Origin of the sequence: Nostoc sp. (assembly GCF_036917615.1) — a bacterium.
Lineage (GTDB): Bacteria > Cyanobacteriota > Cyanobacteriia > Cyanobacteriales > Nostocaceae > Nostoc.
In genome coordinates this window covers 57,672-173,014 of the sequence record NZ_JBALCZ010000087.1, presented here as the reverse complement: position 1 = coordinate 173,014, position 115,343 = coordinate 57,672, and the positions used below count along the sequence as shown (strand labels likewise).

General features: G+C 41.4%; 85 protein-coding genes and 2 pseudogenes (1 of these 87 only partly in view). 39 read left to right on the top strand and 48 right to left on the bottom strand.

Going from position 1 to position 115,343, the window contains the following annotated elements:
* Nucleotides 1–1,212, top strand: partial view of an ABC transporter substrate-binding protein gene (locus tag V7K85_RS32335; protein ID WP_334820171.1) — the 3' portion only. It extends 87 nt beyond the left edge of the window; 1,212 of the gene's 1,299 nt are visible here — the last part of the coding sequence; the start codon falls outside the window, past its left edge; it ends in the stop codon at nt 1,210–1,212.
* A 30-nt stretch (nt 1,213–1,242) separates the two neighbouring features.
* On the opposite strand, the gene V7K85_RS32330 is transcribed toward V7K85_RS32335, so the two are convergent.
* The 3 genes from V7K85_RS32330 to V7K85_RS32320 all read right to left on the bottom strand — a co-directional run bounded on the left by V7K85_RS32330 (nt 1,243) and on the right by V7K85_RS32320 (nt 3,589).
* Nucleotides 1,243–2,541: a bifunctional folylpolyglutamate synthase/dihydrofolate synthase gene (locus V7K85_RS32330; RefSeq protein ID WP_334820169.1), complete on the bottom strand. Its 1,299-nt coding sequence runs from the start codon at nt 2,539–2,541 to the stop codon at nt 1,243–1,245.
* Nucleotides 2,542–2,694: 153 nt separating this feature from the next.
* Complete coding sequence (locus V7K85_RS32325; protein WP_334689941.1) at nt 2,695–2,820, bottom strand: photosystem II protein Y; 126 nt, start codon at nt 2,818–2,820, stop codon at nt 2,695–2,697.
* 241 nt (nt 2,821–3,061) lie between these two features.
* Nucleotides 3,062–3,589, bottom strand: coding sequence for a gamma carbonic anhydrase family protein (locus V7K85_RS32320; RefSeq protein WP_334820167.1), 528 nt, complete (start codon nt 3,587–3,589; stop codon nt 3,062–3,064).
* A 15-nt stretch (nt 3,590–3,604) separates the two neighbouring features.
* Between V7K85_RS32320 and V7K85_RS32315 the strand changes: the two genes are divergently transcribed.
* The 6 genes and pseudogenes from V7K85_RS32315 (at nt 3,605) to map (ending at nt 9,229) form a co-directional block, all read left to right on the top strand.
* The gene (locus V7K85_RS32315) at nt 3,605–3,793 is read left to right on the top strand and encodes a hypothetical protein (RefSeq protein WP_334820165.1); all 189 of its coding nucleotides are present in this window, start codon (nt 3,605–3,607) and stop codon (nt 3,791–3,793) included.
* A gap of 39 nt (nt 3,794–3,832) precedes the next feature.
* Nucleotides 3,833–4,342, top strand: coding sequence for a TIGR02652 family protein (locus V7K85_RS32310; protein WP_442940640.1), 510 nt, complete (start codon nt 3,833–3,835; stop codon nt 4,340–4,342).
* An 88-nt stretch (nt 4,343–4,430) separates the two neighbouring features.
* Nucleotides 4,431–4,874 carry a VOC family protein gene (locus tag V7K85_RS32305; RefSeq protein WP_334820163.1) on the top strand — a complete coding sequence of 148 codons (444 nt, stop codon included), beginning with the start codon at nt 4,431–4,433 and terminating at the stop codon, nt 4,872–4,874.
* Between the two features lie 142 nt (nt 4,875–5,016).
* Nucleotides 5,017–7,839, top strand: a complete 2,823-nt coding sequence (locus V7K85_RS32300) for a M16 family metallopeptidase (RefSeq protein ID WP_334820161.1) — start codon at nt 5,017–5,019, stop codon at nt 7,837–7,839.
* Nucleotides 7,840–8,028: 189 nt separating this feature from the next.
* A pseudogene (locus V7K85_RS32295) lies at nt 8,029–8,121 on the top strand (copper-binding protein); the annotation flags it as partial.
* 280 nt (nt 8,122–8,401) lie between these two features.
* Nucleotides 8,402–9,229, top strand: coding sequence for a type I methionyl aminopeptidase (map, locus tag V7K85_RS32290; RefSeq protein ID WP_334820160.1), 828 nt, complete (start codon nt 8,402–8,404; stop codon nt 9,227–9,229).
* A 261-nt stretch (nt 9,230–9,490) separates the two neighbouring features.
* On the opposite strand, the gene V7K85_RS32285 is transcribed toward map, so the two are convergent.
* From V7K85_RS32285 to V7K85_RS32275, 3 genes are all read right to left on the bottom strand, one after another.
* Entirely contained in the window at nt 9,491–9,796 is a 306-nt protein-coding gene (locus V7K85_RS32285; RefSeq protein WP_334820159.1) for a cytochrome P450, read from the bottom strand.
* Nucleotides 9,759–11,057 carry a cytochrome P450 gene (locus V7K85_RS32280; RefSeq protein WP_334820157.1) on the bottom strand — a complete coding sequence of 433 codons (1,299 nt, stop codon included), beginning with the start codon at nt 11,055–11,057 and terminating at the stop codon, nt 9,759–9,761. Before V7K85_RS32280 ends, V7K85_RS32285 begins: the two co-directional genes overlap by 38 nt.
* 679 nt (nt 11,058–11,736) lie before the next feature.
* Complete coding sequence (locus V7K85_RS32275; RefSeq protein WP_334820155.1) at nt 11,737–13,218, bottom strand: hypothetical protein; 1,482 nt, start codon at nt 13,216–13,218, stop codon at nt 11,737–11,739.
* Between the two features lie 208 nt (nt 13,219–13,426).
* Between V7K85_RS32275 and V7K85_RS32270 the strand changes: the two genes are divergently transcribed.
* Nucleotides 13,427–14,830: an amidase gene (locus V7K85_RS32270; RefSeq protein ID WP_334820153.1), complete on the top strand. Its 1,404-nt coding sequence runs from the start codon at nt 13,427–13,429 to the stop codon at nt 14,828–14,830.
* Nucleotides 14,831–14,832: 2 nt separating this feature from the next.
* Complete coding sequence (locus V7K85_RS32265) at nt 14,833–15,546, top strand: Crp/Fnr family transcriptional regulator (RefSeq protein WP_334820151.1); 714 nt, start codon at nt 14,833–14,835, stop codon at nt 15,544–15,546.
* 117 nt (nt 15,547–15,663) lie between these two features.
* Here the strand turns inward: V7K85_RS32265 and V7K85_RS32260 are convergent, their stop codons facing one another.
* From V7K85_RS32260 to V7K85_RS32240, 5 genes are all read right to left on the bottom strand, one after another.
* The gene (locus tag V7K85_RS32260; protein ID WP_273764533.1) at nt 15,664–15,855 is read right to left on the bottom strand and encodes a hypothetical protein; all 192 of its coding nucleotides are present in this window, start codon (nt 15,853–15,855) and stop codon (nt 15,664–15,666) included.
* The gene (locus tag V7K85_RS32255; RefSeq protein ID WP_334820148.1) at nt 15,836–16,039 is read right to left on the bottom strand and encodes a hypothetical protein; all 204 of its coding nucleotides are present in this window, start codon (nt 16,037–16,039) and stop codon (nt 15,836–15,838) included. The genes V7K85_RS32260 and V7K85_RS32255 overlap by 20 nt, the downstream gene beginning before the upstream one ends.
* Before the next feature lie 9 nt (nt 16,040–16,048).
* A complete protein-coding gene (locus tag V7K85_RS32250) occupies nt 16,049–16,243 on the bottom strand; it encodes a hypothetical protein (protein ID WP_334820146.1) in 195 nt (64 codons plus the stop codon).
* Nucleotides 16,244–16,598: 355 nt separating this feature from the next.
* Nucleotides 16,599–17,150 (bottom strand): GNAT family N-acetyltransferase, encoded by a 552-nt coding sequence (locus V7K85_RS32245; protein ID WP_334820144.1) that lies wholly within the window; start codon nt 17,148–17,150, stop codon nt 16,599–16,601.
* A gap of 90 nt (nt 17,151–17,240) precedes the next feature.
* A complete protein-coding gene (locus tag V7K85_RS32240; protein WP_334820142.1) occupies nt 17,241–18,107 on the bottom strand; it encodes an aldo/keto reductase in 867 nt (288 codons plus the stop codon).
* 372 nt (nt 18,108–18,479) lie between these two features.
* Here V7K85_RS32240 and V7K85_RS32235 point away from each other — a divergent pair, with 372 nt between their 5' ends.
* From V7K85_RS32235 to V7K85_RS32225, 3 genes are all read left to right on the top strand, one after another.
* A complete protein-coding gene (locus V7K85_RS32235) occupies nt 18,480–19,031 on the top strand; it encodes a hypothetical protein (protein WP_334820140.1) in 552 nt (183 codons plus the stop codon).
* Between the two features lie 418 nt (nt 19,032–19,449).
* A complete protein-coding gene (locus V7K85_RS32230; RefSeq protein WP_334820138.1) occupies nt 19,450–19,896 on the top strand; it encodes a hypothetical protein in 447 nt (148 codons plus the stop codon).
* A gap of 189 nt (nt 19,897–20,085) precedes the next feature.
* The gene (locus tag V7K85_RS32225; RefSeq protein WP_069070640.1) at nt 20,086–20,349 is read left to right on the top strand and encodes a DUF3146 family protein; all 264 of its coding nucleotides are present in this window, start codon (nt 20,086–20,088) and stop codon (nt 20,347–20,349) included.
* A 71-nt stretch (nt 20,350–20,420) separates the two neighbouring features.
* On the opposite strand, the gene V7K85_RS32220 is transcribed toward V7K85_RS32225, so the two are convergent.
* The 3 genes from V7K85_RS32220 to ntcA form a co-directional block, all read right to left on the bottom strand.
* Nucleotides 20,421–20,876: a Holliday junction resolvase RuvX gene (locus tag V7K85_RS32220; protein ID WP_334820136.1), complete on the bottom strand. Its 456-nt coding sequence runs from the start codon at nt 20,874–20,876 to the stop codon at nt 20,421–20,423.
* A gap of 116 nt (nt 20,877–20,992) precedes the next feature.
* Nucleotides 20,993–22,483: a DUF3084 domain-containing protein gene (locus V7K85_RS32215; RefSeq protein WP_334820134.1), complete on the bottom strand. Its 1,491-nt coding sequence runs from the start codon at nt 22,481–22,483 to the stop codon at nt 20,993–20,995.
* A 168-nt stretch (nt 22,484–22,651) separates the two neighbouring features.
* Nucleotides 22,652–23,323 carry a global nitrogen regulator NtcA gene (gene ntcA, locus V7K85_RS32210; protein WP_094347373.1) on the bottom strand — a complete coding sequence of 224 codons (672 nt, stop codon included), beginning with the start codon at nt 23,321–23,323 and terminating at the stop codon, nt 22,652–22,654.
* Nucleotides 23,324–23,701: 378 nt separating this feature from the next.
* On the opposite strand from ntcA, the gene fabI reads away from it, so the two are divergent.
* From fabI to V7K85_RS32185, 5 genes are all read left to right on the top strand, one after another.
* Nucleotides 23,702–24,478: an enoyl-ACP reductase FabI gene (fabI, locus tag V7K85_RS32205; protein WP_334820132.1), complete on the top strand. Its 777-nt coding sequence runs from the start codon at nt 23,702–23,704 to the stop codon at nt 24,476–24,478.
* A gap of 81 nt (nt 24,479–24,559) precedes the next feature.
* Nucleotides 24,560–25,201, top strand: a complete 642-nt coding sequence (gene hisB, locus V7K85_RS32200; protein ID WP_334820130.1) for an imidazoleglycerol-phosphate dehydratase HisB — start codon at nt 24,560–24,562, stop codon at nt 25,199–25,201.
* Nucleotides 25,202–25,523: 322 nt separating this feature from the next.
* A complete protein-coding gene (locus V7K85_RS32195; RefSeq protein ID WP_334820128.1) occupies nt 25,524–26,507 on the top strand; it encodes an ABC transporter ATP-binding protein in 984 nt (327 codons plus the stop codon).
* A gap of 506 nt (nt 26,508–27,013) precedes the next feature.
* On the top strand, nt 27,014–28,483 hold the full coding sequence (locus tag V7K85_RS32190) for an SLBB domain-containing protein (protein WP_334820126.1): 1,470 nt from the start codon (nt 27,014–27,016) through the stop codon (nt 28,481–28,483).
* Between the two features lie 1,334 nt (nt 28,484–29,817).
* Nucleotides 29,818–31,200 carry a right-handed parallel beta-helix repeat-containing protein gene (locus V7K85_RS32185; RefSeq protein ID WP_334820124.1) on the top strand — a complete coding sequence of 461 codons (1,383 nt, stop codon included), beginning with the start codon at nt 29,818–29,820 and terminating at the stop codon, nt 31,198–31,200.
* Between the two features lie 1,046 nt (nt 31,201–32,246).
* On the opposite strand, the gene V7K85_RS32180 is transcribed toward V7K85_RS32185, so the two are convergent.
* The 8 genes from V7K85_RS32180 to V7K85_RS32145 form a co-directional block, all read right to left on the bottom strand.
* On the bottom strand, nt 32,247–34,475 hold the full coding sequence (locus tag V7K85_RS32180) for a GumC family protein (protein ID WP_334820122.1): 2,229 nt from the start codon (nt 34,473–34,475) through the stop codon (nt 32,247–32,249).
* A gap of 213 nt (nt 34,476–34,688) precedes the next feature.
* The gene (locus V7K85_RS32175) at nt 34,689–35,879 is read right to left on the bottom strand and encodes a glycosyltransferase family 4 protein (protein ID WP_334820120.1); all 1,191 of its coding nucleotides are present in this window, start codon (nt 35,877–35,879) and stop codon (nt 34,689–34,691) included.
* Between the two features lie 492 nt (nt 35,880–36,371).
* A complete protein-coding gene (locus V7K85_RS32170) occupies nt 36,372–37,673 on the bottom strand; it encodes a UDP-glucose/GDP-mannose dehydrogenase family protein (RefSeq protein WP_334820118.1) in 1,302 nt (433 codons plus the stop codon).
* 69 nt (nt 37,674–37,742) lie between these two features.
* Nucleotides 37,743–38,801 (bottom strand): glycosyltransferase family 4 protein, encoded by a 1,059-nt coding sequence (locus tag V7K85_RS32165; RefSeq protein ID WP_334820116.1) that lies wholly within the window; start codon nt 38,799–38,801, stop codon nt 37,743–37,745.
* 148 nt (nt 38,802–38,949) lie between these two features.
* Complete coding sequence (locus tag V7K85_RS32160; protein WP_334820114.1) at nt 38,950–40,188, bottom strand: O-antigen ligase family protein; 1,239 nt, start codon at nt 40,186–40,188, stop codon at nt 38,950–38,952.
* Between the two features lie 158 nt (nt 40,189–40,346).
* Nucleotides 40,347–41,444 carry a glycosyltransferase family 4 protein gene (locus tag V7K85_RS32155; protein WP_334820112.1) on the bottom strand — a complete coding sequence of 366 codons (1,098 nt, stop codon included), beginning with the start codon at nt 41,442–41,444 and terminating at the stop codon, nt 40,347–40,349.
* A gap of 77 nt (nt 41,445–41,521) precedes the next feature.
* Nucleotides 41,522–42,955 (bottom strand): oligosaccharide flippase family protein, encoded by a 1,434-nt coding sequence (locus V7K85_RS32150; RefSeq protein ID WP_334820111.1) that lies wholly within the window; start codon nt 42,953–42,955, stop codon nt 41,522–41,524.
* Nucleotides 42,956–43,335: 380 nt separating this feature from the next.
* Complete coding sequence (locus V7K85_RS32145) at nt 43,336–44,778, bottom strand: sugar transferase (RefSeq protein ID WP_334820109.1); 1,443 nt, start codon at nt 44,776–44,778, stop codon at nt 43,336–43,338.
* A gap of 1,990 nt (nt 44,779–46,768) precedes the next feature.
* Here V7K85_RS32145 and V7K85_RS32140 point away from each other — a divergent pair.
* Nucleotides 46,769–52,684, top strand: coding sequence for an amino acid adenylation domain-containing protein (locus V7K85_RS32140; RefSeq protein ID WP_334820107.1), 5,916 nt, complete (start codon nt 46,769–46,771; stop codon nt 52,682–52,684).
* Nucleotides 52,685–53,068: 384 nt separating this feature from the next.
* The gene (locus V7K85_RS32135; protein ID WP_334820105.1) at nt 53,069–54,250 is read left to right on the top strand and encodes an aldo/keto reductase; all 1,182 of its coding nucleotides are present in this window, start codon (nt 53,069–53,071) and stop codon (nt 54,248–54,250) included.
* Between the two features lie 124 nt (nt 54,251–54,374).
* Here V7K85_RS32135 and V7K85_RS32130 read toward each other — a convergent pair whose 3' ends face one another.
* The gene (locus V7K85_RS32130; RefSeq protein WP_334820104.1) at nt 54,375–55,703 is read right to left on the bottom strand and encodes a hemolysin family protein; all 1,329 of its coding nucleotides are present in this window, start codon (nt 55,701–55,703) and stop codon (nt 54,375–54,377) included.
* A 240-nt stretch (nt 55,704–55,943) separates the two neighbouring features.
* On the opposite strand from V7K85_RS32130, the gene mfd reads away from it, so the two are divergent.
* The 7 genes and pseudogenes from mfd (at nt 55,944) to V7K85_RS32095 (ending at nt 62,860) form a co-directional block, all read left to right on the top strand.
* Nucleotides 55,944–59,507: a transcription-repair coupling factor gene (gene mfd, locus V7K85_RS32125; RefSeq protein WP_334820103.1), complete on the top strand. Its 3,564-nt coding sequence runs from the start codon at nt 55,944–55,946 to the stop codon at nt 59,505–59,507.
* Nucleotides 59,508–60,117: 610 nt separating this feature from the next.
* On the top strand, nt 60,118–60,963 hold the full coding sequence (locus tag V7K85_RS32120) for a GNAT family N-acetyltransferase (protein WP_334820102.1): 846 nt from the start codon (nt 60,118–60,120) through the stop codon (nt 60,961–60,963).
* 262 nt (nt 60,964–61,225) lie between these two features.
* A pseudogene (locus tag V7K85_RS32115) lies at nt 61,226–61,552 on the top strand (TRCF domain-containing protein); the annotation flags it as partial.
* A 123-nt stretch (nt 61,553–61,675) separates the two neighbouring features.
* The gene (locus V7K85_RS32110; protein WP_334820098.1) at nt 61,676–61,939 is read left to right on the top strand and encodes a hypothetical protein; all 264 of its coding nucleotides are present in this window, start codon (nt 61,676–61,678) and stop codon (nt 61,937–61,939) included.
* On the top strand, nt 61,923–62,261 hold the full coding sequence (locus tag V7K85_RS32105; RefSeq protein ID WP_334820096.1) for a type II toxin-antitoxin system RelE/ParE family toxin: 339 nt from the start codon (nt 61,923–61,925) through the stop codon (nt 62,259–62,261). Before V7K85_RS32110 ends, V7K85_RS32105 begins: the two co-directional genes overlap by 17 nt.
* 189 nt (nt 62,262–62,450) lie before the next feature.
* Nucleotides 62,451–62,654 carry a type II toxin-antitoxin system HicB family antitoxin gene (locus V7K85_RS32100; protein ID WP_334820094.1) on the top strand — a complete coding sequence of 68 codons (204 nt, stop codon included), beginning with the start codon at nt 62,451–62,453 and terminating at the stop codon, nt 62,652–62,654.
* Complete coding sequence (locus V7K85_RS32095) at nt 62,651–62,860, top strand: type II toxin-antitoxin system HicA family toxin (RefSeq protein ID WP_104908348.1); 210 nt, start codon at nt 62,651–62,653, stop codon at nt 62,858–62,860. Before V7K85_RS32100 ends, V7K85_RS32095 begins: the two co-directional genes overlap by 4 nt.
* Nucleotides 62,861–62,867: 7 nt before the next feature.
* Here the strand turns inward: V7K85_RS32095 and V7K85_RS32090 are convergent, their stop codons facing one another.
* Nucleotides 62,868–63,338 carry a DUF29 domain-containing protein gene (locus tag V7K85_RS32090; RefSeq protein ID WP_334820092.1) on the bottom strand — a complete coding sequence of 157 codons (471 nt, stop codon included), beginning with the start codon at nt 63,336–63,338 and terminating at the stop codon, nt 62,868–62,870.
* A 190-nt stretch (nt 63,339–63,528) separates the two neighbouring features.
* Complete coding sequence (locus V7K85_RS32085; RefSeq protein WP_334820090.1) at nt 63,529–64,767, bottom strand: AIPR family protein; 1,239 nt, start codon at nt 64,765–64,767, stop codon at nt 63,529–63,531.
* A gap of 309 nt (nt 64,768–65,076) precedes the next feature.
* Between V7K85_RS32085 and V7K85_RS32080 the strand changes: the two genes are divergently transcribed.
* Nucleotides 65,077–65,205, top strand: a complete 129-nt coding sequence (locus V7K85_RS32080; RefSeq protein ID WP_334820241.1) for a hypothetical protein — start codon at nt 65,077–65,079, stop codon at nt 65,203–65,205.
* A 51-nt stretch (nt 65,206–65,256) separates the two neighbouring features.
* Here the strand turns inward: V7K85_RS32080 and V7K85_RS32075 are convergent, their stop codons facing one another.
* The 3 genes from V7K85_RS32075 to V7K85_RS32065 all read right to left on the bottom strand — a co-directional run bounded on the left by V7K85_RS32075 (nt 65,257) and on the right by V7K85_RS32065 (nt 67,211).
* Nucleotides 65,257–65,712: an NUDIX hydrolase gene (locus tag V7K85_RS32075; protein ID WP_334820088.1), complete on the bottom strand. Its 456-nt coding sequence runs from the start codon at nt 65,710–65,712 to the stop codon at nt 65,257–65,259.
* A gap of 8 nt (nt 65,713–65,720) precedes the next feature.
* Nucleotides 65,721–66,173 (bottom strand): DUF3531 family protein, encoded by a 453-nt coding sequence (locus tag V7K85_RS32070; RefSeq protein ID WP_334820087.1) that lies wholly within the window; start codon nt 66,171–66,173, stop codon nt 65,721–65,723.
* Nucleotides 66,174–66,251: 78 nt separating this feature from the next.
* A complete protein-coding gene (locus V7K85_RS32065; protein ID WP_334820085.1) occupies nt 66,252–67,211 on the bottom strand; it encodes a Sll0314/Alr1548 family TPR repeat-containing protein in 960 nt (319 codons plus the stop codon).
* A gap of 317 nt (nt 67,212–67,528) precedes the next feature.
* Here V7K85_RS32065 and V7K85_RS32060 point away from each other — a divergent pair, with 317 nt between their 5' ends.
* Nucleotides 67,529–68,203 (top strand): ABC transporter ATP-binding protein, encoded by a 675-nt coding sequence (locus V7K85_RS32060; protein WP_334820083.1) that lies wholly within the window; start codon nt 67,529–67,531, stop codon nt 68,201–68,203.
* 219 nt (nt 68,204–68,422) lie between these two features.
* Complete coding sequence (gene rsmG, locus V7K85_RS32055) at nt 68,423–69,160, top strand: 16S rRNA (guanine(527)-N(7))-methyltransferase RsmG (RefSeq protein ID WP_334820081.1); 738 nt, start codon at nt 68,423–68,425, stop codon at nt 69,158–69,160.
* Between the two features lie 1,224 nt (nt 69,161–70,384).
* On the opposite strand, the gene V7K85_RS32045 is transcribed toward rsmG, so the two are convergent.
* The 3 genes from V7K85_RS32045 to V7K85_RS32035 all read right to left on the bottom strand — a co-directional run bounded on the left by V7K85_RS32045 (nt 70,385) and on the right by V7K85_RS32035 (nt 73,297).
* Complete coding sequence (locus V7K85_RS32045) at nt 70,385–71,176, bottom strand: superoxide dismutase (protein WP_334820079.1); 792 nt, start codon at nt 71,174–71,176, stop codon at nt 70,385–70,387.
* A gap of 111 nt (nt 71,177–71,287) precedes the next feature.
* Nucleotides 71,288–72,463 carry an ABC transporter ATP-binding protein gene (locus V7K85_RS32040; RefSeq protein WP_334820077.1) on the bottom strand — a complete coding sequence of 392 codons (1,176 nt, stop codon included), beginning with the start codon at nt 72,461–72,463 and terminating at the stop codon, nt 71,288–71,290.
* Between the two features lie 114 nt (nt 72,464–72,577).
* The gene (locus V7K85_RS32035) at nt 72,578–73,297 is read right to left on the bottom strand and encodes a GUN4 domain-containing protein (RefSeq protein ID WP_334820075.1); all 720 of its coding nucleotides are present in this window, start codon (nt 73,295–73,297) and stop codon (nt 72,578–72,580) included.
* A 380-nt stretch (nt 73,298–73,677) separates the two neighbouring features.
* Here V7K85_RS32035 and V7K85_RS32030 point away from each other — a divergent pair, with 380 nt between their 5' ends.
* Nucleotides 73,678–75,099 (top strand): NADP-dependent isocitrate dehydrogenase, encoded by a 1,422-nt coding sequence (locus V7K85_RS32030; RefSeq protein WP_334820073.1) that lies wholly within the window; start codon nt 73,678–73,680, stop codon nt 75,097–75,099.
* A 623-nt stretch (nt 75,100–75,722) separates the two neighbouring features.
* Here V7K85_RS32030 and V7K85_RS32025 read toward each other — a convergent pair.
* The 3 genes from V7K85_RS32025 to mtnA all read right to left on the bottom strand — a co-directional run bounded on the left by V7K85_RS32025 (nt 75,723) and on the right by mtnA (nt 77,723).
* A complete protein-coding gene (locus tag V7K85_RS32025; RefSeq protein WP_334820071.1) occupies nt 75,723–76,175 on the bottom strand; it encodes a hypothetical protein in 453 nt (150 codons plus the stop codon).
* 217 nt (nt 76,176–76,392) lie between these two features.
* On the bottom strand, nt 76,393–76,518 hold the full coding sequence (locus V7K85_RS32020; RefSeq protein ID WP_334820069.1) for a hypothetical protein: 126 nt from the start codon (nt 76,516–76,518) through the stop codon (nt 76,393–76,395).
* Between the two features lie 143 nt (nt 76,519–76,661).
* Complete coding sequence (gene mtnA, locus V7K85_RS32015; protein ID WP_334820068.1) at nt 76,662–77,723, bottom strand: S-methyl-5-thioribose-1-phosphate isomerase; 1,062 nt, start codon at nt 77,721–77,723, stop codon at nt 76,662–76,664.
* Nucleotides 77,724–79,020: 1,297 nt separating this feature from the next.
* On the opposite strand from mtnA, the gene V7K85_RS32010 reads away from it, so the two are divergent.
* The 5 genes from V7K85_RS32010 to V7K85_RS31990 all read left to right on the top strand — a co-directional run bounded on the left by V7K85_RS32010 (nt 79,021) and on the right by V7K85_RS31990 (nt 88,272).
* Nucleotides 79,021–83,574, top strand: a complete 4,554-nt coding sequence (locus V7K85_RS32010) for a hypothetical protein (RefSeq protein ID WP_334820066.1) — start codon at nt 79,021–79,023, stop codon at nt 83,572–83,574.
* A gap of 112 nt (nt 83,575–83,686) precedes the next feature.
* Nucleotides 83,687–84,010 carry a hypothetical protein gene (locus V7K85_RS32005; RefSeq protein WP_334820064.1) on the top strand — a complete coding sequence of 108 codons (324 nt, stop codon included), beginning with the start codon at nt 83,687–83,689 and terminating at the stop codon, nt 84,008–84,010.
* A 189-nt stretch (nt 84,011–84,199) separates the two neighbouring features.
* Nucleotides 84,200–85,207 carry a DUF2235 domain-containing protein gene (locus tag V7K85_RS32000; protein WP_334820062.1) on the top strand — a complete coding sequence of 336 codons (1,008 nt, stop codon included), beginning with the start codon at nt 84,200–84,202 and terminating at the stop codon, nt 85,205–85,207.
* Nucleotides 85,208–85,353: 146 nt separating this feature from the next.
* Complete coding sequence (locus V7K85_RS31995; protein WP_334820060.1) at nt 85,354–86,994, top strand: peroxidase family protein; 1,641 nt, start codon at nt 85,354–85,356, stop codon at nt 86,992–86,994.
* A 96-nt stretch (nt 86,995–87,090) separates the two neighbouring features.
* Nucleotides 87,091–88,272: a catalase gene (locus V7K85_RS31990; RefSeq protein ID WP_334820058.1), complete on the top strand. Its 1,182-nt coding sequence runs from the start codon at nt 87,091–87,093 to the stop codon at nt 88,270–88,272.
* Between the two features lie 209 nt (nt 88,273–88,481).
* Here the strand turns inward: V7K85_RS31990 and V7K85_RS31985 are convergent, their stop codons facing one another.
* From V7K85_RS31985 to V7K85_RS31945, 9 genes are all read right to left on the bottom strand, one after another.
* Complete coding sequence (locus tag V7K85_RS31985) at nt 88,482–88,781, bottom strand: hypothetical protein (RefSeq protein ID WP_334820234.1); 300 nt, start codon at nt 88,779–88,781, stop codon at nt 88,482–88,484.
* 103 nt (nt 88,782–88,884) lie between these two features.
* Entirely contained in the window at nt 88,885–90,558 is a 1,674-nt protein-coding gene (locus V7K85_RS31980) for a calcium-binding protein (protein WP_334820056.1), read from the bottom strand.
* Nucleotides 90,559–91,086: 528 nt separating this feature from the next.
* The gene (dxs, locus tag V7K85_RS31975; RefSeq protein ID WP_334820054.1) at nt 91,087–92,991 is read right to left on the bottom strand and encodes a 1-deoxy-D-xylulose-5-phosphate synthase; all 1,905 of its coding nucleotides are present in this window, start codon (nt 92,989–92,991) and stop codon (nt 91,087–91,089) included.
* An 830-nt stretch (nt 92,992–93,821) separates the two neighbouring features.
* Nucleotides 93,822–94,268: a hypothetical protein gene (locus V7K85_RS31970; protein ID WP_334820052.1), complete on the bottom strand. Its 447-nt coding sequence runs from the start codon at nt 94,266–94,268 to the stop codon at nt 93,822–93,824.
* Between the two features lie 841 nt (nt 94,269–95,109).
* Complete coding sequence (locus V7K85_RS31965) at nt 95,110–96,072, bottom strand: aldo/keto reductase (RefSeq protein ID WP_334820050.1); 963 nt, start codon at nt 96,070–96,072, stop codon at nt 95,110–95,112.
* A gap of 488 nt (nt 96,073–96,560) precedes the next feature.
* On the bottom strand, nt 96,561–96,866 hold the full coding sequence (locus V7K85_RS31960) for a small RNA NsiR4-regulated ssr1528 family protein (protein WP_334820048.1): 306 nt from the start codon (nt 96,864–96,866) through the stop codon (nt 96,561–96,563).
* A 491-nt stretch (nt 96,867–97,357) separates the two neighbouring features.
* Complete coding sequence (locus V7K85_RS31955; RefSeq protein WP_334820046.1) at nt 97,358–97,612, bottom strand: hypothetical protein; 255 nt, start codon at nt 97,610–97,612, stop codon at nt 97,358–97,360.
* Nucleotides 97,613–97,739: 127 nt separating this feature from the next.
* Entirely contained in the window at nt 97,740–100,823 is a 3,084-nt protein-coding gene (gene ppc / locus V7K85_RS31950; RefSeq protein WP_334820044.1) for a phosphoenolpyruvate carboxylase, read from the bottom strand.
* Nucleotides 100,824–100,907: 84 nt separating this feature from the next.
* Nucleotides 100,908–101,162 (bottom strand): hypothetical protein, encoded by a 255-nt coding sequence (locus V7K85_RS31945; RefSeq protein ID WP_334820042.1) that lies wholly within the window; start codon nt 101,160–101,162, stop codon nt 100,908–100,910.
* Between the two features lie 488 nt (nt 101,163–101,650).
* Here V7K85_RS31945 and V7K85_RS31940 point away from each other — a divergent pair, with 488 nt between their 5' ends.
* The 3 genes from V7K85_RS31940 (at nt 101,651) to psbA (ending at nt 107,678) form a co-directional block, all read left to right on the top strand.
* Nucleotides 101,651–104,659: a DUF1574 domain-containing protein gene (locus V7K85_RS31940; protein WP_334820040.1), complete on the top strand. Its 3,009-nt coding sequence runs from the start codon at nt 101,651–101,653 to the stop codon at nt 104,657–104,659.
* 93 nt (nt 104,660–104,752) lie between these two features.
* Complete coding sequence (locus V7K85_RS31935; RefSeq protein WP_334820038.1) at nt 104,753–106,252, top strand: MBOAT family O-acyltransferase; 1,500 nt, start codon at nt 104,753–104,755, stop codon at nt 106,250–106,252.
* Nucleotides 106,253–106,595: 343 nt separating this feature from the next.
* On the top strand, nt 106,596–107,678 hold the full coding sequence (gene psbA, locus V7K85_RS31930; protein ID WP_334820036.1) for a photosystem II q(b) protein: 1,083 nt from the start codon (nt 106,596–106,598) through the stop codon (nt 107,676–107,678).
* 61 nt (nt 107,679–107,739) lie between these two features.
* Here the strand turns inward: psbA and V7K85_RS31925 are convergent, their stop codons facing one another.
* The 5 genes from V7K85_RS31925 to V7K85_RS31910 form a co-directional block, all read right to left on the bottom strand.
* The gene (locus V7K85_RS31925) at nt 107,740–108,867 is read right to left on the bottom strand and encodes a PepSY-associated TM helix domain-containing protein (RefSeq protein ID WP_334820034.1); all 1,128 of its coding nucleotides are present in this window, start codon (nt 108,865–108,867) and stop codon (nt 107,740–107,742) included.
* Nucleotides 108,868–109,063: 196 nt separating this feature from the next.
* A complete protein-coding gene (locus V7K85_RS36740; RefSeq protein ID WP_442940637.1) occupies nt 109,064–109,246 on the bottom strand; it encodes a helix-turn-helix domain-containing protein in 183 nt (60 codons plus the stop codon).
* 111 nt (nt 109,247–109,357) lie between these two features.
* Nucleotides 109,358–109,600 carry a hypothetical protein gene (locus V7K85_RS31920; protein WP_334820032.1) on the bottom strand — a complete coding sequence of 81 codons (243 nt, stop codon included), beginning with the start codon at nt 109,598–109,600 and terminating at the stop codon, nt 109,358–109,360.
* Between the two features lie 15 nt (nt 109,601–109,615).
* Complete coding sequence (locus V7K85_RS31915) at nt 109,616–112,231, bottom strand: TonB-dependent siderophore receptor (protein WP_334820031.1); 2,616 nt, start codon at nt 112,229–112,231, stop codon at nt 109,616–109,618.
* A gap of 145 nt (nt 112,232–112,376) precedes the next feature.
* Nucleotides 112,377–113,375: a helix-turn-helix transcriptional regulator gene (locus V7K85_RS31910; protein WP_334820029.1), complete on the bottom strand. Its 999-nt coding sequence runs from the start codon at nt 113,373–113,375 to the stop codon at nt 112,377–112,379.
* 525 nt (nt 113,376–113,900) lie between these two features.
* On the opposite strand from V7K85_RS31910, the gene V7K85_RS31905 reads away from it, so the two are divergent.
* Nucleotides 113,901–115,292: a malic enzyme-like NAD(P)-binding protein gene (locus V7K85_RS31905; RefSeq protein ID WP_334820028.1), complete on the top strand. Its 1,392-nt coding sequence runs from the start codon at nt 113,901–113,903 to the stop codon at nt 115,290–115,292.
* The last annotated feature ends 51 nt before the right edge of the window (nt 115,293–115,343 follow it).

The window sequence follows — 115,343 nt, the reverse complement described above, 5'->3', positions numbered from 1 at the left end:
AATGTTGGTACAGGTACAAAACAATCTACTTCCGGAGCAGCAACTGTTGAGTTTTGGACGATGCAACTCCAACCTCAATTTAGCGACTACTTCAAAAGCCTAATTGCGAATTTTGAATCGCAAAATCCAGGTATAAAGGTTAACTGGGTTGATGTACCTTGGGCGGCGATGGAGAACAAAATTTTAACAGCTGTCTCAGCAAAAACGCCACCTGATGTAGTTAACCTCAATCCGGGTTTCGCTTCCCAACTTGCCGGACGAAATGCCTGGTTAGATTTGGATGCGAAAGTCCCAAACGCTGTACGTTCCTCCTATCTACCGAATATCTGGGAAGCAAGCACGCTCAATGGCAAGAGTTTTGGGATTCCCTGGTATCTCACCACAAGGCTAACCATTTATAACACTGATTTGTTAAAACAGGCAGGTATCAATAAACCACCCGCAACCTACGCAGAATTGGCACAAGCAGCCCAACAAATTAAAGATAAGACTGGGAAATATGCCTTTTTTGTGACTTTCGTACCGCAAGATTCCGGTGAAGTGCTGGAATCTTTCGTGCAAATGGGAGTCACCCTCATAAATGCTGAGGGTAAAGCAGCGTTTAATTCAGCACAAGGGAAAGCAGCGTTTCAGTATTGGGTAGACTTGTATAAAAAAGGGTTGCTTCCGAAAGAAGCTTTGACCCAAGGACATCGCCACGCGATCGATTTATACCAATCTGGAGAGACCGCGTTTCTAGCTTCTGGGCCAGAGTTTCTGAAAACGATCGCTAATAATGCCCCAAAAATTGCTCAAGCTTCGGGAATAGCACCTCAACTCACTGGTGACACAGGCAAGAAAAATGTCGCGGTGATGAACATAGTTATTCCCCGCGATACCAAACAACCAGAGGGCGCTGTGAAATTTGCTTTATTTGTCACCAATGACGAAAATCAGTTAGCCTTTGCTAAAGCTGCAAATGTCCTACCTTCTACAGTCAAAGCATTGTCTGATACTTACTTTAAAGATATTCCAGCTAATGCTTCAACAATAGAAAAAGCGCGAGTTATGAGTGCTGAAGAACTGCAACATGCAGAAATATTAACCCCTAATTTGAAGGATTTCAACAAACTGCAAAAGGCAGTTTACGAGAACTTGCAAGCAGCAATGTTAGGGGATAAGACTGTAGATAAAGCCTTAGAAGATGCGGCGCAAGAGTGGAATCAAAGGTAGATTTTGTAATTCGTAATTCGTAATTCGTAATTATGATTTACGAATTATATTGGTGGTTGCTAAAAAATTGCCTACTAAATAAAGGGAACCACACAAAACGATTAAATCGTCTGTGGTAGCGGTTAAGGTTGCGGCTTCTAATGCTGTGAATAAATCTGGATATATTTGGCGATCGCTTAATTCTGGACACAGGCTGTGAGCTAGGTTTGCTAATTCGTCTGGATCAGCAGAAGTTCGACCAGGCCAAGGTTCTACTGGTATTGGTACTAAATAAAGGCGATCGCCTGGCCGCAGTAAGGCGGTAAAAATCTCAGTATGATCCTTATCGGAAAACATTCCCATAACCCAATTGATGGGCTTGTGGTTAACTGCATCTAAGCTATCCACATACTGGCGAAGAACTTGGGCAGCGGCGGTATTATGAGCGCCATCAAGTAATAATTGATGGTTTTTCCAGGTAGTCCATTGCATCCGCCCTGGCCATTTAGTTTTTGCCATGCCGTTAATTATGGTTTCTTCAGAAATCTGCCAACCCTGTTTTTGGAGAATTTCTAAAGTAGCTAAAGCCAAAGCTGAATTAGTTAATTGAATCTGTCCCGCTAATGGTAACGGATATTTAATTAAATTAGAATTTTGAATTGTTTGATACTCTGCCCATCCAGAGGCTAGTTGACGGGCGGGTTGAGGTGTAAAAATCGGGCATTTTAATTCTAAAGCACGCGATCGCACAACTTTTCCTGCATCCGGTGGCAATGTCCCAACCACAACGGGACATCCAGGTTTGAGAACACCTGCTTTTTCTCTAGCAATGTCAGCGACGGTAGGGCCAAGTTGCTGCCAGTGTTCGCGGCTGATGGAAGTGATGATAGTAACCAAGGGTTCCAAGCAAACATTGGTAGCATCTAAGCGCCCTCCTAGTCCGACTTCTACCACAGCAACATCGACTTGCTGCTGGGCAAAATATAACCAAGCAGCCGCCGTAATTACTTCAAACTGAGTTGCCGATTCGTCATCAGGGCGAATAGCCGCTTGGACTTTTTGGAATAATTGGCTTAATTCCTCAGAGGAAATTGGCTGTTCATTCAGACAAATACGTTCTGTCCAATCGACTAAATGGGGGGAAGTGTAGCGTCCTGTACGATAACCAGCCTCAGTGAGTACTGAGGAAAGATAGGCACAGACTGAACCTTTGCCATTAGTGCCAGCAACGTGAATTACCGAGACATGGTGATGAGGATTACCGAGATTTGCCAAGAGGTTGACAATGCGATCGAGTCCCAAATGGACACCAAAGCGTTGAAGAGGTTGTATTACAGAATCGATATCCACAGAAGCGGGAGTGGGGAGTAGGGGGAACAGGGGGAGCAGGGGGAGCAGGGGAAGAAGGACTATTGTTCAATGCCCCATTAATCGATATGAATAAAACCGACTGCCTCTGTGAACAGAAACAGCCGGTTGAAGAGTGATGATATTGAGGCGAATTTAGGCTTCCCTATCCCAAAAGCCTTGAATTTGTCTTAAAGCCGCAGCGCCAATATTAAACACTGCCCAGCCAGCAGCAATGGCGACTGGTGCTAAAACGATCGCTATACGGAAATCGATATCCATATCTAGAACCCCTCTCTTAAGTAGAAATTAAAGTTTTGTCAACTGCTCTCATTTTTATTTTTAGCTGAAGTGGGCAACTTTTCCCAACCTATATGTAAAGAATGTTTAAATTATCGGGCATTGGGCAATTCAATTTTGGATTTTGGATTGACGATTTTGGATTAAATTTCAATCTAAAATCCAAAATCGTTCGACTGAGCGAAGCCGAAGTCTAAAATCTAAAATTCTTACTCCCCACTCCCTAAGAGTTGCTAAAGCCAATATCAGTACCCTTACCAGCATGAACTAAAGCTAACTTTTTATAACGTTTGGCGTGTTCAATCAGTTCTGCGGCTTCAACGTCTGTTACTTGCCGTAACACTTTGCCAGGAATACCGACAACTAGGGACAGAGGCGGTACATTTTTTGTTACCACTGCGCCAGCACCGATAATGCTACCAGCACCCACTCGTACCCCGTCTAAAATCACCGCGCCAATGCCAATCAAACTTCCACGCTCAATGTAAGCGGAATGTACCACGGCGCGATGCCCTACGGTAACATAATCTTCTAAAATTGTCGGAAAACCAGGATCACCATGTAGAATTGCTCCATCCTGAATATTTGTGCATTCGCCAATTTCAATACGTTCAACATCTCCCCTAACCACTGCTCCATACCAAATGCTCACCCCTGCTGCTATTTTTACCGAACCCATAACAACAGCATTGGCTGCGATGAAGGTAGCTTGAGAAAAATCGGGAGATATCCAGTAAGAAGCGGTAGACACGATAGAATATTAATTATGGTACCCAGGAACACTGGAGAAATTCCAACCTTTGAGGCTGGTTGCACAACCAGAATATCACAGCGTCAAGCCTCTACGCTGAGGAAAACACTAGTGAACTATGTTCCTGCCACAACTCCGTGTCTGTGCAGTAGTGAGCAAGTAACCCCAAGTGGCAGAGCCGAAGTGTATAATGCAACCCACTAGTGCTGGTGAAGACAAAATTATGTTTGTACGCACTTCATGATGAATCCAGGCTTGCAGTACCCGATGTTTGGGCCTGAAATACAGTGTCCCCATTGTCGCCAGACTATTCCGGCGCTGACACTAACAGATACCTATTTATGTCCCCGTCATGGCGCGTTTGAAGCTAATCCTAAAAATGGAGAGTTAATCCATTTGCAATCGGGGCGTCATTGGCGGAGGTGGAATAATGAATGGTACAGACAACATACTCATCCCGATGGTATTCGCTTTGAAATTCACGAAGCATTAGACAAGCTGTATACCCAAGGCTATCGAGCAACAAAAGTGATTATTGCTCGACGTTATCAGGAATTGATGAGTGGCTACTTAGAACGCAGTACACCTTGGCGTTCTGGAGTGCCGGAAGTTACGTCTGCCCGTTTGTATGGCTTACCCGTGGAGTTTAGCCCTGATACCTCAGAAGATCCCTGTTGGGAAGTGATTAATTTTGACTTGGAAAAAGAGCCTGGCGTCCCTGTACGCTACCCCTATTTCAGGTTATTTGAGTGAAGTTAGGGGTTAAAAGTTAGGAGTTAGGAGTTAAATTCAATTCATAACTCATAACTCATAACTTTACTCACAACTCCTAACTTTTCCTATGCACCACGCTTCTATTCGGACTGCGAATATTCATCGAGCGATCGCTTTCTACGAACATTTAGGGTTTACAATTTCGGAACGCTTCACTACAGGCTACACTCTAGCTTGCTGGATGGAAGGATTGGGCGGCAGAATTGAACTGATCCAAATTCCCGAACCAAAACCAGCCCCAGATGCGTTTGCTGACGAACATTATGTGGGATACTATCATCTCTCGTTCGATTTAACTGAGATTACATCAGATTTACCTAGCTGGTTGACAAATTTACAAGAACGTGTAGGACTAGCTGCTGAGAGTCAACCCGAAGAATTACAACCGTTGAAGGTACTTTTAGAACCGACACAACAACAAATAGGCGATCGCATTTACGAAGTGGCTTTCATCGCCGATACTGATGGCTTACCTCTGGAATTCATTCGGGTTTTAGCAAAACTCCCATAATTTAGCTTTTTTATTACCTTTGTTGCTAAGATATTGTTTTTTTGTATTGTTGCTGAGGTAACAGATTTTTTTGCCAGATTAAACTATGGTGACTCTCCAAAATAACTATGTAACTTAATTCACAGATATATCTGCTAAATACATGTATGGATTTTCCAGATTTTATAAATATCCCTTGCCGTTATTACTTTTAAGCTTATGGCTAGTAGCAGTTTTTTTGTTGAGCGATCAACCTGCTGATAGCCAATATGCAGCCATATCTAATAAAGAAAAGTACCAGTCAACCTTGCTAGCAAAAAGAATGCCCTCAACACTGACAGAAAATGTTCGCAAGACAGTGCTAGAGAATGGTCTAACTGTCCTGACAAAGGAAGTACATACTGCGCCAGTGGTAACGGTGCAGGTGTGGTATGAGGTTGGCTCACGCAATGAAGAACCGGGCGTGAATGGCATTGCCCACCAGTTGGAACACATGATGTTTAAAGGCACTCTAAATCGTCCGATTCAATTTGGACGTTTATTTAGTGCTTTAGGTAGTGATTCCAATGCTTTCACCAGCTATGACCAAACTGCATATTACGGTACTGTAGAACGAAACAAGCTGAAAGCGCTCTTAGTGCTGGAAGCAGACAGAATGCAAAATTCCCAAATTGAGCCAGAACAACTAGCGAGTGAGAAGCGGGTAGTAATTTCCGAGTTGCAGGGTTACGAAAATAGCCCAGAATATCGTCTCAACCGCGCCGTCATGCAGGTAGCCTTTCCCAATAATCCTTATGGGTTGCCTGTAGGTGGCACCAAAGCTGATGTCGAGAAATTTGAAGTTGAGCAGGTACAAAAATATTACCGTAATTTTTACAGTCCCGATAATGCCGTCTTAGTGATTGTTGGAGATTTTCAAACTGCAAATACCCTGGAAACAATTAAAGAAGTATTTGGGAAACTACCAAAAAAAGTGAGGAGTGAGGAGTTAGGAGTTAGGAGTAAAAATATTTTTACCCCATCTACCTCACTCAGCACTCCCATAGTGTTGCGAGAACCGGGAGCAGGACGGCTGTTACAAGTTGTGTATCCGCTACCAGATGCAAATCAACCTGATGTCCCAGCGCTGGATGTGATGGATTACATCTTCACAGAGGGACGGAATTCTACACTTTATCAGGCATTGGTGGAGTCAGGTTTAGCTAATGAAGTTACAGCATCCGTTACCAGTTTGCGAGAATCTGGCTGGTATGAGGTGTTGGTGACAGCTGGATCTAAACAAGATTTGAAAAAAATTGACTCAGTGTTGAGTAGTGCGATCGCCAATGTAGCAGAAAAAGGCGTGACATCTGAGGAAGTAGAACGAGCCAAAACCCAATTAACAGCAGATGTAATTTTGAGTAACCGTGATATTACCTCTCAAGCAATGCGATTGGGGAATGATCAGACAACTGCTGGTGATTATCGCTACACAGACCACTATTTAGCAGCTGTCCGTCTGGTGAAGCCGACGGATGTTGTTGCTGTGATTAACAAATACCTCAGAAAAGAAGCCCGAACAGTAGGCTTTTTTGAACCAACCCAAAAGCGGATAACAGGGATTGGTGACAAACCAGACTCCGCTCAAACTACGGAAAACTTCTCTTTTAGCGCATCTGTGATTCCTTCTGAGGTAGGGAAGTACTTACCGCCTGTGGATTTGGCTACAGATGCAATCGCACGAGTATTACCACAGGAATTCAAATTTACCAACGGACTGCGAATATTACTGTTACCTGATCATAGTACTCCTACCGTTACCCTGAGCGGCCACATTCAAGCTGGGACGGAATTTGATCCAGATGATCAAGCTGGACTAGCTGCTTTTGTGGCAGAGAATTTGCTCAATGGTACTAAGAGCAAGGATGTCTTAACTATTGCCAAAGTCTTGGCAGAACGAGGAGCGAGTCTAAACTTTGAAGTCTACCGCGAAGGTGTGCATATCGAAGGTGATAGTTTAGCAGGGGACTTGCCGATAATCCTTGAGATATTGGCGGATGTTGTTAAAAATAGTACCTTTCCAGCAAAAGAGTTGGAATTGCATCGTCAACAAACTTTAACTGATCTGCAACTGGAATTAGATGAGCCATCAGAAGTAGCCAGAAGAATATTTGTTCAGTCAATTTACCCGAAAAAACATCCCTTACACAACTTTCCCACAGAGAAGAGTTTACAGCAGATTCAGCGCCAGGATGTGATTAATTTCAAAGCTAAACATTATCGTCCAGACACAACAGTGCTAGCGCTGGTGGGAGATTTTGATCTAGACAAAGTGCGATCGCTGATTAAAAATGAGTTTGGTAACTGGGAAGTTAGCGGCCAAGCACCAACATTAAAATATCCCACGGTATCAATGCCAAAGAAAATAGTCAGTGTCAACCCAGTTTTACCAGGTAAAACCCAAGCTGTTACTTATATGGGTTACACAGGTATTAACCGTTATGATCCTCGGTTTCACGCAGCCTTAGTATTGAATCAAATATTGGGAGGCGATACCCTATCTAGTAGACTAGGTGCAGAAGTGCGCGATCGCCAAGGTTTGAGCTATGGAATTTATAGCTCCTTCCAAGCCGGGAAGAATGCAGGGACATTTTTGATTGAGATGCAGACTAGTCCTGAAGATAGCACCAAAGCGATCGCTAGTACCCGCCAAATGCTACAACAAATCCATCAACAAGGTGTCACTGCACTAGAGGTAGAAACAGCTAAACGCACCCTGATCAGCAACTACAACGTTTCCCTGGCAAACCCAGAGGAATTAACAGATAGAATTCTGATGAATGAGGTGTACGGACTAGATAAAGTAGAATTGCACTCCCTTACTGATAAAATCCAGAAAGTCACTCTTAAGCAAGTTAATCAAGCGGCTCGTGAGTTACTTCACCCAGATCAAATCGTCGTCGTTACTGCTGGCCCATCTGTGTTAACAGAGAAAAGTATTAGGTAGAGATGGGCACTGGGCATGGATAATAAAGAATAGGTCAAGTGGTTTTTCCCGCTACCTATTGCGGTTTTCAATTGCATGGAATACAGACCTAACAAGAGTAGCCCCTTCCCTATAAGGGAAGGCCAGTAAGATTCAAAGCCTCTCTCCTTTTAGGCTACGGTGTACACACAAGTTGAATTACCCCCCTTAATCCCCTTGAAATCTGGCACTTATGGCTTACGTTGTTCAATACCGGGGCATACGGAAGCAGGTATGACTGGAGAGATTGCCATCAAGAATTAAAAATTATTTGACTCAGTATTTGGCATCGGTCTATTGTTTCAATTAAACATAATTGAGCTAAGTGCCATAGTGTGCAGCGAAAAATAAGTTCTGGCGGTTTTGATTCAAATCCAAGACATCAGGAGTACGCAAATGTGTTATTCTGTATACGTTAGCGGCTAAACTGGAAGAATCCCTATCAGGGATTAAAACAACTTATATTATAGATATTATTTCTCAAGTAATCTAGAGAAAGCATTGATACTTCAGCGGCAGAGCCACCAGTGATTATTAATTTCCTATGAACATTTTCAGTAACTTACTTCCTCAAACAACTCAGCCTGCAACATCAAAAAAACAGCGCCGAGGAATTGAAATCAAATCGCCGCGTGAAATTGAAATCATGCGGCAATCAGCGACAATTGTGGCAACTGTCCTCAAAGAAATTTCCGAGCTAGTAAAGCCAGGAATGACAACAGCTGATTTGGATGCTCATGCAGAAAAACGTATCCGCGAAATGGGTGCAACACCGAGTTTTAAAGGATATCACGGTTTTCCAGGTTCTATCTGCTCCAGCATTAATAATGAAGCAGTACATGGCATTCCTAGTCCCAAGAAAGTGATTCGCGTGGGGGATGTATTAAAAGTAGATACGGGCGCTTATTACCAAGGCTTTCATGGTGATTCTTGCATTTCAATTGCTGTCGGGGAAGTGACGCAAGAAGCTGCTAAATTAATTCGCGTAGCAGAAGAAGCTTTATGTAAGGGCATTGAACAAGTAAAGGCTGGTGTATACCTACTTGACCTAGCTGGAGCAATTGAAGACCATGTGAAACTTAACGGTTTTAGTATAGTCGAAGAATTCACTGGACACGGTGTCGGTCGTAACTTGCATGAAGAACCTTCAGTATTCAACTACCGTACCCGCGAGATGCCAAATGTTAAACTCCGTGCGGGGATGACGCTGGCAATTGAGCCAATTTTAAATGCGGGTTCTAGACACACCCGAACATTATCTGACCGTTGGACAGCAGTCACTGTGGATAATTCTTTGTCGGCTCAGTTTGAGCATACAGTGTTGGTAACAGAGACTGGTTATGAGATTTTAACTGACCGTTCTAAGGTGTAGTTGTTAGTTGTAATTATCTGTTGTTAAGAGAGGTGAAGCGTCAAAAGAGGGCGATTTGCCTTTTTATTTTTTGAGGCAAAGGTTCGGGGTTTAAATAAGAGTCTGAAAATATCTTAAATTTTGAATTTTGCGGAAAGTCTGAGCGGAGGTTTCCGACGCTCGCGGACTCGCTCTAAGCGTTGGCGCAGCCTCTGCTAGAGAAGCCTGCGCCATCAGAACTTTCCAAGACGAATGCGTAAATTTTGAATTGTTAATCTGGCTTTACTCCCAATTTCTCAACCGAAAGCGCACGGGCATTTTATCGGACGGATAAATTAACAGGTTTTGCTGTAATTGTTCCAGAGAAGAACGACCGTTGACTAACTCCCAGTCGAAGTACCGGAGCAATAATGCTAGCATCATAGTTGCTTCTAGCATTGATAGATGCTCTCCCAAACAACGATGAGGCCCTGAGCCAAAATCTATCATTGGCAGTGAACTAGTTTCCTTACTCTTGTCTAACCAACGTTCCGGCAGAAATTCCTCTGGATTAGCATAGACTTCTCCATCTCTTCCAGCAGCAAGCAAGCATTGACCAGGATATTCTTGTACCGCGAGGAATCACTTGACCCTCAATTACAGTGTCGCGTTGAGTCTCCAATGAAGTCGAGCCTGATGCGACTGAATAAAGGCGCAACGTCTCCTTGATAATTGCGCGAATATAAGCCAATTCTCTGAGACTTTCGGTATTAATACAGCCAAAGCTTTGCCAAGCTTGGTCAACGATGTCCCGTGCTTGCTGAAAAACCCTGTGATTTAAGCTCAACTCTCCAACTGCAAAGGATAATGTATGGGCTGTTGTGTCAGTACCAGCTATTAAGAATTCAACAGATTCTGCTATTAATGTTTTGTGATTGTATTTTGGTTCTTTAGCAGCGATTTTGACTAACATTGATTCCAGGAACAAAGAACTTACCTGTGGTAAATTAGTTTTGTTTTCTTCTCTGAGTCTTAAAGCCAAGTCTACACGGGGAGTTAGAAATTCCTCTAAATATTCCCTTGCTGCCCAATAATCTCTTGAATTTTTAGTTGGCAAATATTTCATCCATATTTTCTCGCCAGTAGCTTGTCGTAGGAAGCGATAGCCTAAAATAGATATCGCTTCATACACCTTGAGAACTTCCAGGGGTTGCCCTTCATGACTAGTACTGTTTTTATTCACAGGAATGCCCAGTACTAAACAAGAAATCACTCTCATTGTTAGTTCTACAAACAAAGGATCTACCTGAACTTCTTTTGGCGGCGCTGCTTCCTTGAGTGTCTCAATTACTTGTTCGCAGGCTTGGCTAATCATTTCTACATATTTCGAGAGACTGCTAGAACTGAATTCCGGGTTCCAAGCTTTGCGCCGCCACTGCCACTCACTCCCAGTTTCTCCTATTAGAATCGGAGTACTGATGTCGTTCCAAGCTTTGCGTAATTGCTCAGACCTGATTAAGCTACCATCTTTCATTCCATTGACAATGGTATTGTCGATAACTTTTGGTTTACTTAAAATGACAACTGGGTTCTTGCCATTCCAAATAACATACATCGGGCCTAGCTGTTGACTCCAATCAAATATTTGCCGGAATAATTTCTTCTGTTTGACTGCTGCTAATATTTGAGGAAGATTTCCTAACAGCCAGTGTTTGGGAGGAGAAGGGAGTGATTGTAGCGATTTGTATGTGTTCTTTTGTTTCCACCAGCGCCACCCAATTGTTGCTGCGATGCTAGTAACGCTTAAGACTGTGGCTAAATATGGAACTGAGTCAGAATAAGCAATCTGAGCAGTAATGTCTTGAAACATGAATCCGCCTTTGTTCACCAAAAACTTCAGATTACTCAGATACTACCTTATTGTTTCCCAATTTGTTCAGCCTCTTTTCATCGTCGGAAATTAATATTAATAATATTGAAGATAGTTTAATGACGTTCGTGTGTGTTCTCTTAAAATGTATAGAGATTCTTGATCAGTAATTTGATTTAGAGTTTGGTGCTGTGACTAAAATTTAGTACTGGTAACAGCAGAGAAAATTAGAGAAAATTTAAATTTGGGGTAGATAGTAAATGCTATACGCTGGGTCTGGCTGCCATATACTTTCTGACACTAGACTTTCCTACCAACTGGCTGACAAGCGATTAAAAGCAATTATCAGGGAATGGCTTTCTCTTAGAGGGTGTTTGAAAAGTTTAAGTCCCGTTAATTAATTTAGTAGTGTCAGGGCTATGAGAAACAAGATCCCCGACAACTTTTACGAAGTCGGGGATCTGCGGCTTGCAATTAAGTCGTAGGCACAAATAAACCTAACTATATAACGAAATGTAAAAAGGTTGAAGCCCTTGTGATTGCTTCACTTCGCTTCTTTATGAGACGCACTCGCGTTCGCTCCGTACCCTACGGGAAGGCTTACGCCAACGCAATGACATAGTTATAAATTTTCCCACCTAACTATCACAAATAAAATAAGATTACTATAGTCTATTTTTTATTTTTGGATTATTTGACTGATAGCCGCATAGTTAGTTTTATAAATAGGAAGCGTTTCTTTAGCTTGTATAGAGACAAACGTACTATCTGGAATAGCTTTTAATAAATTAATTGCCTGCTCAAATTTATCTTTTGATTGCTGCCGAATTAGTAGTGAATGAGGCGAATTATGGAAAAATAAATTAGCTTCTATTGCTAGTTTTTGGGCTGATTCTAAGTTTGCTACAGCTTTATTTTCAATTAAGACTCTTTGATTGATTGCGTTATAGTTAATCTGATAGTAAGCTAATTTCTTCTTTGCCTGGTCAGAAACTGATGTTTCATCATGAATACTATTTAACAAGATTATTGCCTGATGCCATTTGTTTTGTGCTTGTTGCCAAACTTTTAGAGAATGCGGTGGTTTTTGAACCAGAGAAGCAGCCTCCATACCGAGTTTTTGAGCAGATTGAAAGTTGGCGCTCGCAGTTCCTTCTTGAGGTAAACTTAGATTTATCTGCTGTAATTGTGGACTGTTATCTTTAATTTTCCAACCACCAAAACCTAAGATTAATAAACTTGAGGCTATGACCAAAGCCGAACACACTATTTTTTGTGTCGAAAACTTTGCTACTATTTCTACATGCTGGCTAATAATTGGTTTTTTACTACTTTTCTGTTCAATCTTTTTCAGGGCTTGTTCTGCTTGTTCCCTTAAAGTATCACCCTGAATAATTAAAGCAGCAATTTGTTCTTGGAAAAAATCACAATCATTAAGAATATCTGTCAATTCTTGAAGTTTCCCCTGACTCGATATAATTAATTCGTGATCATCATCTAACCACTCTAATGTAAAGCCAGATTTCCCATAGAAAGCAGACACACCTAATAAAATATTTAATAAGCTATGACTATTTTTAATAGTATGAAAAATATAATTTAATTTTTGTTGTAATAGTAATAGCTCATTGTGATAATTGCTGATTTTTTTATTTTGACACTCTAATAGATGAGAGTTGCCAAAATTTAAATTAATCTTTAAGCTTTCAGCAATTAACTGAAAATTGGCGGTGAGGCTGAGATGATTAATATCAGAATTTAGTTGATTCACCAACTGAATATCACTGAGAATATCGGCGGCTATTGCCTGTAAAAAATAACCCCATTCAATCCAAGAATCAATTTTTGATTGTAAATCAGTTAATGAAATTTTCGTTTCTGAGTTGCCAAATTTTTTTGCGACAGTTGGATCTACTAATCCAATACTAGGTATAAATAAACTAGCTACTGAACCTATTCGAGGAAGTGTAGCGATCGCAGAACTTTTGAGGTTCTCAAATCTCAATTCCTGAGCAATTAATTTTTGAATATTCCGTAGTTGTTCCTGAGCATTATTGATCAGGATAATTTGTTCCATGATTTGATTAGAATCGCCAATAGTCAATTTGAGACTCTGAATCAGTGTTGGCAATTCACTAATAAGTATTTCTAGGTTAGCCATAAATACCCCTTAGGATTTTGTCGAAAGTTTATGCAAAACAATTAAAATAGCTTGAGTAAGAAGATAACTACGCCTGTTGCATCTGAGCATCCTAGTTGAATGACAAATCTCAGGAGCTATAGAATGTATAGTTCCCCTAAATCCTGCTAAAGTAACAATTTCAGTTTAAAAATCCCAGATAAAGACAAAATTACCCATTCACTAACGTATGAATGAAGTTGATTTAGCATTTACCCCAGCACTAAAGTTGGCACAATTAATCCGTCGCCGGGAAGTATCACCGCTAGAGTTGGTGGAAATATATTTAGAACGGATTGGGCAGTTAAATCCCCAATTAGGAAGTTATTTTACGGTGACGGCAGAATTAGCGATCGCAGATGCCAAAGCCAAAACAGAATTATTGACAACTACCTCAGAACTACCGCCATTTTTTGGGGTACCGATTTCGATTAAAGACCTCAACGCTGTAGCGGGTGTTACCTGTACTTTTGGAAATCCGGCATTACTGAACAATATCCCTAACTATGATGATGGGGTTGTGACACGGATTAAGCAAGCTGGGTTTACTATTCTCGGTAAAACAGCAACTTCCGAATTAGGTTCATTACCTTACAGTGAACCTACGGGTTTTCCCCCAGCTAGAAATCCGTGGAATTTAGAATACACCCCTGGCGGTTCCAGTGGTGGCGCAGCGGCAGCAGTAGCAGCGGGATTGTGTGCGATCGCTCAAGGTTCTGATGGCGGTGGTTCAATTCGGGGGCCTGCGGCTTGTTGTGGTTTGGTGGGACTAAAACCATCCAGGGGCAGAGTTAGTAAAGCACCCGTGGGCGAACGCCTGGCTGGAATTGCCGCCAACGGCCCAATAGCCCGGACTGTTGCTGATGCTGCTGCCCTTTTGGATACCATCTCTGGCTATGTCACAGGCGATCCTTACTGGTTGCCAGATCCCGAACTATCATTTCTCGCCGCTACTCAAACAAAACTCGGTGCTTTGCGAATTGCTTTTGACACTAGTATTTCTCCTTTGGGAGAAGCTGACACCAACTGTCAGCAAGGTGTCCGGCAAACAGTCCAGTTATTAGAACAACTCGGCCACCAAGTTGAACATAAATCCCCAGATTTTAGCGCTTTAGTTGAACCATTTCAAATCGTCTGGCAAGCTGGGGTAGCTGCGTCGGGACTTCCTGTTGAAGCTTTGCAGCCATTGAATCGCTGGCTATTTGCCCGCACAGGTTCTGTTGCAGAATACCTGCAAGCAGTTTCCCAAATGCAGATAGTGGCACGGCAGATTGTGGCGTTTTTCGATACCGTGGATGTGCTGGTATTGCCAGTTTATCTACATTCACCCATCCTGGTTGGGGAATGGGCTTCGCTGAGTCCAGAAGAGACATTCCAAAATATTATTCAATGGGTTGCCCCTTGTCCACCTGCTAATGCAACTGGACAACCTGCGATCGCAATTCCTGTAGGCTTTGATAGTAAGGGTTTACCCATGAGTGTACAGCTAATTGGTAAACCTGCGGCTGAAGCTACCCTGATCAGCCTCGCAGCACAATTAGAAGCGGCTAACCCTTGGATTGATCATCGTCCAGCCTTTGCAATATCAGGCTAATCATGCAGGCATCCCTGGAACAACTTTCACAAATTATTGTGTTTTCAGGTTTAGAAACAGTAGACAAAGTAAATTTGCAACCTTACACTCAGGTACAACGGTATCGCAAAGCAGAGATTATTCTGCATGAGGGCGATCATTTACCAGCAAAACTCTATGCTGTTGCCAGTGGAGCAATTCAAGTTACCAAAACAGCAACAACGGGGAAAGAAACGATTCTCCGCGCCTTAGCTGCTGGAGAAATTTTTGCGGCTCCTGCTTTATTAGGAAATGGAATTTCTCCAGCAACTGTCACTGCTGAATCTGATTGTGACATTCTGACTGTAGAGCGAGATGCTTTATTAAAAGCTATTGGGCAAAATCCGGATATTGCATTACGAATGCTGATGGTTTTTAACAGTCGGATTCAGCAATTGCATGAAACAGTCCACGGATTAGTTTCTGAAAGAGCTATTGTTCGTCTTGCCAGGTTAATTCAATATTTTGCTGCCGAATCGGGAACTGATTCAAGTCCACAAGGCGAGTGTTTAAAAGTCAAATTATCTTATTATCGCATGGCTCGGAGTAGCGGCATCACTTATGAAGAATGTGTACGGTTAATAAAAAGTTTGAAGTCAGTAATTGCCTATCGTCGGGGTGGGACGATTATGATACTTGATGCTGAAAAATTGGATGCGATCGCTTCTGGTACAATACCACCTGAACATATTAGCTAATACGTTCTATAGGAATTCGGTTGGATTTTGGCAAAAGACTACGAGAGAATACAGAAAATTAAATCTGTTATAGACGCAAATGAGTTACAAGCAAGACTTAAGCGCCTGAATTCTTCTTCAATCAACTTTTTTTTGTTTAACATAGTTACGAAAGTCATTTATTGTGAGTTGATCGAGCCATTGATGATGTTCTTTAGTATAGTCACCATAGCCTACTTCTAATTGCTGTAAAAATCTCAGCGTTCCTGCTACCCCTAAAGCATCAATTAGGGCTTTATATCCTTGCTGTCTAATTTCCGTCAGTTTCATTATTTTCTTCCTCTGGTTGCAAAATATTCATTAACCAAATCGTCGGATTTTCGACTTCTATTTTTAAAATATTTTTAAATTGCTTTGCTTTCCTGAAAAGGCGATCGTCAGTCGTCAAAAATATATCTGCTTCTCCCGCTTCTGCAAAAGCTAAATGTAACGCATCGTGAAACTTAAAGCTCAACTTTATTAATTATTCTGTTCTCAAGTCAATATTTTCTGTTGATTGGATATAAATGTTTGCTACATTTAGGATTGAGTTGACTTGTTCTTGTTTAAATAAGTTTGAATGTTGACTAACCTCAAATTCGATAATATCACTATTCATCAATATCCACTTGCCATCTTCGCAATTTTGAATAATCTCAGTTACTGCTTCAGCCTCCATACGAATCCGAAATTGTTCTAAATCGTCTAGGGTTCTATAGGACTATGATTTGATTTTTTAAAAAACTCCGTACAACTCGAAAAGCCTGATTCCCTATTCCCTATTCCCTACTCCCCACTCCCCGGCTACGTAGATAATTTCAGAAATCAAATATGATTCCTATATTCAGACAACAAACATCAAGATAAATTTTGTAAATTTTACTCATACTTCATACAAACGAGCCATTAATCTTCTTCATTCTCCTTAATGGCTGTTGCGATTTCCTCTGGGTATACTGTGGCCTCACGGTGTGGCTCTTAATTTTATTTTTACTTAAATATTTTAGTATTCTTTCAGCAGTAAAAGAGTAGAACTAGACACAAAGCTGCGATGCTTTCCACTCGTGGTCAATAATAGCGTAAAGAAAATTGTCGTACCATCTGCCTTTAATTAACTCTTTTTCCCGTAGATGACCCTTACGAAGCATACCAATTTTTTCTAATACCTTTACAGAAGCAATATTCTCTGCAACACACCAAGACCAGATACGATGCATTCCCAGTTCTTCAAAGCCGAACTTTAAAATAGCGTGTGCTGCTTCTGTTGCATAACCTTGTCCCCAATACTGAGTATTTAGTTCATAACCGATATTTGCTTCCCGCATTTCCGGGTCGTTTACACGAATACCACAATTGCCAATAAGCCGATTTTCTTCTTTGAGGACAACAGCTAACTGAAACTTTGTCCGTGGTTGCTCTTTTTGCTGATCAATAAATATCTGGATAAACTCGCAAACATGCTTTTGTGTGCGGTGCGTCCAATCGTTGTAACGCAAGTACAAAGGATCAGATTGATAGGCAAAAACCGCCTGCCAGTCTGCCTCTATAAAGTCACGCATTAGCAAGCGGTGTGTTTCTAAGATCATGTCTTTTTTTTATGCGCTGGGTGCAGGCAATCTAAGAATTTTAACTTTTACATTTTGCACCCTGCTAAATTTACGTAAGCTAGTGGATGATTAAGTTGCCTGATCAATTTTTTGTACTTCTTGATCAGATAGTTTCACATTGATAGCTTGTACTGAGTCTTCAATACTGGAAATCTTGCTAGCACCAGGAATTGGCAAAATAGCGGGCGATTTGGAACGCAACCACGCCAAAACGATATTATACACAGACACGCCTTTTTCTTTAGCTAACTGAGCGATCGCAGGGATATCTTGCAACTCCTGATGGCGACGCCTACCACCAAGGGGACTCCAAGGCAAAAAGGTCAATCCTTGCTGTTCGCAATACTTCAACACGCCATCATTTTCTGGCTGTCGTTGCCAAGGGCTGTATTGATTCTGCACTGAGATAATATCCACCACATCCCGCGCCCGCTTAATTTGTTCAACGGAAAAGTTAGAAACTCCTATAAACCGAATCAAACCAGCCTCCACTGCTTCTTTAACTGCTCCAAGGGATTCTTCAATGGTGTAATTAGTATCGGGGGAATGGTATTGCCAAACATCGATGGGTTTAGCACCACCCAACGCCTCAAAACTGACTCGAATTGTTTCGCGTAAATGTTCTGGGTTGCCGTTGCTTGTCCAGTTGCCATTGGGACGCATCAAACCGCCCTTAGTTGCCACAATTACTTTGCTAACATCGCCTTTATAACTACTAAGTGCCTTGTGAATTAATTGCTCGTTGTGGTGCTTATCTGACTCATCTTTGCAGTAAGAGTCGGCAGTGTCAATAAATGTAATACCCAGATCCAAGGCCCGATGAATAACTTGGATTGATTCCGATTCGGGAGGGCGATTAGAAATTGACATGGGCATACCACCCAAACCGATCGCACTCACAAAGATACCACTTTTTCCTAGCTGTTTGGTTTCCATGCTTCTAGCTATAGCTTTCTGCCCCAATTATCTACCAGCCAGCCAAAGATTTTTTAGGGATTCATCGGAAATCTTCCCTAGTACTTAGTACTTGGCGATAAGTGAATGGGCTACGAGGGGAATACTCTACTCAGGGGTTAAGTATTCTATACACAAGCGCTGATGAAAATTGTAGAGGAAACCCGTACCAGATTGCAGTTAAAACATCGACCACTCACATATTGGTTCAGTGGGTGGTGCATTTTTACTATCTGTTTAAGCTTTTTGATTTACTGCTTATTTTTTGAGTCTGCTTCAGTCAGTCTCAATTGCACTCGACCTTCACCAAACCAAATTAACTGTGACTTGAGGCGGTTTAATTTGCTGGGAAGTATGAAGAAACTCAAAATGTTTGATCTCCAGGAAGCATACATTCTTACAAAGACTGGTAGCAAAGGATCGAAAACTTATCAAGTTATGATTGTGACTCCATTTGGAGACTTTGCTCTACTATCAAATGTTAGCTATCAAGAGAATCAGGAAGTTGCCTTTCAAATCAACGATTTTATCAACTCTGGGCAAACTTCCCTATTAGTGCAGCAGAATCAGCGTAATTATTTATTTTTCTTAAATTTATTTACATTGATTATTATGGCGATCGCTGCTTATTTTGCAACATCACCTGTAACAATCTGCACCTTCTATAAGAGTATCAATAAGGTATTTATCGAACGGAAAAGTCTGCGTGGCAACCAAGTTATCGAACATCCGCTAAAAAATATTCTGCGTTTTGATATACAAGAAAAGCAATTTAAACACTCTAAGCTTTATCGGGCTGTAATTGTGCTGAAATCATTCAAGGAAATCCCAATTAATCCACAATACACTGATGAAAGCAGCATCCGATATGTAATTTTTAAAATCAACTCATTCCTAAGAACGTAACAAAAATTACTTGCCCATTTTTGACTGATTTAAACTTCTAGCAAGCTATAATTTACTGAAATTATACCAAGTTTAACCTTTGCTTGTTGAATCAAAAACATAGTGACTACAAGCATTGGCATTACTAAATTTATTGCTCTACTCTAACATCAGCACCTGTCAATAAAAAAACTGGAATAATCAGAATTTCCAATTGAGAAAATAGAATGCTTGGCACACTTGCCATTCTAGCTTCTGGCTCCTGACTTGTGAGTTCTTCTTAGTCAACTACAAATACTCAGTGTTTTGCATAAATCGTTTCAATACCCATAATTTATGATTTATGAAGATTTTTGAAAAAATTATGTATTAAGTAGCTACTAGCACTACATTGCAAAGTTGATAAAGCTGATGTAATTAACCAAAAATTCATTAAAATATGAAACCATTAGCATTAGGTAGTTCCTTGTTAGCTATTGTTGGATCAGTGGTCAGTTTAACACTGCCTGCAACAGCAATCAACGCAGCATACTTTGCCAAGACAACACAGGTTCTTTATTTTCCTCCTGTTGGAGGTCAGCAACTCATATTAGGGGAAATTCTTCTTCCTCCTGGTCAGTGGATAGTTAATTATTCAGCGACAGCTGGAAACAATGGAACTAACGGCATTGTGCGATGCTATGTCCGCGCCAAAGAAACAGGTGAGATTATTTCTATACACGCAGCTGCCCTTGGAACACAGCTGGGTGGATCTATAACAACTACAGTGGGTGGGGTTACACTCGTTAATTTAAATCAGCCAACCACAATGGTTCTTACCTGTACCCACGATTATACTAATGGGAGACCTTTCATTGATTCTGGTGCTGAGATAGCCGCTTATTAAGCAAGCCCTTAAATAAACCTTATTGGGTTATAGCCGCGACTTCAGGATACTGGAGTCGTTTTGCTTATTAACACAACCTAGTCAACTATAAATACTCACTTTGTCAGTTTGTCTAATTAGGCTATGTTTGATAAATAAAATAATAAGCCTACATGATCGGCTATTATTCTACACTTGACATAAAGCATTGTGAGTGCTAAACGTCTGCCAGAAACCATTGCCCATGTCAGAATTACCCGCCAATCCTGGCAACACGGCTTCCTTGAGGGTGAAGTGAGTGCAGGTGAGTTTGAGTGGCATTTCCAGTGGCATTTTCGCCGGGGAGAACTTGCCGTCAAGCCTTCCCAAGGCCGCGCCTTAATCAAAGAACCCCTCGGTCGATTTTTGGAGCAACAAGATTACCAGCTAGAGCCTGGAGGAGACTATGCTTTTACTATTCGGGCGGAACTCTAGGAGTTATGAGTTAAGAGTTAGGAGTTAGGAGTTTGGAGTTGTGAAGATATTAATTCCTAACTCATACCTCCTCACTCATAACTCCTCACTGCTGATTCTGTGAGGCGATTTAAGTATCTTTCGATTAAGAGAATGGCAACAATGTCATCTATCGGCCTTGGTGGCTGTCGCAGACCCTGCGGCAATAGCTTTATTAGTCCTTTGGGTGGGTACATTTGCCAATAGCGATCGCGTGCTTCTAAGGTTGTGTAGCGCTCATCCACTAAAATTATATTCAGCGGTTCTGTCAATTTCTGATATAATTCTTGTCTCCACTGCTTGGCTGTAGTTTGGTCTCCCATGACCATCAAAGAGATAGGAAACCTTTGACGCAGTGTCTCAATGGTAGTGATCGCCTCTTTCGCTAGCACGACCTGATGATAATGCAGTTGCCGATCCAGTCCGATCACCGCTAAACCACACTTATCTCGACCTGGATCAAACCCCAAGATGACTGGTTGCGTTGGTGAAAATTCACGGAAAGTCATAAGAAATTCAAAATTAAAAATTAAGAATTAGAAAAGAATAAATGCAATCACAGCAACTATTTTGGCTGCTGTTCAATATGTTTAAATCTTACTAATAACAGTGTACAAATATTTTTTTAAGTACTAAAAATAATTTCTCCGTTGACTATTGCTACTAATTTCACTCTCAATGGCCCGGCTGTATAAGTGTCCTCTGCTGCGATCGCTTTGATCTCCAATGGTTGATTATACTGTCTTAGTTGGGTGACAAAGCGCAGAAAAGTCCCTTCTACTTGGACATTTTCGACAATTCCGGCGTTACGGGCCCGAAATTGGGAAGCAGAAATCAATATTTCCAGCCGTTGTTGTAACTGATAGGATGTCATGGTTTGGGAATCGGTAGTGGTTGTGGCTAACACTGCGCCTCCCGAAAAAACCAATTGATTCCGGGCTGTATCCGCAAAAAATTCTATCTGCTTTTCTCCCCTGACGTAATTACCAGCCGAGAAAATTCGCATCACGTATTCTTGACCATCGCCAATCTGCTTGCTCAATTGGTCAACCCTATCCTGGGTCACGCGCAGTAACTCTACATTTGCAGGATTTGCCCCAGGCTCACTTAATTCGAGGTCGGCGTTGCGATTGGCTTGTTGTAAAAGTTGGATCACTGCTTGGCGAGCAGCAGCAGGTTGGGTAACACGAACTACACCAGCAGACAGAACTTGACCGCGAACTAAGGCCAGCTTACCTAAACGCAGGTCGCGGTAGGATTGATAATATTTTTCCAACCTTGCAACTTCCAGTTCTAGTTGCTCCTGTTGTCCTTCCAATTCTTTAAGGCGCGATTCCCGTTTGGTAATCACTTGCTCTCGCGCTGCAACTTCTAGATTACGCTTTTGAATTAGTTGATCCAGTTGGGCAATTTTTTGATCGCGCTGTTTTATGGCTTCTTGGCGGTTAGCAAGTTCGTGATCGCGTTTTTCAATAGCTGTTTTGGCTTCGTCAATCGCTTTTTTAGCTTCAGCGTACAGTCGTTGACGTTCTGTCTTCAGTAGTTCAACTGCCGCCTGTAGCTCCTTTCTCTGGTTGTAAACACTTTGGAGTTCAGCTATGGCTTTTTGGTACTGAGTTACAACTTGTTCTAGCTGACCTTGAGTGCGTTGGAGTTGAGTTTGAGTTTGGGCTTGTTGATTAATGGTGCGGTTCAACTGAGCTTGTGTTTGGCGTTGTTTGGCATTCGCCGCCTGCAAGGATTGATTGATTAAGAGCAAGTTTTGTTGTGCTTTGGCTTGGGCAATTCTTGCTTGGTTTAGCTCACTCTCTACCTGACTTTTCTGAGTTTCTGCGGTTTTTAGCTGTTCCCGCTTCTGCCTAAGGTCTGTTTGAATATCCTCTAACTCAAAAACTCCCTTTCGCAAGCCTTCGTCGGCAGCGAATAAAATCCCTAAGGTTGATGCTGAAATCAAACCACCAGTACAAATAGTTACCAGTACAGCGGTGTTTTTCGGACGCAGGTTAAAAAGTGAGAGGCGGGCTTTGCCAACTCGTGTGCCGATGCGATCGCCCACGGTTGCAATTACGCCTCCCAGAATTAAAATTGCTGCTATGAGGATGTATCCGGTGGTCATCTTTAGCTACCGAAATCCTTCCAGATACAGCCTACTACTTTTAAGCATTGTCTGTGGAGAAGTGGAGATTGGCAATAGCTGAAATTACTCAATTTTAGATTTACCTCTAGCTATTAGTGTCATTTTTCAAAACACAACAGGCGCCAACTCCCCTTTCTCCAATTGTTTTTATGTGAACTGCCTACTTAAGGTAACAGGTTTATGCACAGTAATCTTCTTTTTGTGGATAGAAATCATCTTTTTTTCACGCAAATCCCCCAGTAGCCTAGTAACGGTAACACGAGTTGAACCAATTGCCTCTGCGATCGCTTGATGAGATAACTTCAAATCAATAGTGATTCCATCTGCACAAGGAACCCCAAAATCCCGACAAAGAATTAACAAAAAACTCACCAACCTAGAACCCATATCTCGGTGAGCGAGAGTTTCAATCATCATCTCCGTCTGTAAAATTCGCGAAGACAGACCTCGCAGCATTAACATTGATAATTCTGGATTTTCCTTGAGTGCTAGCTCCACCTGTTCAATTGGTGCTGACAGTAATTCCACAGGAGTAAATGCAACCGCATGGTAAAACCTATCCGACTTATTTCCTGTCAGCAATGACAATACACCAAAAACACTATTTTCCCGCAACAGTGCTACCGTTATTTCCTCTCCTGCCTCGTACACCCTGGAAAGTTTAACAGCACCTTTCAAAAGAAAATAAACTCGTTCGGCAGGATCGCCAGGAAAAAAGATCGTTTTATTGCGTTCAAACGTTTCCACAACTGGCGGAAACGCCCCGGTCGCCATCTGACGAAATACATTTGCTAGGGCTTTATCTTGTGTCACGATCATCTCCCTTCCCCTACCCAATGCCGGAAAAACAAAAACTGATTACCTAAGAATACACCCGAAAAATGAATAAAGCACCGTCAACCTTTCTGTACTTTCCTATACTCAAACTAATCGCTTCATAACTCTTTGTTTATAATGATACATAATTGTTGATCCTTTCAGCTAGTAGTTGTTGATAAGTAGTTACAATAGCTGTATAAACAAGGTTTTTTAAAGAACAAATAAAGATATCTTGAGAAAATCTTTAGGAAGAATCAAGAATTTTGTCACAGTAAACACCCTAACCAATATTCATTTTTGCAAATCCTGTGTAAAACAAAGACAAACTAGCCTCAGATTCTAGTATGCTCCTAATGATCGATTGCATTAATAATTTATATGCTGAATCTGACTGGAAAAAATGCCCTTGTTACAGGTATTGCCAATAACCGCTCGATCGCCTGGGGCATCGCCCAACAGCTGCACAAAGCCGGAGCAAACCTGGGTATTACCTACTTACCGGATGAACGCGGCAAGATGGAGAAAAAAGTTGCGGAATTGGTAGAACCTCTCAATCCCAGCTTATTTCTTCCCTGTAATGTTCAAAATGATGAACAGATTCAATCTACCTTTGAAACAATCCGCGATCAGTGGGGGAAGCTAGACATCCTCATCCATTGTCTTGCCTTTGCTAGCAAAGACGATTTGAGTGGAGATTTTAGCCAAACCTCTCGTTCTGGCTTTAACACCGCCTTAGAAATCAGTACCTACTCTCTGGTGCAGTTAAGTGGTGCAGCGAAACCTTTGATGACAGAGGGAGGTAGTATCGTCACCCTGACATATTTAGGCGGTGTCCGGGCAATCCCTAACTATAACGTTATGGGAGTTGCCAAGGCGGGGTTAGAAATTAGTGTGCGTTACTTGGCGGCTGAACTAGGTCCGCAAAATATCCGCGTGAATGCCATCTCCGCAGGCCCCATCCGCACTTTGGCATCTTCAGCGGTAGGCGGAATATTGGATATGATTCATCATGTAGAAGAACTAGCTCCCTTACGACGCACCGTTACTCAGTTAGAAGTGGGCAATGCTGCGGCTTTCTTGTGTAGTGATTTGTCCAGCGGCATTACCGGACAAATTCTGTATGTAGATGCAGGATATGAAATTATGGGAATGTGACGCGATAAAGTTATGAGTTATGAGTTATGAATTTTTAACTCCTAACTCCTCACTCTTAACTTCTAACTCTTTCCATACCCTATGCAAACAACCAATCGCCAAGTTCATTCAAACTACGACCAGTCAACTAAAACGCCTCGGATTGCCACAGTTAAACGCACCACTGGTGAAACTGATGTGCAAGTTACCATCAACCTGGATGGTAGAGGAACTTGCACAGCAGCAACTGGCATTCCGTTTTTGGATCATATGTTGCATCAAATTGCCTCCCACGGGCTGATTGATATAGATGTGCAAGCCACGGGAGACTGGGAAATTGATGACCACCACGCCAACGAAGATGTAGGCATTACCTTGGGCCAAGCTTTGAACCAAGCACTAGGCGACAGAAAAGGTATTGTCCGCTTTGGTAATTTTCTCGCACCATTGGATGAAGCCTTAGTTCAGGTAGTGCTAGACTTTTCCGGACGCCCTCACCTCAGCTACGGTTTACAAATTCCTACCCAACGGGTAGGAACCTATGACACCCAACTGGTACGGGAATTCTTTGTGGCACTCGTGAACCATAGCCAAATGACACTGCACATTCGGCAACTGGATGGCATTAATTCCCATCACATTATTGAAGCAACGTTTAAGGCATTTGCGAGGGCAACGCGGCTGGCGGTGGAAATCGACTCCCGTCGTGCTGGCGTGATTCCTAGTTCTAAGGGCGTATTGTAGGAGGCAAGCAGCAGGGGGAGCATACTTCTCTTCTTAGGCTGCGCCCTAAGCGTTCGCGTAGCGTCTCGTAGAGAAGCTATGCCGCAGGCTTTACGACTGCGCTCAGTAACCAGGGGAGCAGGGGGAGCAGGGGAAGATGAGGAAGAAAAAACTCTTAACTCCTAACTCTTAACTCCTAACTCAGTACGGGCTAAACCACAGCTATCCGCTAACAGCACTCACTCTGTTTGCGATAATTGACACACCGCGTGGTGATGGTTATTATCAGCCTATCAGGTAACTTGTAATTAATACCAAGCTGGTAAATGGTGATTTAACTGAGATGAAGTCTGTTGCAGATGACCCTAATTCTCAACTTAATACGACCGACACTCCGCCAGTAGTCCTAACTTCTGAGTTGCGAAAAGTCTATCGCACTGGTTTTTGGCTAAATCAAAAAGTCGTATCTCTCAAAAACTGTTCTTTAACAGTTTACAAAGGGGAAACCTTTGGATTGCTGGGGCCAAACGGTGCTGGTAAAACTACCCTTTTAAAATTGTTGCTGGGAATTATTCATCCTACCTCTGGACGGGGATTATTATTGGGTGAGCCACTAGGCGATCGCAGTGTTAAGCAACATATCGGCTATCTGCCGGAAAATCCCTATTTGTATGACTATCTTACTGGCTGGGAGTTTTTGCAGTTAGCGGCTGGGCTATTCCAAATTCCCAAAAGTGTACAACACCAACGCATTCCCCAACTGCTGGAATTAGTGGGTTTATCACAAGCCGATGCCCGCAAAAAGCTCTTGCGCCGCTACTCTAAAGGAATGCTACAGCGTGTTGGTATGGCACAGGCGCTAATTAACGAGCCAGAATTGGTTTTTCTAGATGAACCCATGTCTGGTCTTGATCCTGTAGGACGCTACCAAATGCGGGAAATTATTCTGGCGCTGAAAGCCGCTGGCAAGACGATTTTTTTCAACAGCCACATTCTTAGTGAAGTAGAACAGATTTGCGATCGCATTGCTATCCTCGCTCAAGGTGAATTAATTTGCTCTGGTTCCCTCAATGAACTCTTAGGCGGAAAAAACACATATCACATCAAAGGTCAAGGTGGTGACTGGGAAATTCTCAAAAAATGGATACCCACTCTCAGATTTGAGCCTGATGGTTCCTGGCAAGGTACACTACAAGATGATTACTATGATTTCTTCGCCAGTCTTCGTCTTATGGAGGGTAAAATTATTGCCATGAATTTGTCGCGTCACTCCCTAGAAGAATTTTTTATTCAACAAATCCAAATAAAAAATAACTCACTAAATTAGTCTTCTTGCTTATTGCCAAATAGGAAATTTTAGGTTATTTTGAGGAACAAAAACCCAAAATTCTGCATTTTTGAGTTTATCTTTATCAAGACAACCCACACAAAATAAAATTCCGATCTCTTTTTAAGGTTATTTGTATTTATTTAATGAACTTGTTCATAATTTTGGTAGTCATAGTAGATTTTAAATCACAGTTTAAATGTCATAAAATTGACTTCGACAAGAAAATTTTATTCTGAAGTACTTTATTGGTTAACAGACAATTTCTTGGAGAAACTACCTTTAGTTGCGTAAATTATCTATTTTTTGATAATTGCTCTATTCAAGCAGTGTTAACTTTAAATTAACTTCACTAAAAATTCAAATTCAATAAACAAATTTCCTCCGGAAAATCACACTTTTCGAGGAAAATAAGAGTGACGGGTAACTTGAATACTTAGGTATAGTCAAAATAAAAATGTTTAGACAGTACATTATTGATCGTAGTTTCAGAGTTTCAGGTAAATATGTTTAACACAAGTTTGTTTAAATTCCTAACTCAGCCAGTTATGGGTGTGGCTTTGTTAACTGCTGTCAATGCCGCTATGCCATGTATCAGTCTAGCTCAGGGACAACCATTACCACCAACTACACAATCACCAACCATACAAACACAAATAGATACTAATTATTCATTAGGAGGCGGCGATCTTATCCGTGTAAATGTATTTGAAGTACCTGAGTATACAGGTGAATACCAAGTTCCTCCAGGTGGAGCGATCAACCTACCTTTAATTGGCAGTGTATCCGTTCTCGGGCTAACAACTGAACAGGCTGCCGACGAAATTGCCAGAAGATATGCTCGCTTCCTCAAACGCCCGTTGATCTCAGTCAATTTGTTATCGCCTCGTCCTATCAATATTTTCGTTGCTGGAGAGGTGACACGTCCAGGAGCTTACACTCTGAGTTTGAGTGGAGGTGCAGGAAACAATCCAGGCGTACAATACCCGACTGTATTAACTGCATTGACAACAGCACAGGGGGTAACCTTGGCTGCGGATGTGACTCAAGTTCAATTACGGCGTAAGATAGGACGTTCTTCAGAGCAAGCCGTCAGTGTCAATTTAAAGGAACTCATTCAAACAGGCAGATTATCACAGGATATTACCTTGCGGGATGGAGACACCATATTTGTGCCAACAGCAACCAACTTCAACGTAGCAGAATCCCGCAATCTATTTGCAGCTAACTTTGCCGCCAGCCAAACCACACCCCGCACAATAACAATTATTGGTGAAGTTAACCGTCCCGGTTCGTATCTTGTCACCGCAGGTAACACAGATGCTCAGGGGAGTGCAACCACTAACAGTGGCACTGCCAATCCCGCTGGTTTACCAAATGTGACGCGGGTAATTCAACTAGCTGGGGGAATTACAGCACAGGCTGATGTTCGTAATCTCAGGCTACGCCGACCGACAAGATCCGGCTCAGAACAAGCTATAGATATTAATCTTTGGCAACTATTGCAGAGTGGTGACGCCAATCAAGACATCATCGTGCAAGACGGAGATACAATTGTTATTCCGACGGCTACTGAAATCAACCCCGCAGAAGCTACTCAATTAGCTACCACTACTCTATCTCCTACACGCATTCAAGTTGGTGTGGTAGGCGAAGTTAAAAGACCAGGGTTAACAGATGTTCAGCCGAATAGCTCTTTAAATCAAGCTATACTTGCTGCTGGCGGATTTAATGATGCCAGAGCTAGTAGTAGTGCTGTTGATTTGATTCGCCTTAACCCTAATGGTTCTGTCACTAAACGTATAGTAAAAGTGGATTTCTCTGCTGGGATTAATGAGCAAACTAATCCCATACTCCGTAATAATGATGTTGTGGTAGTCAACCGATCGGGTGCAGCTAAGACTGGCGATACCGTAAATACTATAACTGGACCTCTAGGTATTATCCTTAATCTTCTAAACATCTTCGGACTGTAGTTTAAGATATAGATGCAAATTAGGGGCGTTAGTCAACCCTCTTCGTCCCTAAAGTTGCACTATCCTTGAATTAAAGCTCAATCGTCAAGAGTTAATATAGCAATCCTAAATCATTGGTGAGAGAGATAAAAAGCTGAAAAGCTTATAAATACGTATTTTTATCTTTGTATTTTCTGACTATTTAATTTGGATTGGTATAGCACTCTTCCATCACTCTAGGCAAAGAAAAATCGAAGGCAACTTTTAAACATCAGACAGCAACTGGGTTTAGAACTTTATTTTCTAATATCATGGCTATAATCATCTTTTTTGCCTGAAAGTCTTGTGTAGCAACAATTCATGTTTTGCCTCTGGAGAGAGTGATTAAAGAGCGATCAAAAACAACTATAGACTCATAATGGGAGTATTAAATTAACTCTTGTACTGCCTTTTAAGAGCAAGAATAAATGAAGCGTTTAAATATGACGTGTAGAGCCGTACTCTTACAGAGAAGCAAGCTATGGAAAGCGTCTCTTATTCCAAAGAAAAACTTGTAACCTAGAATATACGTTCTCGTAGTCATACAGGCAAGCTAGCTACACACCGCCTGACCACAAAAGAAGACAAAAATAAGGTTAAGAACTGGTTTGCCCTTGGCGTAGGAGTACCGGCGTACCCTTCGGGACGCTTTGCGAACGGGAAGCTATGCGTAGAGGACGCACCAGAAGGTATCGCTTCCTCCAAAATTGTGTTTTCTACGCGCCATTATTTAGATAAATTTAAGTAATATTACTCATTAAGAAATGCTGTAGACTCTAAAACTTTCACTGAAAATTCTTAATCTGCATTGATAGGCTTTTGCAAACTTTGTTGTAGAGACTCGGACTGATTATGATAATGAGAATATTTTTGAAGGCAGAGGCGATAAATTTTAGTCTCTGTCTTATTTATTCTCATTCAATGATTCTTATTATCATAAGAATTATTTAAGTAAATTAACTGAATGATGACAGATATACTATCTTAACCACAGATACCACGTATACACAGTAAAATGATGTCCAATTGGAAATGACGCCATTTGTACGGTTGCTTAGTGTCCATTAAGGGGTAATTCTGCATACTGATCATTTTTCTTCAGTACTTTTACGAAATATATCCTGTTTTTTATAACACAAGCTAAAAATGCATTTAAGCCATATATACGCGAAAATGCCCAGGTTGAAACCTCATAAGCCGTGTATAACTTTACATATGGTCGTAATCCGACCCTATCCAATACTGAGTTACTGACTAAGGCTAGAGCTACTGACCGTTGACAATTCAGTTTTTGCAACATACCCTATTTTTTCCCTATGATGATTCATGGTTTCGGTTTTCTCAGTTTGAGCGGATCTCTTGTACTTCCCTGGGCATTAACAGGTTTAGTTCAAGGAGAGAGAATAACAGAGTCTTTAGTTAAAGATGTTCCTCAGTCATCCACAGTTCAGGAAATGTCACTACCTAGCCGCAAGCTGATCAGTGCTATTCCAACTGCGACAAGATACTATGTTAGTGGTACCGGAAACGATAGAAATAGCGGACTTACTACCTCATCCGCCTTTAGGACAATTCAAAGGGCAGCAGACCTGACTAACCCTGGCGACACGGTACTTATTATGAACGGGATATACAGTAATGCAAACGCAAGTGGATCGGTAGTAGATATTAAACGCTCTGGAAGGGCAAATGCATGGATTACGTATAAAGCATATCCTGGAGATCGGCCGAAACTTAAACACAATGGATGGCATGGAATTCAGATTTACAAAAGAGCGTCATATATTGAGGTAAACGGGCTAGAGGTTGAAGGGAACAATCGCAACATGACCCGTGATAGGGCGCTGCGTCAGAAGTATAACCAATCCAACCCGCTGACGAATGGAAACTGCATCACCATAGATGGACGAAATGGTCACACTCACCATATACGTATTCTCAACAATAAGGTACATGATTGTGGAGGCGCAGGCATTTCAGCTATACAATCGGACTATGTGACAGTGGATAATAACGAGGTGTTCAATAATGCCTGGTACTCAGTCTTCGGCGCTAGTGGTATTTCGCTGCTCAGCACTTGGAATTATGACAATAGCCAGAACTACAAGATGTTTATAACCGCAAACAAGGTCTACAACAATCAAATGTTAGTTCCCTGGATTGAAAACGGAAAGTACCAAGACGGCAATGGCATTATTGTTGATCGTTCCAGAAATAATGGGTATCGAGGACGTACTTTGATTGCCAACAATATCTCATATAAAAATGGTGGTTCGGGCATTCATACCTATGAAAGTGACCATGTCGATATTGTCAACAACACAGTTTATCTGAATAACCAGACTGCCGGAATTGATTACGGGCAAATCATGAGTAATCATTCAGGTGATATCAAAGTTTTCAATAACATCCTTTATTCTGCGCCTAACAGACCAATAAGCGTGAATAATAAAAGTAGCAACGTTACTTTTGACTACAACCTCTACAACAACAATGGTTCTGATGTAAATGCTGTCGGACCTAACGATATTATGGCAAATCCACTATTTATTGATGCCTCGAGTGGTGACTTTAGACTGAATCGGAAGAGTCGAGCAATCAATAATGGTTTTAGGTGGAAGAGTTTGACAACTGATGTTCTAGGCAACCCTCGTATGTCTGGTTCAGCATGCGATATGGGGGCATACGAAATGCGGTAGTAGTTAACAATAACCTTCGCCAATTTCTGAAGATTGACATAAAACAAAACTACATGATGCGTGCCTATTTTTCCCATCAGGTAAAAACTCAGTCAATAAAACCCTGTATGGTTTTTGTAGAAGGAATTTTTACTGTCCTATCTGTATGCACTGCTGTTTTCCGTTTTGCTTAACAGTCAAGCACACGCTTGTCTTAGGTTGTTTCGGTAAAAGTTAGACCTACCTTTCTTTTTGGCGAAGGTATTGAGTTAATAGTATGGCATCGTGTTGTATGAAAAATCCTGATTTATATAGAGTTTTTGTCTACAACCCGTTCTTGTAACCCACATTTTGAACCTGATATAAAACCTTGATTTTAATGCTGTAGCATAAATAATCGGGCGTTAAAACCAAAATCATACTTGATATAGTATATTACTAATCGAGTTGAATATCTCAGCATTTCTTCTATTTTAGAGCATTTTTAACCGATTAAGACAAAATTTATTTTGTCAATAGTAGTTACGCTGCAAATTATCTCAGTCCTTGGGTATAAAATTTAATTTTATACAGAGTTTTAAAGACAAAAATGAGTGATGCTTTTTCAGATGAGGCGTAGGCATAGCCACCCGTAGGCATCGCTAGCGCAAAAATTGTGTTTTTTACCCTCATTCTCGGCAAGTTTTTAAGCACTATTATTTATTCACAAATTGTTTACGGCCTTAACCTGTCAAGAATGGTTTTAGAGTAGCAGAAAGTTTGACGATGTAGACAAGCGACCACACTGAGAAAAGATGTAATGCAAGTCTACTTCCTTTTTTGCTATTCTTGCGACCAATATGAGTTGATCCACACTTTGGACATTGGATAGCGATGTCTCCGACGGGCTACGGCTATGCTCGAGTTCATACTTAAATTATGCAATGCTAGAATTTTTGCCAAATAACAAGGCGACGTTATTTGATTTGGATAAAGTCGAGATCAACAATTTGGGGTCAGAGGAACTAGGAAATTCTAGTCAATGGTTTATTGATATCTCTTTTAGTAGCCCCTCAACTTTGGAGATTTTATTTTTTTGCAAGTCCCTTAAGTTCTTTTGTCAACTCCCTTGGTTTAAAATATTCGTGATCATGATATAAATAACTGCTAGATTCATTTTTATCAATGATTCCATTCACGACTAAACCTAAGACATTGTAATTGGATCTCTCTAACATCTCTTGAGCAGCGTTAGCACTGTTAGAATCAATTACCCCAGGTCGAGCTACTAACAAAATCCCATCAGTCATTTGGCTTAAAGTCAAAGCATCGGCTGCCAAAAGGAGGGGAGGAGCATCAATAATTACAAAATCATAGTTATGTTGAGATGAGAAATTTTCAATTAATGATGCCATCCGTTTTGAATCAAGCAAAGCAAGTGGGTTGGGAGGTCTAACTCCAGCAGTTAAGACATCAAGATTATCCATTACCTTAGATACAGCAACGTCAAATTCAGCCTGACCTACAAGAACCTCACTCAAACCAACTTCATTAGTTAGTTGCCAGAGATGATGCTGAGAAGGAACTCGCATATCTGCATCAATTAGTAAAACTTGACGTCCTAGTTGAGCGATCGCTGCTGCCAAATTAGCTGAAACTGTAGACTTGCCTTCTTTAGGAACTGCGCTAGTTATCACGATAGTTTTGAGCACTTTATCTGAACTCAAGAATTTCAGATTGGCTTGAATCATTCGGTACATTTCGCTAGTTAAAGAGTAAGGCGTATCTCTGACAGCAATGTTTTGAGTTATTGATTCTACACCTGAATAACCAGAGCGAACCTTTTTAACAGACAAGGGAACAATTCCCAGCAACGTATATCTAAATACATCTCTGACTTCCTTAAGTGTTTTCAGAGACCGATCTCTCATACCTAGAAACAGAACAGTTGTAGTGGCCAAAAATAAACCGAACATCACTCCTAGCGCCACAACTATAATTTTTTTGATTAATACTGGCTTATCTGGCACTAAAGCCGGAGCAATAATCCGCGAACTGGCTGTATTTGTATTCTCAACTAACTGTAATTCTTGAACCTTTTTCAATAGAGTTTGATAGGTCGAATCTGCAACTTCAACTTTCCGTTCTAACTCCCGCTGATTTTGTTCCAACTGGGGTATGATTTTCATCCGCTGTTCGTAGATAGAACGGGAATTATCTAGAGATGAAAGTCTTTTAATTAAGCCATAGCGCTGTATTTCTGACTGCAGAAAATTTTGTATCAGGCCTTGTCTGAGTTCTCCAATCTGCAATTGGCTCTGGGGAATTTGCGTTTGATTACCAACAGTCTGACCAATTTGCTGTTGCAGGAGAGATTTTAAGCTAGCTCTCTTTGCTTCTAGGTTAATAACTACGGGGTTATCATCTAGGAAACGGCTGCGCTCAATCGCTAACTGCCGCTCGGTATCTTGAAGTTGTGTAAGAACTCCCTGTACTGCAGGTGACTGACTGAGGGCACTCACAGCGAGCGCTTGCTGAGAATTTAGCTCTACTTTCTGGCGCAGTTCATTGGCTTGCGCGTTTACCTCATCCAGTTGAGCCTTAACAGTATTCATCTCATTGTCTAGATTTCCAATAGTCGTAACGGCTGACTTTGTCTCCTCTGATAGATCTGCAATCTGATTCTTTTGTTTAAATATACGTAGTGCTACTTCTGCATTATTAACAGTCTCTTGAGTTTTCGGAAGCTGCTTGGCCATAAATTGACGAGTTGCTCCTGCCTCAGAGCGATTTGTCAAAATATCATTTTCTAAATAAAAACTCATAATTGTATTGACCACTGCTGCTGATTGTTCAGGGTCAATGCTGGTATAGCTAATTCGCAATACATCTGTCCCACTAACAACTTTTATTGTCAAAGATTTTTGGAACTTTTCTAATTCTAGAGGTTTACCTTCATCGTCTTTCAGTCGTAGTTTGTCTATTGTTCGCTGCAATAAAGTAGGGGAAGAAATAACTTCTACCTGAGTGTTTATAGGATTTTGAGTTGCTAGCAGCGATTTTAAATCTCCTGCATCTCCTCCTTCAGTGGTACTAGGCACCAGATCAGGTCCTACGACTTTAAAAGAAGGAATTCTAAATAATAGTTTTCCTTCGGCTTCATAGGATGGCTTCATAAATTGTGTAGCTATAGCACTGAGCATAACTGTACCTGCAAATATTGCAGTAGCAGGTAACCACCATCGTTTCAATATAACTAAGTAACGACTAAGATCTAAATCAATAGATTCTCTAGATTCCATAGATTTTTCTGACATAAATCTTCAAAAGTACAGGTTTTAAGCGATAAACTCAATATTGATCTACTTACAGTAGGTACAAAGCGTAGCTATTTATAAGACTAGTACTATTTTACAATGTAACTTCAGGATCGGGTTTAATCCCGAATGCCCTTGTGGCATCTCCAACATGGCAATGGCTAGTGAGACGGGAAGCCCCCACTGTTTGCTTTGCAAACAGTAGTGGGTACTTTACTTGCGTTCCCAAGCTTTCTCATAAGCCTTTAACAGTTTAGATACTTGATGTCGCCACTCTAGTTTCTCCTCCATTCGTTGTCTACCTAGCTCTCCCATTTGCTGTCGCCGCTTACTATCCTCTAGAAGTTCAAGAATGTTCTCGGCAAAATCTACGACATCATTGCCCTTGGCATAAACAGATGCTCCTTCTGCCGATCGCCTTCCTTCCAAAAGGTCAAACTGAACAATCGGTTTTCCCATTGCCATGTACTCCATGATCTTGTTCATCGTTGAACGGTCATTGTAGGGCATTTTTTTATCGGGATTAGCACATACATCACAGCTAGAAAGCCGTTCTAAGAGTTCATTATCAGGAATACGTCCGGTAAATTCTACAAATTCATTAACTTCTAACTCTTCAGATAGTGCCTGAAGCTTCTCAAACATCGGTCCACTACCAATGAGCATAAAGTGAATATCCTGGCGTTTTTTTTCATAGACAATGTAGCGCACCGATTGGAGCAGGTAATCGATTCCTTCTGGTTCTCCCATGACGCCAACATACCCCACCAAATACTTTCGACCTTTACGGTAGACTGGGTTGGGCGGTACGGGTTGAAAACGGGAAAGGTCAGGTCCGCTGCGAACAACGAAGACATCCTCTGGACTCTTGCCTCCACGGGTAAGTGCTACTGACAGATAAGATTCATTAGTTGAGATAACTACGTCTGCTGTCGCAAAGGTCAATCGCTCAACCAACGAGAGTCCATAATAGAATATGTCTCGTCGTCCATACTTAGCTTCATACATCTCTAGATTGATATCATGGTGGTCAAATATGACTCTTATACCCTTGAGCAACTTGAACCATCCTGCCACTAAAAACATTAAATCTGGAGGATTACAAATGTGGACGATATCAAACCCTCGCTCTCGCCACACCCGATGGGCAAGGCGAAACTCCCAAAAAAGGGCAGTACCATACTCCCGTAGATAACCTGAGACCGAACTAATATCAGGTGGCATTGGGTGGCGATAAATGTGAACCTGATCGATTACCTCGTATTCTTGTTCAAACCCTTTACCTTTGGGACAAATCACCGAAACTTCATATCCAGCTTTTGTCAGGGTGGTGGCTTCCATCCATACGCGCCGATCAAACGGAACGGGCAGGTTTTCTACAATTATTAATACTTTATTAGACATATCTCATTTGGCTTTTCATTTTCTAGTTAAATTTGCTAGGTTTAAAAATAAAATTATGAACTTTTACTCTATTCTTATGACTAAATATTGCTTTAGTATCATCTCCCAAAAATAGATATTGAGATTTTTCAGATGAAAATTGAGAGCAATTAAAAAATTTAGCTTGATTCAAAAACCAACTTTTATCAGTAATTTTCTTGAGTGTACTACTCTAAGCTGCTTGAGATAAAAGAGAATTGAAATACTAAAATGTACAGGGCAGAGACTTATTAGATAATTTTTAAAAATCATAATTGATTCCTAAAAACAGTTAAACTATTTATTCATAAACGCAAAATTAGGAAAGGTTGTCTGTTTATCTAAAGTTAGCAATTGAATGCGCCATATATCAACTTATAGTGATCATTTTCTGGATGTACTACTACTTGAACAAAGCAAAAGGTAAGTACATATCCAGAAAATGCTTAAGTTATTTCATCATCAATCCTTTGCTTACCAAGCAATACCACAATAATTTAACTCCTTAATCGGTTCAGTAAACACACTTGCCAGATCCAAAATTTGTATTTCTTTGAGCGCTTCCCGTAATATCTGGCGAAACTCTGGACTAGCATGGGTAACTATTACTAATTCTGCGTTCTCCAGAGCTTGTTGGGGTTCTGCGACTAGCAGATCCTCAAAATGAGGGAGGTTATTTTGAATATAGGTCAGATTGGTTCCCATTAACCGAGCTTCATAGACGGCTTGGTCATAAATTTTTATTTGGCAGCCTTCCCCAATCAATCGCTTAACTAGCAGCACTGCTGGACTTTCTCTCAAGTCATCTGTACCTGGTTTGAATGCCAATCCTAAAATAGCAATTTTCCTTGCCCCAAGGCGTAATACATGCTGGGCGGCCAAATCAATTTGGAGACTGTTAGTAGTCGGAAGGGCGTTTAGTAGGGGGACTGATACATCCATGTTCCGTGCGTAGTAAAGCAAAGCACTCAAATCCTTGGGCAGACAGGAACCACCATAGGCAAATCCAGGACGCATGTAAACAGGAGAAATATTTAATTTCGTGTCTTGTACAATGATGTTCATTACTTCTCGTCCATCTACGCCAAAGGCTTTGGCGATCCGTCCGATTTCATTAGCAAAGCCCACCTTGGTAGCGTGCCAGCAATTGGCGACATATTTAACCATTTCTGCTACAGATGGTTTGACTACAGTGAACGGTGCATCTACTGTGGCATACATCTGCCGTACTGCTGCTTCTGCCACAGGAGATTCAGTACCGATAATGGTGTAAGGTGGTTGATCGTAATCTTTGATCGCCGAACCTTCGCGTAAAAACTCTGGGTTAAATGCTAGATGAATAGAATTATCACCTATGAGACTATCTAGCAGATTTTGACACTTTTCTAATGTTCCTGGAGGGACAGTGCTACGCAAAATAACCACATGGCCTTCAGTCTTATGGATGGCGGCTTTTCCAATCTGCTTGCACACATTCCAAACGTAGGTAAGATCCGGTTCTCCCCTCTCTATTGGAGGTGTGCCAACGCTAATCAGGGAAACATCTGATGCTAGCACCGCTGCTTCAGCATCTGTAGTAGCTTTGATTAAGTGAGCTGCCACTCCGTCAACCAACAATTGACTTAGCCCTGGCTCTACAATAGGCGACTCTCCTTTGCCGATCAAATCCACTTTTTCAGGATTTACATCTACCCCAATCACTTCGTGTCCATCTCGTGCCAAGCAAGCTGCTGTTACAACACCGACATATCCCAAACCAAAAATGCTAATTTTCATAACTACCAGTTGTTATTTTTTCATAAAGTACAAAAAAATTCAGCCCTGAGAGCGCTCTTCCATAGCATCTCAATTTAATACTGAGTGATATAAATCTATGAAATCAGCCCAATGCTTTTTGATGTCTAGAGGAAAAACACTTGTTCTCGCCTTTGCTCCTAGAGAAAGCCTCAAAGCCTGATTTTCAATCAAAGACTTAATAGCATCTGATAACTGCTCAACATTTCCTGGATTAACGATTAATCCATTTTCAGATTGAGTAACTATCTCAGGTATGCCTCCTACTGGTGTAACTATCACTGGTAACTCCCAAGCCATTGCTTCCAGCATTGCTAATGGAAGACCTTCGTTGTAAGAGGGCAACAAAAAAACATCTGCTTTAGTTAAAAGAATATCACGTTCATCTGACCCTATCCAACCAGGCAATTGTATATAATTTTCTAGATTTAAACTCGTAACTAAATTGCGTGCTTGTTCTATGTCACCATCTCCTGCCATAATCATACTTGATCTGGTTTGATATTCAGTAGGCAAAAAAGAAAAAGCTTTGATCAAATCAAATGCTCCTTTCCGTTGACCAATTCGTCCTAAGAAAAGTAAGTTTACTTTACTAGAAACTGAACGGTGTGGAACTTCAGCAGGGACTTTTACTGGATTGTAAAAAACTACAACTTGTTCTGGTTTCAGACCAAGGTTTTCTATGTAGAAGCTTTGCCAACTTTCGGATAATACAATTAAACGTTGACACTTGCAAAATACCCAACTTAGTAATTTCTGTATCCATTTTGCAAGTTCAGCGTAGAAAATATGAAATTGACTACCATGAGCATGTAAAATTATCGGCTTGTGAAATATCCAAGCTAAAAGCGTCATAATTGCTTGTCGGAAAACACTGCCACGTTGTGAAACTTCAATTTGAACAATATCAACTTCTTCCCTTATTAACATCCACAGAAATTTCCATATAGCTTTCAAAAATACCATGATTTTGAATGCTATAGCTCCTTCATCGTGAGTAATAATATGAGATATTTGGACTTCAGAAGGAGCATACTCCAAGAAAAGTTTCTCGTAACCAGAAATACCACCCTGCTGGAGTAAGCTAGGACCTAGCATGATAATCTTCAAAGTATTGGTTCCACACATAAGCTGTAATTTTTCAATAATTGGTCTATCTTTGATTAATGTATTAACAAAAAAATCACAAGTTATCGTTTGATTTTCCCATATTCAAAGCCCTGCCCAGCCTTGTCGTGAAACCGAGCAAGTTTATTGATTATATTTTTACATAATTGGCGCGTGTAGAAAGTTGGCTTGTAAATATTGCTGATACATAAAGTATCCATTCCAGACTATTTTGATCTAACAATGAAGTTTCAGTCAGATTTGAAAGAATAATAAAGGTAAAATAAACTAGAAGCCATACATTTTCAGGTGTTTGATTCCACCGGATTAAATATATCGCTCTTAAAAAATTAATACCGAACCCAATTACAAAAACCAAGATTCCTAGTAGACCTAACGCTAGCCAGAGATCCAGAAAACCATTGTGAGAATTAGGAGCATCCCATTGTACCGCTTGTACAACAATAGAAGACTCACTACTTCCCTCTCCCCAGAATGCTCCATAGCCATATCCTAGCCACGGTTTTTTCGCAATCATCTGCAACACAACAGGCCATAATTCTGCCCGTCCAGTGAGTGTTGTGTTCTTACCTACTGTGCCTAAAATTGCATCAGCTTGTAAGATAAACCAAGCATAAAGAGCTATGCCAATGGTTGATAGGAACGTCAAAATAGGTATCATTACTTTATACTTTAAATGTAAAATTCGAGAATATATAAGAAAAGCTCCTGTAATGATTATAAAATTACCTAAAGATGTTGTTGATTTCGAGAAGAATACAAGTACTCCAGAAGTAAAATAGCCAAGCCATGAAAACCACCGATTTTCTTTAGTAGTCATGGCAAGGAATAAAAATATTGCTGCACCAAGTACAAATGTCTTGCCAAGAACATTCTTGGTTGGGTATATTCCTCGCCAACTATTATTTGCATCAATATCGCCTCCAACACCATATTGTGGTAGAAGTATAGCAAAGAAGAAACACATTACTGCTGAGATGCCAAGCATGTATGCAAAGAACTTTAGTTGCTCCTTTAAGGTGTAACGTGAAGCTAAATAAAGTCCAAAGATAGTTGTTCCTAACAGAGCAATAAAGCGACGTATAGTAGTGTCTGGATCTGTAGACCAAAAACTAGAAAGTGCACAAACTCCAATCAATGCCCAAATAAACTTATCTCTGCTAAAAACGTAAGTAACCTTCTTCCAGCGTAGAGTAATCAAGAAAAGAGTGACTATATATGTCAGAGTAAAAAGGAATCGAAATATAGTTCTATCACCCTCTTTTATAGTAAAGCCATCCGTGATAAAGGGATCTAGGGGAGTTCCTGAATAGATCATCAAGCAAGTGACTGTAAGTATTTTTTCGGCAGAAATTAAAAATTTCCTCATTTTTTATGATATGTATCATGTTGTATACATATAGAAAATAGATTAAGCAAGTCAGAGATTCGTAATCGGTAGTCTGAGTTGATTTTGACAAATACTTTGTTTCTTAGATTTGAAATTATTATGTTCGTTAAGTTTCAAAGCAATAAGTACAAGTTGTATTAATGTCTGGCTTTGATGGTTTTTTGATAAACTTCCACAGTTTGAGCAGCAATATTTGACCAATTTAAATCTTGCTGACAGCGAGCTAGTGCGGCAGTTTGCATACGTTGTTGCAAGTCGCGATCGCTTAACAAACAAATAATGGCATCAGCTAGGGCTCGGACATCACCAGGTGGAACTAATAATCCGTCTCTTTTATGCTCAATTATCTCACTCAATCCGCCTACTTCAGAGGCTACAACCAGTGTTCCCATTCCATAAGATAAAGCTGCCACACCACTTTGAGACGCTTCGATGTATGGCAGAACTGTTACTGTGCTGCGTTGAAATAGATTACCTACTTCTTGAAGAGGGATAAAGTCATTGATAATCTCATAGCGTTTCTCATCATAACCATTAGGGAAATACTGCCTTATGTTTTCTCCCTTTCCAGCAATAATCAGCTTGACTTCAGGTATATATTCAGCAATTAAGGGCATAGCCTCAAGCAAGTATTTCAATCCCTTATAGGGTAAGATGCGTCCAAAAAATAGCAAGGTATATGGCTCATGGGCTTGAATATTTTGATTACCTCGACGCTGATACAAACTACCAAGTTCCCCATGAGGTAAAACATTGACTCGCTCTTGAGGTATACGAAATTGTTTAATTAAAATCTTTTTTAGTTGATGAGTATGGACAATCAATTGTTGGGAACGGTAGAAGGCAATACGCCTGGTATAATCGGAACCAAGCACGGCTATTTTATCCCCTGGGTGACGGAATATATCGTGGATAGTTGTCACCAATGGTGGCATCTTGTTGAGTAACAAAGTCCAATCGTACCAAGGATCGTTAGTCTCTTGCACATGTAAAATATCTGGCTGTATATCTTTGATGATATCCATCATCATGCCCATAGACAATAAGTTGCGCGGGTCGCGAATCCGTGGTTTTTTAAAGTTAATGACGCGGATACTAGAATCAAGAGCATCGCTACAGACAGATGAGACTTTTTCCGGATGAATTAGCGTTAAATCAACATATTTAACCAGACTGTTTGCTAATTCGATGGTGTAGTCTTCAAAGCAAAAATGTAAGAGAGCAACTTTAATCATAATTAAAATTATCTTATCACTTAAATTATTTATTCAACTAATTTAAATGCCTTATTCGTAAAATCTTTATTAGTTAACTATTGATTTCTTAAAACTTTTCTCCACAAAAAACGGAAACCGCCAAACGCACGAATACCTAGATAGCTCACAAATAAACCATAGGCACAAGTTGCAATAGTTAGAGTAAATATAAAGTCTAAGCTAATTTTTTGCAATAATATGAATACAGGTAGCATTACAATGGTTATTATTAAGGGTCGGCGCATAATTCGCCATAAATTTAATGAAAATAGGCGAGTATAGGTGAAATAAATATACTGGCTAAAACCAATAATAGTCATTAATAATGTCATTAAAGCGGCACCTAGTAAGTGATATTGCGAAACTAATGCTACACCTCCCAAGCTTCCTAATGTAGTGGTAATAACGACTTCACGCAGGTTAATTATTTCAAAACCATTGGCTACAAGTAGATATGAAAGTGAGCGGATAAAGGGCAAAAAAACCAGTGATGCAGCACTTAAACTAAGGGCTAGATTTGCTTGACCAAAGCTAGAATTATAGAGAAAAATTAGTAAATCTTTGCCAAAAAATAACAGGCCAATAAATAAGGGGAATGCCATTATTAGTAGAATTTCAATTATATTTTCCGTGTTCTGCCTCTGCTTGTCCCGTCCTTGGTCTACTGCCTTTGAAAATTTTGGAAACATTGCTAAAGTAAGACTGTTAGCAATAATTGTAAAAGGTTGTAGCAATTGTGTTATTCCACCAAAGAGACCCACTAACAACTCACTTCCTAACAATGAAAGAATCAAAATTTGAATTCTGCCAGCGACTACAGCTAATGCTTCAATGGCAAAAAACGTACGCGCATTTTTGATTGTATGCCATACAAAATTTCCATCAATCTGCCATTCTATTTTGACTAACTGTGTGATGAAAACCCATTCAATTACTAGAATTAATGTTTCTGAAAAACAGAGGATCGCCCCTAGATATTCAATTCCGTATTTCAGTTGTATCGCCCAAATCATTATTATTAAGCGTAAGATATAAACTGGCACTGTAGCGATTGCAATCAGATGCATCTTTTCTTTAGCTTGAAAAATTGCCTCCGTGATGTTGGAAAGTGCAAAAGGAATGATCGTCAAGCCCATTATGTAGCAAACAGTCGAGGTTTTGGAACTATAGGGAAGTAAAAATACTACAATCACTAATACCCCATAACTTAAGAGACTAAATATTAACTGTAGCCAGGTACCACTAATTAAATAAACTGGTGTTTTTTGTGGATCACGGGATAGTTCTCTGGTAAACAATGTTTTTAGCCCCTGTGAAGCAATACCCACAAAGATAAAGTAGTAGCTATACCCTAATAGATACTGACCTAAAGCCTCAGCTCCTAGACTACGAGCAATAGCAGCAGTTAAGACAAAGGCTGTAATGCTTTGCGCTAACCGATTGACTATCATTGAGAAGGAATTACTTAGGAATTTGTACTTTTCTACCATTCTTAAATTATTAATCAGCTTATTTAGTTAATTTTGAATTATCAATATAAATCTCATAATCTACTTTTTCTGATATACCGTTATAAGTTTTTTTAGTTGTTCTATCCATACCAGTGATCCGAGTCAAGTGCAAAAATGCATTTCCGTTTAGCTTATATAATCGCACGCTTGAGTTTGCCACTCATCCCAAGATTTATTAACAGATCTTTTGGGTTATAAATGCGAAAGCTTTTATTAGCCTTGAACAGATAGTTTTTCACTCAGTAAAGTAGAAAAATCTAAATTTAATGCGTGAAAAATTATACTATCAAGTGCAATCTTTGTATTGATACGTAAACCGTATAATCATTGCTGTCCGCTATGGTTAAGTTTTTAGAACCTTAGTAGGCACCTTCTTTTTTCAAAACTACCATAACTGTTTTGAGGAGAATTTCAAAGTCTAACCCAAGCGACCAATTTTCAATGTAGTTAAGATCAAGATTAATCACTTGTTCAAAATCTAAAATATCCGAGCGACCTGAGACTTGCCAAAGACCTGTAATACCAGGTAAAACTTCATGTCGGATAAAATGATGTTCAGCAAACTTATCAACATCTCTAGTAGGTAAAGGCCGAGGTCCTACTATACTCATTTCTCCAAAGATAACATTAAAAAGTTGAGGTAATTCATCTAAGCTGTAACGACGCAGAAATTTTCCAACACGGGTAACGCGAGGATCATCTTTAATTTTAAAGATAATCCCATCTTTCGTTTCATTTAGTGCTTCTAATTCTTTCTGTAATTTTTCTGCATCAGACCTCATAGTTCGGAACTTCCATACTTTAAACTGTTGCCCATGTAAACCTATACGGGTTTGCCTGTAAAAAACTGTGCCGGGAGAGTCTAGTTTTATAGCTATAGCTATAGCTATATAAATAGGGAATGATAACATTACAAATAAAGTCGCGAAACAAAAATCACAACTACGCTTTATCCAAAAATCTTTACCTGTAATTATTGGACAATCCAAGCTCAGACAAGGCATTCCTCCTATCTTATTAAATTCTACGTTTTTATAAATTGGTTTTAATTCCATCGGGAAAATATGCACTTGAATGCCGGATGCTTGAAATAACCAACATAAAAACATTCTGTTTTTTAGAGCATCCCAAGATATGAAAACTTCTGTTACACCTAATTGATTAAGTTGATTCAATGTTTGCTGACGCTGATATCTGTCTAATGAATTAGCATTCGCAGTTCCAGATACAATATAATGCTTTTCCTTTTTTATAAAGCTAGCAATCTGCTCATGCTCTTGAGGCTCGCAAATAATGAAAACAGAAGAACGAACTATTTTTTTCTGTTTTCGTAGATATTCAAGAGTAAGATTCACAGCATATCTACCAGTACAAATAAATAATATACTTAACAACCAAGATAATAATATTAATCTTGGACGTGTAAGATCAACAACTGGTTTATACAAAAAACAAACTAGGAGTATTAATCCATGAGCAAAAGTTAGCGATTTGATAATATTGAAATAGTCATAGCGTTTTTGACCTTCTCGATAAATACCTTCGACAGCTAGTGATCCTATTTGAATCCCAATAGTTATTAAAATCGGTAAATAATGACTCGGTATATACCAAGTAAAAGACCCATACGAAGATTGATATCCAGCTAAAACCCAAGCTAAGGATAAAAGAGTATAGTCTACTAAAAACAATGTTGTTAATCTCAACCACCACGAACCCTTACGTACCCTGACAAATGCAGATGCACGTAAATCCAAAGGCACTTCACTGAATTTATTTGTTGTAATGCTTTGATTACTCATAGTTAGGAACACTTGGTGTAGTTAAAACCTGACGGAAACTTATATAAGATAAGTGGGGGATCTCACATTTTTATTTCAAATAAATTTATTTCAAAGAAACTTGGTCTTTATAGTTTAGTATTAACCATTTTATTTAGAGTAACTTTAAGTTCTTGAGCAAAAGCATCTTCCAGGGTCGGTTTGAGTAGGGTTACTACCCAGATACTTAGCTTTTGTTGCAGGGTAGAATCCATTTAGCCGGGAAATTTTGAGCTTTGATGCTAAAAAAAAGAATTTCTTAGTGAGTTAACTTTATAGTTGAATAAAATTCCTGACATTAATAATCAAGTAGGTCAGGTAAAAATATTATGATTTTTAAGTTGCGTAACAGTTGAACTGAATTACTACAGTTTGATCGCAGAGTTCCACTTCTATGAAACAGTGATATTCTTTACGAAATTACTGTAGCATGTTTACCTAAACTAATTCAGCTTTGCTTAGAAGTTCTCTGTTTTTTACGCATTATTACTGATTTACAAAACTTACAAACTAAACTTACAGCAAAAAGCAGCAAAAATTTGACTTTTGTTACAAAACTTTACATTTTGAATATTGTGGTTAAACTTGGGTCAGTTTTATAGACATCGCTAGAGAATTGGTCACAGATTAATGAAAAGAAATTCTAATAACTGAAAGTAATGTCAACAATGTACAATCTCTGTAAGTCTTGTCTTATATGCGTTATAGACATTTTTACCTCCTGAGAGAGTCTATTTTTTTGCTCCAATTTTTTACGTCTTACATTTTGGACTATTCTAATCTTGAATTTAGGGCTAAGTAGACGTCACCAGAAATCAGGTAGGGAATTAACTTTTGGAATAAACAGTATATAGTGCGATCGCAATTTTGATTTGCCACCCCTTTTTGCGGTGACATGTATTTAGGCACGGTGCTATCACCATAAAAAAATCAACATTGGATTTGCTGCAAGTCCTTGCTGGTAGCCAAAGAGCTTGAATATCCGTGAGTGATTAGAGTAAAACCTTTTTTGTCAATCAGTCAAAATACTTAAAATGCTCTTATCATCTGTATCTAAGGTTAGATTGACACAGATGCTAAGTCCATATGCAAGGTTTTTACCTTATCTATAGTGAGATCAAACCGACCTGATGAGAGTTTTACTGAGTCAGCGTAACGCTCTGCTAAGAAACCGCATTTGTTTGGAATTGCAGACCTGAATTGAAAGTGCCGAGTCACCGTTGCCCTTGGCGTCTCCCCTTGGGAAAAGTTTACAGCGGCAAAAGCCGCCGCTTTGACTTCTGCCTAAGTAAAAAATACTAGTCCCCAGTCCCCAGTCCCCAGTCCCCGTCCCTCTTTCATCTGTTCTGGTGTATGCGGTTCATGACGGCTACTTAATTATTTAAGCAAATTATAATGACAGCTTTACACTATTTTTACATATGAGGAAACACAATGAAGATTTGGTAATAATTATTTTTTACTTCAGCAAATGTTCATAAAAAACGATAAAGTCTTTTCAGTATTATATTTGAGCTATGTCAGATTTAGATAAAACAAAAAAGCTTTTATTTGTAAACTAAAGGTAAAGCCGCAAATCAGATGTTTGTTCCTGGCTCTATATTACTAATGGAGCATGTAGTTTTTTGATTTTAATTGGATTTTCAAGTTTTAGTTAAAATAAGATTATAAGTAAAAAATTAGTGTTTTTTTTTATGTGAAGTATAACTTGATTAGCTAGAGGTTTAAATATAATTATATTTGAAGATAAATAGAATTGCCCGGGTACTACAAACCATAAGCCGTAACCTTTTGGGAAAATAAGCTCCGCGCAGCGTCCCGTTCTCAAGACTAGCTAGGTTTTGTTTCTGTCGCCCCTGGCTTCTATCCTGAAGGCGTTAATGTGCAGCCTCATATGGAACTTTATATAAAAAAATATCCAATAAATAATAAATTAAAAGAATGGCATTTACTGATGGAGTTGATATATAAAATGCAGATAAATAGCCAGACTTCAGAATATAAGCAAAATATTCCGTTAAATCCCTTAACTCACATCATCGGCGCTCAAGTTCTACAGGAATGGAATGATAGCCAAGCAGTTGCTCATCAGGATCTGTGCATCCATCAAATGTTTGAGATGCAAGTAGAGCGATCGCCCCAAGCCATTGCTGTAGTATGTGAAAATACAGAACTTACTTATCGGCAGTTAAACCAGCGGGCAAATCAGCTAGCGCACCACCTACGTGCTTTAGGCGTTGGACCTGAAGTACTTGTGGGCATTTGCCTAGAGCGCTCCTTGGAGATGATCGTCGGACTGCTGGGAATTCTCAAAGCTGGAGGCGCTTATGTGCCTTTAGACCCGGCATATCCCTCAGAGCGCTTAGGCTTCATCTTGGAAGACACCCAGACACCAATATTGTTAACCCAAGAAAAATTTGTCAAGAATCTACCACCGCATCAAGCACAAGTAATTTGTCTGGACTCAAACTGGCAAGGAAATATCCGAAACACTCAAGAAAATCCTGTAAGTGAGACGACGGCTGATAATCTCATCTACGTAATCTACACATCTGGTTCTACAGGACAGCCCAAGGGTGTGATGATCCCTCACCGTGGGATCTGCAATCAACTTTACTGGAAGCAAACAACCTTTGGATTAACTCAGGCAGACAAAGTTTTACTGACTATTTCTTTTAGCTTCGATCCCTCAGTGTGGCAGATATTCTGGCCATTGTGCTTCGGGGGGCAATTGTTCATGGCTCGCCCTGGTGGACATCAAGATAGTGCCTACCTGGTGAGGGTGATTACTGAGCAGCAAATCACCGTCCTGGCCTTAGTACCTTCCATACTCCGTGTCTTACTGGAAGAGAAGGGAATTGAGAACTGCCGATTCCTCAGGCACATTATCTGCGGTGGTGAAGCTTTACCTAGCGAACTCATAGAACGCTTCTTTGCTCAACTGAATTTGGACAATGTTCTATATAATTGCTATGGTCCGACAGAAGCTTCCATTGATACCACTTTCTGGACTTGCCAGCGCGACACTAATTACGCCATTGCTCCCATTGGTCGCCCGATTACGAATGCAGAGATTCACATCCTTGATGAAAATTTGCAGCCTGTGCCTGTTGGTGAATCAGGTGAACTGCACATTGGCGGTATTGGTTTAGCGCGAGGCTATCTTAACCGTCCAGAATTGACCAGAGATAAGTTCATTTTCGACCCTTTTAGTTCTGAAACAGAGGCGCATCTTTATAAAACTGGGGACTTGGGACGTTACTTGAGCGATGGTAATATCGAGTTCCTTGGTCGCATTGACCACCAAGTAAAGATTCGTGGCTTCCGAATTGAATTGGGAGAAATTGAAGCCATATTAAGTCAACATCCGGCACTGACACAGACTCTAGTCATCGCTAGAGAGGATGTTACAGATGATAAGCAACTCGTGGCATATGTTGTTGCCAGTCCAGAGCAAATTCCTAGCCAGGTTGAATTGCGTCACTTTTTGCAAGGTCAGCTGCCTGAATACATGGTGCCTGGTTTCTTTGTATTTTTGGACACCTTGCCATTAAATGCTAACGGTAAAATAGACCGCCGCGCCTTGCCTGCACCGGATACATTTACTCTTAGGCTGTCAACTAACTTTGTTCCACCTCAGAATTCGACAGAAGAAGTCTTAGCTACCATCTGGGCGAAGGTTTTGCGTTTGAAACAAGTAGGCATCCACGACAATTTTTTTGAATTGGGAGGTCATTCACTGCTGGCCACTCAAGTGATGTCTCGGGTGCGCCAAGCCTTTCGGATCGAAATACCGTTGCAACTCTTATTTGAGAATCCCACGATCGCTACTTTAGCTGAAGCGTTCGCTCAAAACCAGACTCAAGAAAATGCTCCTCAAAATCAGACTATTCCCCAAATAGCCAACCGGGAGTCAGCCCCTTTATCCTTTGCCCAGCAGCGAGTGTGGTTTTTGCAGCAGTTGCAACCCAACAGCCGGGCATATATCCTCTCGAATACACAGCGCTTAACGGGCAAGTTAAATGCGAGTGGATTACAACAGTCACTAGATGCGATCGTCGTCCATCATGAAGCACTGCGAACAAACTTTATTACATCACTTGATGGTAGCCCCATACAAGTAATTGGCACGCCTCGGCCAGTAGAACTCAAAATAATTAAGGTAGCACCGGCGCAAGTAGAATCTCTCCTAAATAAAGAGGCACAACGCCTCTTCAACTTAGAATCTGACTTGATGCTGCGAGCTACTTTGCTCCAGCTAGACGAACAAGAGCATATACTCTTGTTGGTCATGCACCATATCGCCTCAGATGGCTGGTCAATAGGCATACTTTGGCAGCAATTAACAGACCTTTATCAAGCCTTTTTGAGCGGTAAGCCTTCCCCTTTGGCAAAATTGCCCATTCAGTATGCAGATTTTGCTGTGTGGCAACACCAATGGCTATCAAGTGAGGTACTTTCCTGCCAAATTAATTATTGGAAAACCCAGTTAGCAGGTGCTAATACTGTATTAGAATTACCAACCGATCGACCACGGCCACCAGTCCAAACTTACCAGGGAGCAGTGCAATCCCTGCTGCTACCCCAGACCCTGAGTGCATCGCTAAAAGAACTCTCGCATCAGCAGGGTGTCACCCTATTCATGACATTGCTGGCGGCTTTTGGGACAATATTGTACCGCTACACTGGGCAAGAAGACATTCTTATCGGTTCCCCCATTGCTGGTCGCAAGCAAGTTGAAACCGAAGGGTTGATTGGGTTCTTTGTGAATACTCTAGCCATACGTACTAACCTTTCAGGCAACCCAAGTTTCCGGCAGTTACTTAGTCAAGTTCGAGAAGTAACACTAAAAGCTTATGCCCACCAAGACCTGCCCTTTGAAAAGCTAGTAGAAGAACTACAACCAGAACGAGATTTGAGCCACTCACAGCTGTTTCAGGTAATGTTTGCCTTCCACAATACCCCCAGCGAACTCTGGGAACTTCCGGGATTGACGATTACCCCTCTAGAAGTCCATAACGATGCCGCAAAGTTCGAGCTTACCCTCGATTTGAAAGAAACTTCAGAGGGGATCAAAGGTGGAATTGAATACAACACGGACTTATTCGATCCTACAACGATCGCTCGAATGCTAGGGCATTTCCAAACTTTACTTGAAGGGATCGTCGCCAATCCAGAACAGCATATTTCCGATTTACCTCTGTTAACAGCAGCCCAACAGCATCAGCTACTAATAGAGTGGAATAATACCCAAACTGACTACCCCGAAAATACCTGCATCCATCAGTTATTTGAAGCTCAAACCGAAAGAACTCCTAACGCCATTGCCGTAGTCTTTGAGAACCAGCAACTAACTTACCAGCAACTCAATCACCGTGCTAATCAGCTAGCGCATTACCTGAGATCACTGGGTGTGAAACCAGAGGTGCCGGTGGGGATTTGTGTGGAGCGATCGCTAAATTTGATAGTTGGACTTATAGGTATCCTTAAAGCAGGTGCATCCTACGTACCCCTAGACCCAGCCTATCCCCAAGAGCGCTTGGCATTCATGTTGGAAGACTCGCAAATTTCCATTTTATTAACCCAGCAACATTTATTAAAAACTCTTCCATCCCACCAAGCCCAAGTCATCTGTTTAGATAACGACAGTGATTACATCGCCGCACATCAGCAAAATTCCCCACAAAGCTACATTGATCCCGATCATTTAATTTACACAATTTATACTTCTGGCTCCACAGGGAAACCCAAAGGTGTACAAATTACCCATCGCAGTGTCCTGAACTTCCTCACCGGGATGCAACAGCACCTACAATTAACCAATCTTGATAGTCTGTTGTCAGTTACTTCTCTATCTTTTGATATTGCGGTTTTAGAAATTTTTCTTCCCCTAACACTAGGAGCCAAGATAATTTTAGTCAGTCGGGAAGTTACAACCGATGGTTTACAGTTATTGCAACAACTAAATAACTCTGCTGCAACTATTATGCAAGCCACCCCTGTGACATGGCGGATGTTACTAGAAGAAGGATGGGAAGGAAATGCACAACTGAAAATTCTCTGTGGTGGTGAAGCCTTACCTCAAAATTTAGCTAACCACTTACGCCAAAGAGGTGCTGAAGTTTGGAACTTATACGGACCGACAGAAACAACTGTTTGGTCTACAATTCATCGAATTGAGCAGCAAGAAGCTTTAGTGAGTATTGGCCGTCCTATAGCCAACACTCAGATTTACATTTTGGATAAATATTTGCAACCCGTACCTGTGGGTGTTCCAGGACAACTATATATTGGTGGTGCAGGGTTATCACGGGGTTATTTCCATCAGCCTAAATTAACAACAGAAAAATTTATTCATAATCCATTCAGTTGCGACTTAAAAAGCCGCCTTTACACAACAGGTGACTTAGCGCGTTACCTAAGTGATGGTAATATCGAATATCTTGGTCGCCTCGATAATCAAGTAAAAATTCGTGGTTTTCGCATCGAACTTGGAGAAATTGAAGCTTTACTAGCACAGCACCCCACGATACAGCAAACTGTTGTCACAGTTAGAGTTGATAATCCAGAAAACCAGCGACTAGTCGCTTACATCGTTCCTCACCCAGAACACACAACAACCACAGACGAACTACGCCACTTCCTTAAACAGAAACTGCCAGAATATATGGTGCCTAGTGCTTTCGTTTTACTAGACACCCTACCCTTAACCCCCAACGGCAAAATCGACCGCCGCGCTTTAGCAGGACCAGACTCAACAAGGCTTGATTCAGAAAACACTTATGTGGCTCCCCGTGATCAATTAGAATTCCAACTGACCAAAATTTGGGAACAAGTTCTGGGCATTCAGCCTATCGGTGTCAGGGATAACTTCTTTGAGCTAGGAGGACATTCCATATTAGCAGTAAAACTGTTTTGGCAAATTGAAAAGACATTTAGTAAAAATCTGCCTCTTGCCATTCTGTTCCAGTCAGGTACTGTAGAGGCTCTAGCCAAAATAATCTCCCAAGAAGAAAAAGATATAGCAACAAACTTGCCTTTAGTAAATACCTTAGACCAATCAAAATCTAGCTGGTCATCCCTGGTAGAAATTCAACCCAATGGTTCCAAACCACCTTTTTTCTGTATTCACGGACTGGGTGGAGAAGTCTTGGGTTTCCGTGAATTGGCACTGCATCTGGGTTCAGAGCAACCATTTTATGGACTCCAGCCACAAGAGCTAGATGGAAAACAGCTTTTATATACGCGGATTGAAGATATGGCAACTCACTATATTCAAGAAATTCAAACTCTTCAGTCCAATGGTCCTTATTTTTTGGGAGGTTATTCTTTTGGGGGTATAGTTGCTTTCGAGATGGCTCGGCAACTCCAAGAGCAAGGGGAACAAGTTGGTATTCTAGTTATACTTGATAGTTGTCGTCCAGGTTATAGCAGGCGGGCGTCATTTCTCAAGCGAGTTTTTTTACATTTAAATAATATTGTTCAACAAGGACCTACCTACCTTTGGCAAAAGACTGTGAAATGGGGCGATTGGCGTAAGCAGCATCTCCAACATAGATATAAGCGTTACTTGGAAGAGCTACTTGATTTACCTATAACTGACAAGCACTTAAAGATTATAGATGCTAACACTCAAGCCATCAATGAATATATCTTTTCACCTTATCTTGGTCAAGCTATCCTCTTGCGGACAGAGGATCAAAATCGGAGCGAAGCTATAGGCACACAATACGATCCTCAATTCGGCTGGGGCGACGTAGTTGCTGGAGGATTAGATATCCATTACCTTCCCGGATCTCACCATGGTCTACTTAAGGAACCCCACGTCCAGGTGTTAGCTGAAACATTGAGAAATTGCTTAACTCAGGCGCAGTCTCCAAAAAATTAGTCTAAAAACCAATTGGAAGAATATATAGAAAAATGCTTGCTAGTGGGAACTAGGATGAGATAATTACTCTGTGGAACTGGAATACTGGTCACAGTCCAATAATCAAAAGGCCTGACCGATTTAATAATGCGATGAATCTTGCTAGTGTTACAGATTGAACAGAGGTAATTCAATACAGTTCGGTTAAGCTGCACAGTCCCTAAAGATCCCCCATTATCCCCCTTAAAAAGGGGGAATAGAGCCATTTTGAGCAAGCCTTAAAAAGGGGGGTTGGGGGGATCGAGTCTTATCCGAACCGTATTGAGAGGTAATTATTGTGGCACTGAAAGCTTGAATGACTGTAATTTTGAGATTTTAAGTTGATAAGCAATCCACAACCCACTGATGCTATATAGACGATTTGGACGCACAGAATTACAGATGCCAGTGTTTTCCTGCGGTGGCATGAGATATCAGTTCAAATGGGAAGATGTTCCCAATAATGAAATTCCTGCTGATAACCAGGCGAATCTGGAAGCGACTATTAGAAGGGCAGTCGAGGTTGGGATAAATCATATTGAAACTGCCCGTGGTTATGGCACTTCCGAAATGCAATTGGGGAGAATATTGCCCAAGTTTCCCCGCGAAAAGTTGATTGTTCAAACCAAAGTAAACCCAGAGGCAGATGCGAAAGAATTCCGTGAGAAATTTGAACAATCATTGAAAAATCTCCAACTAGATTATGTTGACCTTTTAGGCTTGCACGGGATCAATCATGCTGAGTCATTAGACTACAGCATCCGTCCTGGTGGCTGTTTGGAAGTAGCGCAGCAGTTGCAAGCAGAGGGAAAAGTCAGATTTATTGGCTTTTCCACACATGGCTCAACAGATATAATTGTGCAGACAATTAATACTAACCAATTTGATTATGTGAACCTGCACTGGTACTACATTAATCAATGGAATTGGGCGGCAATTGAAGCAGCTAAACGCCACGATATGGGAGTGTTTATCATTAGCCCATCTGATAAAGGAGGTTTGTTATATAAACCACCGCAAAAGTTAGTAAATCTTTGCGCCCCATTGAGTCCAATGGTGTTTAATGATTTGTTTTGTTTGAGTCATCAAGAGGTACATACCCTGAGCTTGGGAGCAGCAAAACCACAAGATTTTGATGAACACCTGAAGACTTTAGAATTAGTAGATCGGGCATGGTCAATTTTGCCACCAATTTTAGCAAGGTTGGAGTTAGAAGCGATCGCTACTTTGGGAGAAGATTGGGTAAAATCCTGGCAGACCAATCTCCCAACCCTTGAGGAAACCCCTGGTGAGGTAAATATTCGGGTGATTTTGTGGCTGCGGAATCTCGCGATCGCCTACGATTTGCTAGACTACGCTAAAATGCGCTACAACCTGCTTGGCAATGCCAGCCACTGGTTCCCTGGTAACAAAGCTGATCGGCTAGATGAATTAGACTTGCGGCAATGTCTCGCCCGCAATCCCCACGCCGATAAAATCCCCCAAGTTTTGGAACAAGCCCATCAGTTGTTGGCAGGTGAGGCTGTCCAACGTCTATCTAAGACTTGAAAAATTGCATAAATAAAGCATCGGGTCTGGTGCATGGGAAATAGTAAACAATAATTATCAATGCCCAATGCCCAATAAGCTTTTTGACTTTTGACTTTTGACTTTTGACTTCCGCCATGCGGTGCTAATCAGATTTTGTTGTATCCGATGATTTATTTCCTTTTGGTACGACTAGCACCTTATCAACGCGGTTACCATCCATATCCATCACTTCAATTCGCATACTTTGCCATTCAAAATAATCTGCTGCGGCAGGAATACGACCTAAATTGGTAATCACAAAACCGCCTAAAGTTTGATAACTGCCGCGTTCTTCGGGTTCCCACTGTTCCATACCGAAAAGTTCCAAAAACTCCTCTACAGGCAACATCCCATCCAAAAGCCAGGAACCATCTTCGCGTTGCACAGCTTGTGGTTGATCCTGCCCATCTGTTGAAGGAACATCACCCACGATTTCGCTCATGATGTCGTTGAGAGTGACTAATCCTTGAATCACGCCATATTCATCGACTACTAGCGCCATATGAGTGATAGTTTGCTTGAACAATTCCAAAACTTTCAAACCACGGGTGCTTTCTGGCACGAATACTGGCTGTCGCAATCCCACTGTCAAGTCTAGCGGTTCTCCTCGGAAACTCCTGGCTAATAAGTCGGTAACTGGGATAACACCCAGCACATTGTCAAGTCCCCCCTGACAAATTGGATATCGAGAATAGGCACTATCAACCATTTTTTGGCGATTTTCATCGGCAGAGTCCTCTAAGTCCAGCCAGACAATATCTGGACGGGGTGTCATTAAGTAGCTGACAGGGCGATCGCCTAAACGAAAGACTCGCTCCACCATATCCTGTTCGGCTTCCTCAAAGGTTCCCGCCTCGGTGCCTTGTTCAATTAAGATTTTAATTTCTTCTTCAGTGACTTGCGGCTCGGTAGAAGCTGTAATTCCCAACACTCGCAGGATCAAATCTGTAGAAGCACTTAAGAGATAGACTATTGGAGAAGCGATCGCCGCCAAGGCTTGCATCGGAATAGCTACAATCGATGCAATCCTTTCTGGGTTGTTTAATGCCAGACGCTTCGGTACTAATTCGCCAATAATCAGTGAGAAAAAGGTAATGAGCAAAACCACTATTCCGAAGGAGAGCGGGTCACTATAAGGTGCTAATAAGGGGACACGTTTTACATAGATTGTCAACCGACTGGCAATTGTTGCTCCTCCAAAAGCACCAGTCAGGATACCGATCAGGGAAATACCCACTTGAACGGTTGACAGGAAATGATTTGGAGACTCAGCTAATTTTAATGCTACCTTTGCCTTGGCATCTCCTTGATTGGCAAGCTGTTGTAGCCTAACTTTGCGTGCTGAGACAATCGCCATCTCAGACATAGAAAACACGCCGTTGGCAATAATTAGCACCAAAATTATTAAAATTTCAAAAGTCATGGAGGACATGTTTAAAATTGCGGCTTATCAGAGCGAACGTGGCTCAATCCCTAGTATCTAGTATTAAAGATGCTTCAATAAATGCTTTGACTGTACACAAAGTAATACTTATAGTTCTTAAGTTTATTAGTCGCTGTGCATTATTCTTCCATCGGAGGAATAAGAAGGCTGTTAACACTTTTAAAATGGTTGACATAAACTGCCTCAAGATTTTCTCACCCACAAAGACTCCCAACGCTAGTAGTACTTATGTCATTTTCTTCTATTGTGCGTGCCTTAGGCCGATCGCCGCTCACCACTGAATTTATTTCTAAGCTAAACCGACAACAAGAATTGCGGTTAAATGGCATTCCCAGACTGCCCAAGGCTCTAGTGGCTTCGGCATTAGCGCGGGCTATGGGCAAGGATTTGTTTGTAGTTTGCGCCACTCTGGAAGAAGCTGGACGGGTTTATGCACAACTGGAAGCAATGGGATGGCAAACAGTACATTTTTACCCCACCTCCGAGGCTTCTCCCTACGAACCTTTTGACCCGGAAACTGAGATGAGTTGGGGACAAATGCAAGTACTAGCAGATTTGGTAACAGGGGACAGGGGACAGGGGACAAGGGACACAGAACTGAGCAATACTTTTCCCAATACCCAATTACCAATCCCGAATCCCCCAGCGAAGCGATCTTTGGCAATTGTGGCTACTCAAGGGGCGCTGCAACCCCACTTACCACCACCAGAAGCTTTTCAACAATTTTGTCTTACCCTGAAGCGGGGGATGGAATTAGACTTGAATGCCTTCAGTGAGAAAATAACTATTCTGGGGTACGAACGAGTACCTCTAGTGGAAACGGAAGGACAGTGGAGTCGGCGGGGCGATATTGTTGATGTGTTTCCAGTTTCATCTGAGTTTCCAGTCAGGCTGGAATGGTTTGGCGATGAAATCGAGCAAATGCGGGAATTTGACCCAGCAACTCAACGTTCTGCCCTCGACAAAGTTAACCAGTTAATTCTTACCCCCACTAGCTTTTCTCCCGTGGTGATGGCGGCACTTAAGAATAGTTCTGAGTTAGGAGTTAGGAGTTATGAGTTAAATTTTGACTCAGAACTCATAACTGATAACTCATCACTCTTGGAGGGTAGTCGTCGCTTTTTGGGGTTAGCTTTCGAGCAACCAGCTTCCCTGCTAAACTACTTAGCAGAAAACACCCTGATTGCCATTGATGAGCCAGAACAATGTCATGCTCATAGCGATCGCTGGGTGGAAAATGCTGAGGAACAATGGAGAATGGGGTATGGGGAAGAATCTACTGCCCTAACATTACCGAAAATTCATCGGTCTTTTGATCAGTGTCTGGTTGACGTTGCCAAATTTAAAACATTATATTTATCGGAACTGTCAGAGGAAAATAGTGGGATCAATCTTGCCAGCCGATCAGTTCCAGTCACGCCGCACCAGTTTGCTAAACTAGCTGAAACCATCCGCCAAGAACGCGATCGCAATTTCTCTATCTGGCTGCTTTCTGCTCAACCTTCGCGTTCTGTTTCGCTGTTGCAAGAACATGATTGTCCGGCTCAGTTTATCCCGAATCCCCGCGACTACCAAGCGATAGATAAGCTCCAAATCAATCACACTCCCATAGCCCTAAAATATTCTGGTCTTGCGGAACTAGAAGGTTTTATCTTACCTACATACCGATTGGTAATCGTTACAGATCGGGAATTTTTTGGGCAGCATTCTTTGGCTACTCCCGGCTATATCCGCAAGCGCCACAAAGCTACTTCTAAGCAAGTTGATCCCAATAAGCTGCGTCCAGGTGATTATGTAGTTCACAGAAATCATGGTGTTGGCAAATTTGTCAAGCTGGAAAGTTTGACGATTAATAACGAAACCCGTGATTATTTAGTAGTGCAGTATGCTGACGGGTTACTCAGAGTCGCAGCCGATCAAGTAGGAGCTTTATCGCGGTTCCGCGCCGCAGGTGATAAAGCACCAGAACTCAACCGGATGACCGGTAAAGCTTGGGAAAATACGAAGAATAAAGTCCGCAAAGCGATCAAAAAATTGGCGGTGGACTTGTTGAAACTGTATGCAGCGCGATCGCAACAACAAGGTTTTAGCTTTCCAAATGATATGCCTTGGCAGGAGGAATTGGAAGACTCTTTTCCCTACCAAGCCACAACAGATCAGCTCAAAGCTGTACAAGATGTGAAACGAGACATGGAAAGCGATCGCCCAATGGATCGCTTAGTTTGTGGCGATGTCGGTTTCGGAAAAACGGAAGTGGCGATTCGTGCTATTTTCAAAGCAGTCATCGCCGGTAAACAAGTGGCACTCCTTGCGCCAACGACTATTTTAACACAGCAGCATTACCATACACTCAAAGAACGTTTTGCTCCCTACCCGGTAAATGTCGGCTTACTCAACCGCTTTCGGTCTGCTGAAGAACGCCGCGATATTCAAAAACGATTGGCGACGGGTGAATTAGATGTAGTAATTGGTACGCACCAACTTTTAGGTAAAGGCGTGACATTTCGGGATTTAGGACTGTTGGTAGTAGATGAAGAACAGCGGTTTGGGGTGAACCAGAAAGAGAAAATTAAAAGCCTGAAAACTCAGGTGGACGTGCTTACCCTCTCCGCCACTCCCATTCCCCGGACTTTGTATATGTCCTTGTCGGGAATTCGGGAAATGAGTTTGATTACCACGCCACCCCCAACCAGACGCCCGATCAAAACCCATCTTTCACCGATTAATTCCGAAAGTATCCGCACTGCAATTCGTCAAGAATTAGACAGAGGCGGACAGGTATTTTATGTAGTTCCACGAGTGGACGGAATTGAAGAGACAACAGCCAATTTACGAGAAGTGATACCGGGAGCTAGGTTTGCGATCGCTCACGGTCAAATGGATGAAAGCGAGTTAGAATCAACCATGCTCACTTTCAATAATGGTGATGCAGACATCCTCGTTTGTACGACAATTATTGAATCTGGCTTAGATATTCCACGAGTAAATACCATTTTGATTGAAGATGCTCATCGCTTTGGATTGGCACAGCTGTATCAATTACGCGGTCGTGTGGGACGTGCCGGTATCCAAGCTCATGCTTGGTTATTTTATCCGAAGCAGCGGACGTTATCTGATGCGGCCCGGCAAAGATTACGAGCAATTCAGGAATTTACTCAGCTAGGTTCTGGGTATCAACTGGCGATGCGCGATATGGAAATCAGGGGTGTGGGTAACTTGCTAGGTGCAGAACAATCTGGTCAAATGGATGCCATCGGTTTTGATTTATATATGGAAATGCTGGAAGAAGCAATTCGGGAAATCCGAGGCCAAGAAATTCCGAAAGTGGAGGATACCCAGATTGACCTTAACCTCACAGCATTTATCCCAGCTGATTATATTACCGATTTGGATCAAAAGATGAGTGCATACCGGGCGGTGGCTACAGCTAAATCTAAATCAGAATTAAAGCTGATTGCTGCCGAGTGGAGCGATCGCTATGGTAATTTACCAGTGTCGGCGAATCAACTTTTGCGAGTCATGGAACTTAAACAGCTAGCGAAAAAACTTGGATTTAGTCGGATTAAACCAGAAAACAAGCAGCACGTCGTTTTAGAAACGCCGATGGAGGAACCGGCTTGGAATTTGTTGGCGGCGAATTTACCAGAAAATCTCAAGACGCGCTTTGTCTATTCTCCTGGTAAAGTGACGGTGCGCGGGTTAGGAGTTTTTAAGGCAGATCAACAATTACAGAATTTGATTGATGCTTTCGGGAGAATGCAGGGTGCGATTCCAGAGGCGGCTGTTGTTTGATCAGTAGAAAAAGATTAGTCATCAAGTGAAAACCTATGTCAGACGCAGACCTATCACCTCTGATTGCAACTTAAATTACTAGCACTTTTGGGATAACAGCCTTATCTTTAGGCGATGTTGGTCTGAGAAATGCTGAAGACCTTGAGATTTTTGGAGTAGCTACTAGTGGAGTTATCTTTATAACCCAATACAGTTCAGTTAAGCATTTCTTCCTTCTCTTTGCGTCCTTTGCGTCCTTTGCGTCCTTGGCGGTTCGTTAAAAAATTGCCTTTGACAAAGAGTTTTAGCCTTAATTGAACCGTATTGCTTTATAACCAAGGATAGTTACTTTGTTAACTTGGTTGATGGTCTTGGATGATCACTACAAATTATCAGTTGACGTGCGGAAATACATCAAATGCTCGGTTGCAAGAGATTCTGAGTGCTACTTTGCTATTAATCAGCGAGCATAGCTAAAGTTGATTAACTGCCTTGATAGAAATAGATATAACACCAACGGCAATAAACGAAGCAAGCACCCTACAGGTATGAGTATAAAAATGTTAAGAGTTATGATTCAGCTTGCCAAAGAGAAGTTAAATAATTGACAGTCCAGCAGTAAAAATATGTTATGACCACAGATAACTTCATCCTTCGCCCAATGAACAGGTCAGAAGTGGATTTAGCGATTACTTGGGCAGCAGCCGAAGGCTGGAATCCAGGCAGGTATGATGCTCAATCTTTTTATCAAACTGACGAGCGCGGTTTTTTCTTGGGTGAGTTGAACGGTGAACCGGTGGGGTGTATTTCTGCTGTAGCTTACGATCAATATTTCGGCTTTCTTAGTTTTTACATTGTGAAGCCGCAGTTTCGTGGGCAAGGGTTGGGTATAAAAATTTGGAATCAGGCAATCGCTTATTTATCTACTCACCGTAACATCGGTTTAGATGGGGTAACAGCTCAACAAAATAATTACAAAAAGTCTGGTTTCCAAATTGCTTACAACCATATTCGTTATGAAGGGGTTGGCGGCGGTATTGCGCCTCCTGGTATTGTTGAACTAAAAACAGTACCTTTTGAGAAATTGCTGGCTTACGATTGCCAACTTTTTCCCTCTAAGCGTTCGCTGTTTCTGCGAGATTGGATTGAGCAACCAGAAAGTGCTGCATTAGGGGTTTTAAAAGATGGGTATCTTGCTGGTTATGGAGTTATCCGGCCTGCCTATACAGGTTTAAGAATTGGGCCGTTGTTTGCCAATAATGAGAAGATTGCTGAAGCCCTATTTCTTGCCTTGCTTGCACAAAATCCTGATGTTCCAGTATTTATTGATGTGCCAGATGTCAATTTACAAGCGATTGCTTTAGTTAAACATTATGGTTTAGAGCCAATCTCTCAAACTGCTCGGATGTATACCAAAGGAATGCCTAGTTTACCGATTAATCGTGTGTTTGGTGTGACAAGTTTGGAACTTGGTTAGAAATAATTGGTGAAGAAAACTATCGAAGGCATTTATCAGATGGGCAAATTCGCCTCACCCAGCTACTGCAAGATGTTAACGATCGCTCTCAAGTTATCGTCACCTTTCTAGATCCTAGCAAAATCTACACCCCCAAACTATGCTATTCGTAGAGGTTTGGTGAAGGTATTGGTATCTTTGGGTTTGTTTCAGGTATACGCATTAGGTTAGTTCAACCTCAACATCTTTGCCTTTATTGTATAACTGTCTCAAACTCTACTATTTCAGCGATCGCTATGGTAATTTACCAGTGTCGGCAAATCAACTTTTGCGAGTCATGGAACTTAAACAGCTAGCGAAAAAACTTGGATTTAGCCGGATTAAACCAGAAAACAAGCAGCACGTCGTTTTAGAAACGCTGATGGAGGAACCTGCTTGGAATTTATTGGCGGCGAATTTACCAGACAATCTCAAGACGCGCTTTGTCTATTCTCCTGCTAAAGTTACGGTGCGCGGTTTAGGAGTTTTTAAGGCAGATCAACAATTGCAGAATTTAATTGATGCTTTCGGCAGAATGCAGGGTGCGATTCCAGAGGCGGCTATTGTTTGAACCGTAGAAAAAGATTAGTCATCAAGTGAAAACCTATGTCATTTTGAGCAGGTGGGAATTCCAAACCCAGCCCTTTGAGACTAGTTAGTAGAATTAAAGGAAATACCAACCCAACTTCAACTCATGATAAAAACTATCGAAGGCATTTATCAGGATGGGGAAATTCACCTCACCCAGCTACCGCAAGATGTTAGCGATCGCTCTCAAGTCCTTGTCACCTTTCTAGATCCTGGCAAAATCGACCCCACCAAACTACGCCAACTGATTGATCAGTTTGAGACAATTGCAGGTATTGCACAAGGTTTCGAGGAACTCAACGCTGGTAAAACTCGCCCCATTGGAGATTTCGTCCAAGAAATGCAGCAAAAGTATGGCATTTCAGATTGAGATTACCCCAATTGCGGAAACTCAAATTGAGCAAGCTTATCGCTGGTATCGAGAACGGCATCCTGAATTTGCTGATCGTTGGTTTCGAGGATTAATTAATGCTATTGCTACCCTGCAAGAGAAGCCCCAACGTTGTGCCTTAGCAGTCGAACATGAAATTTTTCCAGAAGAAGTACGCCAACTCCTTTATGGGAAAGCCAAAAACGTATACCGAGTACTTTTTACAATTCGAGGTACTACAGTTGATGTGTTGTATGTGCGTTACAGTGGTCAAGCACCACTGACAGTAGATGACCTAGAAGAGTTAGAAGGTGGAGTTTAGGATAATTTGTTTTTGCACTAGGAAACTTAATACTTGCTTATACTCAAACCTAACTATTTCTGCTATGAAGAGCGATCGCAGAAGCATCTGTTGTTTGAACTGTAGCAACAAACATTATTTTGAGTAGCCACAGTTAAGAGCAAATAGTTATGGTTATTAGCATATTCTGACAAACTAGTTCACAGGTTTATGAAAATTAGAGCAATTATTCATCCAGCAGAAGAAGGCGGCTATTGGGCAGAAGTTCCCGCGCTTCCGGGTTGTATTACCGAAGGAGACACCATAGAAGAGGTAACAGCTAATTTAAAGGATGCTATTGAAGGTTGGCTTGAAGTTGCCAACAGTCGTAATGCAATTGAGTCAACAGATCAAGTTGTCGAAATTGCTGTATGAAATCGATTTCTGGCAAGCAACTTTGTAAGATTGTGGAACAAAAAGGTTGGGTTTTACAAAGAATTACTGGCAGTCATCATATTTATGAAAACCCTGAAGTAGAAAAAATCCTGTCAATTCCTGTTCACCGCAATCAAGATTTAAAAGTTGGAACCTTGAAAGCCTTAATGAAAATAGCCCAGCTATCTGAAGAAGATTTACTTTAATTTCAAATTACTGCTCTAATTCATCTATTAACTTACTTGGTTCACCTGGGTAAAAATCATAGTCCACAATCTCTGGCAAACTATAGGGACACTCTATCGGAAAAGTCCGCTTGGGTAAATCTGTTTCTCCAATAGCTAATTCGACACCTTTAAGGTAGGCTTTGCGAAGTGCTTCTTCAAGGTAGGGTTTTAGGCTAGGATTGTCTTCAAGCAGTTCAGCAATATCTAAGCGTTGAATACGCAGTGTTGCTAACCAGCTACGGCTACGGCGTTGCGACTGGTACTGCCATTTTAGTAAATGTCCAATCAACACACTCAGACGGTTTCGCAGTTCTTGACGTTGCTGTTTACCCAAAGATTGAATCTCCTCAATCAGATTTTGTAAATCAATCTGACTCCACTGCTGATCACGAAGTAAAGTTGCTTGTTCCTGTGTCCAAGCGTAAAAATCAGTTTCGTAGAGGCCTGGTGAAGGCATTGGTATCTTTGGGTTTGTTTTAGGTACACGCATTAGGTTAGTTCAACCTCAACGTCTTTGCCTTTATTGTAGAACGGTCATGCTTCCGCAATAACTTGGTTTGCCAGTTATCTCAGAAAAAAAGTCCGAACACCTTAGAGGGTCAGACAGATTAAAGTTTAAGACCAATCTATCAATCTAGCCCATAAACTTATGAGGTCAGGATACCCCGTTGAGCCAACTCCATAACTATGACGCTATAGCAACCACGATAGGCTGCTTCTTTACGACCCACTTCAGCAGGTTTACCCTTATTGTCTTCATTTTCCTTAAGCACTATTCCAGCCATCTCGTCGATCGTAGCTTTTAATAATTTTTCAGGGTTGACTAGCCACTCTAGCTCCCCTTGTTCCCAAGCCGTACGAGAAATATTGGCTCTGAACGCTGCTACCATTGGGTAGAGCCACCCAAGGTGCAAATGCCCATTAATTATCCCACCAGCAAAGTGAGCTTTTCGCTCTTTATTTTTGGGCGAACGAACGCGATTATTTTTCTTTGTGTTACTGACTTTGAGCTTGCCAGGAAACTTTGGAGCTGCTAATTGCTGTATCCGATCAATTAGAATCAGGATATCATGTAGATGAGGAACAAGTCGCTTAAACACACGACTATCCTTTTCCTTGACATCTTTGATAAAGGTGTCAAGAACAGCTTTGGGCTTGCCGAAAATTGTATGAGGATGGTTCTTTCTGTCAGGAAACAGCTCTAAATTAAGGAGATTCATATAAGTGAGGACTTGCTCAACATCAAACTCTCCAGAATCGCCCATCTTGTAGGCTATTTGCTCAGATCCTTGTTTTCCTTCTAGAGAACGCTTAATTTCATCAAAAGAGCCTTGCAGATTCTCGATAGAGGTATTGTTTACCTGCAATGAGCGGTTCAATCCTTCAGCAATATCAGCAATCAGGTATGAGTCAACATCCTCCATTGCTAGAATGTGAAGGCGAACATACGCATCCCAAGGACTGGGATATTCGCCGTCTTCAGTTACTTCACGAATCGCAAAGAAAGTGTGACCCCCATTGATCAAGCCGTGCTGAGAGGGGTCTGTAAGTTGCAAGGTTACTATACCTTGCCCACCTTTCTCTTTTACAAACTCTGTGTCCTTTACAATCAGATAAATACCTTGATTTTTGAAAGCAAATTTTTCAGGATGCTCCCTTAAGGTTTCAACGATTTGATGAGCGACAACTCCTGCTAGCGTACCTTTGGTGTTGCGGCGGGGGGTACGCGGGTTAATGGACATCCAATATTCCAGCTCTTGAGGAACATCTTCTACACGTACAAAGCAAGTTGCTAGTTTTGCTTTACTTATAGCTCCGTTAGAAGGAACTGGCATAGTACGATATTCATCCGCTGGAATGCGGAATTCAATTGGTTTTATCATCATTAATTTTTCCTCAAAAATACAGTGGGCTATACCCGCTGTAATTAACTAGAGCGCTGAATCAGAAGCTTGGTTAAGACTCCAGATTTTGTTCAGTGCTAGCCATTATTGTTACTATAATCTTGCTCTAATTGTCAAGTGAGCGCTCGTATTAGAGACAGAGTGATTCCACATTGGCTTAGTGTTAATAGTCCGGTATTATCTTAGGTTAAGTCCAGGCATAAACGTTGACTGTAAGTGGCGATCGCACCCTAACAACCCCAACAAAGTGTAAGCAGAGATAATTTATAGTATGACTTTCGTATAACAGCTATGACTGAGCTACTTGAACAAGTGATCGCCAAACTAAAAAACTTGCCTGCCAATGAACAAGATGCGCTCGCGGCAATGATTTTGGAAGAACTAGAAGATGAATGCTCTTGGGATGTGTGTCTTTGCTGAGTGCGGTGGCATCATTAACGGCAAAGCAATCTTAATAAATTTTCAGATAATTTATAAATATTCAAAAAATATTTCAGGTACTAATCTGAATTCTCCAGATTTAAAGCGAGAGATATCTATCCATAACGCTCTATGTTTATGATTTGGTGATTCTGAAAAAACTAAACTTTCCAACTGATAAAATTTTGAATCAGCAAAGTCACATTGATAAAGCTGAATAATTTCATGACCTTGCCTACCATTAAATGTAAATAGGTTCTCTATACAACCTAGATATTTAATATTCGTTAATTCTGCCTGAATTTCCTCTTGAAACTCCCGTTCCAAGGCGACGCGGCTGGTTTCGCCAAATTCAACACCACCGCCCAAAGCCCGATAAAATCTTTCTTGCTTTACGGGATCATAGCCTTGAGAAACAAATATGCGTTCGCCCTTGGCGTTGGCTTTGCCATCGCCATCCCGAATTAACCCCAAAGCTATTACCCGAATTTCGCCTGCTTTATTCATTTTTATAACTAATTATCGTAAATAGACTGAGGACGACTTTCGCTATCCTCAATAGGCCAATCTGGATTTTCGCCACCGATGTACAATTGTTCAATGGTGACATATTCGTCACTTAGCTGTGTGAGGGCGTTGATTAAAATATCCAGAGCGATCGCATCACTGGTTCCTAAGTCAAACCAACAACGCCCCCATTGACCCTCATATTCAAACTCACCGATGTTGTGCATCAGTGCTAGCAGGCTTTTGTCATACCCTTGTGCATCATAATTCATGTAGCTAATATCGAGTCCAGTGTCCTGCACCTGAAGATTCTCTGCATTAAATGCACCCAATTTACCCAGATAAAACCAGGAATTGAAAACTTCTTCTACAAACTGCTTTTCACGCCCAGATGGATTTGTGCTGAATTTTAGCCAAATCCACACATCAAAAGGATTAATTTCGCGGAACTGAATCTCCATTTTGGTCTAATATCTCAATTACTCTTCTGCAAATAAGCATATCAAAGTGGGGATTAGAGAATAGGGACTAATGCCCAATTACCCAGGATTATTCAGGCTAACAGCATTTTTACGTTCCCGCTCAATTTGTTTGACTAAATCGCCTGGGAGTTGGGATTTTTTAGTCAATGCTTTGTCAAAATTAGCGATCGCTTCCTGGATCATCTGCTGGCTGTTTTCTTTTTGCCCCAGTTGTTTCAGGATTTGGGCTTTGAGATAATAAATTTCTGGATTATCGGATGTGGTTTTGAGCGCCCGATTGACATACTCTAGTGCCTGTGGATACCGTTTTAAATCCCGGTAAGCAAGAGCAATACCCCGATCTACTAGATACCCAGGAGCAGCATTTTGTTCTAAACGTCCAATTGCCTGATCTGGGCTAGCAAAAGGCAAATAAACCGCCAACAGTAAATCCATATAACCCTTGATTAAACTCAGTTCTGGATCGTTGGCAGAAACTGCTTCGGCTTTGTCTAAATATTCATAAACTTGCCGCAACCGACTAAAGGCTTGCGGCACACCGTTGACTGTACCCTTACGGGTGAGAACTACTGCACCCTCTAAAAAATGACCAACAGCAGTGTATAAATTACCACGCAATGGATCGCTAGGAATCAGTTTTTGTCCGGTTTCTAGAGTTTTCTGACTGTAGGTGTCTAGTTTAGCCCAATCCTTATTTCCGTATGCTAAAGATGCCTTCATGGCATAGGCTAGAGGTTCATTTGGCTCTTTGGATAGTGCTTGTTGCAGATAACGATCGGCGGCTGGATAGTTACCCTGTTGGAAAATCGCTTTAAAAGCTGCTTCTGTTTGATCGCCAATTTGATGAGGTTCACTATTGCGAAACGGATCGCCAGCCAGGGAGGGATTTACCCATAGATTAAGTGCGATTGCCCAAGGGGCAACGCCAAAGGCGATCGCAGTGGCAAAAGCAGTCTGAGCAAAGGTAGTTAGTCTAGCAGACACTACTAATCGAGGCGAAGAAAACCTTTTAGTCATTTTAACCCTCAGAATAATTGCGGTTGAAATAGTTGTATGCGTTACTTAGAATGCAAAAAATGGTTAATTTTAACTTGCCTCTGCTTCAACCAAAATTTTCTTATATAAAGGTTGACTTTGGTAGTTTTTTCATGTTTCCAGGCTTGTTATAGCCATTGTTTAAGGGTGAGTCTGCCACAATGGAGAAAAAGTGGATGATTGTTGCTGTTAAATTAAGGTGTTAATCCGGGTAATGCGCTAGAAATTTTTCCAGAATTTTCCAGATGCTCTCAGTGTAGCTAATCAGTAACTTGCTGACTTTTTGGTAATTTTAACAAATGCTCTATCTCCGAAATATAATTTATCACCCCACAGCGTGCCCAACAGCGATTCTCAAATCGATCAACTTGGAATTAGCACCCCAGCAGCTAGGTCTGATTATTGGCCCGAGTGGTTCGGGAAAAAGTACCTTACTAGAAATTTTGTCGGGACTAGCCGAACCCACTACCGGCGCACTCTTCTGGCGTGAACAAGAACTCATAGCTGAACAACTACAACAATTAGCTGGGTTGGTATTTCAGTTTCCAGAGCGGCACTTTTGCGGTGGTTCAATTTTAGAAGAATTGCGTTTAGGACATCCTGAGTTAGGGTCAGAACGAGTTAGACAGGCGCTGAGTGAGGTGGGATTAGAGCATTTATCGCTTAACGCTGCCCCCCATGCTTTGAGTGGTGGTCAGCAAAGGCGTTTAGCTTTGGCAGTCCAATTGATTCGCCAGCCAAATTTACTGTTATTGGATGAACCCACAGCTGGGTTAGATTGGTCAATGCGTCGGCAACTAGTAAGTTTATTGGCGAAACTGAAACAAGATTGGACACTGTTAGTAGTGACACACGATGCTGGGGATCTGTTAGCGATCGCAGACCGTTGCTGGACACTCAACCACGGTGAACTACAATCAGTAGACCCAAGGACACTAGAAGCCAAAGTTAAAGAACCTCTACCAGCAGTATAAAAGGGGGAGTAGTAGTACTGAGTGCTGAGTGCTGAGTAAAGAAGTGGGGAATCTCACTTCTTTACTGAAGACTCTTAACTCGGAACTCAGAACTCTTTTGCCCAATGCCCAATGACTAATACTTCGGCTTCTCTACGAGACGCTACGCGAACGCTCAGTACAAGTGACTAATGACTAATGACTAATGACTAATGACTAATGACTAATGACAAATGACTAATGACAAACTTATTGCCTGAGATGGCAGAAATCTGGCAGCAAACTCTTAATTGGCAACCAACTGTCCGACAGCAAGCGCAATTCCAAAGGCTTTATCAGTTAATCCTAGAAGGTAACCGCCAACTAAATTTAACTCGTATCACTGATCCTCAAGAGTTTTGGGAAAAACATCTGTGGGATTCTCTTAAAGGAATTGCGCCACAGGGAGAATTTATCCCGTCTCTCCAAGAAGGTGCATCTGTGATTGATATTGGCACGGGTGCGGGTTTTCCCGGTGTTCCAGTGACAATTACTGCACCTAATTGCAAAATTACTCTGATGGATTCAACCCAAAAAAAAATTACTTTTATCGAAAAAATCTTAAATGAAATTGCCCTGACCAATGCCAAAACTCTCGTTAGTAGGGCTGAAGAAATCGGTCAGCAACCCCAGCACCGACAAGCTTATGATATTGCTTTGATCCGCGCTGTTGGGACAGCTTCTGTTTGTGCAGAATATGCCTTACCATTACTCAAACAAAGTGGTTTAGCGATAATTTATCGTGGTAATTGGACACAGGAAGAAACCACAGTTTTGCAAAATGCTGTTAGCCAACTAGGTGGCGTGATTGAATTAATTGAAAAATTTACCACTCCTCTAAGTGATAGCATCCGTCATTGCCTTTATGTGCGTAAAGTAGCAAACACACCAGCTAATTTTCCCCGTGTTGTAGGTGTACCTTCTCAAAAACCGCTTTGAGGGGGGAGTGCAAGAAAAAGGGCGTTGCTGAGTGAAAGGATGAATTAGCCACATAAAATGATTCCTCCCCGCAAGGGGCAGGGCTGTTTCATTCCCTAAAGAGCCTTAAAAATCAAGTGTTCTAGCGATTAAAAATTGATTATTTTGTTACCAACGTGCCGAGAAAATGAACAATATTACTGTTGTTTAAGTGCTTAAAATTTCATCTTTTCGTCACCCTCACTTACAATTTTTCTCGCAAACCATCTTGACAAATTCTGTTTGAAATGGAATGAAACAGCCCTGCCGCAAGGGGGGAGGTGAGCAAAAATCAAACTTTATCAGATCAGGGTTGATAAAGATATTAGACTTCTTGCAAAAGTCCTTAACATCTCCACTTCTAAGAGGAAATTCTGATGAGTGGAGTTATTATTTTTGATTTATGCAAAAAGTAAACACAAGTTGAGCGATGGATAAGGACTCTGAGGGTTTTGTCGTAAGCTTTCTAGAATATCTTGCTATAATTCATTAATCGATTCCTGCAACTGTATAAATGGGTTTCTCTAGAACGAATTGCACCCCATATTTCAGATCAACAATTACTTACCAAGGATTCGCATTTTGATGGTTTGAGCCGATAGAAATCGTCGAAAAAGATTTAGTTTGAGGTTTAATCTTATTGCTGCTCTCTACAATTACCAGCTTCATCTCCCCCAACCCGAATTTGCTTGAGCGACTTTTGCAAGAGGTCTATTGTTTCGAGGAAATTAACCAGACAAAATATTAGCCCTAATTCTTGAGAATATACCAAGTGGCATTACTCGGTCGTCATATTGCGAAGTCACTTTTAATAGAGAAATAATAAATGCCAGGGGCAGGAATATCGCCATTTACGCCCAATTGTCTAGTAACTGTTTGACCTGTAGAACTGTTAATTAAATACCAAGTACCATTACCCGGCAGCCACACTGCAAAACCAGCTTAATTACAATATTTATTGATATATATTCATATTTTTAACATTAAATTAAGCTTGATTAAATTTCCAAAAAATAAAAAAACTAACTGCAAGGGTTGAAGAAAACTAATTATTAAACAATACCTATGCCAAAAATAGAAATAGTCTAGCTTTTCCTGAAACAATCCATCCTTTGCACATTTGATATCACATCAAAAAAATGGCAGCAGAATGTTGTTTCTGTTGCCAGTTTGTAAGCGCCTATAACTCTAAATTGTTGTCTGGTTTTAGGCAAATTTACTTGCTGCTGCAAACCGCTTGTTAATCTCATCCCAATTAACTACGTTCCACCAAGCATCTAAATAATCGGCGCGGCGATTTTGGTAATTGAGATAATATGCATGTTCCCATACGTCATTACCCAGGATGGGATATTTACCTTCACTTAAGGGACTATCTTGATTAGCTGTAGTTGTCACTTCCAACTTACCAGCTTTGTTACGCACTAGCCAAACCCAACCACTACCAAAACGACCAGCACCAGCTTCGTTAAACTGTTTTTTGAAAGCTGCAAAAGAGCCAAAATTTTGATTAATAGCGGAGGCTATACCTCCTGTTGGTTCCCCCCCACCTTTCGGCTTCATAATTTTCCAGAACATTGAGTGGTTCACATGACCACCGCCATTATTGCGTACTGTTTTGCGAATATCTTGTGGTATCTTGTCAAGTTTCTGCAACAGTTCTTCAACAGTTTTGCCTTTGAGTTCTGGGTGTTTGGCTAACGCTGCATTCAGGTTTTTTACATAAGTTGCATGGTGTTTATCATGGTGAAATTGCATCGTTTTGGCATCAATGTGTGGTTCCAGTGCTTCGTAGGCGTAAGGTAAAGGCGGTACTTGGATAGCCCCTGTTGTATTTAGTGTTGTATTTGGTGTTGTATTTGGTGGTGTATTTGGTGTTGTCTTTGATATTGCAGTGTTTCCTTCAGAAGATTTCTCCGCCAATGCACAAGCATCTAAGGCAAAAGCACCCGCACCTGCTGTGAGTAAAAACAAGAAATGGCGTCGATTAATAGTCATATAAGTTTTTGCAGCGAATCCATTAAGTCTCTATTGCCGTTTTTATTTTCTTAGATTTTGGCTACAAAAAATTGGGAATTTGCGATTATTTCTGGCAGTTTAAGAAACTATTTATAAGATTCTGTCCCCAGTTTTGGGATCAAACACAAACAATTGATTTAAATCCAGTTGTAGAGAAAGGCGATCGCCTGGACGCGGACGCACATCCCCACTCACCTGAATATTCAACACCACCGCCGAACCAGGTAAAGCAGCACGAATCAAAGTTTCCCTGCCCAAAGGTTCCACCATTTTAACTTCTACAATCAGCTGACTCTCATTTCCTTCTTGGCGTTCTTCTCTTCGAGAGGCATCTCTTTCAGAGACGCTAACGCTAACGTCAACGCGTTCACGTAGTGTCTCCAGTTGGTGACTTGGCGGTTCGTTAATAAAAATATGCTCTGGACGAATCCCCAAATCAAAACTGTGTCCCTGACGCGACTGTAATTTTTCTTTTATAACTGCTGAAACTGTTAATAACTGTCCACTCACATCAAAACCGTTATTTTGATAGATTGCAGGTAAAATATTCATTGGCGGACTGCCTAAAAAACTTGCCACCATCTGATTAGCAGGACTTGCATAAACAGTTTGGGGATCGCCGATTTGTTGAATCCGCCCTCGATTTAGCACGACAATTTTATCAGCCAAAGTCATCGCTTCAACTTGATCGTGGGTGACGTAGATTGTTGTAATGCCTAATTTTTGATGTAACTGTTTCAATTCTGCCCTTGTCTCATCGCGCAATTGGGCATCTAAATTAGATAAAGGTTCATCAAGTAAAAACACTTGTGGTTCACGAGCGATCGCTCTCCCTAAGGCTACCCGTTGTTGCTGTCCCCCAGAAAGTTGTTTGGGTTTACGATCCAGCAGGTGATCCACAGAAAGCGATCGCGCCACATTCACCACCCGTTCTTGAATAATTTTCCGGTCAATCTTCCGCATTTGCAAGCCAAAGCCGATGTTTTGCGCCACACTCATGTGAGGATAGAGAGCGTAGTTTTGGAATACCATCGCCACATCCCGTTGTCTGGCTGGGATATTATTCACCAAGCGATCGCCAATAAAGAGTTTGCCAGATGTAGCGGTTTCTAAACCAGCGATCGTTCGCAAAATTGTAGACTTCCCACAACCCGATGGCCCAACTAAAACCCAAAACTCGCCATCAGGAATTTCAAAGGTAATATCCTCGATAGCGGTGACGTTATTAAATCTACGCTTAATTTCTTCTAGACGAACGTTTGCCATTATCTGATTAAAGTTAATAGTTAGGAGTTAGGAGTTAGGAGTTAGGAATTTTAAGTTTTGAGTTTTAAGTTTTAAATTAAAAACCTTTTCAACTCATAACTAATAACTTCTAACTCATAACTGTGTCCAAGCAGGGTGAGAGAGTAAAGAAGCAAAAACTCGTACCCCCCGAAGTTGATTAGAGAGGGGTAAGTGACCTCTAGGCGCACTCAAATCCCAGGTAAACTCGTTAGGGTATCGCGTCCAGTTATTACCTTCTTTCCAGCCAATTTTCGGCCAGAAATTCTCCCAATTTTTACCCAAACTCAACCAGATTTCTCGCTGCACTGAAAAGCCAAATTTACCTTCGGAGTGGACTAACCAGAGGTTGTTAATGGTTTGCAAGTCAATAGCCGGGGAATTTCCTACCTCAGTAAAATACAACCATTTTCGTTGTACAGCCGTTGGCCCTGATAGTTCACACATTTTCTCTATGGTGACGCGATCGGCTGCTTGGAAGTCTTGAACAGCCAGTAGCTGTTGCAAAGAATTATAGTTAATCCCGCACTCTGATTTTAGAGGTACAATTCCCTCAGGAAAATAGGAACGCAGAAATTCTTTAGCTTGAGGTGCATTAGAGTTATAGAGGACTTGGTAAGCTTTGCCATCAACCCAAGTCGCTGGGTTCTCACGTCGTTTCAGTAAAAATTCCATCAACACGTCTAATCCCTCATTACCCAACTCAGCTAACTGTGGGATTATCTGTTGTTGGACTTTTTCAGACCCAGCAATTAACGGTCGTCGCAGGGAGTCGATGTCATTAGCAGGGCCTGATAAAATCATTGGATCTGTCATGCCATTCTCGTGTTAGCGGTCAGTGAAAGAGTGGTAAGCTATTAGGCTTCTCCAAGGCGAAGCACTGATAGCGAAAAGTAGTTTACTATTTTTGATCGTACAAAATTGCGATCGCTTCACTGAATCCCACACTTAATCCCCAAATAATGTACAAGGGGAATAGGGGGAAAATCTGCGCCTTATGGCTTGGCAAAGGGAACTGGGGACTAGGTACTGGGGACTGGGACTGGAGGGACAAAGGGGAATTATTCAAAAAGTCACTCCGTTGTCTGTTTCCAATCCCCAATACCCAATCCCCAAGCAAAGACACAGCAAAATACACAAGCCTGCCACATAAGGATTTTTTGACTAGCAGCGTATCGATTAGGAGTGTGTGAACTATGTACGACAAGATTACCCCCCCCGTAACCGGAGCAAAAATCACCTTCAAAAATGGTGAACCAATCGTACCGGACAATCCAATTATCCCCTTTATTCGGGGCGATGGTACAGGTATAGACATCTGGCCTGCTACCCAAAAAGTGTTAGATGCTGCGGTAGCCAAAGCATACAAGGGTCAGCGTCAAATTAGTTGGTTTAAGGTTTACGCTGGGGACGAAGCCTGTGATTTATACGGAACTTATCAATATTTACCTCAGGACACTCTCACGGCAATTGAAGAATATGGTGTAGCAATTAAAGGGCCTTTGACTACTCCCATTGGGGGGGGAATTCGTTCTTTAAATGTGGCACTACGGCAAATTTTTGACTTGTATGCCTGCGTGCGTCCTTGCCGTTACTATGCAGGTACGCCCTCACCTCACAAAAATCCCGAAAAGCTGGATGTAATCGTTTATCGAGAGAATACCGAAGATATTTATTTAGGCATTGAGTGGCGACAAGGTAGCGAAATCGGCGATCGCTTAATTAAAATTCTCAACGAAGAACTGATCCCCGCCACCCCAGAACATGGAAAAAAACGCATTCCTCTTGATTCTGGTATTGGCATCAAACCCATCAGCAAAACTGGTTCCCAGCGCCTAGTTAGACGTGCCATCAAACACGCCTTGCTATTGCCCAAACACAAGCAACAAGTGACTTTGGTGCATAAGGGCAACATCATGAAGTACACCGAAGGGGCTTTCCGCGATTGGGGTTATGAACTAGCAACCAGCGAATTTCGCCAAGAAACTGTCACAGAACAGGAATCTTGGATTTTGAGTAATAAGGAAAAAAATCCCAATATTTCCTTGGAAGAAAACGCTCGCCAGATTGAGCCTGGGTTTGATGCTCTCACCCCAGACAAGAAAGCGCAAGTTGTCAAGGAAGTTGAAACTGTTCTTAACACAATTTGGGCAACCCACGGCGAGGGCAAATGGAAAGATAAAATTTTGGTGAATGACCGGATTGCTGACAGTATTTTTCAACAAATCCAAACCAGACCGGATGAGTATTCGATTTTGGCGACGATGAACTTAAACGGCGATTACTTGTCTGATGCCGCCGCCGCCATTGTTGGGGGATTGGGAATGGGGCCTGGGGCAAATATTGGTGATGCTAGTGCCATATTTGAAGCCACCCACGGCACCGCACCCAAACACGCCGGCTTAGATCGGATTAATCCTGGTTCAGTGATTTTGTCTGGTGTGATGATGCTGGAATTTATGGGTTGGCAAGAAGCCGCAGACCTAGTTAAGAAAGGTTTAAGCGATGCGATCGCGAGTAGTCAAGTTACCTACGATTTAGCCCGGTTGTTAGAACCACCAGTTGAACCCTTAAAATGTTCTGAATTTGCCGAGGCAATTATTCAGCATTTTGGTTAAATGCACTGGTGTCAACTTAAGTCATAGCGAATAGAATTCGCACGCTAGCTTCAAGCCTCTTAACCTGAGATATTGCAGCATTCTCAATTAGCTCCCTAGCCTGCCCAAAAATAAATTTCTCTTTCTTATAGCTAAAGTCCATTCAAGTGGACTCAAACCCTTTCTTAGTCTTCTTTAGAAGACTAGCAAGAGAATTCATTCTAAGACGCTTGTTGGGAATTTTTAGTGACTTCCAATAAATTGGACTTTTTTGTCCAAAGTCCAATTATTTACGCCGTGCTGTACTAGTGCGATCGTTTGCATCAGGGTCATAAAACACCTAACAACACAAGATGCAAGTGATCGCACTTCCGTTAGCGAGTCACTTAATCCCTAAAGTCCTTGTGTCTTTAGGTTAAAACACTCCAATGTCGTGATCACATCGATTTCCCGACATTTTCCCAAAAAACAACCTATTAGTTAGGATTTCAGGCGATCCCCAAAGCTTACTTAAAGAGAACGCTCTATTATCAATGGTGAATACTCCTGATTCACGATAGCTGAAACGCCTGTTTTTAAGTTGGTTTTCAAAAGTTTGTGGTTTACTAACAAGCCAATTTAGCATTAAGCAAAGCAGCTTATCTTTAGTTTCTCAATCTTGTTCCACTTGCCCATACAGGAACATTATCACCTGTATAAATTACCAAGTTACCATCATTTTGAACATTGAGACTACAACTAGAGCCAGTCGTAGTAAAAGTTGCCCAGGTGGGGATTGCATTAGAATCATAAATGACTAAATTGCAGTCGGATTGCATGACGATGTTGTTAACTTCGGTGTCAAAAGTGTTTGATTCCCAGAGAACAGAGTTGGATGAATCATAAAGAACAAAGTCTCCATCATTTTGCAGTACGGCTGTATATTGCTGATTAGGTGAAATCAAGTATTGACCAGGGGATAAGAATTCGCCTGTGTTAAGGACAGATGTACCTGCACCCGCCAGAGCCTTGTTTTGTTGAATAAGCAACGTAGATGGTGATGAAATTGCAAATGCTGTTGTAAAACATAGAATTTTAAACAGTTTAGATAATTTCACAAACGTACCTCCAATTAATTTCTGTTTTCTGCAAATAGTGCTGAGATGCGATAGCGGTAAACTCGCGCAATTAACTAGTCCTTCAAAACACTCCTGGGACGAAAACTATTGCGCTTTGAGGTTCAAAACAACGACCAAGAGATCATTGCAGGCTAGAAATTTTAACCTTAGTGTTTTTATGGCATTGTAATGTCTTAATCAACTTTAGAGTATACTGTCAGTTGCTGTTTAACAAATGAACGTTTAAAAAATTTACACCATTACTAGCCACTGGTGATAACATCAACAACGCCGCCGCTGCTCCCAATACCTGCTCATCGCTCACTTCCAGATATTTCTGCAATTTGTCTAAGTCCCGATGCTTTGAGATTTCCTGAATAACTCTCAGTAGGATGCCAGCATTACTTATCTAGGTTAATCCAGTACGCCGGAAGCTATTATCCCAGCTTGATCGGTATTTTATTTTCTTGCAAGTCCCTTAATGATTTACACTACTTGCTTTAGCCGTGATTTCACCAATTCCCCTGGTGCGATCGCTCCATTCTCTGTAATGATTGCTGTAATCAACTCAGCCGGAGTCACATCAAAAGCTGGGTTGTAAAAATCTACACCTTCAGGTGTGAGAATAGTATCACCAACTTGATAGATTTCTGTTGGTTCGCGTTCTTCAATCGGAATTTTGCTGCCATCAGCTAATTCAAAATCAACGGTGGAAAGGGGTGCAGCCACAAAGAAGGGTATATTATGTGCTTTAGCTGCGATCGCTAAACTATACGTACCAATTTTATTAGCGGTGTCACCGTTAGCAGCAATTCGATCAGCACCCACAACTACAGCATGAATCAAACCCTGTTTCATGCAATGGGCTGCCATATTATCAGTAATTAATGTAACTGGAATACCTTCTTGCACACATTCCCAAGTGGTGAGTTTTGCGCCTTGCAAACGGGGACGGGTTTCGTCGGCAAATAAACGTTCTAAACGTCTTTCCCTCCAAGCAGAACGCACAACACCCAAGGCTGTGCCATAACCAGCAGTAGCTAACGCCCCAGCGTTGCAGTGGGTAAGCAATGTTAGTTTTTTCGGGGTAGACGGTAAAACTGCCAAACCATTGTCGCCGATCGCCTGACAGGTTTGCAAATCTTCAGCGTTGATTGTTTGGGCTGTTTGGAAAAGGGTTTGCTTAATGTCTTCTACTGTTCCCAGCGTTTCGTAGGCAGCTTTAATCATCCGGCTAATTGCCCAAAATAAGTTTACTGCTGTCGGACGAGTAGAACGCAACAGCTGGGCTACTTTATCTAAGTGTTGCAAAAATTCGTGGCGATCGCTTGTTTCAATTTCCCTTGCACCAAGATACATTCCGTATGCCGCAGCCACACCAATAGCAGGCGCACCTCGGACAATCATGGTTTTAATTGCCCGCGCCATATCTTCACTGCGGTGAATTTCCACAAATATGTATTCGTTGGGTAAGCGCGTTTGATCAATTAGTGACACTGAGTCATTGTGCCAAATAACGGGATAAACCTGGTTTGTGGAAGGTGTCATAAACAATTCTAAATTCAAAATAAAAAAATGCAATCATATCAACTATTTTAGGAACTGATACCATTTCTTTGTGAAACTGCGCCAAACCTTTTTAACTTCTTATTTCTTTGTGTCCTTCTCTACGCTACACGTAGCTTGCTTCTCCGTAGGATTATGCGGCCTTCTCTACGAGACGCTGCAAGAATGCGGTCCGTTTTTCTTTCTTGAATTTAAGTCTTAATATAAGTAAGTTGGTGCAATAAAACCAAACTGTGTGAATAAAAGTAAATAAGGCTCAAACTCTTTCTCCCCCTGCCCCCTGCTAGAAAGCCCCCTGCCTTATCCCAACAATAATTATTTACGCCGACCTACTTAGTTAAACGCATATTCATACAGAATTGGTATAACAACAAATAAAAAAGTATTATGATTGCCTAATTTTTTCTACTACATTATTAATTGTAATATACATACTTTTATTCATACCATTGTAATTTTGTATACGAACAACTAAGTTGATTTATATTAAATAATTCTTAATTTTTTTCAATGTATTGTTTTGTTAAATTAATATTGCATTGATTCTAATATAAGTGATATAAAAACTTTAATAGTTAAGCGAAATCAGTTTTTGTCCTAGAAATAATCAGGAAAGTTTACATCTTAATCAGAATCGCATAACTGTACTCATATAAAAGCATTTTATAACTGGTTTAAAAACTAAATCTTTCTTGAAGTTTACCAATCCCACACTTTGATTATCGATATACAAAGATACCAGTAACCTGGGATAAAGATACTGAGAAAGAGTATATTAAGTTGTGTTTTCCAAGGGGGCAGCCCTGTCAAGGTAAGAAATAGCCGGATAATTATTGCAGTGCGATCGGGCGCAAGGATAATCGAAACAGGCAGATGGATACTATGGGGGATCGGAGGAGAAAGTGAATGCTGGGTAGAATCTTTGAACGATTTGCCCTTAGAAAGTCCGGTGAGCGTGATCACATTGACAGGGCTATGCAAGGAGGCTAAAGTAGTTAAGTTACAGGATTGACATATACATTAAGTAATAATACTGATTGTTACATTCGGATAGAGCAAGCTGGTTGCAGATTTGAACAAGGGTGTGAGTATTCCAAGCTTTGAATATAATGAAGGCACTTTCAGGAATTGCTAAACTGAGTGTTTACAAAAGTTCATTGATCTATATAAGATCCTGTCTAACACTTGGATTTTCATTACGTTTCAAAATTGAAAATCATTAACCTCTTCAAGTATGAAATTATTTAGTTTATTCCAAAAGAAAAAAAAGGAACCAAATATGAATAAACAAGCAAGTTCTATACCTGCTGTTGATTTAGTGATCGTCATCGATACTAGTCCTTCGATGAAAGATCAAGCCCAGAGTTTGAGTGATGCTGCCCAAGAAGCGATCACTAAAGCTAAATCTAGTTGTCCATCAGATTTAAAAGTAATTTGGTTAGGTATAGAAGGGACTTGGAAAGGGACAAACTTTGACCAAACTATCAGAGCTTATTTGACTCAGAAGTCTAAAGTGACTGAATCAAAACTCCGGGGTAGAAAAAGAGGAGAATTAAAGTCCGCAGGAGCGCAAGAAGATGCAGCTCGAGCTATTGAAGATATCTCAGAATACTTTGATTGGCGCGAAGGTGCAGCACGAGCTATCTTTTATCTCGGTGATGAAGCACTTGAAGGCGGTGGAGATAAAACAGAGCAAAAGGATATTACAGCTGCTAATTTGGCTATCCAAAAAGCCCAAACAGCAGGAGTTACCGTTCACACCTATTTTGGAACTTCTAAGAGCAAGCATCAAGCAGGTATCAAAACTGAATACGCCAGAATTGCAGCCTCAACAGGTGGACAATCTTTTACAGATAAAGATGCTATCAGTGGTTTTAGTGCAGTTTTAGAAAAAGTTATCTGTGGCAGTCGTACAGCTAAAACAATTAAGCTCAAACTAGGAGCAGTTTATATCCAAGATTGTGTCTCCAATGAATTAAGCAAACTTTATACTCTAGATTTAGTCACAGGTAAAGCTACTTTTATTGGCGAGATAGTTACAGAGGTTTCTGACATTGCTTTTGTCGGTTCCCAACTATATGGACTTGATCGGGATGGCGATAAGACCAGACTAGTTAAAATTGACCTCAATTCAGGTGATGCTACTGTAATTGGTGATATTGGCTTTTCTACATCTGGTTTAGCATATAATCGCCAGCGTCATACCCTCTACGCCACAACTGCTAAACAACTGATTGCGATTAATCTGGAAACAGGAAAAGGTACACCAGTAGTAACGGTAGCTGATAAAAACTATAACTGTGGCGAAGTTGCCTTTGATGCTGATGGCAAAACTTATATTACCTTAATTGGTTACGACAAGAAGAAATTATTAGCAAGCTCCAACCTCGATACAGGTGAAGTCAAAACTCTTGGCGATATTGGCTTTGCTGATCTTGCCAGTATGGAGTTTGTTGGTGATATTCTTTATGGCGTGACTGGCAACTTCTTTAAGTTAGGTAAAGACGGTCAATTAATCCGTATTGATACTACCACTGGTCAAGGAACTTTAGTTACCATAACCGATCCTATCGGTCGTTGGGCAGGTATCACTATTTATGAACCCGCTGAACCAGCTACGGCAGTAATAACAGAAACCGCTCCGGAAGTAACCTCTAACGAAAAATCGGAAGAGACAAAATCTCAACAACTTAAAGTTATCAAGGAAGAAAGTATGAGTATTTTAACCATCGATACCAAAAACAATTGTTACGTTATCGACCGCGATCAAATGAATAACCTGCAACAAAATGTTGCAACTTCCTTTACTTTCGAGAAAGGTACTTTTGATATCAAAATTACTGATGGTCGCTACAGCTATGCCCAGAGTAAAACAGAAGGAGAACCTTTTGTTTTACTCTGGATATATGGGGCTGATGGTAGTACCTTTATCAATAAAAGCACAGGTTTTGAAGTAGGCGCAACCTGGACAACCTTAAATGGATATAATGATAGTCTGAAGTTAGAAGTAAAAAAGAAAGCAGTTCTTAACGCCTTGTTTTTTGATGTCAATAATGCTGATAACAATGGAGCAATTAATCTTTCTATTACCAGCAATAAAGCATTTTTCAGCCCTCAGACTTTAACCGTAGACAGCAAACGCAATTGTTATGTGTTGGATGAAAAAAATCTGTCTAACTTGAAACAATCGGGTGCCAATTTTGTAGAATTAACAGCTGGAAATTATAAGATAAAAATTCTTGAAGGTAATGCCACCTATTGGTCGGATAGTAAGAAGTTTGATTTAGAACCTTGGGCTTTAATTTTGGTTAAAGGTGGAAAATTTATTACAAAACTGACTAGCATCGAAGTTGGAGAAAGTTGGTTTTCATTGAATGGTCTGAAAGAGGAAGTAATTTTAGAGGTAAAAGAAAAAACTACCTTATTAGGTTTATTTATTGACACCTACAAAGATGATAACGAAGGTCAAATTATTCTGGCAATAGAGCCAGTAAGTGCAAGTGAACTGACTGAGAACTATAAAAAACAGCAGAATAATCAGGCAACTGTTACAACAGGATCTGTCAAGAATAGTACAACTGAGACTGCTACAACAGGGTCTGTTACAAATAGTACGACCGAGACAGTTAGAACGGGGTCTGTTACAAATAGTACGACCGAGACAGTTACAAATATTCAAGGCTCAGGTGGATCTGTAAGTCGTGAAGCAGTAGGTGCGAACAGCTCGGTAGAGTTTACCTTCCGTTTTAACGAAGACGAGTTTAAGAAGAAGTGGGAGGAGCAGTTACAGCAGATTAATGCATCTATCAAGGTGATAGATGAAGCCGATGTGACACTGGAGGCTAAGTATTGGGATCAGCTTGAAAATTGGCTGCTGAAGAACTACGAGAAGCACTTCAAGAATTTGGCTGTAGAAGTGGCAAAGGTCAGATTCTCAATGGATGCCTATATACAGCAGATGGAGTTTAGTCTTAACCAGCACTTGCAAGGTTGGTCTGGCTACTTAGATAAGCTTGTAGAAGATAAGATCAACGTTGAGATATCAAAGAGAATTAATCAGCAGATTAACCAGTACGTAGACCAGACCTTCGAGCAAAGGATACGTAACAACGTCGGATTAATTATCAACAATATTGTCAATAAGCAGGAACTCAACCAGTACATTGATCGGCATGTTGATCGGCAAATTGACCAGACTTTTGAGGAAAGGATACGTAACAACGTCGGATTAATTATCAACAATATTGTCAATAAGCAGGAACTCAATCAGTACATTGATCGGCATGTCAATCAGCAAGTAGATCAAGGCTTTGAGCAAAAAATACGTAACAACATCGAATTAATTATCAACAACATCGTCAATAAACAGGAACTCAACCAGTACATTGACCAGCATGTTGATCAGCAACTCGACCAAAGCTTTGAGCAAAAGATACGTAATAACATCAACGTAATTGCTCAGAATATCATCAATGATAATACTGAAATTAAACAGTACTTTAACCAGGAAATCGACCAAACCTTCGAGCAAAAGATACGTAACAACGTTGAATTAATTATCAACAACATCGTCAATAAGCCGGAACTCAACCAGTACATTGACCAACATGTTGATCAGCAAATTGACCAAAGCTTTGAACAAAAAATACGCAATAATAGCAGCGTAATTGCTCAGAATCTCGTCGAGAATACCGAGATGAATAACTACGTCAGCCGGGAAATCGACAACACCTTTGAGCAAAAGATACAAAATCACATGCAAGTGATTACCCAGAACATTATCAATGATAATGATGTATTAAACCAGTACGTTGACCAACGCTTACAGCAAAACGTAACCAATAACACTGAAGTTAACAACAGTATTGTGAACCTTGTTAGCAACAGCACTGAAATTAACAGCAAGATTGAGAATGTCCGCAACGAGTGGAATGAGACATTTATCAGTTTGGTTACACAGCAAGTCGATGAACTGATCAATATAATAGGTGGCAGAGAAACATTTGTCAGATTAATTACTCAGAACATCGTCAATAATAATACTGATATTAATCAGTATGTCAGCAAGCAAATCGATGACACCTACGAGCAAAAGCTACAAAATTACGTCAAGTTAATTACTCAGAACATTATTAATAATAATGACGTATTAAACCAGTACATTGATCGGCGCTTAGAGCATAATGTAACCAACAATAACATCGTAATTAACCAAATCTTTGATAACGATCAAATAACCCAAAAGATTCAGAATATCTTGAGCGATAATTCTCAAATTCAGCAGAAGATTGAGAGCGTTGTGATCAATAGTAGTGAAATTAACAATAGGATTCTGAACTTCGTTGTCAACAGTACTGAAATTAACAACAAGATTAATAACGTCTATAGAGATATTGACATCAAGATTGAGAACGTCCGCAACGAGTGGAATCAGACATTCATAACTCTGGTTACACAGTATGTGGATGAAGTGATCAACATCATAGGCAATAGAGAATCATTCAACATCCAGGTAGCGAATGTGATCAACGTCAAGGTGGATGAGCTTCTCAACCAAATTTTGAGAATCAGAAACGAACTGACTGTGATCATAAACAATGCAGACAGACATCTCTATGAGTGGACTCTGGGAGAACTAATGGCAATAAAAGGCTGTTTAACCGATCGCCAGGCTCTTGTTGAGCAGCTAGTTACTTTCAGCGCTGAACTCAGAACCAAGCTGGATAGTACCGCTTGTGTAGATATCAACACATTCAAGCCGTTCAAACCTATCTCAGGAAATCCTGCACCACTGTCACCTGTGCAACCGCAACAGTTACCAGGAAACAAATAACTAGACTTGAGCCGCTAAAAGCTAAGTTGACTGAAATTCGATGATGTAGAGGTTGCGTTAAAGCAATGCAATAACGCACTCTACTCCCATAAAACATCTAAAGGGAAAAAAAATGACACAAAAAATTATTTACGGAACAGTTGGTGAAGACGGAACAAAACAAACTGGACAAGGGTTTGAAGTTAAATCACCGGATACAGGAACCTATGTAATTACTTTTTTACAACCTTTTGTTGAACCTCCCAGTGTGGTAGCTACTTTGAAAGATTGGGGTGCTGATAATCAAATTATTGTTAAAGATATAACTCCAAACAAGGCGGAAGTTGCTATCTGGGATTTAGGAATTAAGCAACAATCTGGTACAGGCTCTTCAGATATCGCAGTGACGAAAGAAAAATCAGCTTTTAATTTTATTGCTATTGGTGAAGGTAGTTAAGTAAGAACATTTACTTAAAAATGATACAGCGATCACGCGTTTATTTATTTTCGATAAATCGCTGTCATTTCTCTTCAGTTGACGCTGCGATCGCTCTCATAAAATATTTTTTTACTTAGTTACTAATAAGTGGTCTAACAAACCAACAACATCATTGCTCTAATTACTTAAAGGCTTTGAAATAGAACTATGAAACGTCTTGTTATTTGCTGTGATGGAACCTGGCAACAATTAATAAGTCCTTACCCAAGCAATGTGGTTAAGTTAGCGCAATCCGTGAAACCGATCGCCAGTGACGGGATTACACAGATCATATTTTATGACGCGGGCATTGGAACCGAGAGTCAAAAGGTTTTAGGGGGAGCTACCGGACTAGGAATCGATAAAAATATAGAAGATTGTTACCGATTTCTTAGTCTCAATTATGTTCCTGGTGACGAAATCTATCTGTTCGGCTTCAGTCGCGGTGCTTACACAGTTAGAAGTCTAGCGGGGATGATCTATTGCTCTGGTCTTCTAGACCGCCCCCATGTCACCAAAGCACATGAAGCTTACGAGCTTTACCGTAACCGAGATATTAAACCTAGAGATCAGGAAGCAATCGAATACCGTAAAGACTACGGAGAGCGAGTTCCTATCACCTTAATCGGTTGTTTTGACACCGTTGGTGCCCTTGGGATTCCTGGGATGCCCGCATTCAGCAAGTTGAACGAGCAGCTGAATAAACGCTACAGATTCCATGACACTACTTTAAATAGATGTGTTGAGAATGCATTGCACGCTATTGCGATCGACGAAATCCGTGAAGTCTTTGATGTAACTCCCATGAAAAAGCATCCTGAGGCTGAAAAGCAGCGAGTGATTCAAAAGTGGTTTCCTGGTGAGCATGGTTGCGTTGGTGGTGGAACGGAAGAACACAGCGGCTTATCAGATGCTGCTTTACAGTGGATGATTAATTCGGTTGGTGTCCTGGGATTGGGGCTTGACTTAGATCCAAGTGTGATTCCGACAGGCATTAACCCCAATTATGAATGTGACTTTAATAACGATGTTGGATTCTTTAAATTGGCAGGAATCAAGTTTCGTGAGGTAGGCGATGTCATTGAAGATATTCATGAAAGCACGATCAATCGTTTGAAAAGTCGCAAGGACTATCGACCCCAGAATCTACAAAAGATTATTGATCAACTGAATTAATCTCTTAATAATCTTGTTTAAAGGAGTGCCTGCTGCCTAAGTCCTACTACTGATGTTTTTGCCTTCCCAAAACCATCAGCAGTAATTAGCGTTCTTTTCAAACAGAAGCAAGCGATTAAGTTAACAACCGATCTAAAGGAGAAATTATGACTGCAAAAAGAGATACATCAAGAGATGGATTTAGAAACAAACTTGAAACGGCTGTTTTAACAGGTTTTAAACCAATTTGGAAGTTTATTCAAAGCAACCCAGGTCTTGCCAAAAAAGTCAACAAAACTCTCACTAACAATGCTATATTAAAAATTCCGACTCGTCCATATCCGTTTAGTACAATGTCTCCCTATACATCCTGGGATTCGTTGATTGATCGAACATATTCGGGACTCCAACTACCACCGCTAGATTGGAAACCCTTGACCAATGAAAACTATATCGGCATTAATTTAACGCCTACTGAAAAGTTTGAAAAAAACCTGCCGCCGATTAAAGATTTGGAGATTTTGTATCGCAAAACTGGGGAAACGAAATACTCCCCTAAATCCTCTCTAATTTTCCCCTATTTTGTTCAATGGTTTACAGATAGCTTTCTGAGAACTGATCGCCATGAACCACGTAGAAATAGTTCTAACCATCACATTGATATGTGCAATGTCTATGGGTTAAATCCAAAGATTACACACCTGCTGCGATCGTATGAAGGCGGTAAGCTAAAAAGCCAAATTATTAATGGGGAAGAATATCCTCCCTTTTATTATGACGAAGATGGAAAACCCAAAGAAGAATTTAGAGGGTTGCCGCATCTTTACACCGACGAGTCTATCCCAAAAGCAGAAACGTTCCCTCCAGAAAAGAAACAGAAGTTGTTTGCGATGGGGTTGGAAATAGAACGAGCAAACGTGCAAATCGGCTATGTCATGCTAAATGTTCTTTCCTTAAGGGAACATAATCGCGTGTGCGATCTCTTGACAAAAAATTATCCAACTTGGGACGATGAACGCCTTTTCCAAACGGCAAGAAATATTGTCATGGCTGAATTTCTCAAGATTGTTTTAGAAGATTACATCAACCACATAACTCCCTATCACTTTCAATTTTTCACCGATCCCCCCGCATTCACTAATGAAAAGTGGTATCGCCATAATTGGATGTCGGTGGAATTTAGTTTAGTTTATCGTTGGCATAGTATGCTACCCGATACTTTAATGTATAACGGGCAAAAGCTTCCCATGCCTGCCTCGATGTGGAACAACGACATGATTATCAACAAGGGATTAGGAGCCATCTTTGAGGAAAGCTGTTCCCAACCCGCAGCGCAACTGAGTTTATTCAACACACCTGAATTTCTAATTCCCACCGAAATAGCTAGTATTCGCATGGGTCGTGAGGCAAAATTAAGAAGCTATAACGACTACCGTGACTTATGCAGCTATCCCCGCGTGACCGACTTCGATCAGATTAGTAGTAATGAAAAAGTCCAAAAAGAACTGCAACGATTGTACGGTCATGTAAATAACATTGAGCTGTACGTGGGACTCTATGCAGAAGATTTGCGTTCAAATTCAGCCTTACCACCTTTAGTCGGACGTCTGATAGGAATTGATGCTTTTTCTCAAGCGTTTACTAATCCTCTACTAGCGGAAAATATCTTCAATCCAGAAACATTTTCACCAGTAGGTTGGGAGGAGATTCAGAATACAAAAACTCTCTCCCAAGTGGTGCATCGCAATATTCCTCAAGGTAAAAACTATAGAGTTTCTTTTTATCGCCAAGATTGGCAGCCAGTTTGATTACCTAATGAATGTGGGTGTGTTACGAATGATAAAACACACCCTACTTGTTAAAGACATATAAAGTATTTTCTAATTAATCCTACCTTTTAAAAAATGAAGCTATTTACCGAATACCCAGAAAAAGACGAATTAAAATATTGCGATCGCATGAGTGAGCTAGTCAAAAAGAATATGGAAAATCTTTACGGAGGTGATAAGAAAGAAACTGCAAAGAGAGATACCCACTCTAAAACCAACGCTGCTGTACAAGGAACTCTAGAAATTTTTGACTTTGATGAAGCAGCAATTAAGCAGGAATTGAGCAAACGCACCTCATTAACTGAAGCTCAACTTCAAGCCATTTCCCTAAAACAAGGTTTATTTGCAAAACCGAAACAATATCCAGTTTGGCTACGATTTGCAAATGGCGCGTTTTCAGTAAAGAATGATTATGAAGGAGATACGCGCTCCATGGCCGTAAAAGTGATAGGGGTAGAAGGAGAACGACTACCGCAAAGTCACGAGTTAAAAACCCAAGATATTATTCTCCACAATACCGAATTCTTTTTTGTTAGAACCATCAAAGACTTCCACAGCTTTTTCTTGACGGTTTATCGAGCTGGGCTGTCTCCAGTTCTTAAGCTGCTCGTGCTTTTATGGCTAAAGTTGCATCCCTACGAATCCTCACTTCTAAAAAACAGTTTCAAACGGTTTCCCAAAAGTTTGCTCACAGAACGCTATTGGAGTGCTTCAGCGTATTCTTTGGGACTCAAATCTGATTTTGATCCATCACAACCAGGTCGAGTTCCTGTGGAATATCCGGTCGTGATCAAATATGGATTTACTCCAGTTTCCAGTCAACCACCTCATCAACAACTTCCTCTGGAGTCCAGACCAGAAAGTGAGCTTCAGCGTGCCAAAGCCTCAGGTTCAGAGGACAATTACTACCGAGAGGATATCATTCAAGCTTTAGCAAAGCCTGATGCTGAATATCATTGGGACTTTCAAATCCAATTTCAAACTAGCCCAGAGATGTCTATTGATGATACCACCATTGTTTGGAATGAACAGGAATCACCCTTCTTTACAGTTGGTCGCCTGACAGTTAAGCATCAGAAGGTTAATTCTCCCAAAGAAAATAACTTTGGGGAAAATCTCAGTTTTTCTCCTGGGAATGGTCTAGCAGTGCATCGTCCTGTTGGTGCAATCAATCGGTTACGCAGCATTGTTTATCCTATCGTTGCTGATAACCGTCACAAAAAACGAGGAGTTAAATACCAGGAACCAACTGTCTGACTTTTCACACGAATTATTAACTATAAATAGGCTTCTTTTTCTTTGTACTTTTGCGCCTTTGCATGAGGCTAATTCATATTTTCAATCAGCAACGCTGATTGAACTGGGTACTGGGAAAATTTGTATGAGCGAAACCTAACTCCCTAGCCCCTTTCCGAAGCAAAGAGGGGTTGGGGGAGAGGTTCTTCCAAGATTACTGAATTGATGTTCTATGCAATCAGGCTGAAATTGCTACTATTCAAAGTAATATTAGGATTGCCTAAACGGGCAAACTCAAATACTGTTCCCGTACCCAGAAGATTGCCATCCCGATTAGAGAATAGGCTGCCACTACTTTGGCTAAAGACAATATGTGCCTTACTAGCATTGACAAATTGATTGTTAGTGACAACTGCAAAGTCAGTTGCAGTATTAGCTAGGAAAGAATAGACATCATTAGCTGCACCACCATACAAAGTATTATCGCCCGAACCACTTTCTAAACGGTCATTTCCTTGTTCACCAAACAGACATCAGCACCAGCAAATCCTCTATTAATTCTTCAAAACGATATTGAGACCTAGCTTTTTTTGACACAGGTATTAAGATGTTCTACATCTTAATACCTAAAAACTAGGCAATTAGACTGAAATTGCTACTACTCAAAGTAATATCAGGATTCCCTAAACGAGCAAACTCAAACACAGTTCCTGTACCCAGAAGATTGCCGTCCTGGTTATAGAATAGGCTACCACTACTTCGACTAAAAATAATACGCGCATTATTAGCGTTGACTAATTGATCATTAGCGACAACTGCAAAGTTAGTTAAAGCCTGTCCCACAGTATTAGTAACAGCGTTGAAAGTGGTTTTACTCAGCACAATCTGGTCTTGTCTCGCTTCAAACTCAGTGATGTAATCAACACCTAAGCTTCTGCTAAAAACCCCATTATTTTGGAACAGATATTTATCTTTCCCGGCTCCACCAGTGAGAATATCATCGCCCAGTCCTCCCCAGAGGAAGTCATCACCAGTTCCACCAGTGAGAATATCATTACCATTACCTCCCTGGAGGGTGTCATTTCCTGCTACCCCTTGCAATTGGTCATTTCCAGCACCGCCAATCAGAGTATTATTCAGTGCATTACCAGTGAGACGCTGATTTTGATTGCTCGGGATGCTAATGTTGGCTAACTGTAGGGAATAGTTGCTGTTATCGTTGTTGTTGTATTGGGAAATTTCAACATAGTAATTCCCGGCTCCTAATGTTTTAGTAATTTGAGCATTCCCACCGGAACCAGCAATCTCAGAGTCAAGTTGTTCTCCACTCTCAATCAATCCGTTATTATTCTTGTCATAATAGATTTTGGCATAGAGATAGTTGTCAGTTACTCCATTCAAAAGCAAAGTAATATTACTGGTGTTGGTCAGGGAAAATTTGTAGTAATCAAGTGGGTCTACACTCCCGACAAATTCTGTGAAACTCTTAGTACCAGTCAGATTGCCAATATTATAAGCAGTGTTAAGTGTATTACCAGGATTTGAGGCAATCGAAGCAGGTGCAGACGTAGCTGCTAATTGTAGGGAATAGTTGCTGTTAACGTTGTTGTAGTATTGGGAAATTTCAACATAGTAATTCCCGGCTCCTAATGTTTTAGTAATTTGAGCATTACTACCGGAACCAGCAATCTCAGAGTAAAGCTCATCTCCAGTCTCAATCAATCCATTATTATTCTTGTCGTAATAGATTTTGGCATAGAGATAGTTTTGAGTTACTCCATTCAAAAGCAAAGTAATATTATTGGTGCTGGTCAGGGAAAATTTGTAGTAATCAAGTGGGTCTACACTCCCGACAAATTCTGTGAAAGTTTTATTACCAGTTAGATTGCCAATATTATAAGCAGTGTCGAGTGTATTACCAGGATTTGAGGCAATCGAAGCAGGTGCAGATGTAGCTGCTAATTGTAGCGAATAGTTGCTGGTGACGTTGTTGTAGTATTGGGAAATTTCAACATAGTAATTCCCGGCTCCTAATGTTGTAGTAAGTTGAGCATTCTGACTAGAACCAGCAATCTCAGAGTCAAGTTGTTCTCCACTCTCAATCAATCCATTATTATTTTTGTCATAATAGATTTTGGCATAGAGATAGTTTTGAGTTACTCCATTCAAAAGCAAAGTAATATTATTGGTGCTGGTCAGGGAAAATTTGTAATAATCTAGTGGACTTGCATTTGCTATAGCATCATTGTAGTTAAAATATTTGAGAATTCCAATGTTTTGAGCAGTCGTGAATGTAGTTCCTGGCATATTTTTCCTTTTGTGAATTTTTGACAAGCGTTTTTATGACTTGAATATCGGAATGCAATTTAATTTTGAGAAAGACCATGACAAAATGAGGGGTAAAACTTCAATCGTCGAACCCATGAAAACTATAAAGCGATCGCCTGATACTGCACGATGCTGTTACTAAATTGATGGTATAGAAATCCTGTTAATTAACAAGATTTAGTATACAGATAATCGAGCTACCAAAGTTAATTCGAGTAATTATTTAGCATCTCATGATTTTAGATAATTGACTAAAATCATTCGCTTGTCATTGCGATCGCACACTTGTAGCGACAGTACGATTGGCTTTTAGCGACAAATTTTAAATAGCTTAAATAGTTAGGATTTTTTTGTAGAAAATAAAACTTTAATCTAGAAACGTTAGAATTGCAACTCTGTAGGCGATCGCCAAATTTTTCAATCTACTAATATTAGACTTGCCGTTTTCATAAGCGATCGCCCACACCTGAGTCACAAGTGTGGGCGATTCATTCTACAAAGAATTAACTAAACAACAGCAGATACTTGCTGCTTAAAGAAAGCTTCCAAAACTCTCTCTGCTATTTGATGACTAGTTAAACCTAATTCTGTCTTAGATTCATTCGGTTCAGCATGATCTACTAACACATCTGGGACACCGAATCGCTTGACAGGAACTAGAATATCTGCATCTAACAAGGCTTCAGCGATCGCACTACCAAAGCCACCCATGATACAGCCTTCTTCTAAGGTGATGACACGGCCGATTTTCTTGGCTAAAGGCAAAATCAACTCGGTATCCAAAGGCTTAACAAAACGGGCATTAATTACAGTTGCTTCAATGCCATGTTCACTGAGAATTTCAGCGGCTTGCATTCCTGGATAGACCATTGTGCCATAGGCGACGATTAACACATGATCGCCAGTGCGGAGAATTTCTCCTTTGCCGATTTCCAAAGGTTCCCAACCTTCTTCCATCAAGGGGACGCCGTAGCCATTGCCACGAGGGTAGCGCATAGCGATCGGGCCACTATGGTTAACGCCAGTTACTACCATGCGTTGGAGTTCTGCTTCGTCTTTGGGTGCCATTATTGCCATGTTGGGAATGCAACGCAGATAGGCAATATCATACATACCTTGGTGGGTGGGCCCATCAGATCCGACAATTCCTGCCCGATCCAAGCAGAAGAATACTGGCAGGTTTTGGATGCAGACATCGTGAATTATCTGGTCATAGGCGCGTTGCAAGAAGGTAGAATAAATGGCGGCGATGGGGCGCATACCCTGAGTTGCAAGTCCCGCAGCTAAGGTGATCGCGTGTTGTTCAGCAATGCCGACATCAATATATTGATTGGGCAGTTTTGCTTGAAGTTTATCTAAGCCTGTCCCCGTTGCCATAGCCGCAGTAATCCCGATGATTTTCGGGTTTTGTTCGGCAAGTTTCACCAGAGTGTGAGAAAAGACTTTAGCATAAGCCGGGGGTTTGGGTTTACTGGAAGGAATGGCTTTGCCAGTTGCTACGTTGAAGGGGCTTTGGGCGTGGTAGCCAACTTGATCTAGTTCGGCAATTTCATAGCCTTTGCCCTTGACTGTTACTACATGTACCAAAACTGGGCCTGGTATCTGATGTGCCTGTTGGAAAGTGGTAATCAATTCTTCGAGATTATGCCCATCCACTGGCCCAATATAGGTAAAGCCGAGTTCTTCAAAAACTGCACCTACCTTGGGAACAGCCAAGCGTTTCATACCTTCTTTGATGCGTCCGAGTTCTGGAGACAGGGATTCACCCACGAAGGGAATTTGCTTAAACTGTTCCTCAAGATTATCTTTAATAAATTGCACCGGTTGGCTGAGGCGCATTTTGTTCAGATAGCGGGGAATTGCCCCGACGTTGCGAGATATAGACATGTCGTTGTCGTTGAGAACAACCAACAGGTTAGTTTTCGGCAAGTGTCCGGCATGGTTGATGGCTTCTAAAGCCATACCCCCAGTCAGCGCCCCATCGCCAATAACAGCAACGGCTTTAAATTTTTCCCCTTTTAAATCTCGCGCTAAAGCCATGCCCAATGCCGCTGAGATACTCGTAGAAGCATGTCCAGCCCCAAAATGGTCAAACTTGTTTTCACAGCGTTTGAGATAACCCGCAACTCCGTCTTTTTGTCTGAGGGTGTGGAAGTGATCGTAGCGTCCTGTAAGCAGTTTGTGGGGATAAGCCTGGTGTCCTACATCCCAAATCACTTTATCCCGATCTAAGTCCAGTGTCTGGTAAAGTCCTAGTGTTAATTCGACAACACCCAACCCTGGCCCCAAGTGTCCACCATTAACTGCTACCGTTTGGAGATGCTTATCTCGAATCTGACGGGCAATCTGTTGCAGTTGGCGAACAGATAAACCGTGCAACTGATTAGGATGGGTGATTTCGCTCAGATGCATATTATAGGGTTTTCCTCTCTAACTTCTAGTCTCGGTATTTTGATTTTCCCACGGTCGGGTTGTCCACATAATCAAACTCTTACATTGTTACTAAGTTGTAGTGGAAAGTATAACTTCGTAATTGATAATGCTGAAAAATTTGTTACCCATTAACAATTTGCCAAAATAAGATTGCAATTAGCTAAAGTTATAGCACATTTGTCAATAAGTAATGCTACTTAAACATATTCGGTAATCCGTATATAAAACCAAGTTTTTCAGGAGCAGTTTGCGGAAATTCCTTAACTAGATCGCTCAGTTTTACCCTTTTAAGCTAGTACAAAAGAAAGTTAAATATCTCATTTCTAACTATATGTTCAGCATAATTGCTGCTAAATATTTAGCAATTATTTCTTCTCTTTTTCGGTAACAGCAGCTAATTATATTAGCGATCGCTAGTTCATATAGGCACAACAAATATGTATGTAAAAATACAAAACTATTTTAGCTAAATTCAGTATTTGTTTAGTAAAATAATCTTCCTAAATTAATTATAAAATTTTGTCTGATTTCTTGCATAACTAGCAAATAACATGGTGCGCGTCTCTTAATAGACTTGTTGCTTACAGCCTTTTTCATTTATTTCAACCACAATTGCCTTTAGGGGCGTGCAGCTAGCTGTCGCTCCTACCCTATGGTTTAATTACCTGAAAATTGCTGTAATAATATTTACGTAACCTTAAACTTTCCTAAATTATTTGTAAACAACAAGATTCCCGACTTCTTAGATAAGTCGGGAATCTAAGCCTTTCGATTTGAATGAAATCAAATAGGATTGCTATATCTATTCTCTATCTACCAAAAGCATCTTTGATGTTTTCAACAGTGCGTTCAACAACATTCTTTGTTTTATCTACTGCTTCTTTAGTGCGAGTCGAATCTTCGTCTGCTCTTCTCTGAATTGTAGCTGCATCTCTCTTTGCTTTGCGCTCAGCAAAACTACCATTGTCTGTTGCTTCATCAACTTTACTGGCATTGCTCTTTGCAGCTTCCTTAACTTTATCTGCCGTATCATCGATGAAATTTTTGGCTCGTCCAGCATCTTTACTGGTTTTATCTTTAACTTGATCGCCTGCGTCTGCCGATGCAATCAAGGTTGCAGTAGGAGCAGCCATTGCTGAAGTGTTCGAGAAAAATGCACCTTGCCAAACGAAAGCGATCGCTAACATACAAACCAGTGTTGTAGCCATCCAGCGTTTTACCGTTGAAAGCTGTTTTGTCAAATAATTCAGTCTCATAGAATACAATCTCATGTGATTTAGCATACTATTTCTACTTCATTTAGCTGATTAGCCATATCGTTCCCTAGATAGAGGTTCTGGCGTCATTAGTTATTAAACGAATTCACTATTTTGATAGATTGAATTTTGAGTAAAGATTTTTTTGCTGGTAATCAAGCAGGCAATCAAACAGTTTACAGATTTTGGACATGGGTGATCGCGCTTAGAGTGATGTTTGGAAAGTGTTTGGCGAAGGTCATTCGGTACTATACAAGCAAAGTCCACCTCCGTGCAAAGCAGGCAAAATTGAGAGTTTTCTAAGCGTTGTCATGCGGTTTTTGCCTATGTAGCCGCGATTTATAATTGCTACGATACATAACCCTTTCTGCCTTGTTTACTATCGGGTTTTTACAAAAGGATAAGCAAAAACAAGACTATAGCACAAATGTTGTTATAGCAAAACGTGTAAAATTTAACACAATCAGTTGAGATTAAGATTTTTAAGGTTTTGTTACATACTTGTAGATTTCCACGCCGACTTACTTATCGCTCTTTGATCACTCTCTCCAGAGAACGACAATAACGCCGTTGAGTTAATTAACTTGCAACCGTCGATGCAATGGCATTGTCAGTTGAAACAATCGCATTGTTAGTCGAAACCATCGCATTGTCAGTCTAAACAATCGCATTGTCAGTCTAAACAATCGCACTGTCAGTTAAAACAATGGCATTGTTAATCGAAACAATCGCATTGCAGGAGGTTCCATTAGATAGCGTGGCGATAGAATTACTAAACCGCAAGATGCTTTAGTGTTGTATCATCGTGTGAACTTCCTCTGGAGATAACATTAAGAAAGTATCACGCTGACATCAATTGCTGGATGCGCTGTGGCTCCTCTCCCAGCCAATCTGGATTTTGGGCAGTGCTGTCGAAAATTGATGAGGTTTTGAAAGGCTCAAACTCTCCACGTGATGCTGCTTCTGCGGTTTTTGCTAAGAGCGATCGCACCTGATCGTCGTTCATTGGCTGGAACGTCCGCACTGCTTCAAAGGCTTGCTCTAAAATCTCCATGCTATCAATTCCGGTAATCACAACCGATGTGGGCAGATTCAAAGCATAGTGTAAACACTCAATTGGCGTTACAGTATTTGACCGTAAAAGAATACCGTTTGCCATGCTTTTCATCCCCAGAACGCCAATGTTTTGTTTCACCAGTTCTGGCACAACCAACTTTGCAAAACTCCGGTAGTGGGCATCCATCACATTCAGCGGCATTTGAGCCGTATCAAACTTAAACCCGTGAGTGGCTGCAACTTCCAGCATGTGCAGATGAACATGGGGGTCTTTATGCCCAGTGAAGCCGATGTATCGGAGTTTGCCAGCTTCTTGCGCCTCAATGAATGCAGCATTCGCCCCTTCTTCGTCAAAAACTCGATGCGGGTCTTCGTACCGAATGATTTCATGGTGCTGCACAAGATCGATGTAATCAACTTGCAGGCGTTGAAGTGATTCGTCTAGCTGTCTTGCTGCTTCTTTTTTAGAGCGACCGTCAATTTTTGTCATCAGGAACACTTTATCTCGATAGCGATCGCGCAGCGCTTTTCCCATGCGAATCTCGCTGACTCCACCGTTATAATCCCAACTGTTATCCATAAAGGTGATGCCACGATCAATCGCTGTTCTAACAATGCGGATACCCAGTTCCTCATCAACGTGCTTCAAGCCAATGTGCCAACCACCCAATCCGATTGCGGAAACTTTCTCTCCTGTACTGCCGAGAACTCGGTATAGCATTTCTGAATTTGACGTAGTTCCTGACATATGTTCTCCTTGTCTATCTGCTATTACTTACATATAGCTGTGTGCCAATTTCAAGACAAGGAAAAATTGACAATATCTTGCTGAAGATATAGTTTTCAACCCGATCAGCAAAAGACTTAAGAAGCCAAAATATCGATGGCAATTTCGGATGTGTGAGGTAGAGAGTCAACTTAACGTTAAAAGGGCGGTTAGAAACCGCACGCCAGTTGCTTCTCCCTACAGCCCTTTGGGCATCCTACGGCAGGCGCTAGCCTCTCACGAATGGGAGAAGGGGAGACGCTGCGCGTAGCTTGCTTCTCCGTAGGAGTACAAGTCGGGCATTGCCCGCCCAACGTACTGGCTCGTCTACACGAGGCTTTACCCACCTCCGTGGGTTAAAAACCTAATTTTCTCTTAGTCCGCGTTCGCGTAGCGTTTTGCAGCAAAGGCGGACGAAAGTTTGTGTAACCGCGAATTCTATTCGTCCTGGCTATGTTGTGCTGCTATATTTATTTGCCACTATAGAAAAATGCAATTTCTTTCTCTTTTAGAGGTGCAAAATCAGCATCTACAAGTAATTGGTCGAGTTCTGTTTGGGGAATGTGTTTTGCACCAATTCGCACAATGCGCGATCGCATAGTATTAGATACGCCACTGCGCTGTCTATTGCCTTCTAGGGCCATAACTTTACCATAAAGTTCTAGCTTGGCAGGTGGAATGGGAGAACCATCAAAATCAATTCCCTGTGCGATCGCTTCATCAATAGCATCAGCACCCGTGGTAGTTTGATTTCCTGGGTTAGTTTCGGTAGGCATGGTGATTTACTCTTCTTCGCTATGGGTAGATTTTACCAGCCTTGCTGACACCAAAGCTGCCTACTGGCTTTTTTGCTGCTGAGGATTAATTGCAATTCTTTGCGTCTTTGCGTAAGAAATTTATTTTGATCAGCTAGTACAGCACGGGGTAAATCCAGCTACCATCTCAATTAACAAGACTTGGGGTTTAAGCCTCAACACGCTTGGGTTAAGGATAATAGTACGTTGGGTTGAACATTCGTGTTACCCAACAAATGCCCGAAAATGTTGGGTTTCGTTCCTCAACCCAACCTACGCAGCCTAAGGTTTTTAGGTCTAACTAAACTGTATTGGTTTTAGCCCCTTGTTAAAGGTAGGCAAATTACCGCCACAGTTTACTAAGCTGTTCCAAATTTAAATTGCATAACTAGGGCGGGCTTTTCGGCCCACCCCATAAGAGTTATGTTTAATTCGGTTATGCAAATTAGATGTTTTTCAGCTTAGTCAACAGACTAATCACTAGCTTGTCGCGTCACCGAACCCCCAACAAACGCCCCTAAGACTGTGCCTGTCCATAGTCCTGTTGTGCTACCTTGCCACATTGCTCCAGGTGTCATCCAAGCGTTGCACATCTCCTTTAAACCCCAAGGTTGGTTTTGGCACTTTTGACTATGCAACATTATGGTAATTTGCCCACTGGTGTAAGCACCAAAAAAACCTGATGACAGTGCCAAAAAAGTGCAAGTTAAAATTCTGTTTTTAGTCATTAGTCATTAGTCATTAGTCATTAGTCATTAGTCATTAGTCATTAGTCATTAGTCATTAGTCATTAGTCATTAGTCATTAGTCATTAGTTATAGGGCATTGGTTATCTCCCCCATGCCCCATTCTCAATCAACCTGTATTTCTCATGCCGGCTGCAATACCATTAATAGTTAACAATGCCCCTCGCAGTAACTCGCCTTTGCTGTAACGAGAGTGGATGACTCCAGAAGTAGCAGTAGTATTTAGGGACTGCCGTAGGCGCTTGAGTAGTGAAACTTGGATAAATCCCAAGGGTACAATTGTGCCATTGCGTAACTGCACAGATCGTTGCAATACAGGATCACCATCTAACAGTCGATTGTGATCGGTGATTTTTAAGACCAAATCCCTTGTAAGATAGAACTCGCTGGCAATTTGGTCAAAAACCTTGGCAAAACGAAGTTTATCTTCTGGTTTTGACAATTCCTGGACGTAGTGCTGTGCCATTTGCATGTCTACTTTTGCCAAGGTCATCTCGGCCTTAGAAATCACCATCTTGAAGAAGGGCCACTTAACATAAAAGTAACGTAGCAATTTCAAGTGTTCTTCTGGTTCTTCGTTCAAGAATTCTTGCACCGCTGTGCCAACGCCGTACCAGGAAGGAAGCAAAAAGCGGGTTTGTGTCCAGCTAAATACCCAAGGAATAGCTCGCAAACTGCTTAAATCTTTCTTACCAGATGGACGCCGTGCTGGACGGGAACTAATTTGTAGCTGGCTAATTTCTTCAATGGGGGTTACTTGGTGGAAGAAGTCAACAAAATCAGGCTGTTCATAGATTAAAGCCCGATAATGTTGACGCGATCGCGCAGCTAATTCTTCCATAATCTCATTCCAGGGTTCAATATCATCAAACCCTGTCCGCAGCAGGCTAGCTTGAATCACAGCAGTGGTAATGGTTTCCATGTGGTACAAAGCCAAGTCCAATAAGGAGTATTTGGAAGCCAAAACTTCTCCTTGTTCGGTAATCTTGATTCGCCCATTGATACTATGACCCGGTTGAGCCAAAATCGCCTCGTAAGCAGGGCCCCCTCCCCGTCCCACAGAACCGCCGCGTCCGTGGAAAATCCGCAAATTTAGATCATAGTTTTCTGCTATTTCTTGCAGTGATTTTTGAGCTTTATGAATTTCCCAGTTACTGCTTAAAAAACCAGAGTCTTTGTTGCTGTCAGAATACCCCAGCATCACTTCTTGCAAGTTAATGGGGAGGGGTGAGGGGGAGGGAGAGGCAGGGGAGGCAGGGGAGGATGAATTTTCATCGGCATCCTCTGCTTTTGTCTGTTCGTAGCCGCCGGCTAACAAAGCCCGATATAACGGCAGTTCAAACAGTTTCCGCATGACGCTTCTTGAGCGTTGTAAGTCTTCTACTGTCTCAAATAGGGGGACAACTTGAATAGTTCCGACAGCAATGGCGGGGTCAAAAAGTCTGGCTTCTTTGGCTAACAGTAGTACTTCCAACACGTCGCTCACGTCGCGGCACATGCTGATAATGTAAGTTTGGCAGATGTTGACACCAAACTCTTGTTGTAGCGATCGCACGATGCGAAACGTTTCAATTACATCGTTGGTTTTTTCGGAAAATGGCAATTCTGCCGGAATTAATGGCCGCCGGGTTTGGAGTTCTCCTGTGAGCCAAGCAACTCTTTGCTCTTCAGAGAGTTCGTTGTAAGGTTGAGATAATATTTGCAGGTATTCCAGTATCTCATCGAGTGCATCAGCATGGCGGGATGATTCTTGGCGGATATCTAGCTGTGTCAAGTTAAAACCAAAAATTTCTACCTGACAGATGAGATTTTCTAATTCTCGACAGCTTAAGCCTGTTTCGGTCAAGTTGCGCTGAATCATCCGCAGTTCTGCTAAAAAATCGGCTCCCGAAAGATACAGGGGGCTATCTTGATTTTTTGGCGTTTCCCGATTATATAAAGCTAGATTGCGATCGCGAGTATTTTCCAGCCGTTTCAGTACATAAGCCAGTTTCAGCCGATAGGGTTCTTGTCGATAACGCAGCGCCAGTGCGTCGTAAACTTCACTTAACTGGGACTGATCCAATTCTAGAGATTCCAGTAAGTCTGGTAAGACATCACTCCAGTGCATCGACACACTCAACAATTCAATCAGATTTTTCACTGACTGAATATATCTCCCTAGCACCATTTTGCGCTGATAGCAAGCTGTCTGCCAGGTGATTTCGGGTGTGACTGATGGGTTCCCATCTCTGTCTGAGCCTACCCAGGAGCCGAAAGAGCAAAAGTTTTTACTCGGTGGTTCTAGCCAAGGAAAGGTATTGGATAGGGTGTGTTTGAAACGTTTATACAGTTGGGGAATGCCATCAAATAAAACTTCTTGGAAGTAGTGTAGGGCATAATCTACTTCATCTAGCACTGTGGGTTTGAACTGGTGAAGTTCGTCTGTGCGCCACCACAGGCGAATTTCTTCGAGCAATTGTTCGCGGACATCTGCTGCTTCCCAAGGATATGCTCCTGGTGTGCTACCAGAGTGGTTTTCCAAGGCATCTAGTTTTTGTAATAGTTGTACTACCTGTCGCTGTTTTTCTCGGATGGTATGACGCACAATTTCCGTCGGGTGCGCTGTGAAAACTAAGCGTACATCCAGATGTGCAATTAGACGTTGAATTTGCTGGGGTGGTACATTCAGTTTGAATAAATAGGGAAACAAGGCAGCAAAAGTACCTTTTGGTTTAACTTGCGCTTTTTCTAGATAACTCTTTCTCAGCAAGTTTGCTACTATTCCCCTGCTAACAGGCGCGTCATCTTCTCTTTGATTGGACGAATAGTTGACATTGGATGGTGTTTGCGGCTCTGTAGCCTCTGTTTCTGCCTCATAGCGACTCAATTGCTGCCGTTGTTCGTATTCCTGCTCTATGATGTTAATCAACTGAAAATACAGAGCGAAAGCACGAGCCGCGCGAATTGCTTCGTTGATATTTAGTTGTTCAATCAATTTGACGGCTGAGGATGCTTGATCATTTGTTGCTTGTCCTTCTGGTGAACATAAATCGCGTAACTGCTGCAACAGGTCTACCATGTTTTGACCGCATTCTTGCCGGAGAACTGACTCCCACAATTCTTCCACTACTTGGAGACGATGACGCAAAAATAATTCCGACACCGGGTATATATCCGCAGTTTGAGACGAAGAGTATAAAAGGGAACCCATATTCTCTATTCTTGTAAAGCTAATTACTGTTTACACTTCTAGGTTTTGCACTTAATGCTCACCGGGTTGTTCCTGAGCAAATAATTATTTGGTGTATATATTCTCATGAAGATTAGTTTCGTGTTCGTCTGGGAAGTCGAGGTTGGGTAGGCGATCGCCTCGAAATAATTCTTCACTGGCTTCCCCTATGGCTTCTAGTGCTCTGACTGTAGTTTTTCCTGTAATCAGCAGCAGTAATATAGACGCTGTACCTATTTGTAAAAGGAAAGACTGGGGAATGGTAAATAAATCCAGATTGGATGCAGGATTAGGTGAAGGCTGTTGGTTGGCAGGAGGCATTGCTAATTCTTGGTTATGGTAATTATGAGTCAAAAGGAGTCAGGAGTTAGGAGTTAGGAGTTAGGAGTTAGCAGTTAGGAGTTAGGAGTTAAGATGACTCCAAAGATAAAGGGATGGAGTTTAAATGAGATAAGCTTGTTGTTTGTTTTGCCCATTGGGGGCTTTAGCCGAGTGGGACGCAAGTCCAGCTTTAAAGGACAAGTCATCAGCCAGTCATATAGAATTATTCTGACTCCTGGCTCTTAACTCCTAACTCCTAACTTCTAACTCCTAACTTCTGACTTCTGACTCCCTATTAGTAAAATAAACGCAAAACTCAACATTAGTCAGACTTGCAACCTGTACAAGACTATCTTGTCCGATTTTGTGAGCTACGAAGGTAACAAAATTGTTAAAAAAAAACCATCAGAGTGTGATAGACATATGGTTCTAGTTTACAAGTGCAGGCACTATCCCCCAACAATCGCTGACTGTAAAGTTAACTTCCCATGAAAACAGTATTACCAGATCGCCAGCAATCCTTAGTGCAATGGGTAAGCCAAGCAACAGGGATCAACACTTTTGGGGTGAAAGTCCGGTTGCGGGGAAATGACCTTCATATTCTTTGTGAAGGTACAGAATGTCCGCAGCGTTGGCGCACTTTGTCTGACTTGCTGCAAGCATTACAGCAAACAGACGTGGATATCCTCACAAGCAACGAACAACCCTCAATATATCAAGTATTTGTCTATGGCCGAAGAAAAGGGGAACAGCGCCCCAAATGGTGTCATCGGGTTTATTTGAATCAAATAGATAAGCATCTGGAGCAGGTGCAGCAAGGGCTGCTAGCAGACTCGGAAAAATCAAAACAATCGGGTGGGGCGCTAATTGTCTCTAACGAAAGTTTGGCACGCCAAGGGAACCCAGAGGCTATTGCTCGGTATCTCAGCGAAACTCTGAGTCTTTTAGGTGTATCGGTACAGGTAAAGATTAAGCTATATAAGCCAAAGAACTCTCAGCCGGAAGAAAATCGCCTGTGGATATTTTGCCAGTCGAGCTATAGCCCTGATGCATCATTGCTTGCTGAACCAATCGCCCAAAAGTTGCGTTATCTCAAGCTTTCCGGCTACCAAGATGCAGTAATTGTTTCCCAGGTGAGCGGCGAAACTGCGCCTGATTGGTTGCTGCGGGTAGATTTGACGCCACCAGAGGTGATGCTTAAGGAGTGGGCGCGTTGGGGGGATGTACAAGCGATCGCTCGATTATTAACTGAGGTATTGTCAGAGTTAAAAGTTGCTGTCCAAGCTTTTCTGAAAGAATCAACGCTACATATCTTTTGTACCCCAGCTTTTGATCCCTTAGGAACTGCCCCAATCCCAGACAAAGTAGTGTGCTTAGAGGCGATTTTACCCCAGCTAGAAGCGATCGCTCCCCAAGGCATTCTCGCTGCTACCGTATACGGACAAAAAGCAGGCGACAAGCAACCCACTTGGATTGATTGGCTGGCTTTACCGGCTGCAAAGCATCCCGTCTTTGCCACATTACCGCTAGATTTGGCGAATACTGGCGATCAACCAGCGATCATATTTTTACTGGAGCGTTTACTCAATCCTGACTTGGATTGGCGTCTATTGACAGGTGGAATTCGCGTACTTTTGCTGAATAAAAATGATTTATTGCACATCATGTGTGATGCACCTGTTTGTCCAGAACGTGAACAAGTAGCAAACAAAATTACGCAGTTTATCCGTCAGTTAAAAATTCCCGGTATTTTGGGGATACGTGTCTACGGTCGCCGTGCTGGTAATAAAGAACCTTTTTGGCACTATGGTCTTGATCTTGAGCATCGCCAACGTCTAGTTCCAGAAGCAACCCCAGAATTTGCTGCTACTTCTAAATACGTTAACGATCTAGTAACCTATGAGACTAGTGAGCCGATTTTACGCCCCGACTTAACGACACAAGAAGTTCAAAGTTTTGTCACAGAAGTAGCGCGAGATTGGATAGCAACGGCGAGTGCAACAGCAAAAAAATTCCTGTTGAGAAGCCAGCTATTTACCGAAAGCCATCAATCAACCGAAGCAAACCGTAATGTTCAAGGACTTAAGATTGCTCTGGTTTGGGGAGCACTGGGAATATTACTTACCCTCCAAACTGATTGGCTACTAGGTCGAATTATTGCACGCACTACGCCTTCGCCAAAGGTCGCTAGTGTCTCGCTCCCATCATCTGGGAATAAGGCATCTTTGACATCTGGGACAAATCAGAGTCAAAAAACGACAGTTTTTACCAGCACTTCCAAGACAAAATCTCCTCCAAATCAGAGTTCTGTATTTAATGCTTCTGAATTTACCCAAAGTGATGATCCCCCGCCAAAGAATTTGGCTGCCGCACCACTGAAGGAAAAAGCAACCGCTACCGCTATTCTTTTAGCAGCGCGATCGCAGCTGCCAAGTTTCAATGTCAGGCAGTTAGACGAGCAACTAGCACTGTATAAACAGCGTTTAGCTAGAACTGGTAGTCCGCCAAATGTGTTGATTATTGGCTCCTCCCGTGCCCTCAGGGGAGTAGATCCAGCTGCACTTTCTAAAGCTTTAGCAACTCAGGGCTATTCAAATCTTGACGTGTTTAATTTTGGGATCAACGGTGCTACCGCACAAGTTGTAGATTTTGTGATTCGCCACGTACTGGAACCATCAGAACTGCCTAAAATAATTATCTGGGCAGATGGTGCGCGTGCTTTTAATGGTGGACGCGAGGATATTACCTTTAAATCTATCGTTGCATCAGCTGGTTATAAACAAGCATTCCAAAAAACACCAACAAATGCAAATAGCAATGATTTGCCAAAAAATACGGTAGGTTCGGGAGAACAAAAGACAAACGAGGAAAAACAGGAGATTAGTGCCTATGAAGCTGTAAATCAATCGTTAAATCAGGCTCTTGCATCTGTTTCTGCTAGCTATCAAAACCGCGACCAAATTAAAAGTTTACTGCAAAAACAACTGCTGATACTTGATCGTAATCAGACAGTTGGATCACAAACACAGCTAACAGACAGTACCTCAGATGAGAGTACTTCCCAGCAAGCAGTTGACTTTGATGGCTTTCTACCTTTATCTATTCGCTTCAATCCCGCTAGATACTATCAAAAACATTCTAGAGTTCCCGGAAATTACGACAACGATTATAAATCTTTTCAAGTAGAAGGAGAGCAAGATGCTGCCTTTCAAGAAGTGCTTCAGTTTGCCCAGTCTCAGAAAATTTCCTTAGTGTTTGTCAACATGCCTCTCACGGGAGATTATTTAGATCCAGTGCGTAGACAATATGAGCAAGAATTTCAGGAATATATGTTGCCTTTGGCTACTAATCCCAATTTTATTTATCGTGATTTGAGCCAACAGTGGATAAAAGCAAATGACTACTTTTCTGACCCCAGCCACCTCAACCGCTTTGGAGCATACGAAGTCTCGAAAAAGCTGGCTAATGACCCGATGATTCCTTGGCCAGCAAAGTAAGGAAATGAGGGAGCAGGGGAGCAGGGGGGAAATAACCAAATGCCCAATGCCCAATGCCCAATGACAAATGACAAATGACAAATGACTAAATAAATGAACTTTATATCAATTTTCTATGGCCTGTTCTTGTTGAGTGTGTTAGGAATTTACTGGTCTTTAGCACAACAGAAATTGCGATTGTGGACGCTGCTAATTGCTAGTTTTGTTTTCTATGCATCTTTGCAGATTCAGTACATACCATTACTATTAGCATTAACGTTTCTTAATTTCCGTGTGGGGCTGGAGATTGGGAAAAACACATCACCAGGAAAACATTCTCTTGACTGGCAAATTTCTAATGAAGAGTGGCAATTTGCCCAAGGTGACTGGAATCTTCGTCGTCTAAAACTTTTGTGGTTGGGTATAATTCTAAATGTTTCTTTATTATTAGCTTTTAAGTATTTTACCCCTTTATTCAAGTTTGTTTTTCATCTGCAAACAAACTCACCAGATAGCTCTTTTAAATTGATTGCACCCTTGGGAATTTCATTTTTTACCTTTGAATGCATTGCCTATTTAATAGATGTCTATCGCGGTGCCCCTGCTACTGAGCAGTTTCTCAAATTTGCCACGTACAAATTATTCTTCGCCAAACTGATTTCAGGCCCGATTACCCGCTACCACAACTTAGCAAATCAATTCAATACATTAGAATTACCCAGTACCGATAGAGTAGCTGAGGCGCTGTGGTTGATTGCTAGGGGCGCAGTCAAAAAAGGTATTTTTGCAGACCACCTGGGAATTTTTGTAGATTTATGTTTTGGTAACCTGCAACGGGCGGGTAGTACCGATCTCTGGTTAGCTACATTCGCCTACGGCTTGCAGTTATATCTAGATTTCAACGGTTACGTAGATATTGCCCGTGGTAGTGCTTTGCTTTTTGGCTTAGTTCTACCTGAGAATTTCGACTTTCCCTACTTCAGCACCAATATTGCAGAATTTTGGCGGCGCTGGCACATGACTCTAGGAGATTGGCTACGTAACTATGTCTACTTTCCTTTGGGTGGTTCCCGGCGGGGTTTAGTCCGTACCTGTTGGAATTTATTTATTGTGATGCTCATCGCTGGTATCTGGCACGGATCTGCTTTGGGTTATGTAGTTTGGGGCATATTCCACGGGTTAGCCTTAGTGGTTCATCGACTTACACATGCGATGAGCGATCGCTTTAAAAATCTAGAACAATTCTGGCAAAATCCTCTGGGGATCTTTGTCGCTTGGTTTTTAACCCAACTGATGGTTTTTACCTCTTGGATTTGGTTCCGCCTACCTAATCTCCAAGAATCTTCTTTGGTAATTCGGCATCTTTGGGGTTATCCTGCTGACGCCCAGTTTGCTGAAAAGGTCTATGTAGAAGCCTTAAATATCAGCCAATACCAACTCACTTGGATACTTCTAGCTTTAGCTGCCCTTATGGCTGTAGTCTATGCCTTCAACCGGATGCTGAAGTTAGAGTTTAATTGGCCCCTTAAGCTTGTCTTCGTCCCTCTATGTTTCTACGCTGTTTGGTTATTAGCTCCTGAAGGCAGTTTGCCCTACATCTACTTTGATTTTTAAGTTTCTACAATCAATAGAAACATAAGACAATCTACAACTTATTATTTCGTTACAAACCCACAAAACTTAAAATTTTTTCAACAGGTTATTTGTAAAGGAATGTAAAGACAATTAACTAGGCGATCGCATCATTAAAAGTTATAGCTAGGTTAGTGTTGAAATCGCTTACAAAGCCTTAATCCATTACTTTTATCACTATTGTTTATATTAGGAAATTCGATGAGATTGTTAAAGAATATTAAGCCACAGATCGGATAAAAGTACATTCATGTAGACTGAAATTTAACAGGCGAAAATGAATCCGCTTGTTCCATATTTAACAATCCATAGCACTTATAAAACCATGACCACAACCTTACAACGGCGCTCTGACGCTAACGTATGGGATCGCTTTTGCGAGTGGATCACCAGCACTGACAACCGTATTTATGTCGGTTGGTTCGGTGTACTGATGATTCCAACCCTGCTAGCTGCTACCACCTGCTTCGTAATTGCCTTCATCGCTGCTCCTCCTGTAGACATTGATGGTATCCGCGAACCAGTTGCAGGCTCTTTGATCTACGGAAACAACATCATTTCTGGTGCAGTTGTTCCTTCTTCAAACGCTATCGGCTTGCACTTCTACCCCATTTGGGAAGCTGCTTCCTTAGATGAGTGGCTGTACAATGGTGGTCCTTACCAGTTGGTAGTTTTCCACTTCTTGATCGGTTGCGCTACCTACCTGGGTCGTCAGTGGGAACTTTCTTACCGCTTAGGTATGCGTCCTTGGATCTGCGTAGCTTACAGCGCACCTTTGGCTTCCGCTACCGCAGTATTCTTGATCTACCCCATCGGTCAAGGTTCTTTCTCTGATGGTATGCCTTTGGGTATCTCTGGAACCTTCAACTTCATGATTGTGTTCCAAGCAGAACATAACATTTTGATGCACCCCTTCCACATGTTAGGTGTGGCTGGTGTATTCGGTGGTAGCTTGTTCTCTGCAATGCACGGTTCCTTGGTAACTTCTTCCTTAGTTCGTGAAACAACCGAAGTTGAATCTCTAAACTATGGTTACAAGTTCGGTCAAGAAGAAGAAACCTATAACATCGTTGCAGCCCACGGCTACTTCGGTCGTTTAATTTTCCAATACGCATCATTTCAAAACAGCCGTCAATTGCACTTCTTGCTTGCAGCTTGGCCTGTGATTGGTATCTGGTTTACCGCTTTGGGTATCAGCACAATGGCGTTTAACTTGAACGGTTTCAACTTCAACCAATCAATCATTGACTCCCAAGGTCGCGTCATCAGCACCTGGGCAGACGTAATCAACCGCGCTAACTTGGGTATGGAAGTAATGCACGAGCGCAATGCTCACAACTTCCCCCTAGACTTAGCTGCTGGTGAAGTTACTCCTGTAGCAATGACTGCTCCTGCTATCAACGGTTAATTCTAAAGATTAGCTAAATAAGAAGCGCCCTCCAGAAATGGGGGGCGCTTTTTAGTTGTAATTACCTTAAAAGGGACTGTTTAATAAATTCTGTAGGAGATTTTGTCCGATAACGATGCTTCCACATCAGAAAACCAGTAAGAAATAAAATCAACGGTGCAAATCCCACAAACATGTAGAAAATACGGGATGGAAGTCCCCAGAAAGTGCCATAGTGCAAATCGTTAAAGGAATTGAGGATGCGATCGCCTAATGATGCAGTTGCCGTCGTAGATACTTGTAAAACCTTACCGCTATACTGGTCAAGAGAAACATCGCCAAGATTAAAGTTAAACCAAAAAGTTTCTTCTGGTTTACTTGGAAAGCCAATTAGACTAAGTGATGCATTGGGCAAGGCAGCTTGAGCGATTTTTAACTGGTCTTTTAATCCTAGCGGCAACTGACCGGAAATAGGTACAGAAACCAAATCGGGTTGAGGTTTGGAGAAGGTGAGTGCGTAGATTATCGGGTTGACAAATTCAGAAAAGTTCCAGCAAAAGCCTGTGAAAAAGGTAAAGACTAGAAACGTGGCTGTAATCACACCAGCAACTTTATGAACATCAAAATTAACCCGTTTGGGATGAGCGTTCCATTTTATTTTGAAGCCAGCAATCAACTTGCGCCAACCAGACCATAAAATAATGCCTGTAATGCTCAAGATTGTGAACAGTAATCCCACAATGCCCACAAACTTCGTGCCAATGTCACCACTTAAGAGGGTGTAATGGAGTGGATAGATAATGTCTAAAAATATCTTTTGGATCGAACTTGGCTTGGAGTTGCGGTTGAGGATTACCCCTGTGTAGGGGTTGACGTAGATTGGCAGCCAATCACTTTCTTTAGTTTTGAGGATAACCTTTATTGACTGATCTGACTTTGTGGACGGGTAATACCGTTGAATAGTTGCGTTTGGTTGGTCAGCGTAGGCTTTTTTGACGGTGTTGACAACAGCTTCGATGGGTAGTTGTTTCCCTTGAGGGATAATGCTGCCACTTTGAAGATGCTGATCAAAGTTGTCAATTTCTGTGTGGAAAACCAATAAACTGCCCGTCAATCCGATGATGATTGCAATCAGTCCTAGTGCTAGACCCAAATAGCGATGTAGGGTAAATATCCAGTTACGTAGTTTTTTATTACTCAAGGTAAACACTCCTTTGCACAATTTAAAGTTTCAGCAATTGGTAGGATAAGGAGGTAGCTTTTTATTGTTCCCCGGATTACCGCCCTCAATTCCACGCCAGTTTCTACAAGTCCGGCAATCCCGACGGCAGTCGCTCATTGGGAAATCCTTTACAGCCCTTCTCCTAAAGAAGACGCTCTTGCGTTCGGGCATCCTACGGCAGGTGCTAGCCTCTCCCTTTTGGCTGACGATATTTTCTAGGAGTCATGCCAAATTGCCGCTTAAACAGATAGCTAAAATGACTCGTACTTTCGTATCCCACTTGATAAGCAATTTTTGCGATTAGCAAATTAGTGCCTCGGAGTAGCTGTTTTGCCTGCTCTAGCCGCAGGGATTGCACATATAGCAAGGGACTGGGGACTAGGGACTGGGGACTGGGTGAAAAGCCTTTTTGTGTCTAAGTTTTATCATCTGTTAATGTCCTAACCACCTTGACTGTTGCTATATCTCAATACCGTGATCAAAGATTACAGCTATTTTCAGGTAAATAGACCACACGGTAAGGGCACAGCAATGCTGTGCCCCTAGGATAGATGTGGTTCAAATACTTGAATTCTGCTGTAAGCCGCTTGGGGTGGGCAGACCACTTAATTTTGAAGCCTGCCATCAGCTTGCGCCAACCAGACCACAAGATAATTCCGGCGATAAGCGATCGCCCTGAGGCACTTTTCAAGTATTCTTGTAAAAAACCTACAAGTGGCATAGGATTAGGGTGGGGTCAAAAGGTCACTGAAATTGTGCCCTGTATAGTAAATGGTGCTTGGGGGAAGGTGAGATAGTCGTTTGATTCGTAATATTTGACATTGAAGATATTCTTAAAGTTGAGCGCAGCCCGCCAATTATCCCGTTTGTAAGCGATTAAGGCATCGGTTGTGACATAAGACGGCAAGATAAAGGGATCATCGAGGTTGGCAGTGCGATCGCCTTTAAAAAACAACCCCGCACCAAACTGTAATCCTTGCAAGTTACCCTTTTGAAATTCATAAGTTGTCCAGAAACTCGCGCCATGATATGGTGCATTTGTCAGATGGCGACCTTCGGGAAGTCCGGCATAACCTTTACTAACATAAGCATCATTGAGAAAACTAGAGGCAATCACTTTCCAACCCGGTAAAATTTCTCCGGCTACATCCAGTTCAATTCCTCGACTTTTCACTTCTCCAATTGCAATTGAGAATTGGTCGTTGTTAGGGTCTGTAGTGGGGATATTTGTTTTAGCAATGTTATAGGCTGCAAGGTTTACTGAAAGTCGCTTGTCTAAAAGTTCAGCTCTGATGCTGACTTCGTACTGTGTACTGAATGAAGGCTCTATTTGCGTCCGGCCTACTTTTAGAGTCCCTAAGTTGGATACAAAAGAGCGATTGTAGCTGGCGTACAGCGAAATCGGTTCGATTGGTTGATAAACAATCCCTACACGCGGTGAAAAGGCTTGAGAGTTAAATCCAGACTTTTGCGGCTCATCAGGAATACTAAAATCTTCAGTGGTTGTGTCAGCAAAGTCATATCTCCCGCCTATAACCAACTTCAGATTGGGCAATAATGTCACCTGGTCTTGCAGATAAATTCCTATGCCGTTATTTTTAGTGGTATAAGGGCCGCTATAGATGCGGTCAGGCAAGGGAACGTTATAGTTTGGCTCAAAAATATCTATCGAAGGGAAATCATCAATACCATAAGCGTTATTGGTATCAGAGCTGCGATGCCTCCAGTCCAGACCTAACAGCAGTTGATGGGCGATCGCACCCGTGTTGAATTTACCAATTAAGTTGGTTTGCAGAGCATAACTTTGTGTATAATTTGGACCATCACCATACTGCTGTCGCGGCAACGTTCGACCATCCTCTAAAAGAGGATTGCCAATTTGGGTAACTTTTTCACTACCTTCATCAAATTGTGCGGAAAATCTGCTTCTCAGCCGCCAATTTTCACCAAACTGCCGATTGAGTGTTAGCGCGAGGCGATGGCTTTCAGTATTGGAAAAATCATCGGGTTGAGCTAAATTCCGATTTCTGGGCAACGTTAGATAGATTGCTTCTGGACTAAAGCCTCGATCAAACCCTTGTTTAGAATTGAGATATTCATAGGCGAAGTCTAAAGTTGTGGCATCACTAATTTTGTAGCTGATAACCGGAGAGAGATATGATATATCGTTTTCAATGTAATCCCGATAGCTGCCAGAATTTTCATAGGAAATATTCAAACGATACAATAATTTTTTATCGGTCGTCAGTGGACCAGATAGGTCGATTGCAGGATTGTAGTAATCGTAGCTGCCAGCCGTGAAACTAGCAGAATAATAGGGGGTGTCTAAAGGTTTTTTCGTCACATAGTTTACCAGACCACCCGGATCTCCTTCTCCAAACAGTACTGAAGCTGGACCTTTAAGCACTTCCACTTGTTCAATGTTGGCACCATTGACAGGAAGTAAACCAGTAAACCCATCTACCAAGCTATCGGCCGAAAAACCACGAATTCTGACTTCACCGAAAAGATTGCCATAGCCTCCTCCGATCTGAGTCCCAGATACATTGCGAACCGCATCCACAATCCGGGTGATTCCCTGATCCTTGATTACCTGTTGGGGAACTACCTGAATCGACTGAGGAATATCACGTAAAGGTGTATCAGTTAAAGTTGCAGTTGATGCTTCTGGCACAGTGTATCCATCTTGTTCACCCGTGACTACAAGCTCAATCGGTTCATCGCCCTGTGTTGATGGAAGACTAGGCTGTGTCTGAGTTTCTGGCTGAGTTGGTTGCGTTTGAGGTTGCTGCTGTGACTGTGTGGAGGGTAAAGCAGTTGCCACAGAGAAGATAATACCCTCATCTTGACTGTCAAACAACTCAACAATTGGTACACCTGCTTCCCCCGTTACACTCACCCGGATAGTATTGGCATTAAAGTTAGTAACTGTGATCTCACTAACCCCTGCAATTGGTTTAGTAGAACGAAATGTGAATGCATCACCGTTGGGTAAACGCAGTTGGGCATTGGGAATGTCAGCAATAAAGTTATTGCCAGAAGAACGATTCACTACTTGCAATTGTTGCCCAATGGAAGTCTGTAAAATCACCTCCACACCGTTAGATGTGGGGTTTGCCTTCACAGAAGTCACTTGTATAACTTCACCTTCCTGGCTTTGGGCTGGTGGGTTCTGCTGTTCTATTTGAGCAAACCATTCTTTGACTGTTCTTGCAGAACGGTCTAGTTCTTGTACACTTTGAATTTCAGTTACTTGCTTTGCCTGAGTTGGTTGTATGACCACAGCAATAAAAAAACAGGAAATAAACAGCGATGTCAACGACGGGCTACGCCTACGCAACAGTTTCATCATTCCACACACCCAACCGGATTTCTCAAAACAGAGTCGATACTTGAGAATTATTTTATATAACTCTGTTTATGAGAATACAAAATTCAGGTAAGGGCAAATATCTGAAACCGGATTTTTTTTTATCGGAATCGGGATGTCCCTTTTACTACAAACCTTTTGGCTGACGATATTCTCTAGGAGTCATGCCAAATTGCCGCTTAAACAGATAGCTAAAATGACTCGTACTTTCGTATCCCACTTGATAAGCAATTTGTGCGATTAGCAAATTAGTGCCTCGGAGTAGCTGTTTTGCCTGCTCTAGCCGCAGGGATTGCACATATCCCAATACCGTAGTCCCAAACACTTCTCGAAATCCGCGTTTGAGCTTAAAGTCATTGAGTCCGATTTCTTTGGCTAAATTTAGTAGAGAAGGTGGATGTGGCAGCCTTTGATTTAAAATAGCTTTGGCGTGATGCAAACGTTCAATTTCATCGGCACGGAAATGGAGCGATCGCTTTAATACCTGATGATTTTCCCCCCATTGTGCAATCTGAAGTGTCAGTAGTTCTAGCACTTTTGCTTCTAAATACATTTGTCTAAGTTTTTCTCGAAACGGACACTGCAATATTTGTTTGAGTACTAACCACATTGCAGGTGTGGTTGCTTCTAACGGCTGATGGAAGCGCTCTTTTATGGGATTTTCTCTCAACTGCTCAAGCAAAGTAGGCAACTCTTCAAAGCTTCCCTGGAAACTATTAAGTAAATCAGGATACCAATAAATACTGATACACTCAGTGCGTTGGTTTACATTAAAATGTTCAAACTCTCGAACATCAGGCAAGCAAAATAAGTAGTTATAACCTGCAACTTCTTCATAATCGTCACTGACTCCGGGCACATTTGGTGTAACAGTTCTGACACCACTAGACAGAAAAAACTTAGATGTCAGCAAAGGTGAGTCATCGTGTTTTTGCTCAAAAATTACTGGTTGAGAATACTCATTGTTATGAATTCCTAGTCCAAGATTATGGCGAAGCCCAGTCCAGCGAAAGCTGTATTTACCAAACCAAGTAGACAATTGTTCTTTTCCTTCATAGTCATTAAACAACTGCACATCCTGGCAAAATTCCCCAAAGTCTTCTGTCCCAGTTAGACGAATGGTCATGGTAATACTCTCAACTCCTTATTGAGAAATAGTATCCATTAGTAGGGAGAGTCATGTCTACAGCATGTTCTACAGACTACCGGAAAATGCTGCTAGTACTGCTTATCGTCATATTCCTTTTCCCTCAAGGCATTAATTCCTCTCACCCTGACAAAATGAGCGAACGTACAGTGGTGAGGCAGTACCTGTGGCAACGATGTCTACGACGGGCTACGCCTACGCGCCTGTAATTCACGCTCTCTATCTAAAGGGCGCTTTTTTCATGAAGCTATAGTTATACAAATATTTACACAGAAAAAATATCTGGTGTATTTGGGTACAATTACTAAATTGTTACTCATTTATATTAGTAAATGCATTGGTATAAATAAAAATAATTATCAAAACTGTGAGTAGTGAGTAAACTAACTACTGAGGGTTCCCTCAAAAGTTTACATTCATTATGTTTCCACTGACTACAAATCTCAAATTTTAGTTTTCGTCTCAATTTAATATAAAATCTAAAACTTAAAATCCAAAATCAACATGGCAGACCTAACTCCTAATTCTAGTTTTAGTTTGACGCTGCGCTTGCAGATTCCCAATCGTGTAGGGATGTTGGCGTCGATAACCCAGGCGATCGCTACCACTGGCGGTAATCTTGGTCAAATCGATTTAATCGAGCAAACCCGCAAAGAGTCCACCCGCGATCTGACTGTGGATGCTGCTAGTACCGAACATGCTGAAACCATTGTGCAAGCAGTCAAAGCATTGCCAGATATCAAGTTACTCAGTGTCTACGATCGCACGTTTAATTTGCATCGCGGGGGCAAAATCAGCATTACTAGCAGAATTCCCTTAAGAAGTGTGTCTGATTTAGCAATGGCTTACACGCCCGGAGTCGGTCGAATTTGTACAGCGATCGCTCAAGATCCAGAGGAAGTTTACAAGTTAACCATCAAACAAAACACTGTTGCCATTGTTACCGATGGTAGTGCCGTTTTGGGTTTGGGAAATCTCGGCCCAGCAGCCGCGCTACCAGTCATGGAAGGCAAAGCAATGCTGTTCAAGGAATTTGCAGGGCTGGATGCTTTTCCCATTTGTTTGGCCACCCAAGATACAGAGGAAATTATTCAGACAGTTAAGAATATCGCTCCGGTGTTTGGGGGCGTGAATTTAGAGGATATTGCTGCACCTCGCTGCTTTGAAATTGAAAAGAGATTACGCCAAGAGTTAGATATCCCCGTTTTTCATGATGACCAGCATGGTACAGCAATTGTCACCTTGGCCGCGTTGTTTAATTCCCTAAAGCTGGTACATAAGTCAATGGCCCAAATCAAGATCGTGATTAATGGTGCTGGGGCGGCTGGAGTGGCGATCGCTCGGTTACTGACTAAAGCTGGGGCAGAAAAAATCTGGATGTGCGACTCTAAAGGGATTATCTCTACCAGTCGTACCGATTTGACAGAAGAAAAACTCGAATTTGCCGTGAAAGCTCAAGGTACGTTAGCGGGTGCAATGCAAGGGGCAGATGTATTTATTGGTGTCAGCGCACCGGGAGTTTTGACACCAGAAATGGTGCATTCGATGGCAAAAGACCCAATTGTGTTTGCAATGGCAAATCCGATTCCAGAGATTCAGCCAGAATTAATCAGTAAAGATGTTGCTGTGATCGCTACCGGTCGCAGTGATTACCCGAATCAAATCAATAACGTTTTAGCTTTTCCTGGGGTATTCCGTGGTGCTTTAGATTGTCGGGCCCAGGCAATTACCACGACAATGTATCTGGAAGCGGCAAGTGCGATCGCCTCCTTAGTCAAGCCTTCAGACTTGGATCGGGAACATATTATTCCTTCAGTCTTTGATGAACGCGTCGCCACTGCTGTTGCTGCTGCTGTGCAACGTGCAGCGCGTGAAGAAGGTATCGCTCGGAATTAATTAACTAAAAGAATGACTCTTATGGGATGGGCGTCTCGCCCGTCCCGGAAC

Excerpts from the sequence above, each read along its gene's own strand:
- V7K85_RS32325 (WP_334689941.1), bottom strand. The coding sequence starts at position 2,820 with ATGGATATCGATTTCCGTATAGCGATCGTTTTAGCACCAGTCGCCATT.
- V7K85_RS32315 (WP_334820165.1), top strand. The coding sequence starts at position 3,605 with ATGGTACCCAGGAACACTGGAGAAATTCCAACCTTTGAGGCTGGTTGC.
- V7K85_RS32310 (WP_442940640.1), top strand. The coding sequence starts at position 3,833 with ATGAATCCAGGCTTGCAGTACCCGATGTTTGGGCCTGAAATACAGTGT.
- V7K85_RS32305 (WP_334820163.1), top strand. The coding sequence starts at position 4,431 with ATGCACCACGCTTCTATTCGGACTGCGAATATTCATCGAGCGATCGCT.
- V7K85_RS32300 (WP_334820161.1), top strand. The coding sequence starts at position 5,017 with ATGTATGGATTTTCCAGATTTTATAAATATCCCTTGCCGTTATTACTT.
- map (WP_334820160.1), top strand. The coding sequence starts at position 8,402 with ATGAACATTTTCAGTAACTTACTTCCTCAAACAACTCAGCCTGCAACA.
- V7K85_RS32280 (WP_334820157.1), bottom strand. The coding sequence starts at position 11,057 with ATGTTTCAAGACATTACTGCTCAGATTGCTTATTCTGACTCAGTTCCA.
- V7K85_RS32275 (WP_334820155.1), bottom strand. The coding sequence starts at position 13,218 with ATGGCTAACCTAGAAATACTTATTAGTGAATTGCCAACACTGATTCAG.
- V7K85_RS32270 (WP_334820153.1), top strand. The coding sequence starts at position 13,427 with ATGAATGAAGTTGATTTAGCATTTACCCCAGCACTAAAGTTGGCACAA.
- V7K85_RS32265 (WP_334820151.1), top strand. The coding sequence starts at position 14,833 with ATGCAGGCATCCCTGGAACAACTTTCACAAATTATTGTGTTTTCAGGT.
- V7K85_RS32260 (WP_273764533.1), bottom strand. The coding sequence starts at position 15,855 with ATGAAACTGACGGAAATTAGACAGCAAGGATATAAAGCCCTAATTGAT.
- V7K85_RS32250 (WP_334820146.1), bottom strand. The coding sequence starts at position 16,243 with ATGGAGGCTGAAGCAGTAACTGAGATTATTCAAAATTGCGAAGATGGC.
- V7K85_RS32245 (WP_334820144.1), bottom strand. The coding sequence starts at position 17,150 with ATGATCTTAGAAACACACCGCTTGCTAATGCGTGACTTTATAGAGGCA.
- V7K85_RS32240 (WP_334820142.1), bottom strand. The coding sequence starts at position 18,107 with ATGGAAACCAAACAGCTAGGAAAAAGTGGTATCTTTGTGAGTGCGATC.
- V7K85_RS32235 (WP_334820140.1), top strand. The coding sequence starts at position 18,480 with ATGAAGAAACTCAAAATGTTTGATCTCCAGGAAGCATACATTCTTACA.
- V7K85_RS32230 (WP_334820138.1), top strand. The coding sequence starts at position 19,450 with ATGAAACCATTAGCATTAGGTAGTTCCTTGTTAGCTATTGTTGGATCA.
- V7K85_RS32220 (WP_334820136.1), bottom strand. The coding sequence starts at position 20,876 with ATGACTTTCCGTGAATTTTCACCAACGCAACCAGTCATCTTGGGGTTT.
- V7K85_RS32215 (WP_334820134.1), bottom strand. The coding sequence starts at position 22,483 with ATGACCACCGGATACATCCTCATAGCAGCAATTTTAATTCTGGGAGGC.
- ntcA (WP_094347373.1), bottom strand. The coding sequence starts at position 23,323 with ATGATCGTGACACAAGATAAAGCCCTAGCAAATGTATTTCGTCAGATG.
- fabI (WP_334820132.1), top strand. The coding sequence starts at position 23,702 with ATGCTGAATCTGACTGGAAAAAATGCCCTTGTTACAGGTATTGCCAAT.
- hisB (WP_334820130.1), top strand. The coding sequence starts at position 24,560 with ATGCAAACAACCAATCGCCAAGTTCATTCAAACTACGACCAGTCAACT.
- V7K85_RS32195 (WP_334820128.1), top strand. The coding sequence starts at position 25,524 with ATGAAGTCTGTTGCAGATGACCCTAATTCTCAACTTAATACGACCGAC.
- V7K85_RS32190 (WP_334820126.1), top strand. The coding sequence starts at position 27,014 with ATGTTTAACACAAGTTTGTTTAAATTCCTAACTCAGCCAGTTATGGGT.
- V7K85_RS32185 (WP_334820124.1), top strand. The coding sequence starts at position 29,818 with ATGATGATTCATGGTTTCGGTTTTCTCAGTTTGAGCGGATCTCTTGTA.
- V7K85_RS32180 (WP_334820122.1), bottom strand. The coding sequence starts at position 34,475 with ATGTCAGAAAAATCTATGGAATCTAGAGAATCTATTGATTTAGATCTT.
- V7K85_RS32175 (WP_334820120.1), bottom strand. The coding sequence starts at position 35,879 with ATGTCTAATAAAGTATTAATAATTGTAGAAAACCTGCCCGTTCCGTTT.
- V7K85_RS32170 (WP_334820118.1), bottom strand. The coding sequence starts at position 37,673 with ATGAAAATTAGCATTTTTGGTTTGGGATATGTCGGTGTTGTAACAGCA.
- V7K85_RS32160 (WP_334820114.1), bottom strand. The coding sequence starts at position 40,188 with ATGAGGAAATTTTTAATTTCTGCCGAAAAAATACTTACAGTCACTTGC.
- V7K85_RS32155 (WP_334820112.1), bottom strand. The coding sequence starts at position 41,444 with ATGATTAAAGTTGCTCTCTTACATTTTTGCTTTGAAGACTACACCATC.
- V7K85_RS32150 (WP_334820111.1), bottom strand. The coding sequence starts at position 42,955 with ATGGTAGAAAAGTACAAATTCCTAAGTAATTCCTTCTCAATGATAGTC.
- V7K85_RS32145 (WP_334820109.1), bottom strand. The coding sequence starts at position 44,778 with ATGAGTAATCAAAGCATTACAACAAATAAATTCAGTGAAGTGCCTTTG.
- V7K85_RS32140 (WP_334820107.1), top strand. The coding sequence starts at position 46,769 with ATGCAGATAAATAGCCAGACTTCAGAATATAAGCAAAATATTCCGTTA.
- V7K85_RS32135 (WP_334820105.1), top strand. The coding sequence starts at position 53,069 with ATGCTATATAGACGATTTGGACGCACAGAATTACAGATGCCAGTGTTT.
- V7K85_RS32130 (WP_334820104.1), bottom strand. The coding sequence starts at position 55,703 with ATGTCCTCCATGACTTTTGAAATTTTAATAATTTTGGTGCTAATTATT.
- mfd (WP_334820103.1), top strand. The coding sequence starts at position 55,944 with ATGTCATTTTCTTCTATTGTGCGTGCCTTAGGCCGATCGCCGCTCACC.
- V7K85_RS32120 (WP_334820102.1), top strand. The coding sequence starts at position 60,118 with ATGACCACAGATAACTTCATCCTTCGCCCAATGAACAGGTCAGAAGTG.
- V7K85_RS32110 (WP_334820098.1), top strand. The coding sequence starts at position 61,676 with ATGATAAAAACTATCGAAGGCATTTATCAGGATGGGGAAATTCACCTC.
- V7K85_RS32105 (WP_334820096.1), top strand. The coding sequence starts at position 61,923 with ATGGCATTTCAGATTGAGATTACCCCAATTGCGGAAACTCAAATTGAG.
- V7K85_RS32100 (WP_334820094.1), top strand. The coding sequence starts at position 62,451 with ATGAAAATTAGAGCAATTATTCATCCAGCAGAAGAAGGCGGCTATTGG.
- V7K85_RS32095 (WP_104908348.1), top strand. The coding sequence starts at position 62,651 with ATGAAATCGATTTCTGGCAAGCAACTTTGTAAGATTGTGGAACAAAAA.
- V7K85_RS32090 (WP_334820092.1), bottom strand. The coding sequence starts at position 63,338 with ATGCCTTCACCAGGCCTCTACGAAACTGATTTTTACGCTTGGACACAG.
- V7K85_RS32085 (WP_334820090.1), bottom strand. The coding sequence starts at position 64,767 with ATGATGATAAAACCAATTGAATTCCGCATTCCAGCGGATGAATATCGT.
- V7K85_RS32080 (WP_334820241.1), top strand. The coding sequence starts at position 65,077 with ATGACTGAGCTACTTGAACAAGTGATCGCCAAACTAAAAAACTTGCCT.
- V7K85_RS32075 (WP_334820088.1), bottom strand. The coding sequence starts at position 65,712 with ATGAATAAAGCAGGCGAAATTCGGGTAATAGCTTTGGGGTTAATTCGG.
- V7K85_RS32070 (WP_334820087.1), bottom strand. The coding sequence starts at position 66,173 with ATGGAGATTCAGTTCCGCGAAATTAATCCTTTTGATGTGTGGATTTGG.
- V7K85_RS32065 (WP_334820085.1), bottom strand. The coding sequence starts at position 67,211 with ATGACTAAAAGGTTTTCTTCGCCTCGATTAGTAGTGTCTGCTAGACTA.
- V7K85_RS32060 (WP_334820083.1), top strand. The coding sequence starts at position 67,529 with ATGCTCTATCTCCGAAATATAATTTATCACCCCACAGCGTGCCCAACA.
- rsmG (WP_334820081.1), top strand. The coding sequence starts at position 68,423 with ATGACAAACTTATTGCCTGAGATGGCAGAAATCTGGCAGCAAACTCTT.
- V7K85_RS32045 (WP_334820079.1), bottom strand. The coding sequence starts at position 71,176 with ATGACTATTAATCGACGCCATTTCTTGTTTTTACTCACAGCAGGTGCG.
- V7K85_RS32040 (WP_334820077.1), bottom strand. The coding sequence starts at position 72,463 with ATGGCAAACGTTCGTCTAGAAGAAATTAAGCGTAGATTTAATAACGTC.
- V7K85_RS32035 (WP_334820075.1), bottom strand. The coding sequence starts at position 73,297 with ATGACAGATCCAATGATTTTATCAGGCCCTGCTAATGACATCGACTCC.
- V7K85_RS32030 (WP_334820073.1), top strand. The coding sequence starts at position 73,678 with ATGTACGACAAGATTACCCCCCCCGTAACCGGAGCAAAAATCACCTTC.
- mtnA (WP_334820068.1), bottom strand. The coding sequence starts at position 77,723 with ATGACACCTTCCACAAACCAGGTTTATCCCGTTATTTGGCACAATGAC.
- V7K85_RS32010 (WP_334820066.1), top strand. The coding sequence starts at position 79,021 with ATGAATAAACAAGCAAGTTCTATACCTGCTGTTGATTTAGTGATCGTC.
- V7K85_RS32005 (WP_334820064.1), top strand. The coding sequence starts at position 83,687 with ATGACACAAAAAATTATTTACGGAACAGTTGGTGAAGACGGAACAAAA.
- V7K85_RS32000 (WP_334820062.1), top strand. The coding sequence starts at position 84,200 with ATGAAACGTCTTGTTATTTGCTGTGATGGAACCTGGCAACAATTAATA.
- V7K85_RS31995 (WP_334820060.1), top strand. The coding sequence starts at position 85,354 with ATGACTGCAAAAAGAGATACATCAAGAGATGGATTTAGAAACAAACTT.
- V7K85_RS31990 (WP_334820058.1), top strand. The coding sequence starts at position 87,091 with ATGAAGCTATTTACCGAATACCCAGAAAAAGACGAATTAAAATATTGC.
- V7K85_RS31980 (WP_334820056.1), bottom strand. The coding sequence starts at position 90,558 with ATGCCAGGAACTACATTCACGACTGCTCAAAACATTGGAATTCTCAAA.
- dxs (WP_334820054.1), bottom strand. The coding sequence starts at position 92,991 with ATGCATCTGAGCGAAATCACCCATCCTAATCAGTTGCACGGTTTATCT.
- V7K85_RS31970 (WP_334820052.1), bottom strand. The coding sequence starts at position 94,268 with ATGAGACTGAATTATTTGACAAAACAGCTTTCAACGGTAAAACGCTGG.
- V7K85_RS31965 (WP_334820050.1), bottom strand. The coding sequence starts at position 96,072 with ATGTCAGGAACTACGTCAAATTCAGAAATGCTATACCGAGTTCTCGGC.
- V7K85_RS31960 (WP_334820048.1), bottom strand. The coding sequence starts at position 96,866 with ATGCCTACCGAAACTAACCCAGGAAATCAAACTACCACGGGTGCTGAT.
- V7K85_RS31955 (WP_334820046.1), bottom strand. The coding sequence starts at position 97,612 with ATGACTAAAAACAGAATTTTAACTTGCACTTTTTTGGCACTGTCATCA.
- ppc (WP_334820044.1), bottom strand. The coding sequence starts at position 100,823 with ATGGGTTCCCTTTTATACTCTTCGTCTCAAACTGCGGATATATACCCG.
- V7K85_RS31945 (WP_334820042.1), bottom strand. The coding sequence starts at position 101,162 with ATGCCTCCTGCCAACCAACAGCCTTCACCTAATCCTGCATCCAATCTG.
- V7K85_RS31940 (WP_334820040.1), top strand. The coding sequence starts at position 101,651 with ATGAAAACAGTATTACCAGATCGCCAGCAATCCTTAGTGCAATGGGTA.
- V7K85_RS31935 (WP_334820038.1), top strand. The coding sequence starts at position 104,753 with ATGAACTTTATATCAATTTTCTATGGCCTGTTCTTGTTGAGTGTGTTA.
- psbA (WP_334820036.1), top strand. The coding sequence starts at position 106,596 with ATGACCACAACCTTACAACGGCGCTCTGACGCTAACGTATGGGATCGC.
- V7K85_RS31920 (WP_334820032.1), bottom strand. The coding sequence starts at position 109,600 with ATGCCACTTGTAGGTTTTTTACAAGAATACTTGAAAAGTGCCTCAGGG.
- V7K85_RS31915 (WP_334820031.1), bottom strand. The coding sequence starts at position 112,231 with ATGATGAAACTGTTGCGTAGGCGTAGCCCGTCGTTGACATCGCTGTTT.
- V7K85_RS31910 (WP_334820029.1), bottom strand. The coding sequence starts at position 113,375 with ATGACCATTCGTCTAACTGGGACAGAAGACTTTGGGGAATTTTGCCAG.
- V7K85_RS31905 (WP_334820028.1), top strand. The coding sequence starts at position 113,901 with ATGGCAGACCTAACTCCTAATTCTAGTTTTAGTTTGACGCTGCGCTTG.